Source organism: Sorangiineae bacterium MSr12523 (assembly GCA_037157775.1).
Classification (GTDB): domain Bacteria; phylum Myxococcota_A; class Polyangia; order Polyangiales; family Polyangiaceae; genus Pendulispora; species Pendulispora brunnea.
The window spans coordinates 3,170,541-3,285,883 of the sequence record CP089982.1; the positions used below are offsets into that span (position 1 = coordinate 3,170,541).

The 115,343-nt window shown below is 65.2% G+C and carries 95 protein-coding genes and 1 pseudogene (2 of these 96 cut by a window edge); 37 read left to right on the forward strand and 59 right to left on the reverse strand.

All coding sequences use genetic code 11. The annotated features are described in order from the left end of the window. The 5 genes from LZC95_12920 to LZC95_12940 all read right to left on the reverse strand — a co-directional run. On the reverse strand, positions 1-2,038 hold the 5' portion of the coding sequence (locus LZC95_12920) for a protein kinase (protein WXA97733.1). 479 nt of this gene lie to the left of the window's left edge; the window shows 2,038 of its 2,517 coding nt (coding positions 1-2,038); its start codon is at positions 2,036-2,038; the stop codon falls past the left edge of the window. A gap of 15 nt (positions 2,039-2,053) precedes the next feature. Then, entirely contained in the window at positions 2,054-3,046 is a 993-nt protein-coding gene (locus tag LZC95_12925; protein WXA97734.1) for a hypothetical protein, read from the reverse strand. Positions 3,047-3,149: 103 nt separating this feature from the next. Next, positions 3,150-3,986: a hypothetical protein gene (locus LZC95_12930; protein ID WXA97735.1), complete on the reverse strand. Its 837-nt coding sequence runs from the start codon at positions 3,984-3,986 to the stop codon at positions 3,150-3,152. A gap of 37 nt (positions 3,987-4,023) precedes the next feature. Next, positions 4,024-5,124 carry a tRNA 2-thiouridine(34) synthase MnmA gene (gene mnmA, locus LZC95_12935; protein ID WXA97736.1) on the reverse strand — a complete coding sequence of 367 codons (1,101 nt, stop codon included), beginning with the start codon at positions 5,122-5,124 and terminating at the stop codon, positions 4,024-4,026. A 19-nt stretch (positions 5,125-5,143) separates the two neighbouring features. Then, entirely contained in the window at positions 5,144-5,887 is a 744-nt protein-coding gene (locus LZC95_12940) for a sigma-70 family RNA polymerase sigma factor (GenBank protein WXA97737.1), read from the reverse strand. Between the two features lie 178 nt (positions 5,888-6,065). Here LZC95_12940 and LZC95_12945 point away from each other — a divergent pair, with 178 nt between their 5' ends. From LZC95_12945 to LZC95_12965, 5 genes are all read left to right on the forward strand, one after another. Beyond that, the gene (locus tag LZC95_12945) at positions 6,066-6,704 is read left to right on the forward strand and encodes a hypothetical protein (GenBank protein ID WXA97738.1); all 639 of its coding nucleotides are present in this window, start codon (positions 6,066-6,068) and stop codon (positions 6,702-6,704) included. After that, entirely contained in the window at positions 6,701-7,384 is a 684-nt protein-coding gene (locus LZC95_12950; GenBank protein ID WXA97739.1) for a hypothetical protein, read from the forward strand. The genes LZC95_12945 and LZC95_12950 overlap by 4 nt, the downstream gene beginning before the upstream one ends. Continuing rightward, the gene (locus LZC95_12955) at positions 7,384-7,914 is read left to right on the forward strand and encodes a TlpA family protein disulfide reductase (GenBank protein ID WXA97740.1); all 531 of its coding nucleotides are present in this window, start codon (positions 7,384-7,386) and stop codon (positions 7,912-7,914) included. The genes LZC95_12950 and LZC95_12955 overlap by 1 nt, the downstream gene beginning before the upstream one ends. A gap of 119 nt (positions 7,915-8,033) precedes the next feature. Then, positions 8,034-8,480, forward strand: coding sequence for an Lrp/AsnC family transcriptional regulator (locus LZC95_12960; protein ID WXA97741.1), 447 nt, complete (start codon positions 8,034-8,036; stop codon positions 8,478-8,480). A gap of 2 nt (positions 8,481-8,482) precedes the next feature. Further along, positions 8,483-9,097, forward strand: a complete 615-nt coding sequence (locus LZC95_12965; GenBank protein ID WXA97742.1) for a LysE family translocator — start codon at positions 8,483-8,485, stop codon at positions 9,095-9,097. Here LZC95_12965 and LZC95_12970 read toward each other — a convergent pair. Next, a complete protein-coding gene (locus LZC95_12970) occupies positions 9,056-10,588 on the reverse strand; it encodes an acyl-CoA synthetase (protein ID WXA97743.1) in 1,533 nt (510 codons plus the stop codon). The genes LZC95_12965 and LZC95_12970 overlap by 42 nt on opposite strands. Before the next feature lie 381 nt (positions 10,589-10,969). Here LZC95_12970 and LZC95_12975 point away from each other — a divergent pair, with 381 nt between their 5' ends. After that, on the forward strand, positions 10,970-12,079 hold the full coding sequence (locus tag LZC95_12975; GenBank protein ID WXA97744.1) for a saccharopine dehydrogenase NADP-binding domain-containing protein: 1,110 nt from the start codon (positions 10,970-10,972) through the stop codon (positions 12,077-12,079). Here LZC95_12975 and LZC95_12980 read toward each other — a convergent pair. Further along, a complete protein-coding gene (locus LZC95_12980; GenBank protein WXA97745.1) occupies positions 12,049-12,639 on the reverse strand; it encodes a helix-turn-helix domain-containing protein in 591 nt (196 codons plus the stop codon). The genes LZC95_12975 and LZC95_12980 overlap by 31 nt on opposite strands. A 51-nt stretch (positions 12,640-12,690) precedes the next feature. On the opposite strand from LZC95_12980, the gene LZC95_12985 reads away from it, so the two are divergent. Genes LZC95_12985 through LZC95_12995 form a run of 3 tightly spaced genes read left to right on the forward strand, consistent with a single transcriptional unit; the run spans position 12,691 to position 14,732 of the window. Next, positions 12,691-13,425 (forward strand): SDR family oxidoreductase, encoded by a 735-nt coding sequence (locus LZC95_12985; protein WXA97746.1) that lies wholly within the window; start codon positions 12,691-12,693, stop codon positions 13,423-13,425. After that, positions 13,422-14,489, forward strand: a complete 1,068-nt coding sequence (locus LZC95_12990) for an S-adenosylmethionine:tRNA ribosyltransferase-isomerase (protein WXA97747.1) — start codon at positions 13,422-13,424, stop codon at positions 14,487-14,489. Before LZC95_12985 ends, LZC95_12990 begins: the two co-directional genes overlap by 4 nt. A 54-nt stretch (positions 14,490-14,543) precedes the next feature. Continuing rightward, positions 14,544-14,732, forward strand: coding sequence for a hypothetical protein (locus LZC95_12995; protein ID WXA97748.1), 189 nt, complete (start codon positions 14,544-14,546; stop codon positions 14,730-14,732). On the opposite strand, the gene LZC95_13000 is transcribed toward LZC95_12995, so the two are convergent. The 3 genes from LZC95_13000 to LZC95_13010 are packed head-to-tail and all read right to left on the reverse strand — an operon-like array spanning position 14,729 to position 16,982. Beyond that, positions 14,729-15,730, reverse strand: coding sequence for a hypothetical protein (locus LZC95_13000; GenBank protein ID WXA97749.1), 1,002 nt, complete (start codon positions 15,728-15,730; stop codon positions 14,729-14,731). The genes LZC95_12995 and LZC95_13000 overlap by 4 nt on opposite strands. Before the next feature lie 11 nt (positions 15,731-15,741). Next, on the reverse strand, positions 15,742-16,707 hold the full coding sequence (locus tag LZC95_13005; GenBank protein WXA97750.1) for an alpha/beta hydrolase: 966 nt from the start codon (positions 16,705-16,707) through the stop codon (positions 15,742-15,744). Positions 16,708-16,736: 29 nt separating this feature from the next. Further along, a complete protein-coding gene (locus LZC95_13010) occupies positions 16,737-16,982 on the reverse strand; it encodes a TIGR04563 family protein (GenBank protein ID WXA97751.1) in 246 nt (81 codons plus the stop codon). A gap of 234 nt (positions 16,983-17,216) precedes the next feature. Here LZC95_13010 and LZC95_13015 point away from each other — a divergent pair, with 234 nt between their 5' ends. Then, the gene (locus LZC95_13015; GenBank protein WXA97752.1) at positions 17,217-18,617 is read left to right on the forward strand and encodes a S41 family peptidase; all 1,401 of its coding nucleotides are present in this window, start codon (positions 17,217-17,219) and stop codon (positions 18,615-18,617) included. On the opposite strand, the gene greB is transcribed toward LZC95_13015, so the two are convergent. Both greB and LZC95_13025 read right to left on the reverse strand, forming a co-directional pair. Continuing rightward, entirely contained in the window at positions 18,599-19,078 is a 480-nt protein-coding gene (gene greB / locus LZC95_13020) for a transcription elongation factor GreB (GenBank protein WXA97753.1), read from the reverse strand. The genes LZC95_13015 and greB overlap by 19 nt on opposite strands. Before the next feature lie 102 nt (positions 19,079-19,180). After that, entirely contained in the window at positions 19,181-21,391 is a 2,211-nt protein-coding gene (locus tag LZC95_13025; GenBank protein ID WXA97754.1) for a hypothetical protein, read from the reverse strand. 112 nt (positions 21,392-21,503) lie between these two features. Here LZC95_13025 and LZC95_13030 point away from each other — a divergent pair, with 112 nt between their 5' ends. Next, the gene (locus tag LZC95_13030) at positions 21,504-22,091 is read left to right on the forward strand and encodes a group 1 truncated hemoglobin (GenBank protein ID WXA97755.1); all 588 of its coding nucleotides are present in this window, start codon (positions 21,504-21,506) and stop codon (positions 22,089-22,091) included. A gap of 12 nt (positions 22,092-22,103) precedes the next feature. Next, a complete protein-coding gene (locus tag LZC95_13035; GenBank protein ID WXA97756.1) occupies positions 22,104-22,760 on the forward strand; it encodes an O-methyltransferase in 657 nt (218 codons plus the stop codon). Positions 22,761-22,764: 4 nt separating this feature from the next. Here the strand turns inward: LZC95_13035 and LZC95_13040 are convergent, their stop codons facing one another. Beyond that, positions 22,765-23,805, reverse strand: coding sequence for an AraC family transcriptional regulator (locus LZC95_13040; protein WXB00332.1), 1,041 nt, complete (start codon positions 23,803-23,805; stop codon positions 22,765-22,767). A 185-nt stretch (positions 23,806-23,990) separates the two neighbouring features. On the opposite strand from LZC95_13040, the gene LZC95_13045 reads away from it, so the two are divergent. The 4 genes from LZC95_13045 to LZC95_13060 all read left to right on the forward strand — a co-directional run bounded on the left by LZC95_13045 (position 23,991) and on the right by LZC95_13060 (position 29,579). Further along, on the forward strand, positions 23,991-25,643 hold the full coding sequence (locus LZC95_13045) for a carboxylesterase family protein (GenBank protein WXA97757.1): 1,653 nt from the start codon (positions 23,991-23,993) through the stop codon (positions 25,641-25,643). A 25-nt stretch (positions 25,644-25,668) separates the two neighbouring features. Beyond that, positions 25,669-27,615 (forward strand): long-chain fatty acid--CoA ligase, encoded by a 1,947-nt coding sequence (locus LZC95_13050; GenBank protein WXA97758.1) that lies wholly within the window; start codon positions 25,669-25,671, stop codon positions 27,613-27,615. Between the two features lie 15 nt (positions 27,616-27,630). Then, positions 27,631-27,966 carry a hypothetical protein gene (locus LZC95_13055; GenBank protein WXA97759.1) on the forward strand — a complete coding sequence of 112 codons (336 nt, stop codon included), beginning with the start codon at positions 27,631-27,633 and terminating at the stop codon, positions 27,964-27,966. Positions 27,967-28,430: 464 nt separating this feature from the next. After that, positions 28,431-29,579: an IS110 family transposase gene (locus tag LZC95_13060; GenBank protein WXA97760.1), complete on the forward strand. Its 1,149-nt coding sequence runs from the start codon at positions 28,431-28,433 to the stop codon at positions 29,577-29,579. Between the two features lie 678 nt (positions 29,580-30,257). Here LZC95_13060 and LZC95_13065 read toward each other — a convergent pair. The 13 genes and pseudogenes from LZC95_13065 to LZC95_13125 form a co-directional block, all read right to left on the reverse strand. Then, entirely contained in the window at positions 30,258-32,198 is a 1,941-nt protein-coding gene (locus LZC95_13065; protein ID WXA97761.1) for a zinc-ribbon domain-containing protein, read from the reverse strand. 91 nt (positions 32,199-32,289) lie between these two features. Beyond that, positions 32,290-33,912, reverse strand: coding sequence for a response regulator (locus LZC95_13070; protein WXA97762.1), 1,623 nt, complete (start codon positions 33,910-33,912; stop codon positions 32,290-32,292). 75 nt (positions 33,913-33,987) lie between these two features. Further along, positions 33,988-35,121: a tRNA guanosine(34) transglycosylase Tgt gene (gene tgt, locus LZC95_13075; GenBank protein ID WXA97763.1), complete on the reverse strand. Its 1,134-nt coding sequence runs from the start codon at positions 35,119-35,121 to the stop codon at positions 33,988-33,990. Then, the gene (queA, locus tag LZC95_13080; protein ID WXA97764.1) at positions 35,118-36,203 is read right to left on the reverse strand and encodes a tRNA preQ1(34) S-adenosylmethionine ribosyltransferase-isomerase QueA; all 1,086 of its coding nucleotides are present in this window, start codon (positions 36,201-36,203) and stop codon (positions 35,118-35,120) included. Before queA ends, tgt begins: the two co-directional genes overlap by 4 nt. Positions 36,204-36,251: 48 nt before the next feature. Further along, complete coding sequence (locus LZC95_13085) at positions 36,252-36,656, reverse strand: response regulator (GenBank protein ID WXA97765.1); 405 nt, start codon at positions 36,654-36,656, stop codon at positions 36,252-36,254. A gap of 271 nt (positions 36,657-36,927) precedes the next feature. Continuing rightward, complete coding sequence (locus LZC95_13090) at positions 36,928-38,289, reverse strand: sigma-54 dependent transcriptional regulator (GenBank protein ID WXA97766.1); 1,362 nt, start codon at positions 38,287-38,289, stop codon at positions 36,928-36,930. A 149-nt stretch (positions 38,290-38,438) separates the two neighbouring features. Further along, positions 38,439-39,017 carry a hypothetical protein gene (locus LZC95_13095; protein WXA97767.1) on the reverse strand — a complete coding sequence of 193 codons (579 nt, stop codon included), beginning with the start codon at positions 39,015-39,017 and terminating at the stop codon, positions 38,439-38,441. A 52-nt stretch (positions 39,018-39,069) separates the two neighbouring features. Continuing rightward, a complete protein-coding gene (locus tag LZC95_13100; protein WXA97768.1) occupies positions 39,070-41,079 on the reverse strand; it encodes a TIGR04551 family protein in 2,010 nt (669 codons plus the stop codon). Positions 41,080-41,173: 94 nt separating this feature from the next. Next, the gene (locus LZC95_13105) at positions 41,174-41,605 is read right to left on the reverse strand and encodes a MerR family transcriptional regulator (GenBank protein ID WXA97769.1); all 432 of its coding nucleotides are present in this window, start codon (positions 41,603-41,605) and stop codon (positions 41,174-41,176) included. Positions 41,606-41,957: 352 nt separating this feature from the next. Then, positions 41,958-42,227: pseudogene (locus LZC95_13110) on the reverse strand (integration host factor subunit alpha). A gap of 295 nt (positions 42,228-42,522) precedes the next feature. Next, positions 42,523-44,109, reverse strand: a complete 1,587-nt coding sequence (locus tag LZC95_13115) for a glycosyltransferase (protein WXA97770.1) — start codon at positions 44,107-44,109, stop codon at positions 42,523-42,525. Between the two features lie 89 nt (positions 44,110-44,198). Continuing rightward, positions 44,199-45,557, reverse strand: coding sequence for a hypothetical protein (locus LZC95_13120; GenBank protein WXA97771.1), 1,359 nt, complete (start codon positions 45,555-45,557; stop codon positions 44,199-44,201). Between the two features lie 3 nt (positions 45,558-45,560). Then, positions 45,561-47,228 (reverse strand): protein kinase, encoded by a 1,668-nt coding sequence (locus tag LZC95_13125; GenBank protein ID WXA97772.1) that lies wholly within the window; start codon positions 47,226-47,228, stop codon positions 45,561-45,563. 380 nt (positions 47,229-47,608) lie between these two features. Between LZC95_13125 and polA the strand changes: the two genes are divergently transcribed. The 4 genes from polA (at position 47,609) to metH (ending at position 57,355) form a co-directional block, all read left to right on the forward strand. After that, positions 47,609-50,326, forward strand: a complete 2,718-nt coding sequence (gene polA / locus LZC95_13130) for a DNA polymerase I (protein WXA97773.1) — start codon at positions 47,609-47,611, stop codon at positions 50,324-50,326. A 402-nt stretch (positions 50,327-50,728) separates the two neighbouring features. Then, a complete protein-coding gene (locus tag LZC95_13135) occupies positions 50,729-52,420 on the forward strand; it encodes a hypothetical protein (GenBank protein WXA97774.1) in 1,692 nt (563 codons plus the stop codon). Positions 52,421-52,631: 211 nt separating this feature from the next. Then, positions 52,632-53,555, forward strand: coding sequence for a metalloregulator ArsR/SmtB family transcription factor (locus LZC95_13140; protein ID WXA97775.1), 924 nt, complete (start codon positions 52,632-52,634; stop codon positions 53,553-53,555). Further along, positions 53,552-57,355, forward strand: a complete 3,804-nt coding sequence (gene metH / locus LZC95_13145) for a methionine synthase (protein WXA97776.1) — start codon at positions 53,552-53,554, stop codon at positions 57,353-57,355. Before LZC95_13140 ends, metH begins: the two co-directional genes overlap by 4 nt. 171 nt (positions 57,356-57,526) lie before the next feature. Here metH and LZC95_13150 read toward each other — a convergent pair whose 3' ends face one another. Beyond that, entirely contained in the window at positions 57,527-59,638 is a 2,112-nt protein-coding gene (locus LZC95_13150; protein WXA97777.1) for a M36 family metallopeptidase, read from the reverse strand. 176 nt (positions 59,639-59,814) lie between these two features. Further along, positions 59,815-62,094 carry a hypothetical protein gene (locus tag LZC95_13155; GenBank protein ID WXA97778.1) on the reverse strand — a complete coding sequence of 760 codons (2,280 nt, stop codon included), beginning with the start codon at positions 62,092-62,094 and terminating at the stop codon, positions 59,815-59,817. A 322-nt stretch (positions 62,095-62,416) separates the two neighbouring features. Here LZC95_13155 and LZC95_13160 point away from each other — a divergent pair, with 322 nt between their 5' ends. After that, a complete protein-coding gene (locus tag LZC95_13160) occupies positions 62,417-66,175 on the forward strand; it encodes a DNA topoisomerase 3 (protein ID WXA97779.1) in 3,759 nt (1,252 codons plus the stop codon). A 3-nt stretch (positions 66,176-66,178) separates the two neighbouring features. Here LZC95_13160 and LZC95_13165 read toward each other — a convergent pair whose 3' ends face one another. After that, on the reverse strand, positions 66,179-66,928 hold the full coding sequence (locus LZC95_13165; protein ID WXA97780.1) for a hypothetical protein: 750 nt from the start codon (positions 66,926-66,928) through the stop codon (positions 66,179-66,181). 18 nt (positions 66,929-66,946) lie between these two features. Between LZC95_13165 and malQ the strand changes: the two genes are divergently transcribed. From malQ to LZC95_13180, 3 genes are read left to right on the forward strand one after another with little or no spacing between them, the layout of a single operon-like run. Beyond that, a complete protein-coding gene (gene malQ / locus LZC95_13170) occupies positions 66,947-68,494 on the forward strand; it encodes a 4-alpha-glucanotransferase (protein WXA97781.1) in 1,548 nt (515 codons plus the stop codon). Beyond that, positions 68,491-70,635: a glycogen debranching protein GlgX gene (gene glgX / locus LZC95_13175; protein WXA97782.1), complete on the forward strand. Its 2,145-nt coding sequence runs from the start codon at positions 68,491-68,493 to the stop codon at positions 70,633-70,635. The genes malQ and glgX overlap by 4 nt, the downstream gene beginning before the upstream one ends. Before the next feature lie 13 nt (positions 70,636-70,648). After that, positions 70,649-72,973, forward strand: coding sequence for a protein kinase (locus LZC95_13180; GenBank protein WXA97783.1), 2,325 nt, complete (start codon positions 70,649-70,651; stop codon positions 72,971-72,973). Positions 72,974-73,180: 207 nt separating this feature from the next. Here the strand turns inward: LZC95_13180 and LZC95_13185 are convergent, their stop codons facing one another. Genes LZC95_13185 through LZC95_13195 form a run of 3 tightly spaced genes read right to left on the reverse strand, consistent with a single transcriptional unit; the run spans position 73,181 to position 76,058 of the window. Next, positions 73,181-73,504 carry a potassium channel family protein gene (locus LZC95_13185; GenBank protein WXA97784.1) on the reverse strand — a complete coding sequence of 108 codons (324 nt, stop codon included), beginning with the start codon at positions 73,502-73,504 and terminating at the stop codon, positions 73,181-73,183. Beyond that, on the reverse strand, positions 73,501-75,354 hold the full coding sequence (locus LZC95_13190) for a hypothetical protein (GenBank protein WXA97785.1): 1,854 nt from the start codon (positions 75,352-75,354) through the stop codon (positions 73,501-73,503). The genes LZC95_13185 and LZC95_13190 overlap by 4 nt, the downstream gene beginning before the upstream one ends. Next, positions 75,351-76,058: a YqiJ family protein gene (locus LZC95_13195; GenBank protein ID WXB00333.1), complete on the reverse strand. Its 708-nt coding sequence runs from the start codon at positions 76,056-76,058 to the stop codon at positions 75,351-75,353. Before LZC95_13195 ends, LZC95_13190 begins: the two co-directional genes overlap by 4 nt. Positions 76,059-76,272: 214 nt before the next feature. On the opposite strand from LZC95_13195, the gene LZC95_13200 reads away from it, so the two are divergent. Together LZC95_13200 and LZC95_13205 are read left to right on the forward strand one after the other, a co-directional pair. After that, on the forward strand, positions 76,273-77,292 hold the full coding sequence (locus tag LZC95_13200; protein ID WXA97786.1) for a zinc-binding alcohol dehydrogenase family protein: 1,020 nt from the start codon (positions 76,273-76,275) through the stop codon (positions 77,290-77,292). A 31-nt stretch (positions 77,293-77,323) separates the two neighbouring features. Further along, on the forward strand, positions 77,324-77,704 hold the full coding sequence (locus tag LZC95_13205; protein ID WXA97787.1) for a PGPGW domain-containing protein: 381 nt from the start codon (positions 77,324-77,326) through the stop codon (positions 77,702-77,704). Positions 77,705-77,733: 29 nt separating this feature from the next. Here LZC95_13205 and LZC95_13210 read toward each other — a convergent pair whose 3' ends face one another. After that, positions 77,734-78,288 carry a YbhB/YbcL family Raf kinase inhibitor-like protein gene (locus LZC95_13210; GenBank protein WXA97788.1) on the reverse strand — a complete coding sequence of 185 codons (555 nt, stop codon included), beginning with the start codon at positions 78,286-78,288 and terminating at the stop codon, positions 77,734-77,736. Between the two features lie 120 nt (positions 78,289-78,408). Between LZC95_13210 and LZC95_13215 the strand changes: the two genes are divergently transcribed. Together LZC95_13215 and LZC95_13220 are read left to right on the forward strand one after the other, a co-directional pair. Further along, positions 78,409-79,932, forward strand: coding sequence for a sodium:proton antiporter (locus LZC95_13215; protein WXA97789.1), 1,524 nt, complete (start codon positions 78,409-78,411; stop codon positions 79,930-79,932). An 18-nt stretch (positions 79,933-79,950) separates the two neighbouring features. Then, positions 79,951-80,643, forward strand: coding sequence for a TrkA family potassium uptake protein (locus LZC95_13220; protein WXA97790.1), 693 nt, complete (start codon positions 79,951-79,953; stop codon positions 80,641-80,643). Between the two features lie 138 nt (positions 80,644-80,781). Here LZC95_13220 and LZC95_13225 read toward each other — a convergent pair whose 3' ends face one another. Beyond that, positions 80,782-83,073, reverse strand: a complete 2,292-nt coding sequence (locus LZC95_13225; GenBank protein ID WXA97791.1) for a sigma 54-interacting transcriptional regulator — start codon at positions 83,071-83,073, stop codon at positions 80,782-80,784. Between the two features lie 155 nt (positions 83,074-83,228). Between LZC95_13225 and LZC95_13230 the strand changes: the two genes are divergently transcribed. Further along, positions 83,229-84,158, forward strand: coding sequence for an RNA ligase (locus tag LZC95_13230; GenBank protein ID WXA97792.1), 930 nt, complete (start codon positions 83,229-83,231; stop codon positions 84,156-84,158). On the opposite strand, the gene LZC95_13235 is transcribed toward LZC95_13230, so the two are convergent. After that, on the reverse strand, positions 84,155-85,090 hold the full coding sequence (locus tag LZC95_13235) for a helix-turn-helix domain-containing GNAT family N-acetyltransferase (GenBank protein ID WXA97793.1): 936 nt from the start codon (positions 85,088-85,090) through the stop codon (positions 84,155-84,157). The two genes, LZC95_13230 and LZC95_13235, sit on opposite strands and share 4 nt — an antisense overlap. A gap of 74 nt (positions 85,091-85,164) precedes the next feature. On the opposite strand from LZC95_13235, the gene LZC95_13240 reads away from it, so the two are divergent. Continuing rightward, a complete protein-coding gene (locus tag LZC95_13240) occupies positions 85,165-86,562 on the forward strand; it encodes a M20/M25/M40 family metallo-hydrolase (GenBank protein WXA97794.1) in 1,398 nt (465 codons plus the stop codon). 107 nt (positions 86,563-86,669) lie between these two features. Here LZC95_13240 and LZC95_13245 read toward each other — a convergent pair whose 3' ends face one another. The 11 genes from LZC95_13245 to LZC95_13295 all read right to left on the reverse strand — a co-directional run bounded on the left by LZC95_13245 (position 86,670) and on the right by LZC95_13295 (position 96,982). Further along, on the reverse strand, positions 86,670-87,020 hold the full coding sequence (locus LZC95_13245) for a GFA family protein (protein WXA97795.1): 351 nt from the start codon (positions 87,018-87,020) through the stop codon (positions 86,670-86,672). Positions 87,021-87,060: 40 nt separating this feature from the next. Continuing rightward, the gene (locus LZC95_13250) at positions 87,061-87,672 is read right to left on the reverse strand and encodes a peptide deformylase (protein ID WXA97796.1); all 612 of its coding nucleotides are present in this window, start codon (positions 87,670-87,672) and stop codon (positions 87,061-87,063) included. A gap of 73 nt (positions 87,673-87,745) precedes the next feature. Further along, positions 87,746-88,114 (reverse strand): copper-binding protein, encoded by a 369-nt coding sequence (locus tag LZC95_13255; GenBank protein WXA97797.1) that lies wholly within the window; start codon positions 88,112-88,114, stop codon positions 87,746-87,748. A gap of 5 nt (positions 88,115-88,119) precedes the next feature. Further along, on the reverse strand, positions 88,120-88,449 hold the full coding sequence (locus LZC95_13260) for a copper-binding protein (protein ID WXA97798.1): 330 nt from the start codon (positions 88,447-88,449) through the stop codon (positions 88,120-88,122). A gap of 68 nt (positions 88,450-88,517) precedes the next feature. Continuing rightward, positions 88,518-90,257 (reverse strand): FAD-binding protein, encoded by a 1,740-nt coding sequence (locus tag LZC95_13265; GenBank protein WXA97799.1) that lies wholly within the window; start codon positions 90,255-90,257, stop codon positions 88,518-88,520. A 124-nt stretch (positions 90,258-90,381) separates the two neighbouring features. Then, positions 90,382-90,750, reverse strand: a complete 369-nt coding sequence (locus LZC95_13270; protein WXA97800.1) for a nuclear transport factor 2 family protein — start codon at positions 90,748-90,750, stop codon at positions 90,382-90,384. Between the two features lie 227 nt (positions 90,751-90,977). Then, complete coding sequence (locus tag LZC95_13275; protein ID WXA97801.1) at positions 90,978-92,252, reverse strand: MHS family MFS transporter; 1,275 nt, start codon at positions 92,250-92,252, stop codon at positions 90,978-90,980. Further along, positions 92,249-95,890: a hydantoinase B/oxoprolinase family protein gene (locus tag LZC95_13280; protein WXA97802.1), complete on the reverse strand. Its 3,642-nt coding sequence runs from the start codon at positions 95,888-95,890 to the stop codon at positions 92,249-92,251. The genes LZC95_13275 and LZC95_13280 overlap by 4 nt, the downstream gene beginning before the upstream one ends. A gap of 4 nt (positions 95,891-95,894) precedes the next feature. Further along, positions 95,895-96,206, reverse strand: a complete 312-nt coding sequence (locus LZC95_13285) for a TerB family tellurite resistance protein (protein ID WXA97803.1) — start codon at positions 96,204-96,206, stop codon at positions 95,895-95,897. A gap of 18 nt (positions 96,207-96,224) precedes the next feature. Beyond that, the gene (locus tag LZC95_13290) at positions 96,225-96,632 is read right to left on the reverse strand and encodes a hypothetical protein (GenBank protein WXA97804.1); all 408 of its coding nucleotides are present in this window, start codon (positions 96,630-96,632) and stop codon (positions 96,225-96,227) included. After that, positions 96,629-96,982: a hypothetical protein gene (locus tag LZC95_13295; GenBank protein ID WXA97805.1), complete on the reverse strand. Its 354-nt coding sequence runs from the start codon at positions 96,980-96,982 to the stop codon at positions 96,629-96,631. The genes LZC95_13290 and LZC95_13295 overlap by 4 nt, the downstream gene beginning before the upstream one ends. A 163-nt stretch (positions 96,983-97,145) precedes the next feature. Between LZC95_13295 and LZC95_13300 the strand changes: the two genes are divergently transcribed. Beyond that, the gene (locus tag LZC95_13300) at positions 97,146-97,706 is read left to right on the forward strand and encodes a hypothetical protein (protein ID WXA97806.1); all 561 of its coding nucleotides are present in this window, start codon (positions 97,146-97,148) and stop codon (positions 97,704-97,706) included. 45 nt (positions 97,707-97,751) lie between these two features. Continuing rightward, entirely contained in the window at positions 97,752-99,938 is a 2,187-nt protein-coding gene (locus tag LZC95_13305) for a S9 family peptidase (GenBank protein ID WXA97807.1), read from the forward strand. Here LZC95_13305 and LZC95_13310 read toward each other — a convergent pair. Next, complete coding sequence (locus LZC95_13310) at positions 99,918-100,241, reverse strand: L-rhamnose mutarotase (GenBank protein WXA97808.1); 324 nt, start codon at positions 100,239-100,241, stop codon at positions 99,918-99,920. The two genes, LZC95_13305 and LZC95_13310, sit on opposite strands and share 21 nt — an antisense overlap. Before the next feature lie 27 nt (positions 100,242-100,268). Further along, on the reverse strand, positions 100,269-101,162 hold the full coding sequence (locus LZC95_13315) for an SDR family oxidoreductase (GenBank protein ID WXA97809.1): 894 nt from the start codon (positions 101,160-101,162) through the stop codon (positions 100,269-100,271). Here LZC95_13315 and LZC95_13320 point away from each other — a divergent pair. After that, a complete protein-coding gene (locus LZC95_13320) occupies positions 101,161-102,732 on the forward strand; it encodes an oligopeptide:H+ symporter (protein ID WXA97810.1) in 1,572 nt (523 codons plus the stop codon). The two genes, LZC95_13315 and LZC95_13320, sit on opposite strands and share 2 nt — an antisense overlap. On the opposite strand, the gene LZC95_13325 is transcribed toward LZC95_13320, so the two are convergent. Beyond that, positions 102,717-103,631, reverse strand: a complete 915-nt coding sequence (locus LZC95_13325) for a LysR family transcriptional regulator (protein ID WXA97811.1) — start codon at positions 103,629-103,631, stop codon at positions 102,717-102,719. The two genes, LZC95_13320 and LZC95_13325, sit on opposite strands and share 16 nt — an antisense overlap. Positions 103,632-103,699: 68 nt before the next feature. Between LZC95_13325 and LZC95_13330 the strand changes: the two genes are divergently transcribed. Next, complete coding sequence (locus LZC95_13330) at positions 103,700-104,890, forward strand: MFS transporter (GenBank protein ID WXA97812.1); 1,191 nt, start codon at positions 103,700-103,702, stop codon at positions 104,888-104,890. On the opposite strand, the gene rpmG is transcribed toward LZC95_13330, so the two are convergent. Further along, a complete protein-coding gene (gene rpmG, locus LZC95_13335) occupies positions 104,823-104,984 on the reverse strand; it encodes a 50S ribosomal protein L33 (protein WXA97813.1) in 162 nt (53 codons plus the stop codon). The genes LZC95_13330 and rpmG overlap by 68 nt on opposite strands. 68 nt (positions 104,985-105,052) lie before the next feature. Here rpmG and zigA point away from each other — a divergent pair, with 68 nt between their 5' ends. After that, positions 105,053-106,270, forward strand: a complete 1,218-nt coding sequence (zigA, locus tag LZC95_13340; GenBank protein WXB00334.1) for a zinc metallochaperone GTPase ZigA — start codon at positions 105,053-105,055, stop codon at positions 106,268-106,270. A gap of 165 nt (positions 106,271-106,435) precedes the next feature. Beyond that, positions 106,436-106,861: a cytochrome P460 family protein gene (locus LZC95_13345; protein ID WXA97814.1), complete on the forward strand. Its 426-nt coding sequence runs from the start codon at positions 106,436-106,438 to the stop codon at positions 106,859-106,861. Here LZC95_13345 and mdcH read toward each other — a convergent pair. Genes mdcH through LZC95_13385 form a run of 8 tightly spaced genes read right to left on the reverse strand, consistent with a single transcriptional unit; the run spans position 106,843 to position 113,309 of the window. Continuing rightward, a complete protein-coding gene (gene mdcH, locus LZC95_13350; GenBank protein WXA97815.1) occupies positions 106,843-107,772 on the reverse strand; it encodes a malonate decarboxylase subunit epsilon in 930 nt (309 codons plus the stop codon). The genes LZC95_13345 and mdcH overlap by 19 nt on opposite strands. After that, on the reverse strand, positions 107,769-108,386 hold the full coding sequence (locus LZC95_13355; protein ID WXA97816.1) for a malonate decarboxylase holo-ACP synthase: 618 nt from the start codon (positions 108,384-108,386) through the stop codon (positions 107,769-107,771). The genes mdcH and LZC95_13355 overlap by 4 nt, the downstream gene beginning before the upstream one ends. Continuing rightward, positions 108,383-109,174: a biotin-independent malonate decarboxylase subunit gamma gene (gene mdcE / locus LZC95_13360; GenBank protein WXA97817.1), complete on the reverse strand. Its 792-nt coding sequence runs from the start codon at positions 109,172-109,174 to the stop codon at positions 108,383-108,385. Before mdcE ends, LZC95_13355 begins: the two co-directional genes overlap by 4 nt. Continuing rightward, positions 109,171-109,875: a biotin-independent malonate decarboxylase subunit beta gene (locus tag LZC95_13365; protein WXA97818.1), complete on the reverse strand. Its 705-nt coding sequence runs from the start codon at positions 109,873-109,875 to the stop codon at positions 109,171-109,173. Before LZC95_13365 ends, mdcE begins: the two co-directional genes overlap by 4 nt. Continuing rightward, positions 109,872-110,168, reverse strand: a complete 297-nt coding sequence (locus LZC95_13370; protein WXA97819.1) for a malonate decarboxylase subunit delta — start codon at positions 110,166-110,168, stop codon at positions 109,872-109,874. The genes LZC95_13365 and LZC95_13370 overlap by 4 nt, the downstream gene beginning before the upstream one ends. Then, positions 110,156-110,971 carry a triphosphoribosyl-dephospho-CoA synthase gene (locus LZC95_13375; GenBank protein ID WXA97820.1) on the reverse strand — a complete coding sequence of 272 codons (816 nt, stop codon included), beginning with the start codon at positions 110,969-110,971 and terminating at the stop codon, positions 110,156-110,158. The genes LZC95_13370 and LZC95_13375 overlap by 13 nt, the downstream gene beginning before the upstream one ends. 2 nt (positions 110,972-110,973) lie before the next feature. After that, positions 110,974-112,596, reverse strand: a complete 1,623-nt coding sequence (gene mdcA / locus LZC95_13380) for a malonate decarboxylase subunit alpha (GenBank protein WXA97821.1) — start codon at positions 112,594-112,596, stop codon at positions 110,974-110,976. After that, positions 112,593-113,309 (reverse strand): GntR family transcriptional regulator, encoded by a 717-nt coding sequence (locus tag LZC95_13385; protein ID WXA97822.1) that lies wholly within the window; start codon positions 113,307-113,309, stop codon positions 112,593-112,595. The genes mdcA and LZC95_13385 overlap by 4 nt, the downstream gene beginning before the upstream one ends. A gap of 40 nt (positions 113,310-113,349) precedes the next feature. On the opposite strand from LZC95_13385, the gene LZC95_13390 reads away from it, so the two are divergent. Then, the gene (locus tag LZC95_13390; protein WXA97823.1) at positions 113,350-114,645 is read left to right on the forward strand and encodes an MFS transporter; all 1,296 of its coding nucleotides are present in this window, start codon (positions 113,350-113,352) and stop codon (positions 114,643-114,645) included. On the opposite strand, the gene LZC95_13395 is transcribed toward LZC95_13390, so the two are convergent. Further along, positions 114,599-115,343, reverse strand: the 3' portion of a protein-coding gene (locus LZC95_13395) for a LysR family transcriptional regulator (GenBank protein WXA97824.1). 212 nt of this gene lie beyond the right edge of the window; 745 of the gene's 957 nt are visible here — the last part of the coding sequence; the start codon falls outside the window, past its right edge; the stop codon is at positions 114,599-114,601. The two genes, LZC95_13390 and LZC95_13395, sit on opposite strands and share 47 nt — an antisense overlap.

The window sequence follows — 115,343 nt, forward strand, 5'->3', positions numbered from 1 at the left end:
CACCTCCGAAGGGCCCTGCGCTCGTCGAGGCGGCCGGCGACTTCTCCACCTTGGCCTCGGGCTTCTCGGTGAGCGTGCCCGAGAGAAGCAGGTAAATCGCACCGACGAAGAGAAGCGCGAGGAGGCCCGACCCGAGCGCGACGACCCACATCGGGATGCCCTGCTTCAGCGAGCGTGCCGTCATGGTGCGGTTGTCGAGATCCGGCGGCAGCAGCATGGGGCTCTGCCCCGTCGTTGCCGCCGGTATGCCCACCGACGCGTTCCAGCGCGGATCCGGTGCGGGCGCCAGCGGGCTGGCCATGAATGGATTGGGCTGCGCCGGCGCCGCCCCAGGCCCGGCTTGGGGGGCCGCTCCTGGCCGCAGATGGGCGAACTCGTTCGCGACGTTGTTCGGCACCGGCAGAGGAGCGAACGGCGAGGGAATGGGGACCGGCACCGCCTCCATTGCCAAGGTGTGCACCTCGGCGGGGGGCGGAGGAGGAAACGGCTCCACGGGCCGCCCTGCCGCCGGCAATGGCACAGCGGGCTTTTGACCCGTGTTGTTGAGCGGAGGTGCTCCCTGCGGTGTCGCCGCCCCCTTCTCTCGTGAAGCGTCCCGCGGGGCCTCGCGGCTCATGCTGGCGGCGCCCTCTTTGCCCTTGGCCACGAGCGTGTCGTCGTTGTCGTCGAAGTCCTCGCCGCCGTGGTAGCCGAAGTCGGGCAGCGAACCCTGGAGCGTCGGACCGTCGTCGTACGGCCGCACGCCCGTGGGCGGCGTCTCCAGCGACGGCGTCTCCTGGCTTCGCAGCATCGGCTGATCGCCGCGCCTCGGTGCGAGGGCAGGCATACCGGCGGCGGGCCTCGGCGTCGGCAGGCGCGCATTCGGGGGCGCGGCCGCCTTCGCGTCAGGGTGGAAAGGCATTTCGCGCCCCGCGCTCGGCCAGCCCGGATCCACCGGGTGCGTGATGGCCTCGGTGGCGCGGAGCCCCTCGACGTTGATGGTCTGCGTGACCTCCGCGGCCCAGCGCAGGTGCGCCTCGCGCTTTTGAATGCGCTCGGCGAAGATCGACTGCACGTAGCTCGCGACCTCGTCGCTCGCGATGAAGAGCCCGCGCCGCATCAGCAGCGATTGCAGCGCCCGCGAGAGCTCGCGCGCGGTTTTGTAGCGCTCGTTGCGGTTGCGCGCGAGCACCTTCATGACGATCTTCTCGAGGTCGATCGGGTAGCCGCGCACCAACGTGCTCGGGCGCGGCACGTTGCACTCCTGGACCTTCGCCAAGGTGTCCAGGTCATTGTCCATGCGGAAAAGACGCTGCCCGGTGGTCAGCTCCCAGAGCACAACGCCGAGCGCGAACAAGTCCGTGCGGCGGTCGATTGGCTCGCCGTGCACCTGCTCCGGCGACATGTACGCGAGCTTGCCCTTGAGCGTGCCCGCGCGCGTGTTGGAAATGCGCGAGGCGAACTTCGCGATGCCGAAGTCCACGACCTTGGTCGTCCCGTCGTAGGTGACGAACAGGTTGTGCGGCGTCACGTCGCGGTGCACGAGCTGCAGCTTCTCGCCGTTCTTTCCCACCAATTCGTGCGCGGCGTGCAATCCCTCGGCGGCATCGGCGATGACGCGGCAGGCGATTTCCGGCGGCATGGGCGTGCCGATTTCCTCGGTGCGGCGCATCAACTCGCGCAGCGGCTCGCCGTGCAGGTACTCCATCGCGATCCAGTAGCAGTCCTCGTGCTTGCCCAGCTCGAAGACGGTGGCCACGTTGGAGTGCGAGATGCGCGCGACGATGCGTGCTTCGTCGAGGAACATCTGGACGAAGGATTCGTCCTCGAGCAAGTGCGCGTGGATCTTCTTGATGGCGACCCACTTCTGGAAGCCACCCAGACCATCCATGCGCGCGAGGTGCACGGTGGCCATGCCGCCGATGCCGATTTCGTCGACGACGCGGTATCGGCCCAGAAAATACGTGCCCGCGCGTGGTTCCGTGGACGAGCCGCTGCCGCCACCGCCCGAGGAGGCGCTACCAGTGATGTCGGGGCGGTGGACGCGATCTTGGGGCAACGTCTGGGATCTCCTTCACCGGATGGCTTGAACTTGGACGGGAGCGACGGTGACGTCGTCCGAAGGTCGGAGGAGGAAGTACGCGCCTGCACCCGCGCCTGCGAGTACGGCGCCGCCGATGATGTACGGCCAGGGGCTGGACCAGAAGCCCCCGCTCTTCGAATCGTGGTCGTCTTTGGTGGCCGGCGCGGCGCTCACACGGAACGCGGACGACTTCGCCGATTCGTTCGTCAGCGGCGGTGGCACCGAGGCGATGGGCAGTGGCGTGGGGCCTTGGGTTTCCGTCTCCACGCGCACGTTCGATTCGCTCGAGACCCACTCGTTGCCCCGGGCATCGAGCCCGCTCACGCGCACCAAGAGTGCGGCGCCGTCGGTGGCGATGCGGCCCGGCACGTCGAAGGCGACGTGCGCGCTCGCCGCTTGCTCGGTCCTGTACGACGACGTTGCGCTGTCGCCGACGGCGAGCACCACCCGGGTGATGGGCGACTGCGAGCCTACCAGCGAGACCTCGACCCGAAACGGGCGGCCCACCCCCACGTCGGCAGGGGCCTCCGCCTGTAGAGTGACGGGCTGCGATCGCTGCCGGCGTGCGGTGTCCGCGATCAGCGTGGCCTTTTTGCCGGCCTCCGAGGGAACCTTGAACGATGGATCGAGCGTGGCGGCGATGCGGAAGGCTGCGAGGGCGCGATCGCGCTTGCCGAGGACTGCGCGTGCGGCGCCCAAGTAGACGTGTGCCTTGAGTACGTCCTTGCGGGGTAGGCCGCCTTGTTCGAGGGCCTCCGCGAACTGCTGCTCGGCGACGTCGAAGTCACCGCGTCCCCACGCGGCCTGTGCGTGCTCGAAGGCGGGCCCGCCGCGCGGCGGGTCGGCGTTCCGGATCCGTTCCGAGGCGGCGCCGCCACCGGGACCGCCGGCGGACTGAGCGTAGAGGGGTTCGCCGGTCCCGAGCAGACAGACCGCAAGGACCGCTCCCGCGCCGCGCGCAAAGAACGTCTGAAAATCTCGCACGATTGAAATCTCTAGGGCGAAGGTTATCGATCCCGCCCCAAGCGCGCAAGGCTAGGAAAAACGCCAAAATACCAGCGCGACCCGAGAGAGAGGCTCGCTTGTGCTACGGAAACGGCTGCCCGGGACGCCCGCGCTCGAAGTAGAAGCGGAAATTCCCGGTGAGATGACCGCGGCAGCGGGGCGGGGGACCCAGGCCTCCTGGGCAGATTTCCCGAGGATCGACGAGGTACACGTCGAACCGTCCCTCGCTCAGGCGCTGGGCGGCGTTCGTCTCCTCCGGCACGGCGTTGTACAGGTGGTCGAATGTGATTGTGCTGTAGCCAACCCTGGGAGGCGTCGAGGTACCGCCATCGCCGCCGTCGGCACCCGCGTCCCCACCAGCACCCGCATCGGCACCGGGAGGGGATGCGCTGCCTTGGCACGGGCCGATGAAGGGCTCCCCGCTGTCGATGGCGTCGCAGGTCCCGTTGGCGTTGAGGCTCGCCGCGGAGACCGCGTGCAGGGCCACGTTCTGCGTGCGGCAAGTGCGCTGCAAGTACAAGGTGAGGTGCACCAGGCCGGGATCCGGATCGGGCGTGATGGGAACGCCCGGCGGAAAGACGCCCACCGGGAGCGAGACCTTGAGCGGCTGGCCGAGGCGTGAGGGCAGGCCATTGTCGCCGCGGATGGCGTGCACGTCGTCGACGAGGATCATGATGCCGTCGCTGAACGTCTCGAAGTCGCCGCCGTGTTGGATGCGCAGCTGCACGCTGTCGCGGTACGGGACACCCGCGTAGAAGTCCGGCGCGAGCCGGAAGTCGCCCGACCAGCAATTGGGGACGTTGAGTGTGCCCCCGATGCTTCCTTCGCCGTCGCCCAGCGAGCCGCATGCGGGAACGAGCACGGCGCCCAACAACGCGGTGGCGACGATGGCGGGAGCGAGTCCGCGCGTGAGGCCCATGCCTCGCATCCTAGCGCCCATTCGAGGCGCCGCGCACTCACGAAGCGAGGTCGCGCGAGCGCAATCGTCCGCCGCCGAGGACGCGGTCGCCATCGTAGAAGACCGCGATCTGCCCCGGTGTGAGCGCAGCCACCGGCTCACGGAAGGTCACGTGCGCCGATCCCGGCTCCGCCGACGTGACAATCGTGGCCTCCGCACCTGGGTGGCGGTATCGGATGCGTACGCGCGCCGAAAGGGGCAGCGACACTCCGGGGGCGAGCACGACGTCGTCGAGCTTGGCGCCCATTCCCGCGAGGGCCTTCTCCCCGCCGAGGTGCACCGTGTTGGTGGCGGCGTCGATCTGCGTCACCCAAATCGGGCGCCCGAGCGCCACGCCCAGGCCTTTGCGCTGGCCGACGGTGAAGCGATGCACGCCCGCGTGCTCGCCGACGACGCGGCCGGTATCGTCCACGATGGGCCCCGGCCGAACGCGGTCCGCACTGCGCTCCTCGACGAAGCGTGTGTACGCGTGCTCGCCGCCGCCCACGAAGCAGAGCTCCTGGCTCTCGCCCTTGGTGGCCCCGGGGAGACCTCGCGCGACGGCTTCGGCCCGCACCTCGCCCTTGGTGCTCTCGCCGAGCGGGAAGACGAGGCGCTCGAGTTTTTCGCGGGGTGTCGCGTAAAGGAAGTAGCTCTGATCCTTCTTGTCATCGCGGCCGGCGAGCAAGAACGGCGTCCCGTCCGCATCGCGCCCGATGCGGGCGTAATGGCCGGTGGCGATCGCGCGTGCGCCAAGGCGGTCGGCGATGGCAAACAGCTCGGCGAGCTTCACCTCGCGGTTGCACGTGGTGCAAGGGCTGGGCGTTTCGCCGGCGACGTAGGCATCGACGAACGGCGCCACGACCTCCTTGGCGAACAGCTCGCGCCGGTCGAAGGTGTAATGCGGAAAGCCCAGCGCGTCCGCCGTGCGGCGTGCGTCGTATTGGTCTTCCGGGGCGCAGCACCGGCCGTGGCCGCCGGGGGCGTCCAGTTCGTCGGGGTAGTCCCAAAGGTGCAACGTGACGCCGACCACCTCGTGCCCGGCGTCATGCAGCCGCGCCGCGGCCACGGCGGAATCGACCCCGCCGCTCATGGCCACCACGATGCGCTCGCGCTTCATGCGCGTGCGTATAGCATGGTCAATCTTTAATGCCGGTCCGTTTCAGTTCCCGCGAGATGGCCTCGATGGCCCGGGCGTGCAGGCGGCTCGCCCACGACTTGGACAGCCCAATTTCCTGGGCGGCCTGCTCGAAGGTGATCCCGTCGAAGTAGTGCCGCTCGAGCAGGGTGCGCTCGTTCTCGGGACGCTTCGAAATCGCGTCGCGAACCCGGTTCATGAGCTCGGCGTGGGCGAACTCCTCCTCCGGCGACTCGGTGTCCGGGTGGATGATCTCGTCCAGACCGTGCGTTTGGGGCGACAGGAAGGCCGCCGCCATGGCCAGGGCCATGCCCGACAGGGCCTCGCCCAATTTTTCATCGGCCGCCTCGGGGTCGTTGGGCGGGGTAGCGGCCAATTCCTCGGCCACGACCTCCTGCACCCGGTCGGCCGCCTCCAACGCGCGGAGCTTGCGGTAGACGCGCCGCGGAAGCGAGCCGTGGGAACGGGCGCCGTCGATCATCGCACCGCGGATGCGCAGGCTCGCCCAGCGCAAGAACGGGATGCCCCGCTCGCGGTCGAAGGTGCGGGCCGAGTCGAGCAATCCCTCGCGGCCGATGGCCTCGAGGTCGTCGATGCTCAAGCTGGCGCCGAGGTGTTGGTGCATTTGGCGCGCCAGGGTCGTGACGAGCGAAATACCCTCGAGGACGCGCGCATGCACCTCGGGAGAATCGGCGGCCGCCTTGACCGGAGATGTGGGCGCTTTCGGAGCAGGGCTCTCGGGCATCGGATGGGAGACCATCTTAGTTCCGCGCAACAGCTGTCAAGAGTCTCGCGGAGGCTGAAGAGGAATGGGAGTTTAGCTAGGAACTTGACCTCTGACGTACTACGCTCTTCGCCCTTCTTCGATGTGCGCCGCACATGCACCCGAAGAGCACACCCTTTTCCTAGGGAAGAGTCGCGTTTTGCCTCCGATTGACCCACAAGAACCGTCGCTGGGCGCCTGGCGCGTGTGGCTCGAGGCGCTGGCCAGTGATGCGGAAGCCGCTTGGGCGGCGGCCCTCACGTATGGGGAGTTGCCTCGCGCCATTCGCCAAGATTGGCTCGACGCGCTCGATGCGGATCTTCCGACCCTGGGTGTGCCCAAGGTGGCCGTTTACGCGCCGCTGCTCGCTGTGGAGGCCGACGAGGAGCTGCGTCTGCGCATGGTGCACGCCATGGGGCCGCTCGAGGGAAAATCCGCCTGGCAAGCGTGGCGTGCGGACTCGGCGCAGGCCGGCGCGCCCGAGGGAACGATGACCCTGGTGCTGGTGCGTTCGCTGTACCTGCACTTCGTCGAGCTCCTGGTTTGCAACGTGGCCCCGGACGACGTGCTCGTATCGGCGGTGCACGAGCCGCTCTCCGACGGGCGGGCGTTCGAGGCGGGCCAAGCCGTCGATGGAGAGCCCTTTTCCGCGGGGCCGCTGCAGCCCGTTCCTCTGGAGGACGCGGTGGAAACCTTGGCCCACGCGGTGGTGGCGGAGCGACGAAAAGGCCACACGCTGCCGGACGTGATGGCTCGTTTCTCCGATCTGTTCACGCCCGTGTATCCTGGGCGCACGTGAGCGAAGAAAACGACGTCCCGCCCGAACTCGTGAAGCGATGCGGCAGCTGTGCGCGCTTCGTGCGCGTCGTCGAGGCCATCGATGCCAACGGCGAGGTGCACCGCACCGGCGAGTGCCTGCTCGGCGTATGGCCTTCGCCGATACGCGAGACCAACACGTGTTCGCAGTACGTGCTGCGCGGGACCTTCGCCAAGACGGTGCAAGCGAACCGCCGTCCGTCGCAGGCAAGCCGCCGTCCCCGCGTCCCGCGCGAGCGTTCGGAGTCGGTCGACGAGACCATCGAGCCTTTCGAACTGGAGATCCCAGAGGAGCTTTTGGACATGGACGCAGAGGAATTTCGACGGGTACTCCGATACGTCATCCGCGACGAACTCGGGGTGAGCGAGGTGAAGCTCGGCGGGCGCTGGAGCGGCGGCGAAATGATCCTGAAGCCGGGCAAGGAAGGCACCGCCGAAAAGCGCATCCCCATCGAGTCGCTGTTTCACAAGATCGTGATGATCCGCGACAAGCTGCGCGTGCTCGAACAAAAGCTGAATGCCCATCCGCAGCTTTCCGACGAGGAAAAGGTGCAGATGCAACAGTACGTCACGCAGTGCTACGGCTCGCTGACGACGTTCAACGTGTTGTTTGCCGAGCGCGACGACGGATTCAGCGGACAAAAAGGCGCGAAAGACGATTGATGCGGGTCGGGTACGTTCTTGCTTTTGCTTGCGGGCTCGTAGGTCTTCTCGGGTGTGGTTCGTCGAAGCCGCCGCCGCCGGTGGGCGTCTCCACGGTGCAGAGCACCGAGCGCAAGGCGCCGGTCAAATTCGAGTACGACTCGCTCGACGAGCGCCCGGTGAGTTCCGCTGCGATGAAGGGCAAGATTGGCGTCATCGCGTTCATCACCACGTGGGATCTCTCGAGCCAGGCCCAAGTCGACTACCTCGTGGCGATGTCCAAGCGCGATGGCGATCAGGTGTCCTACGCGCTGGTGGCCCTGCAACCGCGCCGGGATCGCGAGCTCATCGAGCTCTATCGCACCAAATTGGGCGTGACCTTTCCCGTTGCGTTGGGGGATGCCGAGACCATTTCGGGCAGCGGCTCCTTCGGTGACGTGCACTCGGTGCCCACGGTGGTGATCCTGGATCGCGAGGGGCGCATGGTTTGGCGCAATGTCGGCTTGGTGAAAGCGGACGAGATTCGGCGCGAGATTCGCGGCGCAAAGTAGAACACCATCTACCCGTGCCCGTGCCCGTGCCCGAATTTGCTTTCCTTCGAAAATGGCGTACGAATTGATGTATGCCTTTGAATCGTAAGCTGGACAAGCTTGATGCTGTTGATACGAAGGTGTTGAGCCTTCTGGCGGCGCAGGGGCGGATGAGTTGGGCCGAGCTAGGGAACGAGCTCGGGCTCTCGGCGCCGGCGGCGGCGGATCGGGTGAAGAAGCTCGAGCAGCTCGGGTTCATTCGCGGCTATACGGCGGTGCTCGATGCGGAGGGGCTCGGGTTGGGCGTGACGGCGTTCATCGCGGTGCGGCTCGATCGGCCGACGCATCGTGCGGCGTTCTTGAAACGCGTGCGCCGTGAGGCGGAGGTGGTCGAGTGCCATCACATGGCGGGCGATGACGATTACCTGCTCAAGGTGCATGTGACGGATCTCAAGACGCTCGAAACCTTAGTCAGCGAGACGCTGAAGGGCATCGAGGGCGTCATCGGGACGCGCACGTTGATTGCGCTCTCCACCTTGAAAGATGCGCCGCATCTGCCCCTCGAACACCTCGCGCCGGATGAATGACCATGGTGGTTCCCGTCTTTCTCAAAGCCGTGTTTCTCGGCCTCTCGGTGGCCGCTCCCGTGGGGCCCATCGGCATCTTGTGCATTCGGCGCACGCTCACCGACGGCCGCAAGCTCGGCTTCGCGTGCGGCATGGGCGCGGCCACGGCCGACGCGATTTACGGGCTGGTCGCAGGCATTGGCGTCAGCGCCATCGCACGCGCCTTTGCCGAGCATCAAGCCGTGTTTCGCATCGCGGGTGCGCTGTACCTGGCGTACCTTGCGTTTCGCATCTGGACCGCCGAGGTGCCGGAGGAGGGGGCCAAGGTGGCAGGCGGCAACGCGTTTTCTGCATGGCTGTCGACCTTGGCGCTCACCGTCACGAACCCCATGACCATTGCAGCCTTCCTGGCGATGTTCTCCTCGTTCGGCATCGAGCCGGGGGAGAGCCCGTGGATCGACACGGGCACCCTCGTGGGGGGCGTCTTCGTCGGGTCGGCGGCGTGGTGGTTCGCACTCAGCGGCGGCGTCAGCCTGATGCGCCAGCGATTGCGCCGGGCGCACTTGGTCTGGATCAACCGCGTGTCGGCGACGGGGCTATTCGCCTTTGCGCTCAGCGCCGCGTTGTTCGTTCGCTAGGAGAAGCTTCGTGAGCTCGGGCTTCTGCACCTTGCCCATGGCGTTGCGCGGTAGCTCGGGAAAGAGCACCACCTGCTTGGGAACCTTGTACGGTGCGAGACTTTGCTTGGCGAAGGTGCGCACGAGCTCCGTCGCGCACTCGTCGGTGCGGCCCTCGTGCGCAACGACGCAGGCGACGACCCGGTCGCCCCAATTTTCGTCGGGCACGCCGACGACGGCCACCTCGCGGATGGCCGGATGCTCGCGCAGCGCTTCTTCGATTTCGAGCGCGCTCAGTTTGTAGCCGCCGCTCTTCAAGATATCGACGCTCGTGCGGCCCAGTATTTTGAAGTAGCCGTCGGCGTCGCGCGTGACCGTATCGCCGGTGCGGAACCAGCGCTCGCCCGTCGCGTCGGTCACGAAGGCGTCGCGCGTGGCCTCGGCGCGCTTGTAGTACCCGGAAAAGACGCTGGGGCCCGCGATCCAGAGCTCGCCGACCTCGGCATCTCGGCCCTGGTCGTCCACGATGCGCGTGCGCACGGTGGGCAAGGGAAGCCCCACGTGCGCTGGCTTGCGCGGGCCCCGTACCGGGTTGGTCGTCCCGACGCCGATCTCGGTCATGCCGAAGCGCTCCACCGGGATGGCGCCCGCGATGACCTGCCAGCGCTCGGCGAGGGTCGCGGGCAAGGCCGCGCTGCCGCTGGTGGCGAGGCGCAGGCCGCGTGCGCCGCGCTGCCACTCGGCGCGAACCTCGGGGGCGGCCTCGTCGAAGGCGTTGAAAAGGCGCGTGTACATCGTGGGGACCGCCATGAGGACCGTGGCGTTCGGAAGCTCGTTCCAGATGCGCTTCGCATCGAAGCCCGGGAGCATCCGCACCGCGGCCCCCGCCCCGAGCGCGGTCAGCAGGGCGATGGCCAGCCCGTGCATATGATGCAGCGGCAGCGCGTGAAGCAGCGTGTCACGCTCGGTGAACTCCCATGCCTCGGCCAGGAGCCGCTGCTGCGTCTCCAGATTGCCATGGGTCAGCACGGCGCCCTTGGGCTTTCCCGTGGTCCCGCTCGTGTACAGCTGCAACGCCGGCGTATCGGGCCCGAGGATCGGAGGTCGCTCGAGCTGCGGCCCATCCGAGAACACGGGATCGTGGGTCGAAAGGACGCGGCGGCCTTCCGCGGCTTGCTCGAGCCGGGGCCGCAGATCCGGCGAGACCAGGATGGTACGCACCTCGGCGTCCTCGCAGAAGTAGGCCATCTCGCGCGCCGGATGCAGCGGCGACAGCACCGTCACGACGCCGCCGGCCATGAGCACGCCAAAAAAAGATGCCACGAAGTGTCCGCCGGGCGAAACGAAGATGGCGACCCGTTCGCCTGCCAGCGAATCTTTCCCTGCACCCGCACCACCTGCACCAGAAAGCAGCGCGGCCGCGATGCGCCCCGCCCGAGCATGAAGATCGGCATAAGTCCAGGTGCCTTCGTCATCCGCGATGGCGATGCGAGCGTCGCTTCGGAGGTTCATGCCAAGGTTCATGACAGGTACCGCCGTACCTAGCACGAGAGGTCCGGATCTTGCGCCGTTGACGCATCGATTCGGATTCCTATGATGGGTTGTTGTTCCCTCTGCCCGGTTCGAGAAGAGACGGTTTATTTTTGATCCCTACAGGCGTGATTTCGGAGGATTAGCGAACGCTCTGTGTGCACGCCGGGCCGCGCGGTCATGCGCGCGGATAACTCGGAAGCCTAATGCGCGATCATTGGTCCCCCACCTAGCCAACCGGCTAGGGGTCATGCAAACCGCCGACGGCCATGGTGGTAAGGAGCACGTTAGGCCTCCGCAGAAGTGCGGGGGCCTTTTTTTTCGGCTTTTTCGAGGGCGCGCTGGTCTAGAGTCGGGCCCGCAATGGCGAGTGCACGTGCCGACGTCCTGGTCTTCGGTGCCACCGGCTTCACCGGTAAGCTCGTCTGCGATGCGCTTCGCACACGCGGGGTGACGTTTGCCATTGCGGGGCGGAGCCGCGCCAAGCTCGATGCCCTCTCGGAGTCGCTCGGCGGTGTCGAAACGGCACTGGTCGACTTGAAGGACGCCGAGACCATCGTGCGCGCCCTCACCGGTCGAAAGGTCGTGAGTGCCTGCGCAGGACCATTCATCGAGGTGGGCGAACCCATTTTGGCGAGCTGCGCGCGCATGGGCATCCACTACGCGGACACGACGGGCGAGCAAAACTTCGTCGCACTCGCGGTGCTTCGCTACCGCGCCACGGCCGAGGCCAGCGGCGCCTGCGTCGCGCCTTCGCTGGCGTACGAAATCGCGCCGCCGGACTGGGCGGCACATTTGGCTGCGCAGCGTCTGGGAAAAGAGCCCGACGCGCTCGACCTCGTGTACATGCCGCGGGGCGCCGCAAGCCTCACCGACGCCACGACGCGCGGGACCAAGCTCAGTGTGCTCTCGATTTTTTCCGGTGAGAGCCGCCAGTTCATCGATGGAACCCTCCGCCGCGAGGCTCCGGCGGCCACCGTGCGCACCTTCCCGGCGCGGGAGGAAGGCGGCCGCCCCATCACGGCCATGTCGATCCCGAGCCCCGAGTCCATCGTCGTTCCCTCGCACACGGGGGCGCGGACGGTGCGGACCTTCATGGCCATCGACAAAACGACCGCGCACATTCTGCAAAAGGCGCGGGGCATTGCACCCGCCCTCGCGCGGGCCGCGCGCCCGCTGTTGGTGCGCGCGATTGGTCGCTCGGCCGAGGGGCCCGAAGGCGAGGCGCGCGGCATGGAATTCGACGTTCTCGCGGAGGCCCGATCCGGCGACACGGTGAAGCGCGTCTACCTCGCGGGCCGCGATCCGTACGGCCTCACGGCGCAAATTCAGGCGCTGTTCGTCGAGCGCGCGCTGGGGGGCAAGGTGCACGCGCGCGGCGTGGTGGCCCCGAGTGTGGCCATCCCCCCGGCCGAAGCGCTGGCCGCGTTACCGCTTTCCCTTCACGAGCGCGCGAGCGCCACGACCGAATAGGCCACCGCGGGCCGCTCGCCCGGGTTGAGGTACGAGTGCCGCTGGTCGCCCCGGAAGGCGATGACGTCGCCCGTCTCGAGTTGCCAGCGCTCGCCGGCGGCGACCAGGACGATGCATCCACTTTCACAGGTCAGGTATTCGCGCGTGCCCGGCGTGTGCGGTACGCCGGTCATCTGGCTCTTGGGCGGAAGCTCGAACCGGTCGATTTCCATGCCTGGGATGGCGTCCGGCAGGAGCTTGCGCACCTCGACGTCGCCGCGCTGGCGCGTGCGGAGGGTGTCACGCGGGTAAAATTCGCAGGCGGCGCGCGGCGTGGAGATGAGCTCTTCCAAGGTGACCTGAAAGGCTTCGGCCACGGCATGCATGACCGACAGCGTCGGGTTGGCCGTGCCCGATTCCACGTTAGCCCAGGTCGCGCGGGGCACGTTGGCAAGCTTGGCCATTTGTTGCTGCGTGAGCCCGCGCGCTTCCCGCAGCTGCCGAATATTCTTGCCCAGTCGCGTGGCCAGCTCGTCGCCCATGACGACAGGTTGGATCGCTGCCAATAGATTGGCAAGCATGTCAACGAAAGGGAGAAGGCGCCCCACTCTGTCGGTCAGATGGAGGACACCATGGAATGGTCAGGACGAGGGGTGCTGGTCACGGGGGCGAGCCGTGGGCTCGGAGAGCAGCTGGCCCGTTGGTTTGCAAAGCGGGGCGCGCGCGTCGGCCTCGTAGCGCGCGGCCGCGAGGAGCTCGAGCGCGTCAAAGAATCGATTATGGCCGAGGATGGAACGGCGGCGGCGATCATCGCCGACGTTGGGGACAAGGACGCAACGTACGCCATCGCCGGCACGGCGGCGGAGCTGATCGGCCCCGTCGATGTGGTGGTGCACTGCGCCAGTGCACTCGGGCCGCTGCCGATGCCGCTGTTGCTGGATACGGCGTGTGAAGATCTGGCGAGCGTGCTCGAGACGAACCTGATCGGGCCGTTTCGTTTGACGAAGGCGCTGGCCGGGCCAATGATTTTGCGAGGCAACGGCGTCGTCGTGTTCATCAGCTCGGACGCGGCGGTGAATGGTTACCCGGGTTGGGGTGCGTACGGTGTGTCGAAGGCGGCGCAGGACCATCTCGCGCGCGTCTGGGCGGCGGAGCTTACGGAGGCGGGCGTGCAGTTTTTGAGCATCGATCCCGGCGACATGAACACCAAGATGCACGCCGACGCGCTTCCGGACGCCGATCCGGCGACGTTGCTCGATCCCGCGGTGGTGGCGGCGCGCATCGGCACCATCCTCGAGCACCGGGCGCGGATCCCCAGCGGTACGCGGCTCGAGGCCTCCAGTGCGGCAAAGGAGGTGGGCGCGTGAATGCGGCGACGTTTCCGCGCGATCGCCCGCTCGAGGAGCGGCTCCTTCATGTCGACCCGCGCGCGGGCACGCTGCGCGATGCGCGGATAGGGGATCTCGCATCGCTGATTCGCGCGGGCGATCTCCTGGTGCTCAACGACGCCGCGACCTTGCCCGGTGCGATTGCCGCACGCACGGCATCGGGCGCGCCGCTCGAGGTGCGGGTGCTTGCGCGTACGGGAGGTGCGCCGCTTGCGGCGCCCGACTTTCAACGCAGCCCGACCTGGCAAGCGGTGCTCTTCGGCCCGGGCGATTGGCGAACGAAGACCGAGGATCGCCTTCCGCCGCCCGAGGTGCGCGTCGGGGATCGCCTTGCGCTTGGTGCGCTTGCCGCGTGCGAGGCGGTCGTCGAGGCGGTGGATGCGCGCTCGCCGCGGCTGGTGACCCTGCGAACCGAGGCGACCGTGCAGGAGCTCTATCGGATCGGCAAACCGGTGCAATATGCATACATCGAGCGCGATCTGGCGCTTTGGCAGGTGCAGACAGCCTACGCGTCGCGGCCTTGGGCGGCGGAGATGCCCTCGGGGGGACGGCCGCTCACGTGGGGACTCTTGCTCGCGCTGCGCCGGCGCGGTGTGGGCTTGGCGTCGCTCACGCACGCTGCCGGGCTCTCGTCGACGGGCGACGCCGAGCTCGATGCGCGTCTTCCCTTGGCCGAGCGGTACGAGATCCCCGTCGAGACGGCACGGGTCATTGCGAAGACCCGACGGGAAGGGGGCCGCATCGTGGCGGTGGGGACCACGGTGGTGCGCGCGTTGGAGGGATCGGCCCTCGATGGCGCGGAAGAAGCAGAAGAAGGAGAAGAAGCAGAAGAAGGAGAGACCAACCTGCGCATCGGCCCCGGTTTCCGGCCGTGTCTGACGGATGGCATCCTCACCGGGGTTCACGACCCTGCGGCCAGCCATTTTTCCTTGCTGCAGGCCTTCGCGCCGAAGGCGCTGCTCGAACGGGCCTACGCCCACGCCGAGCGGGAGGGGTACCTGGGGCACGAATTCGGTGATTCGTCGCTGATTCTGCCGGACTGAGCCTCGTACCCCCTTGCATCAGAAGCGAAAGTGAGGTTCTTTTCGCCCGCAACCATGGCGACGACCTCGAAAGAATCCGCACCTCCCGTTCGTACCCTGGCCGATCTCCGCAAGGACGACCTCGTGCCGGAAGAGGGCGACTGGTCTGGGCCGAAGCTCGCCGTGCTCGGCGTCATCTCGCTCGGCATCGCGCTGGCCTTCCTCTACGTCATCAGCCCGTACAGCGGCGTCATTCTTCCCTAAGGAAAGAACAACACCGCCGCCTCGCCGCGCTCGGCGATCTTCTTGTCGATGATCGACAGGACGGTCGCGCGCCGTGCGGCGACGCCTTTGAGGACGGCAGCCGAGAGCAGAGGCTCCCCCGACTCGTCGCCGAAGGCGCGGGAGAGTGCATCGCCATCGAGCTTGCGCAGCGCTTCGACGAAGCTTCGTGAAAAGCGCTCCGTGCGCTGCAAGAGGGCGGTCTGCTTGGCCAAAGGGCCCGGTGGGACCGGATCGAAGAATGCGCCATCGTTGTCGATGAAGAGCAGGTGCCCGCCGGGCCCGTTGGCCCCGAGGTTGGCGCCGCTCCACCGGTCCCAGTTGCCGGTGATGAGGTCGAACGCGATCAGCGTGGAAATGTCCGCCGCGATGATTCGGTCCTTCTCGGGAATTTCGGCGCCCTTGAAGAGCCAGGGCTCCCACTCGGCGCGGCTCTTTTCCGTCTCCACCGGGTAGAACTCGAGCTTCGGAATCCACGGAATGAGCGCGCCGCGCACACTGCCGTCGGCCTCCGCGATGACCTCTTCGTCGAGCAGGCTCGCGTCCTTGCCCTTCGTCGCCTTGTTCAAATCCTCTTTCGCGACATGGAACGGGAAGGCGAGCGGCACGTTGGGAAGCCCGAGCGCGCGCCCCAACCGATACGCCGCGATCTCACCCTTGTAGCGAACTTTCCCTCGCTTCGAGCGCGGCTTCCACGCGGCCCGCTGGCCGTTGGAAAAATCGATCTTGAACACCACCGACGTGTGCCCGATCGATTTGGCGCTCGCCGGCGTCGCGTCAGCAAACGCCGCTTCGTCGACGACCAACTTCGCCGCCGACGTTTCCACGTTGGCCGGGGCGGCATCCGAGGCCGCAGGTGCCGGCGCCGCCACGGGCGTTTCCACCTTGGGCGCCTCCGCCTTGGCCGGTTCCTCCTGCCGCGGTGCCTTGTTGCACGCGACCAGTGCCGCAAGCACCATCCACAACGCTGCGCGCTTCATGCGCGCCGACTCTAGATCAGCACGCGCGTCTGGACGAATTCGCGGATCTTCGCGTTGACCAGCTCGTGCTGCTCGAGTGCGGCGACGTGGGTGCCGTTCTTCACCACCATGAGCTCTGCGTCGGGGATGGTCTTGGCCATCGACTCGGCGAGAAAGGCCGGTGTGAAGGTGTCGCGCTCGCCCGTGATGATCAGCGTGGGCACATTGATCTGCGCCAGAAAATCGCCCGCGGTGTGTTCGCCCGCGGCGCGCAGCATGCGCAAAAACAACGGAAGCTCGACGTGCGGCACGTGCTGCAGGTACGGCATGATGTCCTCGCGCGACACCTGCCCGAGGTCGATCTCGCCGATTTTCGCAGCCACGTTGAAGGCTAGCTCCGGAGGGATGCGCGACCAAAGGGCACGCACCAACTCGGGGCGCTTGAGCGCCAGGTCGAGCAGCTTGGGCAGCACCATGTCGAGTACAGGTAGCCCCTTGAAGGTGCTCGTCAGCTTCCCAAAGGTCCCGCAGATGAGAACCAACCCGCGGACATTGTTGGGATGACGCCGATATCCTTCGAGAACCACCTGGCAACCCATGGAGTGGCCCACGAGCACCGCCGGAGGATCACCAACTTTACGCCGAACGGCCATCAGATCGTCCGCGTGCGCGGCCACGTCGATCCGATCCGGATCGTGCGGGGCCCCACTGCGACCGTGGCCTCGGTAATGCCAATGCGTAAGGGGCACGATCTCGCCGAGATCGTTCCATAAGTACTTCCAGATGAAGCCGTCGCAGAGGATTCCGTCGCAGAGGAAGACACGAAGATCGGGGATCCCGCCGCCCACACCAATACCAGGGGTGAGGGCTTCAGAAGAGGGGGATGCCACCGTCCGCGAACGGACAAAAAGCTTCGTGTCGTCGTCGGCTACGGCGATAGTCTGCTCCTCCATGCTGCTTTGACCGGATTGGCCTGTCTGCGCGGCTTCGATATGCACGGGAGCGAGTTACACTCGACCAGGACTACTTACTCGTCGGTGTCGTCATCTTCGCCCCCCTCCACGTCGTTGACGCTGGGGAGCTTCTTGATTTCAAGACGAGAGATTTTCCACGCCCGTTGCACGACCCAGGAGAGTGACCGGTCGAGGCGGGCGGCCTCTTCCTTGATCTCCTGGAGCATCGACTCAGGGAAGTAGAGGCTTTGCTTCCTCTTGTCGGTCTTGGATTCCACATTCCGAACGCTACCGCTCGGGTCTTTGTCACCAATGCCCAAGGTCGACCTCCATTTTCCGTCTACCTGCCACCCTAGAGTACCAGCTATTTTTTGGACCTGACTACGATAAACAGCGAGGAGCAAAAGGTTTGCTAGCATCGATAGGTCAAGATGAACGAAGCAAACCTGGGCGACCGTTCGCAAGGGAGCGTCGAATCGTCGGAGCTTGAAGTACAAAATCCCGGCGAGAATCGGCGGAAACGACATCGAAGCGCCATCCTGCGCGGCTTAGCCATGGGGGCGCTCGCGTTTGCCGGTGGGTTGGTAGGGACGGTGTTCGTCTCACCTCTACTGGCCCACGCAACGCCTCAAGCGGAAAATCCGTACGCGGCGACGTTGCAGCTCGGCCGTGTGCTCGTTCAGGTCGAGAACAATTACGTCGAGCCCGTGGAGCGCACGAAGCTCGTCAATGGCGCCATTGCGGGCATGGTCGAGCAGCTCGATCCGCACTCGTCGTACTTGCCGCCCCAAGAGTTCACGGCGTTTCAGGATGATACGGAAGGAAAATTCGGCGGCGTTGGCATCGAGGTCGACGTGCGCTCCGATGCCATCACGGTGCTGGCGCCGATCGAAGGAACACCCGCGGAGCGCGCAGGCATTCGCAGTGGCGATCGCATCGTCGGCATCGACGGTGAGCAGGTACTGTCGTCCTCGCTCGACACGATGATCAAGCGCATGCGTGGCAAGCCGGGCACGCACATCAAGTTCACCGTGCGTCGTGAGGGCGTCAAAGAGATGCTCTCGTTCGATCTGGTGCGCGAGATCATCCACGTCTCGAGCGTGACGTCGAAGTTGCTCGACGGAAATATCGGCTACCTGCGGATCAAGCAGTTCCAGGATCGGACGCACGAGGAGCTTTTGCGCGCCGCAGCGCAGTTGCGCACGCGTTTGGCGGAAAGCACCACGGCTCGCAGCGTCAACGCCAAGCAGGCCCCGGCGGCGTCGCTGGCCGGGTTGGTGCTCGATCTGCGGAGCAACCCGGGTGGGTTGGTCGACGAGGCGGCCGAGGTCGCGGACGAGTTCCTGTCGGGCGGCGGCATCTACACGACGCGTCACCGCGGGCAGACGATCGACGATGTGCGTGCGCGCGGTGGTGGTGCCTTCAGCGATGTGCCCATCGTCGTTCTGGTGAACGAGTGGAGTGCGAGCGCGTCGGAGCTGGTGGCCGGTGCGCTGCAGGACAACAAGCGCGCGACGGTCGTCGGGGCGAACACCTTCGGCAAGGGCAGCGTGCAGTCGATCATCGAGCTGCCCGGCGGGGCGGGGTTGCGTCTCACCACGGCGCGTTACTACACGCCGGCGGGGCGTTCGATTCAGGCCGAGGGCATCCATCCCGACGTGCTGCTCGGGGCCAGGTCGAGCGACCCGAACGCGCTGCGTGCGGTGCACGAGCGCGATCTCGAAGGGCACCTGGCCGGCGAGACGCGCAAGACGACGACGAATGGGAACACGCCGGCCGCCCGCATGGCGCCGGATGGCGGGACCCTGGAGCCCATCGAGACGCGCGACATCCCGAGCGATCCGACGAAGAGCAAAGACTTCGTTCTACGTACGGGTTACGAGCTGCTGCGCGACAAGCTTGGCACCAGCAAAGCGCCTCTCCCGTCTCCTCCGTCTCACCCGTCTAGTAAGTAGCGCACGGAAAGGATGGTGAGTTCGATCTCACCGTTGGGGCGTCGCAGCAGGACGACGTCGCCCTCCTCCTTTTTGAGGAGGGCGCGCCCGATGGGCGAACGCCAGCTCACATGGCCTCGTTTCAGGTCGATCTCGTCCTCGCCCACGATGCGGTACGAGGAGCGCACGCCCTCTTCGTCTTCCACTTCGACGGTGGCTCCGAAGAAGACGCGATCCGTCGACGCCGGCTCGGTGACGACGTGCGCCGCCTCGAGCCGCTTGGTGAGGAATCGAATGCGCCGGTCAATCTCGCGCAGCCTCTTCTTGCCGTAGATGTATTCGGCATTCTCGCTGCGGTCGCCTTGCGCGGCGGCGTCGGCGACTTCTTGCACGACCTTGGGGCGCTCTTGCGAGCGAAGGTGCCCGAGTTCGTCCTGCAGGCGCTTGGCGCCTTCCTTCGTGATGTAGTTCGGATCGGCCATCTGGTGAGGGTTTAGGGTGTAGGGTTTAGGGTGTAGGGAAGAGAGAACGCTCTTCTCTCCTCCCCTACACCCTAAACCCTAAACCCTAAACCCTACCCCCTCTCACTCGCGATCGCGGAGGGCGCGGTTTTTCAGCTCGAGGTAGTAGCTGACGAGGTCGCGTTCGCGATGGCCGCGGGACAGGAGGCGGAGCACGCGACCGAAGGGCCACACGCGCGTCTTGGCTGGGACGACCATGGCCCAGTAGCCGATTTCGGTGGGGGCGATGTCGACCCACTCGGCTTCCAGCGTGCGCGCGAGGATCTCGCTGAGGAAGGCGCCGTGGCGGCGCACGAAGAGGTGCTCCTCGCGGGTGCGGATGGTGCCGTCGGGGAAGCGGTCCTGAAGGACGGCTTGGATCTGCTCGATGCTTTCCACCGTGGTGCTGAGTCGGATCTGATGCTTCTCGCGGTACTCGCGCCCCAGGCGGCGCGCCATGTGCGTGAAGAGGATGCGCGCTTCGAGCGATGTCTTGGGTAGCTCGCCCTCGAGCGGTGCGATCTGCCCGTGGAGGCCCGGCGGGAGGCTCAGGGTCTCGGCCAGTTCGGGCGGCGGCGGCGTGAGGCGCGGGAGGCGCTGCGGGCGCGGAGCTTGGACGACCGGCGGCGGATCGCTCTGGTACGCCGGCATCGACGCGCCGCGCATGGTGCCGGCGGGCGAGGACGGCGAGCGCGTGGGACCGCTCGGCGTGGGGCGATTGTTGAGGCTCGGCACCGGGCCCGAAGGCGTTTGCCGCGCATCGGCCGCGGTGGGAACCCTGCGCTGCGTGACCAGCGCCAACGGCGTGGACACGGACGCTTCCATCTTCTCGGTCTGATCCGGGTTCGGCCGCGGCGGCGGCGGCGCAGGGACCTCGGGCGAAGCGTGGCCCTCCACCGTGATGACCGGTGCGCAGGGAACCATGGGCTCCGTTTCGGCGGCGATGACGTTGATCGAAGGGGGCCGCGGCGGTGCAGCCGCCGAGTTCCACACGCGCGTGCGGCGCGAGCGATCCGGCGGGGCCTCCGAGTACACCGAAGGAACCGAGATGGGCGGCGGCGGTGGCCGCGAGAGCGTGGGGCGCGGCACCGTCAGGCGCGAGGGCTTGCGCGGCAGCGCCAACGCGAAGCGCGACGACGGCCGCTCCTTGGCGGCGGCGATGCGCTGCGAGGCACGCGTCTTGTTCGCGATGTGCAGCGACGGAACGCTATGCGGATCCTCCCATCCGCGATCGAGCGGCGACATCACGGCCTCGGAACGATCGACGCGATCGTTTCCATGGTAACTCGATCGGCTCGACGACGGGGACGATGCCAAAATATCGTCCGCGCGCTCGCGCGTGGTGCGTGTGGACTGGGTGCTCAGCAGCACCGCGCGCGCAAACGGAACCGCGCGATCCGGCTCGCCTGCCGCAAGCCACGCCTGCGCCGCCAACAACGATAGCTCGGGGAAGGCTTGGGTCGCGCAGAGCGACTCGACCCTCTCGGCGATCATCCGCGGTGGCTCGGCCCCGAGCAGCAGCGCTGCGCGCGAGCGGAGGTACACCGTGACGGGTCTCTTGCCGCGCGATTTTTCGAGCTCCTCGATGCGAACGAGTGCACCCGTCAAAGCGGCATGATCCCCTTTGCCCAGGCCAAGTTCGATGGCCCAGGCTTCGGGTTCGGACAGAGGTCCGGCGGAAGGAGGCGGCGGCAGTGTCAACGAATGTTGGATGCGCGAAAAGCCTTCATGCGAAAGCCCTTTTTCAAGCAAAGCTTCCAAAAGATCGTCGACGCGTCGGATTGGCGCTTCCGCTCCCTCGTCGAATGGGTCGCCGGCGAGGCTGCGCAATGCATGAATCAGCGCGCGAATCTCTCGTGAAGACGTGCTGTTGCCCGTGCTGGCATTCGCGCTGACCAGCGTCACCTCCGCATCCGCGGGAACGCGGCGCAGGAGGCTTGCGAGCGCGATGGACTGCATCGTTACCGGCGCATGCGCCAGCCCGATGCTCTCCGCAATGGCGCATAAATCCAGTACGAGTCCTTCGTAACCTTCGCCGTGAAACACGTGTCCGTCGAAAAGCTCCGCAGGGCCAAGCTCGAGGAGCATCTGCCGCACCGCGACCCCGCGCGCGAAGCGATGCGCCGTCCAGCGCAGCGCGGCCGTGGCCGCGTCGATGGCGATTTCCGTCACGCCCGCCGCTTCCAGGCGCGCCAGGGCGGTTCCGGCGGTCGTGCGATATCCACCTTCATCGCCCTCGGATGGAATGAACAGCGCACACTCCGCAGGAGGCGACTCGGCTTCGGACCGAAGCACCGTGCGACCAGCTATCTCGAGTGCGCAGACGGACATCGTTTCCAGGCCAGTATAACCATCAGAATTGTGGATCTTTGTAGGAGAGCGCGCCTATAACCCTCGTAGGACCCTCATGAGAAATCGCTCTCTGGTAGCTCCACATGTCACGGCAAAACGAGTGTTTCTGGCTGCGGTGATCACGTCGGCCATGCTCGGGTCGTTCGCGCTCCTCGGCGCCGGCTGCGGCGGCAAAAAGCCCCCGAAGCCCGCGGAGCCGGCCCTCATCGACACCAGCGCCGACGCCGGCCCCCCTGCGGAACCGGAAGATGCGGGTCCCCCCGCCCCCAAATCGCTTTTCGAGCGCCTCGGCGGCAAAGACGGCATCGACAAGCTGGTCGACTCGCTCGTCCAGAACGTGACGGCGGACGGTAAGCTCAAGAAGTCTTTCTCCAAGGTCAAAGGGGAGAAGCTCGACAACTTCAAGAAGAGCCTCTCCGATCAGATTTGCGAGATCTCGGGCGGTCCGTGCAAGTACCAGGGCAAGGACATGAAGTCCGCGCACGAGGGGATCACCATCAACGATGCCCAGTGGGATGCGTTCGTTCAAGATTTCAGCGCCGCCATGGACGAAAACAAGATTGAGGAAAACGAGAAGAACGAGCTGATGGCGCTCTTCGCTCCGCTTCGGTCCGACATCGTCGGGCAGAAGAAGAAGAAGTAGCTTATCGCACGAATGAAAGCCGCCGCCGACGCCATTCTCCGTCCCGAGCAAGCTGCATATTTGGAGGCGCTCGAGCCTCCGCGCGATGCGTTGCTGGTCAAAATGGAGGCGCGCGCCGCCGAACGAGGTTACCCGGTGAGCGATCCCGAGGTGGCCTCGTTCCTGGCGGTGACGGCGCAGGCGCGGCGGCCGCGTTTCATCGTGGAGCTGGGGACCAACATTGGATACGGCGCCATCGTGCTCGCCCGCGCGGCGGGGCCGGCGGCGAGGGTGCTCTCGTTCGAGCTTTCGCACGAGATCTGCGAGACGGCGCGCGAGTTCATCGCCGAGGCGGGCCTCGAGGATCGCATCACTGTGCTCCAGGGCGCGGCGTTGCAGGAGCTCGAGAAGGTCGAGGGCCTCATCGACCTCGCGTACATCGATTGCGTGAAGGAGGAGTACCCGCGCTACCTCGAGCTGCTGGTCCCGCGCCTTGCGCCCGATGGGGTCATCGTGGCCGACAACGTGCTCTGGGGCGGTCATGTGGCGCGCTCCTCGGTGCCTGACACGCAGCGCGCTCCGACGGAGGCGTTGCGCGCGTTCAACCTCGCGCTGGTCCAGCATCCGTCGCTCCGCGCCGTCATTCTGCCCTTGGGCGACGGCGTCGCATACGCGGTAAAGCAGGGATGAGGGGTTAGGGGTTAGGGATTAGGGGAGGATCGACGAGGTTCTTCCGGTACTCGGCGGGGGTTTGTCCCGTCCATCGTTTGAAGACTTTGAAGAACGTGGTGGCGTCGCGGTAGCCGAGGCGAAACGCGATTTCCGTGACGGTGAGGCGCTGATCGCTCAAGTAGGCGCAGGCTGATTCGCGGCGCGCGGCCTCGAGGAGATCCTTGTACCTTACACCTTCGTCCGAGAGGCGGCGTCTCAGGGTGCTCGGCGTGGTGGCGAGGCGGCGTGCGATGCGATCCATGGCCGGCGCGCCGGTGCGCAGTTCCTCGGCCACGACGCGGCGGACCTCGTCGCAGATGCTCTCCCGGCGAAGCGCCGCGAGCATCGACTCGGCTTGCTGGCCGAGCAAATTCGCCAGCACGGGGTCGGCGCTGTTGGGGCGGCGCTCGAGGAGCTCGGGGAACATGAGCACCCCGTAATCGGGGGCGGAGAATCGAACCGGGGAGGCGAGCAGCTCTTCGTACGCGCTCATGTCGCGCGGTGCGGGGACGCGCAGCCATATCTCTTTCGAGGGCAGCTTGGTGCCGAAGAGCACGCGGCTCGCGCGCGAGATGATGCCCAGCACGTACTCGGTGACGATGCCGCGCACGGGCTCGGGCCAATTCATGTCGAGCCGCCAAAACGAATACGAGCCGGCGGGCTCGAGGCGAAAGGCAAACGAGTCGTCGATGAGTCTCGCGTAGCGGTTCGTCACCTCGATGGCATCCCGCACGGTGGCACTCGCGCGTGCGGCGTATTCGAGCATGGCGAAGGTCTCGCCCTTCACGAAGGACGAAAAGCGCAGTCCGAGCCCCGCCTCGTCGGTGACCGCGCGAATCGAAAGATAAATGGCAATCGCGCGGGCATGCGGAATGCGTGCATCGCAATGGCGCAGCTCCTCCACACTGGTTTTGCCAGCGGCAAGGATGCGATCCGCATCGTGGCCGCGGGCGCGCAGGTAATCGACGACGGGCCAAAAGGCTGCCGCGGCGATCGTCGGTTCGCGCTCCTTTGCGACGGACATCACTGGAAAGAGTAACGCCGCCCACCTCGTCCGACGAGGACCAACGTCGTTTCAACGCGTTGCGTCGTAGCATCCGCGCTCAAAAGATTGGCGCTTCCAACCACGTCCCGTGTCCGCCGTCGAAGGCCGGCGCGACTTCGTTACTTCTTTTTGCGGGAGCGGAGTCGAGGAAGGGAGACGGGGCGATGATGAGACTTTTCCTCAGCGTGGGGTTGGCCGCGGCATTCATCGGGTGTTCGGCCGACGCGCCGCAAAGCGGCATGAACCGGGAGATGGAGCTCGGGGCGCAGGCGGCCGATCCGCTGGTCGTATCGACCACGCGCGGGCAGGTTCGCGGCAAGATGGACAAGGGGGTTCCGGCCTTCCTGGGCATTCCATTCGCGAAGCCACCGGTGGGCGAGCGGCGCTTCCGTACGCCGGAGCCGCTCGACCAAAACTGGGAGGGTGTGCGCGATGCGACGCACTATGGGAGCGCGTGTCTGCAGCTGATGCCGCAGAAGTCCTCCTTGGGCAGCGAGGATTGCCTTTACCTCAACGTGTTCACGCCGCCGAATGCCGCGGTATCGGGCGCGAAGAAGAAGGTCATGTTCTGGCTCTTCGGCGGCGGGCTCACCGCAGGCGCCGGCGATCAGGACCTCATCTTCAACGGCACCGGCAACCTTTACCACGGTGCGACCTTCGCCCTCGAGCAGGACACCGTCGTCGTCACGATCAATTACCGGCTCGGCGAGTTGGGATTCACTGCCCACCCCGCACTGTCGGCGGAGGATCCGCACGGCTCGTCCGGCAACTACGGCATTTTGGACCAGATTGCCGCGCTGCAGTGGGTGCACGACAACATTGCGAACTTTGGCGGCGATCCCAATCAGGTGACCATTTTCGGCGAGTCGGCCGGCGCGGTCAGCGTCGGGTTGCTTCTCGTCTCCCCGCTGGCCAGCGGCTTGTTCTCGGCGGCCATCATGGAGAGCGGCGGCATTGGCGTGGCCCCGCGCGAGCACCGCTACAACCAGGGTAAGGACGTGGTCACGCGCGAGGGGTGCGCACTCGCGAAGGACATTCCCGCGTGTCTGCGCTCGCGCCCGGGGATCGACTTTTTGAATCCGGGGGGCAATGGGCTGTTCATCACCGACTTGTTCGTGAACTTGATCCACGAAGGGCACATGTGGTGGCTCTGGTATGGCCCCAACGTCGACAATTACGTCTTCACGGGTGATCCGTATACGACCATGCGTGAGGGCCGGCACAACAAGGTGCCGCTCATCGTGGGGCACAATGCGCAGGAGGCCGCCCTCGTTCCGTATTTGGGGACGGATCTCGCGTCGTATGAATTGGCCATCAGCGCCGTGGGCGGGCCATTCGCGGCGGATATCAAAAAGATGTATCCGTATTTCAATCCATTTCCGAATGGCCGCCAGGCGGTCATCGATGCGGGGACGGACGTCATCTTCGCCTGCGACGAGCGGCGTGTGGCACGCAATGCGCTAAAGGGTGGGACGCCCGCCGTGTACCGCTACGTGTGGACCCACGGCTACCGTCCGCCGCACGTTCTCTCCGCGCTCGAGGGCGCGTTCCACGCAGCCGAATTTCCATTCATCTGGAATACGACGGACGCGTTCCTCTATCCGCAAACGTCGGCCGAGCAGCTTCTCGGCACGCGGGCCCGCACGTATTGGACGCACCTGGTGGACGGCAATCCCAATCTTGCCGGTTTGCCGGAGTGGCCGAAATACGATCTGAAGGACGAAAAGACGCTGGTGCTCGATACCAGCGTTTCCACCGTGAACAATCCGCGCGGTGCGTACTGCGATTATTTCGACAAGGCGCTCAATCAATATTGAGCACAGGAGCAGGGAGAAGCGTGCCATGTTCGATGGGAATGCGATCGCCAAGAACCCGGCGACACCGCTCGCCGCGAGCTGCAAGACGTTGCCGGAGCTGTTTCTCCAGCGCGTCTTGCGCACGCCGAAGCGATTGGCCTGGAAGCGGAAGTCGGGCCAGCAGTGGGTCGAGTCCAACTGGAGTGAGTTTTACGAATCCGCAGCCGCGGTGGCCACGTGGCTCATCGACGCCGGCCTCTCGGTGGGCGACAAGATCACCATCATCGGTAGCACGCGCCCCGAATGGTGCATCGCGGACATGGCCGGGCTCTTGGCCGGTGCGGTGACGGTCGGCGCCTACCCGACGCTGTCCGTCCCGCAACTTGGGCACATCCTGGAGCACTCGGATTCGAGGTTCGTGTTCGTCGAGGACGCGGAGCAGCTCGAGAAAGTGCTCGCTTTGCTGCCCGGCCTGCCCAAGGTGGAGGCGGTGCTGGTTTGGGAAACGCGCGGGCTGGAATCGGTGTTCGCCGTGGAGCCCAAGGTGCGGCCTTTCACCGAGGCGCTGATCACCTCGGTGGACGTGGTGGGCGTGCAGATGCGCGCATCGCAGGTCGACGAAAAGAACACCGCGATCATCGTCTACACGAGCGGCACGACGGGGCCGCCCAAGGGGGCGATGCTTTCGCACCGCAACATCATGACGCTGCTTCGGGGCGTCGGTTTCGTTCCCCTCGAGGAGGGGGACGTTTGCCTGAGTTTTCTGCCCATGGCCCATGCGGCCGAGCGGATCGTCGCGCACTATTTGCGAATCAATTACGGGACGGGGACGGCGTACGCGACGAGTACGTCCGCGGTCATTCACGAATTGCGCGAGGTGCAGCCGACGCACTTCGGCAGCGTGCCGCGCATCTTCGAGAAGGCGTACGCGCGCATTCAGAACGAGCTGACCAAGGCGCCGCCGCTCAAGCAGGGGATCTTCCGTTGGGCCGAGGGCGTGGCGCAGCATGCGGTGCACCATTGGCAAGAAGGCAAACCCATTCCGCGGGCGCTGCGCCTTCAATACAAGGTGGCCGATCGGCTGGTGTACTCCAAGTTGCGCGCGCACTTCGGTGGCAAGGTGCGGTTCCTTCTCACGGGGGCGGCGCCCACGCCCAAGAAGATCATCGAGTTCTTCTGGGGAATCGGCTTCCCGGTGTTCGAGGTGTACGGCATGACGGAGGCCACGGCGATCACGCACATGAACCGGCCCGGCGCCGTTCGCCTCGGATCGGTGGGAAAGGTGGTCGACTTCTGCGAGGAAAAGCTCGCCGAAGACGGCGAAATTCTGGTGCGCGGCGACGTCGTCTTCCAGGGCTACTACAAGGACCCGCAGGCCACGGCGGAGATGATCGATGCCGATGGATGGCTGCACACCGGCGACATCGGCAAGCACGATGGCGATGGGTACCTCTACATCGTCGACCGGAAGAAGCATTTGATCATTACCGCCGGTGGAAAGAACCTGACGCCGAGCAACATCGAAAACGAGATCAAGGCCGAGGATGCGATCATCAGTCAGGTGCATGCCCACGGCGATCGACGGGCTTACGTGACCGCGTTGGTTTCGATCAGCCCGATGGAGGGTATCGACTGGGCGCTGAAGAAGGGGCTCGTCGAACGACCCGACGTGTCGGATCGCATGAAACGGGCGCTGATGGAGAATCCATTGGCCCAGCCCGAGGGGCTGGACGCGCTCATGAAGCGTCTGGCGCTGGAGGCCGACGTTCGCGAGCGCATCGCCGAGGCCGTGCGACGCGGGAACCAAAAGCTCTCGCGCGTCGAGCAAGTCAAACGCGTGTACATCTTGGACCGCGAGTTCTCGCTCGAACATGACGAGATCACGCCCACGTTGAAGATCAAGCGCAAGATCGTCGAGAAGTCGTTCGGGCGGGTGTTCGACCAGCTCTACACGGATCCGTCGTTCGGGATCACGGTGGAAGCGGAGAGGTGATAGCCTCGTTTCGCTTTGCGCGAACAAGGACGATTCATTCACGTCGAGGTCGAAGAGCACGAGGCGCTGCCCGATGGGTGCAGCATGCGCTTCCACGGTACGGGGCAACCGTTCACCGTGGAGCGTGTGCGCTACGAGTCGGAGGATGGCCGCGAGGGCATTTGGCTGGTGCATGCCGCGCACGCGGACGGGACACGGGGGGCCGCCATGGGCAGCACCGTGGAAGACTCCAGCGCGGGGTCGTCGACGTTGGTCTATGGCGGCGCGCACGGGCTGCGACTCGTGCACGAGGACGGCGGCGACGAGGTCGCCGAGCCGTATCTCCTTCTCGCGCCGAGCGCGATCATCTAGCTGTCGACCATGGCGTGGCGGCATGGATTTTCCATGCGAGGAGGCCGCGGCTCCCGGCGGCGTGCGGAGTACACACGGCGGCGTGATCACGCATTCCGCGCAACCTCAGACGTCCTTCCGCTGGCCTTCTCTCTGCCAGACAAAATGAGGGGCAAAAGAAATCCGGTAGATGCGAGCAGTTTTTTGCGCTGCTTCCCCAACGAGGTCCTCGGCTACCGGTCCGCGCCCGCAGCGCCTCCCGTAGATTGGATGAACCGGCGGCAGTAAAACCTGACGCGTCGCCGCCGCCGGACGTCACGCCCACTGCAACGCCGAGATCGATGGAAGGTCTCAGCCGCAGCGGGCGCGCCGTCCGGCTTTCCTCGCGAAGAAAAACGATCGACCTCCCGCCGATCGCCGAAGCTATCGGCACCCCCGCGTGGTCAGAGCCACAAAGAGAAGTGGGGGCCCAAGGGAGGTCGATCATGCGTAGCGTAGGCCTGGATTTAGGAGCGCGCCACATCGCTTATTGCGAGGTGTGCGATGGGAAAGTCGTGGAGCGGACGAGCGTGCAACAGATCGAACAGCTCAAGGGTCGATTGGGGCCCGGGACGCTTCCGGCCATTGTCGCCTTCGAGGCAGCGCGAGAGGCTTGGTTCGTCCATGATCTCCTCCGAACCTGGGGACACGAGCCGAAGATCGTCGACACCACGCGACTCAAGACGATCGGGATAGGACACCACAAACGCAAGAACGATGCGCTCGATGCCGAGCACCTCGCCATCGCGGTCGAACAGGGGCGCATTCCCGAAGCCCACGTCCTATCGGTGGAAGGTCGAGAGCTTCGCGAGCAGTTGAGTGTCCGACAAGCGCTGGTTGAGACCCGCGCGGGTTACGTGACCACGATCCGCGGCCTCGCGCGTGCACATGGGAAACGTGTTGCTACGTGCGATATCAGCAACTTCGTGACGCACTTGGAAGCAACCGAGATGAATCCTGGCTTGCAGAAGCTTGTTGCGCCGTTAGCCGCCATGCTGAAAGTACTCGACGAGCAGCTCGTGAGAGTGGAAGAGAAGTTGCAGAACTTGGCAGGGCGAGATCCTCGGATACGTCTTTGCGCCACAGCCCCCGGTGTAGGGCTCATCGTCGGGGCCACGTTCATGTCCGTCATGGACGATGCCCACCGTTTCAAGAATGCCCATGCGGTGAGCGCCTATCTCGGACTCGTTCCGTCCGAATCGACCACGGGAGGACCGAGCAAGCGTCGTCTCGGAGGCATCACCAAACAGGGAAACCCTCACGCGCGAGCCATGCTCGTGCAAGCAGCCCACAGCCTACTGCGCACGCGCAAGCATGCCGGGGACCCCATTCGTCTTTGGGGAATGAACATCGCCAAGAAAAAAGGAAGATCGATCGCGGCTGTCGCCGTGGCCCGACGTCTTGCTGGTGTGCTCTGGGCGATGTGTCGTGATGGGGCTTTCTACGACCCGAATACGGCCACAAAGGGGACTTTCCAGAAAAAGAGCATGCGTGGAAGCGATGAAACTCAGCGCACCGTTGCGCTCCGGCGCGCGACCAAGAAACTTCAGCGGCGATACACTCGCCGTAAGACTTCGGAGGTCACCATGACGTGACCCACCCGATGCGCCGCAGAGCGCGCGACGTTTTGAGAACCCATTGGAGGACGATGAACGCGGGGAGAGCGGTGTGAGCACGACCGAGGTAACGCCAAGGTCGAGAGCTCGCCCCGTAAATTGCGTCTCGCTCCGCCCTACGAATCCCATACTGCGTCCCGGGGCTACCCGCGACCATCGCTGCCCGGTGAACGCGAAGAGTCAATTGACGGCAAACTCGAAACACACGTCTGGCGGCCCATCTTTTTCAAAACGCAGCGGGCTCGTCTCGAGTCACAGGAGAGCTCCATGCTTCGCCAAAACACCTCCTCCCGGACGACGAAGAAAAATCCGAAGAAGAAGAAAATCGCCTTGCATAAACCGCCGGTACAGAGTCACCACTCCGCGTGTTGTTCCCGCTGGCGAGGCTCCCGTAGGAGTGGCTCCTCGCTATCAACGGGCACGTGGAGGGCTGTTACCTCCCGCTCATACCAATGGCAACCCATCATCTTAATCTGCGGCCTTGCGGGCGCGGCGTCCGGAGCACCGCGCACGAAAGGTCTGACCCGACGCATTGCCAATTCGGGGCCAACTCTCATCCTTGGCAAAAATGCGGCACTCGGCGCATGGCGGCCCTGTCCGGGACGAATGGAGGCCTGTCCCGGACACCCCCCACGCGGGCAGGGCGGCTTTGATGCCCTACTGGCGCACGAACTTGAACGGGATGTTCACCGTGGAGGTGCCGCCCGTGGCGGGGAAGCTCCAGTTGCGCACGGAGGTCTCGATGCACTTGGCGATGGCCGGATCGTTTCCGTCGGCGTTGGCGCTGGTCACTTGACCCTGGCCGTTGATGACCATGCGCACGTTCACGTTGACCGACGATTGCTGGCTGGTGCTCCCGCGCTCCCAGCAATTGCGGCGCACGCCGAGCTGGTGCTGGTTCAGCACGGAGCGGATCTGATCCTCCGACAGCGAGCCTCCACCGGCGGAGGCGCCTCCGCCGCCACCTGAGCCGCTGCTTGGACCGCTGCCGGTGCCTTTGAGCAGATCGCTCAAGTCGGCCGTCTTGCTGCCGTTGGACGCCGAAGTGGCCGGCTTTGGCGTGCCCGCGGCCACCTTCGGCCCCGTGGACGGGCCCTTCTCGGCCGATGCGCTGGCGGCAGGCTCGGCGGGCAGCTCGATCTCCGCCGAGGCAGGCGGCGGCGGGGTGCTCGCCACGGGCGGCGTCGACGAAGCGGCGGCCGGGGCCGGCGGTGCGGCGGGGGCTTGTGCCGGCTGACGGAAGATCACGATGGCGGCCGTGATACCGAAGGCACCCGCGAGCGCCACCATGGCCAGCGGGATCCACGGGACGCCCTTCTTCTGGGGCGGCGGCTCCGTCGCCAGAATGGGCGGGCCCAACGACACCGAGGAGCGATCGCCCACGTTGCTCGCGAAGTTGGGCGCCGGGCCCGGCGAACTCGTGCCGGCAAACGGCGAGATCACGTTCCCCGACGCGGGCGAAATCTGCACGCTCAGCGGCGGCCGCGAGGTGCCCGCCGGCGGACCAGCGCGGAAGGGATCCTCTTGCGCCTTCGGGCCACCGGCCGTCGGTACGGCAAACGGATCCACGGCCTCGGGCGGCACGGGCGTCTGAATCGTGTGCGATGGCTGCTGCAGCGCCTGCGTGGCGACCTCCGTCGCCTCCGGATCTTCCAGCTTTTCCGCGGCCGCATTGCGCGGGGCGAACGGCAGCACGTTGCTGCGCGCCGGGCGGAAGTTGTCTCCGCCCACCCCCACACCAGGAGCGGCAGGCCCGCGGTTCAGCGCGACGGCGCCGCGCGGAACGTAGGCGCCTTTGCCGGGCGGCGGCGGGGTGCTCTGGCGAACGTCGCCGGTGACGGCGAGGGGAGGGCGCCCGCTCTGCGCAGCCTCGCGCACCAGCGCGAGCAACTCGGAGTACGCCTTGACCGGGCGCCACTCCTCCATGCCTTCTTGCCACACGAGCGAATCTTCGGTGACAGCACCGAGGGAGGCCTTGCGGCGCAATTCTGCGATGCGCACGGGCCCCACGGGCACGCCGTTGATGGCGACGTACCACTCTTTCAGGCCCGTGATGTCGCGCAGCGCGGGGTCGTCTTTGACGATGCTCTTCTGAAACGCACCCGCGAGCGCCCCCGGCGCACCAGCACCAGAATGAGGCGGCGGCGCGACCATGGTGGCCTCGCCGGCGTTCTGGGCGGGCGTGGGCGGCGGTGTGATCAGCGAGCGCGGCGCCATGGGCTTGCGCGCCGAAAGGCTCGTCGCCAGGGGACTCGCTCCCTTGGAGTTCGTCGCATGGCCCTCACCGGTCGCCGGCGGGCGAGGCGAGTTTGCAGGCCGGCTCGGGCTGGGCGGTGGCGTCCTCACGGGCGCCCCGGAAGTACCTGCAGCGGTCGCGGTGGAAGCAGCATGCGCACCCGAGCCCGTCGCCGAGCCTTCTGCAGCGGCACGGGCTTGGAGTTCTTTGGGCATGCCGCGCGATACACTCGTCTCGGTGACTTCTGCGCGCACTTCAATCATATGGCCGCACTTGCGGCATTTCATTCGCACAGTTTTGCCGGCGACCTTGTCGTCGGAAATCTGGTACTTGGCCTTGCACTGCTCGCAGAGAAACTTCACGAAAGGTCCGTGGAGGATACTGATCCTGGGTTGAGAGAGCGAGCGGTTCCGTCAGCACGGAGCCATCTCTCGCGCCCGTTAAGCGACCTCATTAAAGAAGCGTCATCAAGCGTTCCTTCACCTGCGCCCGCGTTTCTGCATCGGGAGCTACTTGGATGCAACGTTCCCATACCTCGACGGCCTTGTGACGAAATCCTGCCTTTTCGTAGAGCACTGCGAGGTTCTTGAGTGCTGCAAAGTTCCTGGGATGCAGTTCGATGGCGCGCTCGAGCTCGTGGATGCCCTCGTAGATGGCACCCTTTTTCCCGTACAGCAGCGCCAGGTGGAAGTGTAACCGATACGCGAGCGGATCGATCTCGATACCGCGCCTGAGAAAGCCGATGGCCTCGTCGACGTGCCCCGCGCGGTAGGCCGTGACGCCTTGTTCGAGCAGTTTTTCCGCATCGGCGCTCATGACGTCCACATCGCGCTCCGGGTGCTCGGAACGTCGTGTATCGCGCTCGGTGAGTGCGTGTGCCACTGCATCGACCACTTCTTGGATGCGGAAGGGTTTCTCGATGTAGGCGGCGATGCCGTAGTTGTCCTTGAGGTCCTGTGCGATGCGCCAGCCCCGGTAGACCGCGCTCACCATGACGATGGGGATGGTGCCGTATTTTTCGCTGCCACGAATGCGGCGGGCGATGTCGAAGCCGTGCAGCTCGGGGAGCATGGCGTCGAGCACGATGAGGTCCGGCACTTGTTCTTTGACCATGCGAAGGGCGAGAAGGCCCCTGTCGGCTTCGATGACGCGATAGCCACGTTCCTGCAGTACGCGGCGAAGCATGCGGCGGATCTCTTCTTCGTCGTCGACGACGAGAATGGTCTTTCCCGGCCGAGCCACGGTGGGCGGTCCCGCTGCATCCTCGGGCGACATCGGGAGAATGCCCGCTGGCGGCGGCGCTTCGTCCACGCGTGAGACCTCGGGGCTCATCAGGCCGAACTCCATCGTCGACAGTTGCGCATTCGAGGAAACGCGCTGCATGGCATCGTCGACCACCACCGGAGGCGCCTCGTCGGCGGCCACGACATCGGGCTGTGTGGAAGGCACCACCTCGCTTGGGGCCCCCTCCCTCGTGCGCGGAACTGCGATGCCGCGCGGGGCCGTTGTCCGCGCCCGTGGCGGAAGCGGCGGCGGAGCGGGGGGCGCCGGAATCGCCGGGGCAATGCCCAGCCGAACCAAGGTCTCACGCGGCACGCGCGGGCCGAGGTAATGGGTCTCCCCTGCCTCTTTGGCCGCATAGGCGGCGGCTATCGTGCGGCGCAGTGGCTCCGCGAGTGCGACATAAGCGTAGACCTTCTTCCCCGTGACGAACTCCAGCTCGTCAATGGTGCGCTTGTCGGATGGATTCGCGGTGGCCACGAAGAGGCGCTCGCCACGAAGGAGCACGGGTAAGATGAGCTGCGCTTCGGCGTGCTCCCGCGGAATGACTGCAATGTGCTCGAGCAGGATCGCGAGCTGGCGCAGCTCGATGCCCGGCACGCCGAATTGCTCCGAAAGGGCGCGCAGCGCGTCTTCCTCCCGCACGATCCCGCGTTCGACGAGGAACGAGGCCAGTGGAATGCGATGTGTGCCTGCCTGCCTCTGCTCGCGGAGTGACTGTGAAAGGACATCCGACGAGATGAGTTTGCGTGCGACAAGGATGCTCCCCAGCGGCTTCTTCTCCTCGTTCGCCATTGAGAAGAATCGTACACCAATATTGCGGGCGTTGCGGGCGTTGCAGGCGGGCAGGCAGGCAAAGAAAGCGAGGCGTTAGGCTCCCGCTTCCATCGCCTCGATCGAGCGCTTCTTGAAGGCCGCGTACGTTCCGGTCTCGATGGCCTGGCGCGCGCCAGCGACGAGTTGACCGTAGTAGTGCAAGTTGTGCAGCGTCAGCACACGCAGCGCGAGGATTTCGCCGCACATGTACAGGTGGCGCAGGTACGCGCGGCTGAAACCGGCGCGGCAACCCGAGCACCCACACTCCGGATCGATGGGGGACGGATCTTTCGCGTAGCGCGCGTTCTTGATGATGAGGCGCCCGAAGCGGGTGAGGGCCTGGCCGTTGCGCGCGTTGCGCGTGGGAAGCACGCAGTCGAACATGTCGACGCCGTGCTCGATGCCTACGAGCAAATCGAGCGGCGTGCCGACGCCCATGAGGTAGCGCGGCCTTTCCGGATCGAGGTACCACGCGACCTCGGCCAACGTTTCGTGCATGCGCGGGATCGGCTCGCCGACGGAGAAGCCGCCGAGCGCGAGGCCGTCGAAGCCCGGATCGAGCGCCGCAAGCTGGTCGGCGTGGGCCTTTCGCAGATCGGCAAAGCATGAACCCTGCACGATTCCGAAGAGGGCCTGTCCCTCGGGCCGCGGGGCGGCGAGCGCACGTTTGGCCCATCGCGTGGTGCGCGCGACGGCTTCTTCCACGACGGATCGCGGCGAGTCGCCGGGCGGACACACGTCGAGCTGCATCTGGATATCGGCGCCGATGAGGCCCTGGATGCGCACCGCTTCTTCCGGCGTGAGGTGGCCCTTCTTGCCGTCGAGGTGCGAGCGGAAGGTGAAGCCGTCCTCGGTGAGCTTGGTCAGGCTCGAAAGGGAGAAGGCCTGGAAGCCGCCCGAATCGGTGAGCATCGCGTGCGGCCAGCGCGAGAAGCCGTGCAGCCCGCCCAACTCGGCCACGGTCTCGGGTCCCGGGCGCATCCACAGGTGGTACGTGTTGCCGAGGACGATGCGCGCGCCCGTCTGCGACACCTCGTCGGGGGTGAGCGTCTTCACGCTGCCTTGCGTGCCCACCGGCATGAACGTGGGCAGATCGACCTCGCCGTGCGGCGTGGTGAGCACACTGCGTCGCGCGTTTCCATCCTGCGCGAGCACGCGAAAGGCGAACCCCGAAGCGCGCGGCTTCATGTGGCGCGGGTCAGGAGCATGGCATCTCCGTAGGAAAAGAATCGGTAGTCTTCACGCACGGCGTGACGGTAGGCGGCGAGCACGCGTTCATATCCACCGAAGGCGCAGACCAGCGCAAGCAGGGTCGAGCGGGGCAGGTGAAAATTCGTGACAAGCATGTCCACCACGCGAAACTGGTAGCCTGGCTGAATCAAGAGCCGCGTTTCGCCGTGTGTGGGAATCACGTGCCCATCGCGATCCGGGCTCGCGGCACTTTCCAGTGCGCGCACCACCGTGGTGCCGATGGCCACCACGGGCTTGCCGCGCTCGCGTGCACGGGCGATGGCGCTGGCCGTGGTGCGGGAGATCTCGAACGTCTCCGAGTGCATGGGATGCTGATCGAGATCTTCCACCTGCACGGGCTGGAACGTGCCCAGGCCCACGTGCAAGGTCACGCTCGCGAGCTCACAGCCCCGCACGGCGAGACGCCCGAGCAATGCGCGCGAAAGGTGCAGTCCCGCCGTCGGCGCGGCGAGGGCACCCGGCACGCGCGCGAACACCGTTTGATACCGCTCTTGATCGAGCGGCTCGTCGCCGCGCTTGATATAAGGCGGCAAAGGCACGTGTCCTTCGGCCTCGATTGCACTGCGGATGGGCGCCGGCGCCATCGTGCTCACGCCCACCTCGAGCAGGCCATCTTCGCCGCGCCCGAGGAGGCGGATGATCACGTTGCCCGCGATCACGTCCGATCCGAAGCGCAGGGGCTTCGATGCTTTGCCCAGCGCGAGCCACACTTCCGCCTCGCGCGGATCGCCGCCGGGGATTTCCAAAGTGCGCGCTTCGACGAAACGCACGAGAAAGATTTCCACCTTGCCGCCCGTGTCGGCCTTCACTCCGAGCAGGCGCGCAGGGATCACGCGCGTGTCGTTCACCACCACGAGGGCGCCCTCGGGGATCAGCTCGGCGAGTTCGGCGACGCCGCGATTCTCGAGTGCATCGCTGTCGGGGGGCACCACGAGCAAGCGCGCTTGCTCGCGTTCCGGCGTGGGATACTGAGCAATGCGATCCGGCGGAAGGTCGTAATCAAAAGCTTCGATACGCAAGGCCGGCGGACACTATCTCATTCGCGTTAGTCGCGTTAGTCCGCGCAATCAGTGGCTTGCGACTTTGCGAAACTGACGAGCGCTCTCCGGACCGGACGCGAGCTTGGCGCGCAGGAAATCGGCGAGCTCGTCGAGTCGGTACGGCTTGGGAACGAAGCCGACGACCCCGCAGTCGGCACGCACCAGCTGCCGTTCGCTCAGATGGTATGCGCTGGTCAGCACCAGGAGCATTTTCGGATAGAGGCGTGAGAGGCGCCGCGCGAGCTCGATGCCGTTGATGCCCGGGAGCATCAAATCCAGGATGGCAACGTCGGCGGCGGAAAGCGCGAGCGAGGCGAGCGCCGATTCGGCGTCCAGCACGGTCGTGACTTCGAAGCCTTCGAGCCGGAGACCCAGCGCAAGTGCGCGTCCTTGATTGACCTCGTCATCGACGACAAGAACTTTTGCACTCAAGGACACCTCTCATCCTTCCTCTATCGATCGCTGTCGAATCCGTGCACGTGATCCGGAGGTCCCCCGCTTGCGGCGGCGGACGTTCGACGCGGAGGTCTGCCGCTTGCGGCAAACCGACTTTCAACGCAGCGGAGGCCGCTGATTTACCCGCGCTAAAGCAAATTCAGTGCCGACGGCAAACCGCACAAAATTGGCGCTGAACACCATGCTTCAGCGTGCATGCGTGAAATGCGGTCGCAAAAATGAAACCCGTTGCGAAGGTCGAGTGCGCTTACTTCGTATCGAAGACGATGCCCAGACGGGTCATCTTGCGCCAGAGTGTCGTGGGCGAGATCGCCAGGAGTTCTGCGGCTTTTTCGCGGTTTCCATCGCTCTCGCGGAGTGCTCCTTCGATGGCCGTGCGCTCCGCCGTGTCGACGACATCCGCCAAGGCTCGGCCGCCGTGGTTCGAGCCTGAGCGCGCTTCCTCGCCGATGGGCGGGGGCAGAAGGTCATCTGCCGTGATGGTGCCGCTCTGCACCAGCGCAACGGCTTGCTCAATCATGTGCTCGAGCTCGCGGATGTTGCCCGGGAAGTCGTAATGCGCCAGCGCGTCGAGCACGCCGTCGTGCAGGCGGGCGCGTACGCCCATCTTCTTGTTGTACTTTTCGAGGAAGTGCATCATCAGCTCGGGCACGTCCTCGCGGCGTTCGCGCAGGGCAGGGAGCTGGAAGCGCGCCACGTTCAAGCGGTAGTAGAGATCTTGCCGGAAGCGCTTCTCCTGCACGGCGCGCAAGAGATCCTGATTCGTCGCGGCGATGATGCGAACGTCCACGCGGATCGGTTTGTTCTCACCGACGCGGCGCACTTCGTTCTCTTGGATGACGCGCAGGAGCTTCGCTTGGAACGACAGCGGCGTCTCCGCGATCTCGTCGAAGAAGAAGGTGCCGCCGTGGGCCTCTTCGAAGAGGCCCTTGCGCGCGCTCACTGCGCCGGTGAACGAACCGCGCGCGTGGCCGAACAATTCGCTCTCGAGCAAGGTCTCGGTGATGGCTGCGCAGTTGACCGGCACGAACATGCGATCGCACCGCCGCGAGTTCGCATGGATGGCTTTGGCGACGAGCTCCTTGCCGGTGCCGCTCTCGCCCGTGATGAGGACGATGGCGTCCGTCGGGGCGATGCGCACGATGCGGCCGAGCAGATCGCGGATGGCGCCCGAGCGCCCGACGATGTTCTCGAAGCGGTAACGATCTTTGAATTCGCTGGCCAGGAACGCGACTTCGCCTGCGAGGCGGCGGTTCTCCAGGGCCTTGTCGACCTTCACCAGCAGCTCCTGCTCGGTGAACGGCTTTTGAATGTAATCGAATGCGCCGAGCCGCATGGCCTCCACGGCGCTTTCGATGGTGCCGTAGGCGGTCATCACGATGACTTCGGTCATCGGCTGCGCCTCTTTGATGGCGCCGAGCACCTCCATGCCGTCTTTCGTGCCCATACGCAGGTCGGTGAGCACCAGATCGAACGCGCCCGTGGCGCCACGCTCGGCACCTTCATCGCCGTCGGCGGCCTCGTCTACTTCGTATCCAACCCCCTTGAGCATCATTGCCAGGGTGGTGCGCATGTTGCGCTGATCATCGACGATCAGAATCTTCGGCATGGTCAGAGGCAGTCTAGTACGTGGCTGGATGGATCTCGTCTAACTTTACCGCCGAGGTGGTGGCGCTTCGAATCGAAACCTACCTGCAGCGACGCCGGACGTGGTTGCGATTCTTTTTCGTAAGGTCGAGAGATTCAGGTCAGGGGGGTTTAATTGTCAGGAGCGCCCGCCCGGATCCAGTTGGCGATGCGCTTCATGTCGACCTCGTCGAAAGCGCACACGGGAGCCTTTGGCATGGTGCCGCCGCCTGTGCTCTTTCGAAGCACGAGGTAGAGAGGTGAGTGTTCGGGTGCCGTCTGATCGGCCTCCGCAACGAGCCCCGCATCTCGAAGGTGCTGATAACACGTATCTTTTCCATCCGGTTCGTTTTCAGCAGGGCAGATGAAGCCGTTGCTGCCGAGCGCGCCCGGTTGATCGCTCGAACCGTGGCATCGTCCGTTGCCGGCGCAACCACCGGGACCGACATGTCCAAAGTAGTCTTTGTAGAGCTCCGTAAACGTGAAGCCAGTGCCGCGCGCGCCTGTCTCTACGCACAATGGCGCGACAGTCACGTCGCGATCGGCTGCCCCCGCGTCGGCCATGGGCCGCAATTTTTGCGGCGGGCTCTCTTCGGAGGTCCCGCCGCAGGCGAGGAGGGCGTGGCAGGCGTAAACGGCGAAGCCCGCGACGAAACCGAAGGTCCACGAAGGCCGAAGGCCGCCGGGCCACGCCGTGATGAACGGGCGCATCCGCCGCTCATATTAGCCCAAGCGGTGCCCGCGCCCGTTTCCTGAAGCGGTTTTAATAGACGATTCCGAGGAAGAGGCGGATGGTGTGGGCGCTGGAGGTGCTCCAGTCGGTGATGCCGGACGGGTTGTTCGTGTTGTTGGTGATGTTCGGCAGGTAATTCAAACCACCCATGGGGAAGAACACGCCGTACTGCAGCATGGCGAAGAAGCCCCCGAGCTTGTCCGGATCGTCGTTCAGCGCGCCGTCCTTGGCTTGGTAGTAGAGGCTCAAGTTGAGCTCGAGGCCGAGATCGCGGTTGTGACCCGGCGTCTGCACGAATTCGCTCGCACGGCTCCAGATGACCGCCGCGTTGCCGCCGAATTTCTGCCCGCCGGGATTTCGAATGAAGTCGTACTCCACCGACGGCCGGAAGTAGTACGCGCCCTCGACGCGCGAGAGGATGCGGCGGAAGAAGATCAGGTCGACGTTGTATGCGGGATTGAATCGAAACGTGGAGACGGGGCCGTTGCCGCTGTTGAACGCGTTCGTTCCGTTCGTAGGCTGCAATGAATCCTGCCAGGGATCGCCGCTCGCCCAGCCGAAGCCGAGGTTCAGTCGGAGCTTGTCCTCGATGGCCTTGAACTCCGTCTGCGTGGTCAAACCGTACTGACGGACCTTGGTGTCGCTCGCATTGGTGCCGGTGCTCGGGGCGCGCTCGATGTTGCCCCAGACGGTCGCGAACTCGGCTTCGAAGCGGAACTTCTTGAAGAGGATCTGCACCCATGCATCGGGGATGAAGATCTGCGCGTTGCGGCGCTCCAACCCGTTGTTGTTGGGGTTACCGTTGGTGAACGTCCACGGCGTCTCCGTGATGCCGTTGCTGCTGGCCAAGTCCAAGTATTGGCTGCGGTAAACGGCATAGAGGCCGCCGTTGATGACGACTTGGTTGCGCGAAAGCTGCAGGCGCTGCAGCTCGGGGTTCGTCCGGCGCGCGACGAAGAGCGACCACTGATTGACGTTGGTGAGGTTGCCCGTGTTGTACGGCTGCCCGCCGTAGACGCTGTACGCGTTGGCGTTGGTGGGGCCGCTCGAGACGAAATCCCAGGAGCCGCCGAAGTACAGATCGAGCGCCTTGATGCCCGAGGTGAACATGATTCGGTCGACCGTGCTGTGGTAGTCGGCGTCGATGTTGTCGCCGGAGTTCCACATCATGCCGAGGCCCCAGTGGTGCGGCATGCGGCCGAATCGAATCTGACCGACGGGGGTCATGTACTCGCCCCACGCCCGCTTGACGTCGATGGAGTTGCGCCAGCCATTCACTCCGGCCGTGGGTGGGCCTTGCGTGTTGGAGAAGAGGCTGATCGGCGCGTACGGATTGCCGCCGGCGCGCACGTACCCGTTCGAACCGGCGCCCGGCTGCATGGCGTACGAGTCGGGCGTGGAGCCCAACACGAGGTTATCGAGCATGTCGATCTGCGCCATGATCCGCAGGTTGTCCGAGATGTGCAGCTCGGGGTTGATGCGGAAGCGCATGTTGGCCGTAGCCTGCGTCTTGTCTTGGCAGCTATCCGGCCGGTTCGGGTCGTTGCCGCACATGCCCAGATTGAGAGCACCACCCGAGACGGGACTGTACGAATTGTCGATCGGCTGCGGCCAGAGCGCGCTACCGGCGGGGTCGTGGCGGCCGAGGGAGAAGTTGTGAAACAACTCGCCGCGGGTGCGGAAGTAGCCATGCAATTCGAGCACGGGGCGGATGCGGCTAAACCAGTCTTCGCTGTAGACGTCTTGCGGGCGCGATCCCACGAGGCCATCGGCCGTGGGGCGCTGCTTGCCCTGACCTTCGAGCTCGCGCTGATCGGCGGCCGGGTCGACGGCGGCTCCTGCGGCGGCCGACGATGGGGCCGGGGCGGCGTCGTCCTGCGGGGTGGGCAGGAGGCTTCCGCGCGGAGGCGGCGACGTCGGTCCAGAAGAGGGAGGCGGTGCCGGCGACGCTTTGCTGTCCGTGGCTTTGTCGTCGCTCTGTGCGTGTGCGGTGCTCGCCGTGGAGGCGAAGACGCCCATGAGCGCGAAAGGAAGGGCCAAGGAGAAGAGTCTAGATCGCGGGGTGCGCGCGTAACCAAGCATCGTAGGAGGGCCTTGTAACACGCCTACTTCCACGAAGTGCGCAGGAAAACGGCTACCAGTCGTCGGCGAGGAACGCCTCGATCTCGGAGCGCAGGTCCACGAGTGTTTGTCGCATCTTGCTTTCGCTCGAGTCTCCGTCGCGTTCGCCGTGTTGCCCCGGTTCCTCGGGTTCGACGCCTTCTTCGGAGTGGTGATCTTCCGGCTCGGCCCCGGCGTTGCGCAGCTTCTTCTTCGCGCCGGCGATGGTGAAGCCCTCTTTGTAAAGGAGGTCACGCACCCGAAGGAGGTTTTCGAGATCGCGACGGGAATAAACGCGCTGCCCCTTGGTGCTCTTGGTGGGGCGAATCATTCGAAACTCGCGCTCCCAGTAGCGGAGGACATGCGGCTCCACGCCGACGATGGAGGCCACTTCGCCGATTCGGAAATAGAGCTTCGAAGGATCGCCAGGAGGGCCGACCTTGCCCGAGTCTTGCCGCGTCGGCACGCGGCTACTCGTTGGTAGCGCTCGGGCTCGGGGGCACGCTGGCAGGAGCAGGACCCGAGCCTGGTGTCGGAGAAGCTGCAGAGGCTGCAGACACCGTCAGCTCTCCCGAGGCGAGACCGTTGGACAAGCGAGCCCCCGAGCTACTGCTCGTCGCGGCCTCGCCCAACCCAGGTCCCGATGGCGCACCGCTTCCCGCCCCTGCTCCAGCCCCAGGTCCGGGCTGCGGGGCCGCTCCTGCCCCAGGTCCGGGCTGCGGGACCGCTCCTGAAGGCGGAATGCCTGTGGGGGGCGATGGCCGCACGGAATGATTTGCCTGCGTGTTTGCGGCTCCGGCTGGACCGGATGGGTTGGCGTTCAGCACCTGCTTCAGGATCTGGCTCGCCTTGAAGGTGAGGACCCGTCGCTCGCTGATCTTGATCGGATCACCCGTTTGCGGATTGCGGCCGGGCCGTTGCCTCTTGTCCCGGAGGACGAAGTTGCCAAAGCCGCTGATCTTGATCTTCTCGCCGCGCCCGAGGGTCTCCTTCATCATCTCGAAGACGAGGTCGACGACATCCGCCGACTCTTTCTTGGAGAATCCGCCTATCGCATACACTGCCTGGACGATCTCAGCCTTCGTCATGATCGTCTCCACCCCCTGTCAGCACCTACCTCACTTACGATGGCACAGGCACCTACCCGGACCAATCCAGAGGATAGTAAACGGGAATCTTCGATAAGCGCTACCGGAAAACTCCCCGCCTGACAAAAACGGTTTAGCTTGGTTCGCTGTGTCTTGACAACACCGCGCCGTCGTCCTCTTCACCCCCAGGGGTGAGGTTGTGCTTGACAAATGTGACCGAATTCACATTCAGGTTCGCGTTTGCCAAGCACCCTCCGTGGGTTGCTGGGATGCAACGAAGGTCAATGACCGTTGCTCACTCCGCGTCAGCGATGTCGGCCGTGGAAACTGCCGGGGTCGGAATGAAGTCGCGAACGCTATCCGGCGACTGGGTGAGGGCGGGCATCTCGGCGGCTGCCTTGCGGCGCGCGGCCTGCTCGCTTGCGACCAGCGATGCCACATAGCCGTAGCCGAACGTGAAGAGCATCGCGAACGGCGTGGCGAACCAGTGGCCCGTCTCGATCGAAGCAACCGTGCTCGCCAGCGAGAAGAGGCAGAGGCCGACTTCGACCATCGGCAGATCGGCGCGGGCGCGGTAGCGCGGGGTGCTCGCGGCCGGGGTGCTCAGCTCGATGCCCTTCTTGGGCGTGCGCACGAACTCGCCGGCCATCGAGTGCAGTCCTTCGAAGACGGCCTTGGAGAGGTGCGGCGCGAGCCCGGCACCGAGCGCGAGAAGTGCGGGGAGCTGCTTGAGCGCGTCGATGCGGCGGCGTCCTTGTGCGGCCTCGGCCATCGCGTAGAAGGCGGCGAGCGAGCCGGTGGTGCCGATGCAGAGCGGCAGGTCGATGAGGAGCATGGCCTGCGGGTTCGTCGCCGGCATGAGGACCAGCGCGGGCAGGAGCAGGAGGCTCAAAAAGACCATGAGCGGGTAGGCGAAGTGCGGCGTGAGGTGGAAGAAGGCCTCGATGCGCTGCGAGAGCGACAGGTTCGAGGTCATCACGCGCTTCATCAGCTTGCGCGAGGTCTGAACCGTGCCCTTGGCCCAGCGGAATTGCTGCGCGCGGAAAGCGCTCACGTCCTCCGGGAGCTCGGCGGGGCTCACGACGTTGTCGCGGTAGACGAACTTCCAGCCGGCGAGTTGCGCGCGGTAGGAGAGATCCAAGTCTTCGGTGAGCGTGTCGTGCTGCCAGCCGCCGGAGGCGCCGATGGCTTCTTTGCGCCACATGCCGCCGGTGCCGGAGAAGTTGAACAACCAGCCCGCGGCCGCGCGCGCACGGTTCTCGACGAGATGGTGGCCGTCGAGCATGAGGGCCTGCACGCGGGTGAGCAGCGAGTGATTGCGATTCAAGTGGCCCCAGCGCGCTTGCACCATGCCGATCTTGTCATCGATGAATTCGGGAACGACTTGCTCGAGGAAGTCCGGCTGCGGGAGGAAGTCGGCATCGAAGATGGCCACGAGCTCGCCCTTGGCGACCTTGAGGCCCGCATCGAGTGCGCCCGCCTTGTAGCCGGTGCGGTCGACGCGATGGATGTACACGATGTCCAAGGTCGGGTCGTTCGCAGCGAGCTCGGCAACATGGTTGCGCACGAGTGCCCGCGTTTCGTCCGTGGAGTCGTCGAGGACCTGGATTTCCAAGAGCTCACGCGGGTAGCGGATCGCCGAAGTGTGCTCGAGCAAGCGCGCCGCCACAGTGGCCTCGTTGTAGAGGGGGAGCTGGATGGTGACGTGCGGGAGTTCTTTGCCGTTTTTGGCGTAATCCTCGAGCTTGGGCGCGTTCTCGCGCATCGCCGCGAGCTTCTTCCTGTGGCGCAGGACGGTCAGCACCAAGTGCGATCGGTGCAAGCCGTACATGGCGAGAAAAAGCAGGACGACGAAGTACGCTACGCAAAGAGCCAGGTACATGCCGTGGAGCTAAGCACCCAGCGACCTACACATTGTCACCAACTTGTAAATCGTTGCACGTCGTTGTCTCGACGCGTCATTCAACGAAATCAGGGAGGTGGGATGGGGGCCGTCGGCGGGGCGGCGGCCGCGCGTTTATCGAGGTTGATATCGAAGTACCCTGCGAGGCCGATCGTCCACAGGGCGTGGCTCGTCGAGTCGCTGCTGTTGGTCGCGTTGATCTTGCTGTCGCCGAAGGTGCCGAGGCCCACCTCGATCTTCGGAATGAGGCGCAGGATCTTGCCGGCCTTGAAGTGCATGCCCACGCCGAGGAGGAAGTCCGCGGAGCTCGCAGAGTCGCTCTGTTTCGTGCTGGCCGAGCTGGCATCGACCGAGAAGCTTCGATAGCCGATGCCAAGATCGGCGAGGAAGGCGAAGCCGTCGGGGTTGGTGATGATGCCGAATTTGCCCGCGGCGAGGAACGAGCTGCCCTCGTACTTGATGCCGTTCTTTTTCACCTCGCCGTACTTGGCGCCCTCGAGCAGCAGGCTGAAGTAGAAGAGGCGCGCGAAGCGAATGCCCGCCTCCGCACCGAGTGCGGCGCCCGGGTTGGCCACGTCGCCCATCGATAGGACCCCGCCGGTCTCACTGACGTACTTCCCCGCGGGGAGGGCCGCGCTGATGCGCGGGCCGATGAAGAAGCTGGTGCGCGAGCGAAGATCCGCGGGGCGCGGGCGCTCGGGCTCTTGGTAGACGGGCGGCTTGTCGATGGGCGCTTGCGAGGTGCCCGGGGCAGGGGAGATCTGGACGTACTGGCTGTTCGTCGTCGCGCCGCCTGCGGGCCCGTAGATGACGCCACCGGTGCTCGTCAGGTTCAACGTGATGGCCTGGCGGGCGCGCTCCTTGACGTCGACCGTCTGCTCGGCGCGGGTGTAGCCCGGGGCGGTGGCCACGACCTTGTGAACGCCGGGATTGATCGGGCGCGACACGCCGACCAGGGCGCTGTGCAGAGGCTGCTCGTCGATGGTGACCGACAGCGTGGGCACCTGCGGCGGGGTGACGTCGATCTTCAGCTCGGGGACGCGCGGCTCGATGGTCTTCATCTCCTCGCGGCCCTGCTCGACGGCTTGCACGAAGGCGGGCGGCGGGCTCGGAGGCATCGGGTAGCGCTGCAGGGCGCGGTACATCTCCAGCGCCTCCACCAAGTGCCCGAGTGCGGCGTGGCACTCGGCGATGCGCAGCATGTTCGTCGGTGCGTTCACCACCGAGTTGGCGCGCGTGAAGCGATCGAGCGCTTCGGCGAACCGGCTCGCGCGTTGCAGCTCCACGCCCTCGCGAAAGAGATCGCGCGCGGCGGCGCGATCCATGTCGCTCACGGGCTGGGCCTGAGCTTCGGTGGAGAAGGTGACGGTCGTCGCGACGCCGATGCCAAGGGCCGCGAGGGCGAGGAAACGAGAAGTTTTAAGCATGTTTCAGTAGCCCGGATTGTCGTCTGGTTGCTTTCCGGGCGTGGAAGGATGGGGGGTGGGTTTTGCAGTCGGTGTCGCGCTCGCGGAGCTCGCGGCGCTGCTCGAAGAAGAAGGCTTGTCGGCCTTGTCGCTCTTGTCGGATTTGTCGGCTCTGTCCGTCTTGTCGGCCTTGCCTCCGCGGCGTCCCGTCTTGGTCGTCGACGGTTGCGCGGTCGCCGTCTTGGATGGCTCCTCCTCCGTGGTCGGCTGCGGAGCCTCGTTCGAGGGATTCGTCAGCGGTGGAAGGCTTGCCACCCCTGCTGCCGCCGTGGAGGCCGTCGAAGCTTCCGTCGCGGCGGACGCCGTCGTGGCAGGACCGGGACGGTGCCCACCCATCGCGGCGGCCTTCGCCCTGTCTTGCGTGGACGGACTCACGCGGAAGGCCACGATGGCGAGCACGATGGTCGCCACCACGCCGACGACGATGCCGACGATCAGGCTCACCGACGAGCTTTTCACCCCGCGCGGTGTGGAAGCGGCGAACCCCGGCGTCGTGGGCGTGGGCCCGGGCCCTCCTGGACTCGGGTAACTCGGCGAGCTCGGAGAGCGATACTGCTGCGGGGGCGTCGCATGCGGATGCGGCGTGCTCGCCTGCTGCGCATAGGCCGGCGGTGTGAAGGCGTGCGCGGCGGGCGGTGCGCTCGGCAGCGTGCGCGGAGGACCCTCGCCGCCGGGGTTGCTCGGCGAACTCGGGGAACTCGCCCGATACATCGACGCCGGATCGAGCTCGCGCGACGCGCCCGACGTGGGGCCTCGCCGTACCGTCACGCCGCACAAGTACGCCAGCGCTTCGGCCGCTTCGGTGACATTGGCAAAACGGCGCGCTGGCTCGCGGTCCAGCACGCGCATGAACCACGTGTCGAACGACGGCGGTAGCCCCGGCAGCACGTGCGACGGCACCGGCAGTGGCGCCGTGCAGATCTTCACCAGCAGATCGCCCAGCGACTCACCCTCGAAGGGGAGCACGCCCGTGACGCACTTGAAGACGATGACGCCGAGCGACCAAATGTCCGTTCGGTGGTCGATGTCGCGCAGCCCGCGTGCCTGCTCGGGCGACATGTAGTACGGCGTGCCGAGAACCGCGCCCGTCTTGGTGCTGTTCGACAGCGTTTGATCGGTGCTGCGGATCTTCGCGATGCCGAAGTCGAGCACCTTCGCCACCTCCTCGTCGTCGTCGGCCGACTGCGTGAGGAAGATGTTTTCCGGTTTCAGATCGCGATGGATGATGTGCGCCGCGTGCGCGCGGGACAGGCCACGGGCGACCTGTTGGAGGATTCGCGCCACGTCTTGCAGTGGAAGGCGGCCGAGGCGTTCCAAGCGCTTGTCGAGGGGCTCGCCCTCGAGCAGCTCCATGACGATGTACGGTTTGCCGTCGGGCGTCACGCCATGGTCGAAGATCTTGATCAGGTGCTTCGACTGAATCTTCGCTGCGGCTTTTGCCTCGTTGTCGAAGCGGCTGCGGGCCTCTTTGCTGTCCGCGTATTCCTTTTCGATGAACTTGATGGCGACGCGCAGACCCAACGTCTCATGGCGCGCTTCCCACACGGAGCCCATACCGCCGCGGCCGATTAAGCGGGCAAGCCTGTACTTTTCGGCAACGAGATCGGCGGGAGGAGGAGGGGAGGTCGACATCTTTGCAAACGGAAGCAAAACGAGAGAAGTAGCGCGGGAAAAGCGTTTGCAGCGTATCGCGGGTGCGTCCCGGCGTCCACCGGTGCCGCACGCTTCCCGAGCAATGTCCGCGCCAGTTTGGCGCCGATGTCCAATTATCTGAAATTCTCGAGAGCGCGTGCATCGTGCCTACATGGGCACCGCGACGCCGTGTGCGAAAGAGGCCCTGCCAACCGTGACGCCCGCTACGCTGTGGCGGTTTTAGCGCCATACGGCAGCGTAATCGAAAGTGCACACGCCACGGTCCCGGCTGCGTTGAAAGTCGGCGGCCGCAAGCGGCCGACCTTCGGGTCGAAAGTCGGCTGCCGCAAGCGGCGGGCCTTCGGGTTAGGGTGCGCGTCATGGCTACCGCCGGAGCGATCCTTCCGTCCCCCGCGACCCCGGGGATTCTGTACCTCATCGACTTGTCGGGTTACGTGTTCCGCGCGTACCACGCCATCGCACCGCTGTCGTCGTCGAAGGGCGAGCCGACCCACGCGACCCTTGGCACGGTCAACATGCTGCAGAAGGTGGTGAACGAACGCCAGCCCGCCATGCTCGCCGTGGCCATGGACTCGCGCGGACCGACCTTTCGCACGGAAATCGATGCGCGCTACAAATCGCACCGGCCGGCGCCCCCGCCGGATTTTCGGCTGCAGATGGCCCGCTGCGAGGCCATCGTGAAGGCGTACAACATCCCGATCTACCAGGCCGACGGCGTCGAGGCGGACGACTTGATCGCGTGCGTCGTGCGCCGGGCGCGCGAGAGCGGCATGCGCGTGGTCATCGTGAGTGCCGACAAGGACCTGATGCAGCTCGTCGACGACGAGAAAGACGACGTTTTGCTCTGGGACTCGATGCGCGACAAGACGTACGGGCCCGAGGAGGTGCGCGCCAAGTTCGGCGTGGCGCCGAGCAAGGTGCGCGATCTGCTCGCACTCACGGGCGACACGTCGGACAACATCCCGGGCGTGCCCAGCGTGGGGCCGAAGACCGCGGCCGATCTGCTCAACGAGTTCGGCACCTTGGAGGGCATCTACGAAGGCATCGCGCGGGTGAAGAAGCCCAAGCTGCGCGAGACGCTGACCAAGCACGAGGACGATGCGCGCGTCAGTCAGAAGCTGGTCACCTTGCGGAGCGACTGCGAGATCGCCTGGGATCCCGAGCACCTCAAGTACGGCGGCGCGGACACGATGGCGCTGCGCGAGCTCTTTTTGGACCTGGAGTTTCACCGGCTGCTGGACCAATTGCAGGTGGCCGCGCCGGTGGAGCGCAACTACCAGAGCGTGCTCGATGCCAAGGTGCTCGCGGAAGTGGTGGACCACGCGCGCAAGAACAAGCGGCTCGCCTTCGAGTTGATCCTGAGCGAGAGCGATCCGATGCGCGCGGCCATCGTGGGTGTCGCCCTTTCGACGACGCCGGGCGAGGGGTACTACGTGCCCATATCGCACCGGTACCTGGGCGCCCCCGCGATGCTGTCCTGGGACACGGTGAAAGAGGCGCTGTTGCCGCTGTTTCGGGATCCGGCGATCGAGAAGACCTCGCACCATTTGAAGCGTGCGCACCTGGTGCTCTTGCGGCACGGCGTGCGCATCGAGGGGGCCATCTTCGATACGATGCTCGGCGCGTATCTCTTGGATCCGGACGCTCCCGACTCGCTGCGCGAGCTGGCGCGCAAGGCGCTGGGCATCGAGCTTCCGGTGTACGGCGAGAAGAAGGCGACGGCGGGGAAGAAAGCCCCGGCGCCGGTGCCCTTCGACAATTTGCCGGTGGAGGAGGCCACGCCGTTCGCCGCGGCGGAGGCCGACGTGTGCGTGACACTCGCCACGCGGTACGCGCCGAGTCTCGAGCGCGAGGGGCTGGGCAAGCTTTTCAACGACGTGGAGCTGCCGCTGGCGCGGGTGCTTGCCGACATGGAGCTCACGGGCGTGCTCGTCGATGCCCGCGTGCTCGATGCGCTGGGCAAGCGCGTGGAGGTGGAGCTGCGCGAGCTGGAGGCCAAAGCGAAGGAGATCGCCAAGTCGGATTTTTCCGTGCGTTCGCGCGATCAGCTGGAGAAGATCCTCTTCGACGAGCTGAAATTGCCCGTGCTCAAGCGCACACCGAAGGGCGGGCGATCCACCGATGCCGAGGTCCTCGAGGAGCTCGCGGAGAAGCACCCGCTGCCCAAGGTGGTGTGCGAGTTCCGCGAGATCGACAAGCTCAAAGGCACCTACATCGATACGTTGCCGCGGGCGATCAACAAGGAAACGGGTCGCATTCACACGCAGTTCCACCAGACCGTGGCGGCCACGGGGCGCTTGGCCTCGAGCGATCCCAATCTACAGAACATTCCCATTCGGACGGAGCTCGGGCGCGAGATCCGGGCGGCGTTCGTGGCCCCGGAAGGGAAGGTCCTGGTGAGCGCCGACTACTCGCAGATCGAGCTGCGTGTGCTGGCGCACCTCTCGGAAGATCCCGAGCTGATTGCAGCGTTTTCCAGTACGAAGGAAGACGTGCACACGCACACCGCGTCGCTGGTCTTCGATGTGCCGAAGGACCAAGTGACCCGGGAGATGCGCGGCCGCGCGAAGACGATCAACTTCGGTGTGATCTACGGCATGGGTGACGCGGCCCTGGCGCGGCAACTCGACATCACGCGGGCCGAGGCCGCGAGCTTCATCGGCGCGTACTTCCGCAGGTACGCGCGCGTCGCGAGCTTCATGGAGGAAACGATCCAGGCCGCGGGAAAGGGCGAAGCCGTGCGCACATTGCTCGGGCGCCGGCGTTTTCTGCCGAACCTGCACTCGGCCAACCGCGGGCTGCGCATGGAGGCGGAGCGCGTGGCGAAGAACTCGCCGATCCAGGGAACGGCGGCGGACATCTTGAAGCTGGCCATGGTGAAACTCGGCCAAGCGCCGGTGGTGCCTGGGGCGAAGATGATCCTGACCGTGCACGACGAGCTCGTGTTCGAGGTGCCCGAGGACCGCGTTGAGGAGGCGATGCAGCGCATTCGCACCGAGATGGAGAACGCGATTTCGCTTCGGGTGCCGCTGGTGGTCGATATCGGCAGCGGAAAAAATTGGAACGAGGCTCACTGATTTTTCGATCCCGCGGGGCACTTGCGGACATTAAGCGGACGCAAAACGGGCAATTCTGCCCTGCATGCTGCCATGTGCCACCGACGTCCCCCGAAGTGGGGGGCCTGGAATACAAACCATGATCGAGTTGTCAGGGCCCCATCGCCAACGCGGCGTGGCACTGTCCCACCGGTGGACAGCCCCCCACCCCCGTACTAGTGTCGCCCGGCCGCATTTTTGAGCTGTTTTTCTAGCTCGAAGGCCCATGAAAGAGACAAGCGGACGCATCTCTTGCTAGATCGGCCGCGATCTTGCGTAGCAGCACGGCTTTCTCCACTCACCCCCAGATTCCCAGCCCCCGCCGTTCACATTTTTTAGGAGTCACGGGCACTTCCCCCATAGTGGGGTCCCCACTCGTTTCCCATGCAGAAGATGGACCTCGTTGCCCCCGAATTTCCCTCGTCGATAGGCGAGGCGGGGCCCCAATTAGGAGCTCTTCTTGGTCCAGCTCGAGCGTTCGTACGCCGGCTGAGTGACCGAACGCTGGCGCTTGCCATCGGAGCCATTCTCTTTCTTTTGGCTGCCTGGCCGCTCAGCTTGGTGGAGGTCCCGCCGCTTCAGGACCTTCCGAATCACCTCGCGACGGTGACGGTCATCACCCACCCGGAGCATTATCCGGAGTTCGTCGCCAACGGTTTTTTCAAGACCAACGCCGCTTTGTTCGGCTGGTTGTGCCTCGTCGGGAAGCTCACCGGGGTCAAGGCGGCGGCGCGCCTGTTCGTGCTGCTCGTCCTCGGGCTGAATTCGCTCGTCTTCCCGCAGTTCATTTTGCGCTTCACGAATCGCCGGCGCCTCATCGTCGCGAGCTTCTTCATCTGGCCGACCATCCACAATTGGTTCGTCTCGATGGGCATGCTCGACTTCGCGTTGGGGGTGCCGCTTTCGCTGCTCTTGCTCATGGCGGCGGATCGGCAGCGTCTCGCTCCAACGTGGTGGAACGGCGTCGCGATGGCGGTGATCGCCCTCGCCGATTGGTATGCGCACGTCTTCACGTTGATGGTCGCGTGCATGCTGCTCCTGGTCCACGTGGTGGAGCGGCGCTCGTGGCGTGAGCGCTTCACCGAGGCGCTGCGCATGTTCGCACCGCTGGTGCCGGCCACGGTGCTGACGCTCATCTCGCTCTACAACCACATGACCGAGCCCGTCGGGGCGATGACCGGTTATGCGGTGACGCGGATGATGATTCCGCCGTGGGAGCTTCTGTACAACCTATGGGCGGAGTGGTTCTGGGGCTTCACCTGGCTGCAATACTCGACGTTCGTGCCCGCGGCGGTGGTGGTGCTCTACGCGTACCTGCGCCGGGGTGAATCGCCGACGTTTTTCTCGCCGCTCGCCTTTGCGCTGCTGGGCGGTCTGTTCCTGTTTTTGCCCTACGTCGCGACGAATTGGTTCCACGTCAATTCGCGCGTGATTCCGTATCTCTGGATTGCGGCGTTCCTCCGCCTGCCCGATCGGATCGATGCGCGCCTCGGCAAGCTGATGGTGGTTTGCGCGGGGCTGTACACGGTCGGTATGGGCATCGACTACGTGCGGCTGGACAACGACCGCATGAAGTTCACGGCGGGCATGTCGGCCGTGCCGGAGAACGCGAAGCTGCTGCCGCTGGTCTTCAAGCGAAAGCTCACCAGCGAAAATACGCGCAGCCTGCAGCATGCCTGGGGCTTCTACGTGGCGGAGAAGCAGACCAGCGCCCCGCTGCTCTTCGCGCACTCGCGGTCGTTCCCCGTCATGTACCGCGATCCGCCCAATCCGCAGTTCAATCATCTGGTGCTCGAGAGCTTCGCGCCCACGATGGAGAACCCCAACTGGATCTGCGGCATCATGCGCACGGGCGGGATCCACGAGCGGGATTGCGAAGGCGTGTGGCGCCGGCAGTGGGCCGAGTTTTGGCAAATGGCCACGCCGGAGTTCGACTCCGTGCTGATGTGGGACGCCACGCCGGAAGTGCAGGCGCTGGTGCCGCCCGAGTACCGGATCGTGTTGAAGCAGGAACACCTGACGATCTACCGACGCACCGACGCCCAGGCGAGCCGCCTCGCCCCCGTCGAAAAGTAGCGGGCTCGGCAATCGTGAGTTGTTGAACCGCCAAGACGCCAAGAGCGCCAAGGATTCGGGGGCGTGAACGAGGGCGTTCTTTGCGATCACCACATCCATTCTTTTGGCGTCCTTGGCGTCTTGGCGGTTCGATCCAATGTCCGGGGACGGCTGCGCCTTGACAGGGATCGGTGTGCGTACCAGAGTTGAATCTGCTCATCCCGATAAGCAGATGAATCTCTCCCAGTACGTCGGAACCTTGAACCTGTTGGGCGACGAGAGCCGCATTCGGCTCTGTGCGCTTTTGCGCGAGCGTGAGCTCAGCGTGACGGACTTGGTGCGCGTGACGGGGATCTCGCAGTCGCGCGTCTCGACGCACCTGGCGCGGCTGCGTGAGGGAGGGTTCGTGCGCGATCGGCGCGATGGGCAGCACTCGTTCTACGCGCTCGCGGTGGATACCTTGCCGCCGACGGCGAAGGCGATCCTCGATGAGACGACGAGCGCCGCCGATCCGACCTTGGAAGGCGATCGGCGAAGGCTCTCGGAGCTCGATGCCGAGCAGCGGGGCGCGCTTCCGGAGTCGTTCATCGGGAAGATGGACCTGCACTATTCACCGGGGCGCACGTGGCCGTCGCTCGTCGTGGGCATCGCCGCGCTGCTCCGACTCGGGGACGTGCTGGACGCGGGCTCGGGCGATGGTGCCGTCGCCGGCTACCTCGCGCCACACTGCCGCTCGCTCACCTGCATCGATGCAAACGCGCGCATGATCGAGGCCGCGAAGGAGCGGCTCGCGCGCCACGAGCACGTGCGTGCCCAGGTGGCCGACGTGCACGAGCTGCCCTTCGCCAAAGGATCGTTCGACGCGGTGCTGGTGTTTCACACGCTGACGTACGCCGAAGACCCCGAGCGCGCCCTCGCCGAGTGCGCGCGTGTGCTGCGCACGGGCGGGCGCATCGTGGTGCTCTCGCTCGATCAGCACGAACAACGCGAAATCACCGCTCCGTATGGCGAGCGCCACGCGGGCTTTTCGCCTCGCAGCCTGCGCACCATGCTCACGCGTGCCGGGCTCGCCGTTTCATCGTCCCAGGTCGCTTGCCGCGAAAGCAAGAAGCCGCATTTTCAGGTCGTGCTGGCCATCGCCGAGAAAACCAAATGACAACTTCCCTTCACCCCCTCGAGAAGCTTCTTCAGAACCGTATCGCCATCATCGACGGTGCCATGGGTACGACCATCCGCACCTACGGGATGAAGGAGGCGGATATCCGCGGCACGCGCTTCGCGAACGCCACGAAGGATCTGCTCAACAACGGCGATCTCTTCTCGCTCACACAGCCCGAGATGATCTGCGACATCCACCGGCGCTTTCTCGAGGCCGGGGCGGACATCATCGAGACGAACACCTTCGGCGCGACCAGCATCGGCCAGAGCGAATTCTTCGTCGACGATCCGCGCGAGCACGGCGGGCGAAAAGACCCGGCGTTCTACGACAAAATCGTGGGCGATCCCTTCCTCGAAGGCCTCGCTTGGGAGATCAACGAGGAGTCCGCCCGCCAGTGCCGCACGTGGGCGGATCGCGTGGCCAACAAGGATGGGCGCCAGCGCTTCGTGGCCGGATCGATCGGGCCGCTCACCGTGTCGCTCTCCAACTCGCCCGATGCCGATGATGCGGGCTTCCGCGTGGTGACGTTCGATCAAGTGAAGCGGGCGTACGTGCAGCAGGTACGCGCGCTCATCGCGGGGGGCGTCGACACGCTGCTGGTGGAGACCATCTTCGACTCGCTCAACGCGAAGGCGGCCCTGGTTGCGATTCAGGAGGTCTTCGCGCAAGACGGCAAGTGTCTGCCCATCCAGGTGTCGGCCGCGGTGGGGCGTGGCGGCGAAACGATGATTTCCGCGCAGACGGCGGAGGCTCTCTGGAATGCCGTGGAGCACGCGAAGCTGCTCTCCATCGGCCTGAATTGCTCGCTCGGGCCCGATTTGATGTACCCGTTCCTCTCGGAGCTGGCGGAAAAGGCCGACGTGGCGATTTCGTGTTACCCCAATGCGGGATTGCCCAATCCGCTGTCGCCCACGGGCTTCGATTTGGAGCCCGCCGACATGGCGCGCTACCTCGGTGAGTTCGCCCAGGGCGGCTTGATCAACATTGCCGGTGGTTGCTGCGGCAACACACCCGAGCACATTGCGGCCGTGGCCAAGGCGTTGGAAGGCCGGCATCCGCGCGATGTCGTGTCGAAGAAGAGCGCCACGATTTCGATTCCGAACAAGCCCCTGCGCTTGTCCGGCTCGCAGCCCTTCACGCAGCAGCAGGGCGTCTTCATGATGATCGGCGAGCGCACCAACGTGGCCGGTTCGCCCAAGTTTGCAAAGCTCATCAAAGAGGGGAAGTACGAGGAGGCGGTGAGTGTGGCCCGCCAGCAGGTCGAGAACGGCGCGAACGTGATCGATATCTGCATGGACGAGGGCATGATCGACGGCGTATCCGCGATGACCCGGTTTCTCTCGCTCTTGGCGAGCGAGCCGGAGGTCGCCAAGGTGCCGTTCATGATCGACTCCTCCAAGTGGGCGGTCATCGAGGCGGGGCTTCCGTGCCTTCAGGGCAAGGGCATCGTCAACTCGATTTCGCTCAAGGAAGGCGAGGATACGTTCCGCAAGCACGCGCGGCACATTCTGAATTATGGCGCGGCGGTGGTGGTCATGGCCTTCGACGAACAAGGCCAGGCGGCGACCCTGCAGGACAAGATTCGCATCTGCGAGCGCGCGTACCGCATTCTGGTCGACGAAGTGGGCTTCCCGGCCGAGGACATCATCTTCGACCCGAACATCCTCACGGTGGCCACGGGCATCGAGGAGCACAACAACTACGCGGTCGACTTCATCGAGGCCACGCGCTGGATCAAGAAGAATCTGCCGCACGCCAAGGTGAGCGGCGGCGTGTCGAACATTTCCTTCAGCTTCCGCGGCAACAACCACGTGCGCGAGGCGATGCACTCGGCGTTTCTGTACCACGCCATTCAGGCGGGCCTGGACATGGGCATCGTCAACGCGGGCATGCTCGAGGTCTACGAGGAGATCGAGCCTGGGCTACGCGAGTTGGTGGAGGACGTGCTGCTCAATCGCCGGCCGGATGCCACCGAGCGGCTCGTCGACTTCGGCGAAAAGCTGAAGGCGGCGGGCGCGGGCGCGGCGGCCAGCGAGAAGAAGGAAGAAGAGTGGCGCAAGGGCACCGTGGAGGAGCGGCTGTCGCACGCCCTCGTGAAGGGCATCGACGCGTACATCGATGCGGACACCGAGGAGGCTCGCGCCAAGTTGGGGCGGCCGCTCGCGGTCATCGAAGGGCCCCTCATGGATGGCATGAGCGTGGTCGGCGATTTGTTCGGCGCGGGAAAGATGTTCCTTCCGCAGGTGGTGAAGTCCGCGCGCGTGATGAAGAAGGCCGTGGCGTACCTGACGCCGTTCATGGAGGCGGAGAAGGCTGCGCAGGCGGCGGCCGGTGCGGTGGTGAAAACGCAGGGCAAGATCGTGTTAGCCACCGTGAAGGGCGACGTGCACGACATCGGCAAGAACATCGTGGGCGTGGTGCTCGCGTGCAACAACTACGAGGTCATCGACATGGGCGTCATGGTCCCGTGCGAGAAGATCCTCGAGCGCGCCAAAGAGGAGAAGGCCGACGTGATCGGCCTGAGCGGGCTGATTACCCCGTCGCTCGACGAGATGACCCACGTGGCGCGTGAGATGGAGCGGCAAGGCTTCAAGCTGCCGTTGCTCATCGGCGGGGCGACGACCAGCCGCGCGCACACGGCGGTGAAGATTGCGCCGCACTACAGCGAGCCGGTGGTGCACGTGCTCGATGCGAGCCGCGCGGTGCCCGTGACCACGAGCCTCTTGAGCGCGGAAGGACGCGACGCCTTCGTGCAGCAGCACCGCGCCGAGTACGAGCAGCTGCGGCGCATTCACGGCACGCCGAAGCACAAGGTGATTTCGCTGGAGGCGGCGCGGGAGAATCGGCCGCGCATCGAGTGGCGGGCGGAGGACGTTCCGCAGCCGGAGTTCACGGGGGTGCGCGTGCTGGAGGACTTCCCGCTGGCCACCTTGCGCGAGTTCATCGACTGGACTCCGTTCTTCCACACCTGGGAATTGCGCGGCGTGTTCCCGCGCATCCTGGAGCACGAGAAGTATGGCGAGCAGGCGCGCAAGATCTTTGCCGAGGGCAATGCGTTGCTCGACCAGATCATCGCGAAGAAGCTGATTCAGGCGCGCGGTGTGTACGGGCTGTTTCCGGCGTACCGGGTGGGGGACGACGTCGAGGTCTACGAGGATGGCACGCGTTCCAAAGTTTTGGAGCGGTTCCATTTCTTGCGGCAGCAGACGGTGCAGGAGAAGGGCAAAGCGAATCGTTCGCTCGCGGACTTCATTGCATCACGCGAAAGTGGATTGCACGACCATATCGGGGCCTTCGCCGTGAGCACGGGCTTCGGTTTGAAGGAACTCGTCGAGAAGTACAAAGCCGAGCACGACGACTACAACGCGATCATGGCCGAGGCCATCGCGGATCGGTTGGCCGAGGCCTTCGCGGAGTGCCTGCACAAGCGGGTGCGCGAGGAATGGGGCTACGGCCGCTCGGAGGGCCTGAACAACCAAGAGCTCATCGAGGAGAAGTACCGCGGTATCCGCCCGGCCGCCGGCTACCCCGCCTGCCCGGACCACACCGAAAAGGGCACTTTGTGGCGCCTGCTCGACGTGGAAAAGAGCACGGGCATCCGCATCACCGAGTCCTTTGCCATGTGGCCGGGCTCCAGCGTGAGCGGCCTCTATTTCGCACACCCCGAGGCGCGCTACTTCACCTTGGGCAAGATCGACCGCGACCAAGTCGCCGACTACGGCACCCGCAAGGGCATGACGACCCAGCAGGTGGAACGCTGGCTTGGCCCGAACCTGAATTACGACCCTGCGAACTAAGGGTTCGACGAAGAGAGATTGAACAGGGAGGGGGGGAGGCGGGGAGGGATACGGCACAAATCCCACCGCGCACCGAGGCTGGTTTGGGTTTTCAGTTGGCTCATGAAGCCAACTGAAAATCCAAAAAACCTTCCCGCCTTCCCGCCTTCATGTGAATTCTCTCTGGCTTTTTCATTGGCGCGGCGCGAGTTCGAAGATGGCGTCGGGTGGGGCGTTGGGGCCTTCGATGACGAGGGTAGCTACGCCGTATGGGGACATGGCGGGAATGGTTTGGGTGACGTCGGAGCCGCGGGAGCGGAGGGTCATGGTGGTTGCGGGGAGGTCGGTCCAGCCGATGTTGCGGAAGCGTAAGAGCGTGGTGCGGCCAGCGGGGTGGGCGTCGAGGAAGGTGGGGGTGCCGGCGCGTTCGAAGTTGGCGACGGCTTCGTCGAGGGCCTCGGAGGAGGCGTCGGGCGCGATGGCGTGGAGGCCGAAACCGCGTTTGGCGAAGCCTCGCGCAAGGGCGTCGAAGTCCGCCCTGCGGCCCGAGGCGCGGACGACGGCGAGCAAAGCGTCGCGTTGCTCGGTGAAGGTCGGCTCGGGCGGCGTCGCCTTCAAACCGGCCACGATGTAGTCGGCCATCGCGTGCTTCGTCGCCTCGAAGCTGCGGCCCGAGGCCTTGCCGGCCTTGGCGAGGCCGACGAAGCCCTCGAACAGCGCCTCCGTCCAGATCTCGCCGACGTTGTGCGCCTCGGACATGTCGTCCGGTCCCGGCGCGAGCAGCGTGTCCGTCGGCAAGGTCGACGAACGCCGCACGTCCGCGAACGTGAACGGGTACATCGCGGGGTTCGTGGAGTAGGGCGCGCGCCGGACGCCGAAGTACTGCGCATCGCGGACGACGCTGGTCATCGTGTATTGCCCGATGGCGAAGCTGCCCTCCTCGAGCGCGCCGCTTTCGAGATCGCGCTCGTCGAGGACCATCATGAGCGCCGTGAAGTCGCCCCAGCCCTCGCTCATGCCGAGGCACGATGGCGTGCTGCACGGCACGAGCCGATGGTGCAGGTAGTGCCCCCACTCGTGGGCGATGACCGTGGAGTCGATGGAGGTGTCGCGTGTGGGGCCGTGGCCGAAATAGCCGCTCCTCCAGAGGTGCATCTCGAGCCGCGGTGACGTGCCGTCGGCGAAGGTCGTCATGCGGGCGTTGTCGGTCTTGCCGAAGTCGGCGCCGTCTTGCGCCTCGGCCAGAATGGGATCGCCCTCCTTGCCGCCGCGTCCATAGTTGGAAACCTGCGCCACGCCGGAGGCCTCGTCGAAGCCCGAGTCGTACCAATAGTCGTGCAGCCAATTGGTCACGTAAAAGAGCTGCGTGATGGCGGCCTTGATCTGGTCTTCGCTTTCATCGGGGCTCTGGGTCACGTCGAAGACCCGGTCGAACGTGCGCGGCGAGGTGACGTCGGCCACGAGATCGAGGCCCGGCTCATAGCCGCTGCCGGGGCCTTTCGAGCCATCCTTGTTGGCGTGTCGATCGTTGCGGTCGGCGTAGGCGTGCACGTTGTTGCCGAACGTGGTGGTCGCGCCGACGGCGAGCCAGGGATCGGGCTTGCGTTGCGGGTTCGTGTTGAAGCCCTCCATCGTGACGAGCGCCGGCGGCGTCCACGGACTGCTCAGTGGCACGTGCTGACCGTCGCGGCTGGCCCATACGCGGTAGCGGTAGCTGTCGCTCGCCGTGAGGGAGACTTTGCGCAGTACGGAGCCGTCGCGTGCATCGAGGGTGTACGCGAAGCCCTCCTCTTCGCCGGTGAAAGCCGAGCGCTCCAACGTTTCCACGTAGTACGCGGGGACGAGCTTGGCGCCCGCCGCGGCGAGAACGCGCTTGGGCGTCGCCCGCGCGGCGGCCGTCATGGGCAACATCGACGCGGGGGACAACGGAAATTCCAGCGCGCGGGTGCCTGCCACCGTTTCCGCGTCGCCGCTCAGGTTCGACGCGATGGAGACGAGGTTCCTCGATGCATCGAGAACGACGCTGGCGCGCGCGCCGAGCACTTCGACGCCTTTGGCGCGCTGTACGAACTGCACCACGTTCGCGCCGCCGGCGATGTCGTGCACACGGGCTACCTCCAGCGCGCGCACCATCGCTTCGGACCATCCGAAAAGTGCGGCGTGGCGCGCCAGATGAAGACGCGCCGCGATTTCCGCACGAACCGGAAGCGCGGGGGCCGCCTCGTCGGTTCCGCTCAGAACGAGGCGCACCGCCCCGCGCCCGTCGCGGGAGGCGACGTGGCCGAGCGGCATGGCTTCCAGCATGGCACGCGCTGCACTTTCGTTCTCATCCGAAGGCGCCTCCTGCGAGGCATCTCCAAAGCATCCAGCGAGTCCAATCGAAGAAATAAGAAGGGCGAGTCTCGCGACTCGCCCCAACAACGAGGGTCGCATCGTATCGGCATACGAAGGACCCCGATGTGTTCTTCCTTGGCGCTACTTCAATTCACCTTCCGCGCGCAGCGGTTGTTGATGCAGATGTAACCCGCACCGGCGCCGCAGCAGTCGGAATCCTGATCGCAGTGCTCGAATTCCTGGGCGCAGCCTTGCGGCTTGTCGGTGCAGACCAGCGCGCCCTTGTCGTTCTGGCGGCAGAAGCCGTTGCAGCATTCGTCGCCGCCCTCGCAGGTCTTGCCGTTGGACTTGCACGGATCGACGACCCAGTAGCCGCGCATGTTGCCCGCGTCGAGTTCTTGCGCGGGCAGGTAGAACGCCGGATGGCTCGGATCCTGTCCAGGGCGCGCGTTCAGATCGATGGCCGCGACCCAGAGCTTCTTGGGCGTCGGCTTGTCGCCCGTGCCCGGCGCGGGGTACGCAAAGCCGTCGGCAACGTTGCCGTACATGCGTCGCGAGGTGAAGACGACCCAGTAGTAACCGCCCGAGGCAATGGGATTCACCGTGGGCTCGTAGTTCATCACCGTGTCGTCCGGGTGCTCGGCATTGGTCGGCAGGTAGCCCGTGCCGTTGAGCGCTTTGAGTGCCACCGCCTGTCCCGCCGTGTTGGTGTACCAAAGCTCCGCCTGCGCCTTCTTCCACGTGGCCAGCGGCGAGCCGCCCTCGGGAAGCTTGACCACGTTGTGGAAGATGACGCCGGTGTTGTCCGGCAACCAGGCGGGCCATCCGACGGTGCGCTGCGGGTTGTTGTAAATCACCTTCAGCCCCGAGAAGGCGAAGCTCCCGCACGACGGGCCGGCGCCGCCGCCACCCGCACCGCAGGCGAAGTCCATGATGGCGATGGAATGGCCGTCGCCCGCGTTGGAGCCGTGCGGCCCCGCCGTCCAATAGTTGAACGCGACCTTCTTGCCGTCGGGCGAGAACGCGGGGGTGACCGCCTGCCCGATGACCCCGTCGAAGCCCGACGCCGAGACCGCATTGCCATTGTCGCGCCGGAACACGCGCGAGTCGCCACTGAAGGCTTCCTGCGTATGCCCCGAGCTTTGCAGCGCGTACGTTCCGTCGTTGGAGACGCCGGACCAGAGGAACTTGCGATTGTTCGTCGTTCCATCGGGGGCGTTGTTGACGTAATCGGCAATCTTCGCGTTCGTCTTCAGATTGTACGAGAGGCCATTTTTGTATTCCGAGGGATGGTCCTTGTCCTTGTTCCAGATCTGCGCGAACAAGGTGGAGCCGTCGCCCGAAACCGTGTGGCAAACGATGCACTCGTTCTTGCTGCCCTCTCCGAGTGCCAGCACCGGTTGGGTTTGGCCAGGCCGAATGGCGAGCACGCCCGCGCTGCTCGGTTGGTTCTCCAGGCGGGTCGCCAACTTCGTATCGTAAGAATTGTAATAGACAGTGCCTTTGAGGGCGCCGGGCGCAATCGTCCAAGTTCGTTTGACGGTGCCGTACGTCTTGGTGCCGTCGTCGATCTTGATCTCGACGGTCAGCGGATCGCCGGTATTTCCATAGGTGGCCTTGTCCCATGCCGCCTGCCAGATCGGTTGATTGATCAAGCCGTTGCCGGAGGAGAATCCTTCGAACTCGAAACCGTTCTCCTTGAGGTGAATGTAAACGGCTTTGACGTTCTTGGACGACTGCCACTGAAGAAGTGGCGCGAACAGGCCGCGCGGCCAAACCGTCTTGTCGTAGGGGTAGAGGCCGATGAAGTCGGGCGCGTTGGTGGGGGTTCCCTGCAGACGGCCCTTGGTGGGCGCATCGACCGGGCCGCCGATGCCGCTGCCGCCGACGGGGTTCCCCGTGGGAAGTCCGTTCTCCGGTTTGCCGTTTTGCGTGATGCGCAGGCGGACCGTCACCGCGGTGGACGCTTGGTAGAGACGGTCGCCTTGGGGTTGGTATCGCCCCGTGACGTGGACCACGCCGCTCATGGCTCGCGCCAAGGTGTTGCTCGGCGTGAAGATGCCATTGTTGTCGACCGTACCGAGTTCGCCACGGTCGAGCGACCAGGACGCAATGACGTCCTGCTGTCGCCATTTACCCTGGAACTTCAATGTGGCTGGGGTGACGGTGACCTTTTCTTGGTCGATGGCAATGTCGATCGTCTGATCGCGCGGTGTGATGGCGAAGTCACCGTCGGTGCCGGTACCGCCGCCGTTGCCGCCACCGTCGCCGAATCCGCCGCCGGGATGTCCGTCGGGAAGCGAGCCGTCGGGGGGGCCTGGATCACCAAATTCCGAGTCATTGTTGCTGCCGCAACCCGGCACCCAGGCGACGGCCATGACCGCCAAAATTGCCAATAGGAGCGCCAAACTTAAGCGTCGAGCCATGCCATTATCCTTCTCCCCGGGCCTCGCCCAGACGTCCAAAGACGCGCGTGACCGCGCATACTCAAATCAATTTTTCACTCATTACGTTAGCGACATTCGCCCTGCAAGCGCCCGCAGATGCGTGGCGCGAAATAACGATGGCCGATGTCGCGTGCATCCGTGTGTTGGATCGCGCTCGGCGCTCCGCATTGCGCAAAGTTGGTCCTCGCGTGCGTCCACCCCGGACCCGAAATGGTTCTCCCGCGCTGCTCGGGACGGGATCTGCTAATACCGCCTGCGTGAAGAAGAGCAGGCTGCCCATAAAAATTCGAAGAATGGCGTCATGATCGCCGTGCTGGCGGAAAAGCCTGCCGTCGCGCGGGATCTGGCGCGTGTGCTCGGGGCAACGTCGCGCGGCGAGGGCTTCCTGCGGGGCGGCAACTACGTGGTGACGTGGGCGGTGGGCCATTTGGTCGCGCTCGCCGAGCCGCATCAAATCGATGACCGATGGCGCTCGTGGCGATTGGCCGATCTGCCCATGCTGCCGAAGGACTGGCCGCTGACGGTGCTGGAGGGCACGCGCGATCAGTTCGAGGTGGTGCGGGGCATTCTCAACTCGCGCGAGGTCGACGGCGTGGTGTGCGCCACCGACGCGGGGCGCGAGGGGGAGCTCATTTTCCGATACGTGTACGAGGCGGCGAAATGCCGCAAGCCGGTGAAGCGGCTATGGCTTTCGTCGCTCACGCCGGATGCCATCTCGCGGGCGTTTCGCGAGTTGAGGCCGGGGGCGGCGTTCGATTCGCTGGCGCGGGCTGCGCGGGCGCGGAGCCGGGCCGACTGGCTCGTGGGCATGAATCTGTCGCGGGCGTACACGGTGACGCACGATGTTCTGTATTCCGTGGGGCGGGTGCAGACGCCGACGTTGGCCATGGTGGTGGCGCGCGAGCTGGAGATTCGCGCGTTCGTGCCCGAGGATTACCTGGAAATCGTGGCCACGTTCGGGAAGGCGGACGCGGACATCGACTACCGCGGGCTGCTGTTCAAGGTGGTGCAGGCCACGGAAGGGGATCGGGCGAAGCCGAAACGCGAGGCGGTGCGGTTGCCGCCCGACGGGGCGGAGGCCGAGCGGATCCTCGAGCGCGTGCGCGGTGGCGAGGCGCGGGTCGAGTCGGTGGAGCGCGAGAACCACGCGATGCCCCCGCCGCGGTTGTACGATCTGACGGAGCTGCAGCGCCACGCGAACCGGCTTTTCGGCATGAGCGCGCAACGTACGCTCGATGTGGCGCAGGCGCTTTACGAGCGGTGGAAGTTGATTAGCTATCCGCGAACGGACAGTCGGGCCCTTTCGAGCTCGGTCGCCGCGACGCTGCGCGGGATCGTGGACGCGATTGCCCCCGCGTACGAAGGCCTGCTGGCACCGGGCACGGGGCAGCGTCCGCTGGGCCGGCGTTTCGTGGACGATGCGGCGGTGACCGATCACCACGCGATCATTCCGACGACGGTGGTGGCGGATCGCGATGCGTTGTCGCGGGAGGAGGCGAACATTTACGATTTGGTTTGCCGGCGGCTGCTCGCGGCATGGCACGAGGATCATCGGTACGCGACGACGACGGTGGTGACGGCGGTGAAGTCCGCCGAGAACGTGGATCGCTTCATGACGACGGGAACGTCGGTGGAGCAGGTCGGATGGAAGGTGCTCGATCGCAAGGGGACGAGGCCTGCAAAAGAGGAGCAGGCGCCGACGGTGCCGCCGGGGCTGGCGCAGGGCATGGCGGTGTCCGTGGAGAAGGTGGAGGCAAAGCCCGGAAGGACGCGGCCGCCGGACCGCTACACCGACGCGACGTTGTTGACGGCGATGGAGAGCGCAGGCCGCACGATCGAGGACAAGGAGCTGTCCGAGGCGATGCGCGAGTCCGGGCTGGGCACCCCCGCGACGCGGGCGGCAACGATCGAGACGCTGCTTGCGCGCGAGTACCTCGAACGGGACAAGAAGGTACTCCACGCAACGGATCGCGGGATTGCGCTGGTGGAGGCGGTGCATCCGCGGGTGAAGAGTCCCGTGCTCACGGGGGAGTGGGAGCGGGAGCTGCGGCGGATGGAGAGAGGGGAAGGCGATTTCGAGAGGTTCATGCAGGGCATCGAAGCTTTCGTGACCGAGGTGACGGGCAAGGTCCGGGCCGCGGGCCCGAGTCCGGATCGGAATCCGAGTCCGACTCCGAATCTGAATCTGAATCCGAATCTGAATCTGAATCCGAATCTGAATCCGAATCCGACTCCGACTCCGACTCGGAATCCGACCCCGAACCGGAGTCCCCGGTCGAGGGAGCTTCCGGCGCTGCTGCGCGACGTGTTCGGCTTCGGAGCATTTCGCCCGTACCAGGAGGAGGTCTGCCGAACGGCGACGTCGGGCAAAGACGTCCTCCTCGTCATGCCCACCGGATCGGGAAAGTCGCTTTGTTACCAATTGCCCGGGTTGGCGCGGGGCGGGACGACGTTGGTCATCAGCCCGCTGATTGCCCTGATGGAAGACCAAGTCGCGAAGTTGAAAGCGCTCGGCCTCGCGGCGGAGCGGATCCACTCGGGGCGCGATCGGGAGGCATCGCGGAGTGCGTGCCGGGCGTATTTGGATGGCGCGCTCGACTTTCTCTTCATTGCGCCCGAAAGGCTGCGCGTGCCCGGTTTTCCGGAGATGCTCGCGCGGCGAAAGCCCGCACTCATCGCCGTGGACGAGGCGCATTGTATTTCGCATTGGGGCCACGATTTTCGGCCGGATTATCGGCTGTTGGGGGAGCGATTGCCCCTTTTGCGTCCTGCCCCCGTGATGGCCCTCACCGCGACGGCGACACCGCTGGTGCAAGAGGATATCGCGACCCAATTGGGGCTGACGTCGCACGCGGCGTTCATTCACGGCTTTCGGCGAACGAACCTGGCCATCGAGGTCATCGAAAAGAACCCCAAGGACCGCACAGCCGCCGTGGCAAAGCTCCTCGCCAAGCCTGCCCGGCGACCCGCGATTCTGTACGCGCCCACCCGCAAGGACACCGAGGCGCTCGCGAAAACCCTTGCGCGATCGGCAGGATTTCCCGTGGCTGCGTACCACGCGGGCCTGCCCCCCGCCGATCGCGCGAAGGTGCAGACCGCGTTTCTCGGGGGCAAACTCGAGGCCGTGGTCGCGACCATTGCCTTTGGCATGGGCATCGACAAGCCGGACGTGCGAACCGTCATCCACACGGCCCTTCCGGCGTCCCTCGAAGGCTATTACCAGGAGATAGGCCGCGCGGGGCGCGATGGAAAGCCATCGCGCGCGGTCTTGTTCGGGTCGTTCGTCGACCGCAAGATGCACGAGTTCTTCCTCGATCGCGATTACCCCCCGCTCGACATCGTGCAACGCCTCTTCGATGCGCTGGCCGAGGGGCCGCGGCCGAAGGCGTGGCTCGCGACGCAGGTGCCCGAGACGCAGTTCGAGAAGGCGCTGGACAAATTGTGCGCGCAGGGCGCGGCGATCCTCGAGGCCGACGACACCGTGCGGCGGGGCAAGGGCGGCTGGGAGCGCGCGTACGAAGCGCAGCGAAAGCACCGCGCGGCGCAGATCGAGGCGATGCATCGGTACACGGAGAAGCACGTTTGCCGCATGCTGCAGCTGGTCCGCCACTTCGGCGACGAGCAGGACGACGGCGAGGTGTGCGGGCTCTGCGACGTCTGCGCCCCGAAGGACGCGATTGCGGCCCGCTTTCGCGAGCCCACGGCCGCCGAGCAGCGCGCGGCGGAGCGCGTGCTGGACGCCTTGCGCCAGCGCGATGGTCTCACCGTCGGGCAGATCCATCGCGAGGTCTTTGCCTCGAGCAAGTCGATGGACCGCTCCTCGTTGGAGCACGTCGTGGGCGGGCTTGCGCGCGCGGGCTTGGTTTCCCTGGCCGACGACTCGTTCGAGAAAGATGGAGAGACCATTGCCTTCCAGCGCGTGCACCTCGTGGGCCGCGCGCCGGGGCCGCCGGCGTGGGAGGTGCGCGCCGCGCCAACGCGTACGGCCCCAACACGCGTGGCCGCACGCAAGAAGCGCAGCAAGAAGAAGGGACGGCGGCCTCCGCGACGGCCGCCCTAACCCCTACTTGCGCGTGATGGTCAGATCGATCCGCCGGCCCATGGCCAGCGCGAAAAACGCGCTGCCCTCGCGGCCGGCGAAGGAGCCCCCGATGGCGAACACGTCCCCGTGGAGCCCGTCGTGCGTGGCGTCGGGCGAGACGGTGGACACGATGTGAAGCCGCGTGACGGCGGCCGTCGCCACGAAAGAGCGCGCGCGGATGAGCACCAAGGTGCGCTGGATGCCATCGCGGAGGGCGGACGACGGGCTGCCCGTCACGTGCGTGTCGACCAGATGACCCGTGTCGTCGATCTCGAGTGCCACGTCCGCGGTGCCGGCCGATCCGAATGGAACCCGGGTCCAGCTCGCATCGCCGCTGGCGGCCTGCGGAAAGGCCCGGGTGAACGCCGTGGCGAGGTCGACGACACCCCGCTCGCCGACGGCCCCGAACAGCGGCGGTGCGCTTGCCTCGCCGCCGGCCGCGGGCGCGTCCGACGCCTGCGCCTTCGATGTCGTCGACACCGGTTCCGCTCGCGCAGGCCGCGGGGCGCGCGCCGGCGAAGGCTTCGCGGCGGCGGGCGAGGCGCTCGTGGATTCTTCTGCCCTCTCGGGATCCAGCTCCGGGATCTCGAACGTCTCACCCGCGAAATTCGGCGGCGGATCCGCCTCCGCCGCGGGATCGTGCGCCGTGCCCAGCCCCAACACGACAGCCCCGGCCGCGACGTGGATCGCGAGCGAGAGGACCATGAATGCCGGGGGATGCGAACGAGACACGCTATAAGCTTAGACCTTATGACCCGCCTTGCAGGTTGCACGATTCCGCTGTTTTCGCTTCGAACCCATCGAAGCTGGGGCATTGGGCAAATTTCGGATCTGGTACCCACCGCCAAGTGGCTCCTCACCGGCGGCATGCGGCTGCTTCAAATTTTGCCGCCGTACGAGCTCTGCGAAGGGGAAACGAGCCCGTATGGCGCGCGCACCGCATTCGGCATCGATCCCGTTTACATCGACCTCGCGGATGTCGAGGACCTCGGCGATCCCGAGGCCCTGCTCGACGAGGCCGGCCGCCGCGAGCTGGCGCGCGTGCGTGACGCATCGCGCGTCGACTACGCCGCCGTGCGCGCCCTCAAGGCCGGCGTGCTGCGGCAAAAATTCGCCCATTTCTACGAGCACGAGTGGCTGCGCGGGACCGCGCGCGGTCAGGAGCTGCGCACCTTCATCGAGCGCGAGCGCGATTGGGAAGACGATCTCGCGCTCTACGTGGCACTGCGCGAGTCGCACCAGCAGCACGCGTGGGATCTCTGGCCCGAGGGGGAACGCAACCGCGATCCCGAGGCACTCGCGGCCAAGAGCCAGCAGCTCGCGCCGCGCATCCTCGAGCATCAGTACGGGCAGTGGATGGCCCACCGGCAATGGCAGCGCGCCCGCGTGGGCCTGACGGAGCTCGGCGTCGAATTGATGGGCGATCTGCCCTTCGTCGTGGGGCACGAAAGCGCGGACGTGTGGTCGCACGCGCATCAATTCCGCAAGGACGTGACGTTGGGCGCGCCGCCCGATGCTTTCTCGCCCGAGGGCCAGGATTGGGGCCTTCCCGCGTACGACTGGGCGGCCATGGACGCGGACGATCTCGGCTGGCTGGTCGCGCGCACGCGCCACGCGGCCAAGCTGTACGATCGGTTCCGGCTCGATCACGTCGTCGGCTACTTCCGCATGTTCGTCACCCCCAAGCAGGGGCACATTTCCAAGGGCACCTTCGATCCGGCCACCGAAGCGGGGCAGATCGAGCGCGGGCGAGGCCTGCTCCGGCGCATGGCCGACGAGGCGCACCCGGCCAAGCTCATCGCCGAAGATCTCGGCAAAATTCCCGATTTCGTGCGCGAGGCGCTGCGCGATCTGGAGATGCCCGGCTACCGCGTCATCCCCTGGGAGCGCGATTACGTGCGCCACGTGTACCGCACGCCCGACGAGTTCCAAGAGGTGAGCGTGGCCTCGTGGAGCACGCACGATACGGCGCCGATCACGAGCTGGTGGAACGAGTTGCAAGCGTGGGAGCGCGAAGGGCTTTCGGAGGTCGCCGGCATCAAGCCCACGGCACGGGAGGACGAGCGCTGGCTCGGGCTGATGCGCAGCCTGCTGCATGCACGCTCGGATCTCACCTTGGTCCTCGGCGCGGAGATCCTGAACGAGGACGTGCGCATCAACACGCCGGGCACGGTCGGTCCGGAAAATTGGACCTACCGACTGCCCAAGCCGGTGGAAGATCTGGAGCGCGACCCCATCGTTGGATCCCGCATGGGAGCCCTTCTCGCCTTGGCCAAGTCGTCCGGACGCATCGAATGAGCGCAGGAAGCCCGTTTCCCGAGGGGGCGACGCCGCTTCCGGGCGGCACCAATTTCGCGCTCTACTCCGAATCGGCGACGGCGGTTTCCGTGTGCCTCTTCGACGAGGGCGGCACTCAGGAAAGGCGCGTCGCGCTCGAGCACCGCACCGGCCACGTGTGGCACGGCTTCATCGAGGGCGTGGGGCACGGCCAGCGCTACGGCTTCCGCGTCGATGGCCCGTGGGAGCCGAGCCGCGGCCAGCGCTTCAACGCGAACAAGTTGCTCGTCGACCCGTACGCGCGGGCCCTCGAGGGCAAGGTCAGCTACCGCGGCGGGGCCATCTACGATCACGCACCTGGTCAGGTGGGAGCCGTGCCCCGCGACGACACGGACAGCGCGCCGTTCGTGCCCAAGGGCATCGTCATGAACGAGCCCTTCGACTGGGCGGGCGACGCTCCGCTGCGCACGCCCTGGCGGGACACGGTGATTTACGAGGCGCACGTGAAAAGCCTCACCTTTCGCCACCCGGACATCGAGCCCGCCCACCGCGGCACCTACCTGGGCGTGGCCAGCGAACCGATGATCGCGCACCTGCGCGGGCTGGGTGTCACCGCCATCGAGCTGATGCCCGTCCACGAGGTGGCCGACGAGCCAAGCGTCGCCCGGCGCGGTCAGAAGAATTACTGGGGCTACTCGACGCTGGGCTACTTCGCGCCCGATCAGCGCTTTGCCACGCGCCCCGGCGAACAAGTGCGCGAGTTCAAGGCCATGGTCAAGGCGCTGCACGCCGCCGGCATCGAGGTGATTCTCGACGTCGTGTACAACCATTCCTGTGAGGGCGACGAAACCGGGCCGACTCTGTTTTTGCGCGGCATCGACAATCGCGTTTATTACAAATTGCGCGAGCATGGTGCGCGCACGGTCGATTATACCGGTTGCGGAAATACCCTGCAGGTGGAGCACCCGCAGGTGCTCAAATTGATTTGCGACAGCCTCCGTTATTGGGTGCAGGAAATGCACGTCGACGGCTTCCGCTTCGATTTGACGACCACGTTGGGTCGAGAAGGGGCGGACTTTCGGCGCCACGCGGCGTTCTTCCGCACCATCTTCCAAGACCCGGTTCTCTCGCGGGTTAAGCTCATTGCCGAGCCTTGGGATCTCGGTCCCGACAGCATGCAGCTCGGGCATTTTCCAGGGCGATGGCGCGAGTGGAATGCGCGTTTTCGCGATGGAATGCGGCGTTTTTGGAATGGCCACGAAAAATCGCTCTCCGATTTGGGCTACCGCCTCACCGGTTCGAGCGATCTCTTTCACACCCCGGCGCGCACGCCTTCGACGAGCATCAACTTCATCACCGCGCACGATGGTTTCACCTTGCGCGATTTGGTGAGTTACACGCGCAAACACAACGACGCCAATGGCGAGAACAGCCGCGATGGCTCGAACGACAATTTGAGCATGAACTTCGGTGTCGAGGGCGAGACCGACGATGCCATGTTGATTGCGGCGCGCGGGCGGCAAATACGCAATTTCCTGGCCATGCTTTATCTGACGCCGGGCGTGCCCATGATTACGTCGGGCGACGAAATACGGAAAACGCAAAAGGGTAATAACAATCCTTACGTGCTCGACGACGATACGTCGTATTTGAATTGGGCACTCGACGACGAGGCGCGTGCGTTGCGCGATTACTGCGGGGCGCTGGCTCGGCTTCGCAAACGTTTTCCCGCGCTCCGGCGCGACACGTTCTTCGACGGTGGCGACATCGTCTGGCTCGATGCCGATGGGCACCCCATGCAGCTCGAAGATTGGGGCTCTCCCGAGTTCATGGCCCTCTCGGCGGTGATGAAACCCGTGCGCGAGGACCCCGAGGCGGTCCTTTGCTTCGTTTTGAACGGCGACAAAGCCGAGGTCGCATTTCGCTTGCCAAGCTTTCCGCGGGAAGCGCAAGACCCGGGCGGGCCGTCTGACAAAAAGAAAAGTGAGAGCTCCGGCAAACTCGAGGGTGGCTGGCGTGTGCTGGTCGACACCCGGCGGCGCGACGCTTGCGCGGAAAATGACGCGTTTTTGCAAGCGGGCGCAACCTACACGATGCCACCGCGATCTTTTGCGTTGCTCATCGGGTCGAAGCCGCTTGGGCCAAGGTCAGGGATGCGCTAAAAATCCAAACTGAATGACTGCCGTCGCGCCGTTGAACGAAGAGCACGCCGTGGCCGAGGTCCTCGCAGGCCGCTACGAGCTTTTGGGCCTGGTGGGGACCGGTGGGATGGGAAGCGTTTACCGAGCGCGCGACCTGGAGCTCGATGAGGTCGTCGCCCTCAAGGTGCTCCGGCGCGAGCTGGTGAACACACCGGAAATGCTCGCCCGATTTCGCCAAGAGGTGAAGCTTGCCCGCCGCGTCACGCACGTGAACGTGGCCCGCACGTTCGACATCGGGGAACACCACGGTGAGAAGTTTTTGACCATGGAGTTCATCGATGGGACGTCCCTCGCCGAGCTCCTGTACGAGCGCGAGGAGCTTTTTCCGCTGTCGCGCGTGGTCGATATCGGCCTGGCGATTTGCGCAGGCCTCGAGGCCGCGCACCGTGCGGGCGTGGTCCATCGCGATTTGAAGCCGGACAACGTGCTCGTCACCAAGGACGATCGCGTGGCCATCACGGACTTCGGCATCGCGCGTGCGGTGCTGAGCGCGCACGTGACCATGGGCGCGCCCGTGGGAACGCCGGCGTACATGGCACCCGAGCAGGTCGAGGGGCTCACCGTCGATCACCGAGCAGATTTGTATGCGCTGGGCGAGATTCTCTACGAGCTTCTCACCGGCGTGACGGCATGGTCGGGCGAGTCGATCTTCCAGGTGGCCGCGCAGCGTCTCCTGAAGCCGCCGCCCGATCCGCGGGCGCACCGGCAGACGGTGCCCATCGGGGCCGCGCAGATCGTCATGCGCTGCATGGCGCGCAAGCCCGAGGATCGCTACGCCTCGGCGACCGAGGTGGCGACGGCGCTGTCGACGTTGACCATTCCGGTCGCGCCCGCGGCACCTCCGCGCGCGCCCAAACCGCAGCCGGCGGCGCGTCCGTCGATGCCGGGGTTGCTCGAGACGCCGCCCGGCGACAAAAAGGTCGCCGTTCTGCCGTTCCAGAACGGCGGGCGTCCCGAAGACGAGTACCTCGCGAGCGGCCTCACGGAGGACTTGATCGACACCTTGTCGGTCATGGACGGCATCCGCGTGCGTCCGCTGGGTGCAGTCATCAGTGCGCGCGGGCGTTCGTCGGATTCGCGTGAGGTGGGGCGCGAGCTCGGTGTGCAGGTCGTCGTCGAGGGATCGCTTCGCCGCATCGGCGACATGCTGCGGGTGAGCGCGCGCATCGTGAGCGTGGGCGACGGGTTTCAGCTCTGGGCTTCGCGCTTCGAGCGGCCCGAAGCGGATTTTCTCAAGGTTGGCGACGAGATCGCCTGTGCCATCTCGCGGGCGCTGAGCATCGAGCGGCCCGAGGGCAATCGGCAGACGATCGAGGACCCCGTTGCGTACGATCTGTACCTGCGGGCGCGGCACGAGCTTCACCGCTACTCGCCGGAAACCACGCAGCGGGCCATCGAGTTGTTCCAGCAAGCGCTGGAGCGGCGGCCGGACGATGCGACCATTCTTTCGGGCTACGCGCTCGCGCGCCTGAAGGAGTACCTGTACTCGGACGGCGAGGTGAGCGGCGATGCCACGCGGCTCGCGGCGGAACGGGCCATTGCGCTGGCGCCCGATTTGGCGGAGGCGCGCTTGGCCGCGGGGTGTGTCGCGTTCGCGTTCGGGGACTCCGAGCGCGGCGCCCATGACATCCGCGATGCCGTGCGCTCGGGAAAGCGTCTGGCGGATGCGCACGATATGTACGGGCGCATCGCGGTGGAGTGCGACCGCATCGACACGGCGCTGGAGCATCTGTCGGCGGCGCTATCCATCGAGCCGCGCACGTTCGTGAGCCGTGGCGAGATGGCGCGGGCGTACGAGCTTTCGGGCAAGCCGCAGATCGCCGACGAGCTTCTGGCGGCGCTTCCGCCCGATCCGCAGACCCACGTGGTCTATTGGCTGGTGCGTGCGCGCATCATCTTCTGGCGGCGTGACTACGCGACGGCCCGTGCGCTCCTTGCGGACGAGGGGCCGACGGGGCCGATTTTCCCGGGTCGCGGCATCCTCATGTCGATGGAGGACGACAAGGCCTTCGACGAGCAGCTCGAGTTCCTCGACGCGCGCGCCAGGGCCGGGAGTGGTGCGCTTCGCCGCACGGCGATGTTCCGTCAGATCAAGGCGGAGGTTCTCTGCTTCCGCGGCGACGAAGACGGCGCCCTCGCCGCCCTCGCCGACGCCGATCGCGCAGGCCTGTTCGACATTGCCTGGTGCAACCGATGTCCTCTGCTCGACCCGCTCCGCAAGCGCCCCGAGTTCCAGGAACTCGTCTTCCGAGTCGGCGAACGCGCCGCCAAAGTCCGCGCCGCGATGGGTCTGACCTAGAAGATTAAGAATTACAGGGAGGGGGGGAGGCGGGGAGGGAAACAACGCGAATCCCACCGCGCACCGAAGCTGGTTTGGTTTTTCACTTGGCTTACGGAGCCAACTGAAAACCCAAAAAAAAAGCCTCGGTGCCCGGTGGGATTTGTGCCGTATCCCTCCCCGCCTCCCCCCCTCCCTGTTCAATCCCTCTGGGAGAGAAGATTGGGGTTAGTGGGGCTTTTTCCGGAGTTCGACGAGGATTTCGTCGAGTTTGGCGATGAGGGCATCGTTGTTCTCTGCCTTGGGGCCGTCGAGGGCGCGGGCGGAGAGGGAGGGGCCGACCATCATCACGGCGGCGGCGACGGCTTTCCCGACTTGGGTGACGGGGAAGACGTTGGCGTAGCCGACGCTCAGTGATGTGGCAACGTAGTGGTACGCATCGAAGTAGGTGCGAATCTGCGGATTGTGGTCGGACTCTGCCAAGTAGAAGATGGCCGTGGCCCACGCCGTGAAGGTCGCCAGTTCTTCCGCGGGTGCCATGGGCGTGGTCACTTGATCGAGCCTTCCTGGAGGACGAAGTCATCCTCGGTCAGCGTTTGCACGCTGGGACGCGGCGGCATCACCGGGGCTGGCGTGGTGACGGGCGTGGTGACCGGGCCCACGACGTCCTTGAGCGCATCCACGTTGGCGAACTTCATCACCTCCTTGAGGAGCGGCATGACGGCGGACGTCTCCAGCATGGTCTTTGCGATGGGGCCGAGGGCGTTGCCCAGAAGCGGAAAGCCGTTCGTCCCATTTCCGGCACCGTTCGCGGAGGAGCCGGCGCTGTTGCCGCCGCCAAGGCCGCCGGCGAGGTTCAGTACCTTGATTTCGCCGATGCGCTCGGCGGGTTTCATCAGCTCGTGCACGATGGCCGGCCCATTGTGAATGAGCGTCGTGATCGTCTCCTGAAGCAGGATGTCCCGCGACTTCGAGTTTTGCGCCACGATTTTCTCGCGCAACACCTCCGCCTCCTTCAGGCCTGCCTCGCGCTGCGCCTCGGCGAGCTTCGTGATCGACACCGCTTGCAACTCCGCGGCGTCGGCATCGGCCTGCGCCTTGATCTTCACGGCGTCCGCCTCACCCTGCGAGCGGAAGCGCGCGGCCTCCGCGGTACCCGTGGCCGATGCACGCTGCGCGGCGGCGATGGCTTCGGCCTCCACCTTCTTCTTGAAGGCTTCGACCTCGGCGGCAATCTTTTCCTGCTGCGCGAGCTTTTCCGCATCGACGATGGCGATGCGCCGGAGACGCTCGGCCTCCGCCACACGCGCCACGGTGACGACTTCCTGGTCCGCCTTCTCGCGAAGCGCCAGGGCCTCGGCCTTTTCGGCGTCCGCCTGGGCGCTCTCCTTGGCCTTCATGGTGAGCGTGATCTGCTTGTCCACCAGCGCGGCCTCGATGGCCCGCTCCTTGTCGACTTGCGCGGCCTCGATGACCTTTTGCTTGCCGATTTCCGCGGCCTGCTCCGTTTGCTCCTTGCGCGCGCGTTCGACGGCGATATTCGACTGACGCTGCAGATCGCGCGCCTCGACGGCTTCGTTCTTGGCCAACTCCGCCTTGATGGCCGCCTCTTCCTCCTTGGCCTTGCCCTCTCGGGTGAGGCGGTTCTGCGTCGCGACGTTGATCTCCTGCTCGCGCGCGATTTCCGCGGTGCGCTCGGCCTCTTCCTGGATCTTCTTTTTCACGGCGATGTTCTTCTCGACCACCGTGTTCGTCACCGTTTGCCGGCCGGAGGCGCCGAAAATATCGTCCGCGCGCATCTCGGAGAGGGGTGTCTGCGTGAGCTCCGTGATGGTGACCGACTCCAGGGTAAAGCCATTGCGGCCTAGATCTTCGCGCAGCGCATTGGAGACCTCCAAGGCGAAGTGTTCGCGATTGAGGTGCAGCGCGAGAAAGTCGTTTTGGGCGGCGACGGCGCGCAGGGCGCCGACGAGCTTCGGCTCCAAGAGCTGTTGGCTCTTCACGCGGATGGCGTCAGACGATGCGTGACCCTCGTCGATGCCGATGGTGCGCGCGGCCTTCTTGACGTCGTCCTCGTTCGGCTCGACGCGAATGTAGAACTCCGCGGAAAGATTCGTAGAGATGTAGTCTTTCGTCACGAGTGCGTCGTGGCTCGCGCGCCGGATGGTCAACCCGATGGTGGACAGTGACATGGTCGATGCCCGGTGAAACACGGGGACGATCCAGCACGCCTGGCCGATGAACACGTCGGTCATGTTTCGGCCGATGCGGATGATCGCCTCCGAGGGCGATGGTCTTTTGAGAAACCGCGCCATCGACGCGAAAAAGACGAAAAGCACGAGAACGATGGCGCCGACGATCGCGAGGACGACCTGCCAGACCTCGAACCCATTGAACATCATTTGTTTCCTTTCCTTTCACCATCGGGCCTCTTTCGCGGGCCCATTTCGAACTTAGCGGACGTCGCCAAGAACATTTCCGATTCCGTGTCGTAATCGACCAGGACGACTTCCTGCCCGAGCTTGAGAGGATCTTCGCCCGTTTCGATTCGCGCATGCACCAAAAGCTCATTTCCGCGTTCGTCGCGAACCCGGATTTCGCCAAACTTCGGCCCCAGCTCGGGGCTTGCTACGATGCCGATGCGTCCAGACAATTCATGTTTCGCCGTGGCACCTCGGGTGCCAAGATCGAAAATCCTCCCGAGGACTCGAGAGAAAAAGCGCATTGCGGCGAGGCCCACCGCGAGGGACGTGCCATACGTGACGGGGATGACCCATCCCGCATAGTTGCCCGAGCCTCCGAAGCGGACGTACGCCAAGCTATTGAAAAAGATGCCGGAAAAGCCGGTGAAGAGCAGCCATGTGACCAACAACACCATGAGCGGGACACGTCCCACTCCAAAATACGAAAGTGCGCCGTGCCATCCATCGCCGTCGGCGTCGGAATCCGCATCGGCATCCCCATCGCCATCTGCATCCGCATCGTGATTCAGATCGACGTCGTGATCGGCGTCGACATTCACATCGTGATCCCCACCTCCTTCTGCCACCAGGCCCACCAATCCGGCGGCCTGCAAAAACACGATGACGGCAACGAGGCCGAGCATCACCAAAAACGGTGCATTCGACCAGTGGTTTAGAAAGGCAAACATGGTTGTGGCCTCGCGAACGACTGCGGAAGCCCTCTGTCCTCGTCCTCTTCGTCGAACCCCAACGTAGATACGCTCATGAGCTCCGTAAACGGATCTTCGCACACGGTTGGACCGATTTTCGAGGGGTGTGCAATGGCACGCTTTCCGCCAAAGGCATTAGAATGAGGCGATGAACTGCATGGTCCTGGAAAATCCGACCAAGCACGCCACCGATGAAGTGCCGTGGCTCGTTCTTCGCGAGCGCGCGCACGAGGATGCTCCGGGGCCAGGGGAAATCGTCCTGGACGTCACGGCGTGCGGTGTTTGTCGAACGGATTTGCAGCTTTGCCAAGGCGATGTGCCGCTGAGACGGCGGCCCGTCGTTCCGGGTCACCAAATCGTGGGAAGGGTGGCTGCCGTCGGCGAAGGTGTTGCCGATTGGAGGGTCGGCGATCGCGCCGGCGGCGCATGGCTCGGCGGCAGCTGTGGCGTGTGCGCGCGTTGCGCGGAGGGGCGTGAAAACCTATGCGAGCGCGCCGAGTTCACCGGCTGGGACCGCGATGGGGGCTATGCCACGCGTGCGCGGTTGCGCGCGGATTTCGCGTTTCGCTTGCCCGATGGATTCGACGACATGGCGGCGGCACCGCTGCTCTGCGGCGGCATCATTGGATATCGCGCACTCAAGGTATCGGGAATTCGCCCGGGCGGGCGGCTTGGCCTTTTCGGCTTTGGCGCCTCCGCGCTTTTGGCGATTCAGGTCGCCGTTCATTGGGGCTGCGAGGTCTACGTGTGCACGCGCAACCGCGACGAGCAGGCGCGTGCCCGTGCGCTCGGCGCCGTTTGGGCCAAAGGCTACGACGAGGCGCCGCCCGTACGGCTCGATGCCGCGGTGACCTTTGCGCCCTCGGGCGACGTCGTCGTGGCTGCCTTGCGCGCGCTCGAGCGTGGCGGTGCAGTGGCCATCAATGCCATTCACCTGGATCGCATTCCAGCGTTCTCGTACGACGATTTGTGGTGGGAGCGCTCGCTCCACAGCGTGGCCAATTTCACCCGCCAGGATGCGCGCGAGTTTCTTCAGCTTGCCGCGGACATTCCGGTTCGGACCGCCACCGCGGTGTATCCTCTGGCCGAGGCGAACCGCGCGCTCGCCGATCTCGCGCGGGGTGATGTGCGCGGGGCAGCGGTGTTGCAGATGAGTGGTTGCGGATGAGTACTCGAAGAGAGGTCGAGGAGAAGATCCGATGAACCTGAGGTCGACGCCAGTGCTCGCTGTCGTGGTGATGGTGCTGTCGCTCCTGATGGTCGTCGCGGCGATGTGGGGGGCCAAGCTGTTCATCGTGCGCGTACCGCCCGATTATTTCCTGCGCCCAGCCCCCCCGCGCAGCCCCGGCGCGCGCATCGTGCGCACCGTGGCGGGCGTGCTGATCGTGCTGGCCGGCATCGCCATGCTGCTTCTGCCCGGCCAGGGCGTGCTCACCATCATCGTGGGCCTCTTGGTCATGGACCTGCCGATTCAGCACAGGGTGGCCAAATGGCTCGTGGCGCGCCCAGCCCTGCATCGCCTCATCGATGGATGGCGCCAGCGGGCCGGGCAACCGCCTTTGCAAGTCGAAGCCAATTAGAAGCAGGCTCGAAACGAGATTGGAACCGACTAGGTGCGTTCGTACGTGCCGATGAGTCGTCCCGAGGCGAGCACGTGAGATTCCATCGCGCGCACCACGTCCTCGCGATCGGCGTGCGAGGAGAGCTCCGGGGCGTAGTCCAGCGCGTAGAGCTGGAAGTGGTAATGGTGAAGCCCATGCCCCGGGGGCGGCGAGGGCGGCGTGTAGCCCATCTTGCGCCGCGTATTCAGGCCCACCATGCCGACGGTCATGGAGCCCTCGGGGATCTCGCGGATATCGGGCGCGATGCTATGCACGAGCCAGTGCACGAACGGCTTGGGCAGCGGCGCGTCCGGATCTTCGCAAATGAGCACCAGTGAGCGTGTACGCTCGGGGACGTTCCCCCACCGAATGGGCGGCGAAAGGCCGAGCCCATCGGCCGTGTATTTCGTCGGAATGGGCCCGTGCGATAGAAACGAGGAGGTCGTAACATCGATGGCCTCCACGGATCTCTGCAAGCGAGAGATGACCAACTTGTCGTCGCCCGCGTGAACGCTCCGGAGCGCGCGGCCCACGACGGATGCGACCTGATGAAGCATTCCCATACAGCACCTCCGGCCGCCGCACCAGCAATGCGCAGGCCAGTGTGAGCTCCAGAGAAGCTGCGAAGAGCGACGCGAGCGAAAAGCTTCTCATCCGGGAAGCATCAGGGTACGTACGAAATCATGAGGCACGCGCTCGAGACGCTGTTCATCGTTCTTGCCACCGGCTCGAGCGTCGCGATCGCCGCAAAGCGCATCGGTGTTCCCTACAACGTCGCCCTCGTCATCGTGGGGCTGCTCGGCGTCTTCGTGAATGTGCTTCCGCACACGCCGATGAATCCCGAAATCGTGCTTTTGGCGTTTCTGCCCATCCTCGTTTTCGAGGCTGCGTTGTTCGCCGACGGCCATGCCCTCAGTCAGGCGGCGCGCCCCATTCTCGCGCTGGCCGTGCCCGGCGTGGCCATTTCGCTTTTGGGCACGGCGGCGGTGGCGAAGTACGCGCTCGACCTGCCGTTTCCGGTGGCCGTTCTTCTCGGGGCGCTGCTCGCCATCACCGACACGGTGAGCGTGCTCTTGGCCTTCAAGAGCGTGCGCGTGCCGCACCGGCTTGCGTCCATCATGGAGGGCGAGAGCCTTTTCAACGACGGGACGGCGCTCGTTCTCGTCTTGATCGCCACCGAGATGGTCGAAAGCGGTACCTTCGACGGGATCGGCACGTTGCGCGCGCTGGTGGTGACCATGCTCGGTGGCGGCATTCTGGGCGCGGGCTTCGGGGTGCTCGGGAGCGTGGTGCTCCGCCGCACGCCGGATGGTCTTACCGCGATTCTGGCCTCCATCGTGCTGGTGTTCGCGGCGTCGCTCACCGCGGAACGCCTGCACGCATCGCCCGTGATTGCGGTCGTCGTGGCGGGCGTGCTCGTGGGGCGTGCGGCGCGCACCATGCTGGAGCCCTCGCGCGTCCTGGCGTTGCAGGGCTTTTGGGAAACGGCGGGCTTCATTCTAAACGTGCTCATTTTTCTCCTGGTCGGGATGCAGATTCAGCCGTCGATGCTGCTCGACGAGGCCTCCTCCATCGTGCTTGCCGTGCTGGCGTTGCACGCGGGCCGCGCGGTGGCGGTGTACGGCTGCTTCTGGCTGCTGCGCATTTTGCAGGGCGAGCGCGTTCCGATGCGCTGGCAGCACGTCATGGTGCTGGGCAACATCAAGGGCGCGCTCTCCATGGCTGCCGTGCTCGCGCTTCCCACGGAGCTACCGTATCGGCATCGCCTCGTGGCCATCGTCTTCGGCTGCACCTTCGTGACCTTGATCGCGCAGGCGCTTCCTTTCCGCAGAATGCTCGGCTGGCTGGGCATCTCGCTCCGCTCCGATCTGGCGACGGACGAGGCGCGGGCTACGCTCATCGTGGCCCGGCGCGGGCAGTCGGAGCTCGACGAGTTGCTCGGCGCGGGCCTCGTCTCACGGCGTGAGCACGCCGAGCGTCGCGCGGCATTTCAACGGCAGATCATCGCCTCGGAGGAGGCACTGCGCGAGGCGCGGGCCATCGATGCAAAGGATCAATTCCTCGAAATGACCTTGCTGCAGGGACAGAGGGCGGCGGTCATGGAGGCGGGGCAGCGAGGAATCATCTCCCTCGAGGTCGCGGAGGAGCGCCTGGGGGAGCTCGACAAGCAGCGCATGGCCCTCATGAACGAAGAGCATCACGAATAAGGAGCAACGGATACAACGATGCGAGTTCTCATTGCAGGAGCCGGGCGGGCGGGTCTCAGTGTCGGCGGTCATCTTCGGACGACGGGCCACGAGGTCATCATCATCGATCGCGATCCGCTGGTCGCCAAGCAAGCCTTCGAACGTCACGGTCTCGTGGCCATCACGGGGGATGCCACCGATGCGGGGCTGCTGCAAGAGGCCGACGTGTCGCGCTCCGACGTGGTGGTGGCCATGCTCGCGCGCGATGCCGACAATCTCGCGGTGGCGCTGCTCGCGCGTTCGGCGGGTGCCCAGCGCGTGATGGTGCGCATGCGCGACTCGCAGTACCGCAACGTGTACCTCGATGCGGGCGTGCACCGCATCGTGTCGGAAATCGAGATTTTCGTCGGAGGCATCGCCACGGCCATCGAGCACGATGCGGTGAAGCACTCGATGATCCTCGGCGGCGGCAGCTCGGTGGCCTTCGAGCTGACCATTCCCGAGGGCGCCGACGTCGTGGGCCGTCCGGTCGCCGAGATTGCCGCTTCGAAGGGCTTTCCGCCGTCGTGTGTCTTCGCCGGTCTCTACGATGCCAACGGCGCCGTCGATGCGCCCCGCGGCTCGTCGGTTCTGCGCGGCGGGATGACCGTGCTCATCGTCGCCCGCCGCGACGAGGTGGGCGCGGTCATCCGCCACCTCATGTCCCCGCGCATCCTCAACGCGAAGCGCTGACCCTCGAAGAAGAGAGAGCTCACATGAAGGCGGGAAGGCGGGAAGGTTTATGAATGGGCCTCTCGGCACCATTCTCCTCAATCTCGAACCCTTCCCGTCTTCCCGCCTTCATGTGAATTTCTCTCTCTCTCTTTCGTCTCAGCGGCTTCGCGGGCTTTTGCCGATGCCGTATTGGGCGGCGAGGCGGGCGATTTCGGCGCGCTCCAAGTCGGCGTAGCGTGCCGCGGCGCTGTGGTTGCCCGCGGTGAGCTCGAGGAGTTCCTCGAGCCAGATGGCCGTGAAGCGATCGACCAGGGCCGCCTTTTGCTCCTCGTAGGCGCGGCGCGGATCGATGAGCTTGCGCAACGCGAGATCGAGGATTGCGCCCTTGGGGCGCGTCGGCTCGGGAAGGGCGCCGAGGGCGTCGTACGCCAGCACCGTGTCGCGCAGCTCGAGCACGTTGCCCGGCCACGCGCGCGTCTTGAGGTCCTCGACGATGGGCGCAGGTAGTGCGGCGACGCCGGCGTCGGCGGCGAACTTCTCGACCAGGGCAGGGATGTCCTCGACCCGTTCGCGGAGCGGCGGCACCCGCAGGCGCACCACGGCGATACGGAAATAGAGCTCCTCGCGCAAGCGGCCCTGGCGCACCTCCTCGGCGAGATCGCGGCTGGTCGAGGCGATGATGCGCACGCGGACCTGATGGGCGGTGTCGCCTCCGACGCGGCGCACCTCGCCGGTCTCGAGGGCCTTCAACACCATGGGTTGCACGTCGAGGGGCAGATCGCAGATCTCGTCCAGAAAGAGCGTGCCTTCGTCGGCGTACTCGAAGGCGCCCATGCGATCCTCGGCGGCGCCGGGCAGCGCGTTTCTCTTGTGGCCGAAAAGCTCACTTGCGGCGAGCTCGCGCGGCAAGGCGGCGCAATTGATGGTGATGAGCGGGCCGCTGGAGACGCTCGATCCATCGTGCAGGGCGCGCGCGATGGCTTCTTTGCCGGTGCCGGGTTCGCCCTCGATGATGACGGGGGTGAGCGAGGCCTCGAGGCGCGCGAGCATGCCGAAAAGCCGCCGCATCGGGGCGGATGCGCCGAGCAGCCCGCGGTACGACGTGTCGGAATGCTGGAGCACGTGCTCCAGTTGTTCGCGATCGGCGTCGAGCACCAAGGTGACCAACCCGATCTGAATGCGTGCCCCGAGCGAGAGGACCATGCGCTGCACGCGCTGTCCGAGGTAGAAGGTGCCGTTGGTGCTCCCGAGATCGTGCACTTCGACGCCCTCGGTGCGCAAGGTCAGCTCGACGTGGGCCCGCGAGACGGTGGGCTCGTTGATGACGATGTCGCAGCCGGCGCCGCTGCCCGCGCGACAGCTTCCCGATGAAAGCTTGAACACGGTCGGCGAGCCGGGCCCTCCGAGCACGTGGATTTCGGCACCGAGCGGCGGTCCGGCGGCATGCGCGGGGGCGCTCATCCCGCGGGTGATTTCCACGACGGTGGCGGGCGCGGTGACGAGGTTCTCGCGCGAATTGGGCTTTCTCTCGGTCGAATTGGGGGCGAGGCCGAGGATGCGCTCGATCTTCGCCGCGGTGCCCAGCATGGAAGCCGGCCCGAAGGGCTCGAGCGCGCGGGCGAGCTCGCCGACATTGGCATACCGCTCATCGGGCGACTTTTGCAGGCAACGCAGCACGACGGCCTCGAGGCCCGTGGGCACGTCTTCGCGCTTTTCGCGGAGCGATGGCGTCGCCCGGTGGATGATGGCTTGGAACACGCCGTTGAGGTTGTCCTCTTCGAAGGGGCCTTGTCCGGCCAGCAGCGCGAAAAGGATGACCCCCAGGGCCCAGATGTCCGTGCGCAGATCCACGTCCTTCGCGGAGCGGATTTGCTCGGGCGACATGTACGCCGGCGAGCCGAGGCCGGTGGCTTTGACGGTGAGCGAGTGCGACGTCGTGCCGAGCCACTTGGAAATACCGAAGTCGAGTACCTTGATGCTCATGCTGCCGTCCTCGCGCACGGCGAGGAAGACATTGGCGGGCTTCAAATCGCGATGGATGATGCCGGCGGCGTGGGCATGGGCGATGGCCTCGGCGGCTTGCATGACGTAGCCCACCGCGGTCGCCACCTCGAGCCGCGCCCCGCCCGCGAGAAGGGCCGCAAGGTCGCGCCCCTCGAGGAACTCCATGACGATGTAAAGCTGACCCGAATCGAGCGTGCTCACGTCGGAGACGCGCGCGACGTGTTCGCTTCGGATGCGGGCCGTGGCCTGCGCCTCGCGAAGGAAGCGGGCCGTGATGGTCGGGTCATCCGCGAAGGTCGGGTTGAGGAACTTGAGCGCGACGCGCTGGTTGAGTTGGAGGTGCTGCGCGGCGAAGACGATGCCGGTGGCGCCCGTACCCAGCACGCGTTCGATGCGGTATTTGCCGGCAACGATGTCCCCGGGCGAGAGTGGTCCACTGGTCATGCTGCCGAGAGTCTACAGGTTGGGGCAGCGACTCGGCACATGCTGTTGCACACTTGCACCGTCCGCCATCCGCCCCTGGAAGCAAAATTTCATACGAAGCGACGTCAAGGTTGCGCGACCGACATCACCTGCCATGCTCTGCCCGGCCGCGACCGATGGAACATCGCCCTTTCCCGAAGATCCCGCTGCACCTTCGCGATGCTGTGCCGTCGAAGGTGTCCCGCTGGGTCGCGACGGAAAAGATCCACGGTGCTCACTTCGTCATGGGCACGGATGGCGCTGTCGTCCGCTTTGGTAAGCGAAAGTCGTGGCTCGACGCGGGCGACGTGTTCTTCGGGTGGCAACTGCTTCGGTCTCCGTTGGATGCCGCCGTTCGCGAAGTGCACCGGCGCCTTGGGGGGCACGGCCGCACGTATTTCTACGGAGAGCTCTACGGCGGAGGGTATCCCCATTCCGACGTGGCGCCGGTCCATGGCGTCACCCCCGTGCAGACGGGCATTTGGTATGCGCCGGATATCCAATTTGCGCTTTTCGACATTCTCGTCGATGGTGGCGTTTTCCTAGCGCATTCCAAATTGAAAGAATGTACGCAAGGCACCGGGTTGGGCCTCGTCCCAACGATGCTCGAAGGAACACGTTCCGAGGTGGGCGCGCTCGAGTCTCGGTTTCTGACGCGCGTTCCGCGGGATCTGCCGGCGCTGCCGAACAATTTCGCCGAGGGGCTCGTGTTGAAGCCCGATGCGGATCTCGCCCCCGAGAACCGGCCGGTGTTCAAAATCAAGATACCCGAGTTCAGCGAAGTTCAATTCGACGAAAGCGAACCGTGGAACTCGGATATTCGTCTATCGGGGCATGAACTCCAGGCTTTGGCGACTCGTTTGGTGAATTTGCCGCGTTTGGCCAGCGCTCGTTCCAAGGTGGGACATGGTTCGCGCGAGCAGTTGCTGGACGAGGTCGTCCTGGACGTCCTCGTCGACCTCGAGGCGGCGTTTCCCGTGGCCATGGCGTCGCTCGATGCCGCCGCGGAAGACCAGCTCCGCGCGCACATTTTGGAGCTCGCCCTGGAGCTTGCGCGCACGGCCTAGAGGGTCAGTGACCAAGTTTGGTCGACGACGGGTTGGCCGAAGCTGTGGTTCTTCTCCTGTTTTTGCAGGGTGAAGCCGGCGCGTTCGTAGATGTGGCGGGCGGCGACGAGGGAGTCGTGGGTCCAGAGGACCATTTTCTTGTAACCGGCGCGGCGGGCGAAGCGGATGCACTCGTCGACGAGGCGGCTGCCTACGCCCATGCCCCGGGCCTTGGGATCCACGATGAGGCAGCGGAGTTGGGCGATGGTGGCCGTTTTTTTCACGCAGAAGATGCTGCCCACAGGCTCGCCGTCCATCTCGGCGATGAAGGCATTTTCCAGCTCGGGGTCGTAGTTTTCGATGTAGTCGGCCATGATGCGCGCGACCAACGCCTCGAACGATGCGTCGTAACCGTATTCGTCGCCGTAGACGATGCCGTGGCGGCGAATGACCCAGCCCAGATCGCCCGGGCGGAGCGGGCGCAAAAGGTACGATGGCGGTTGCGGCGCGCCCTCGAGGAGGGTGCGCGCCGTATGGAGTGCGACCACGAGGCGCCGTTTGTCCTCCGCGGACAGGGAGGAGAGCATGCTCGAGACCCACTCGGCGGATTTGGCGTCGAGCGCCAAAAAGATGTCGCGCCCTTTGTTGGTGAGGTACGCCACCTGCTTGCGCGCATCCGTCTCCGACGACTCGAGCGACACCAGCCGGTCCGCCTTGAAGCGCGAGAGAATGCGGCTCAAATAGCCCGCATCGAGCTCGAGCTCGCGCCGGAGATCGGCCACCTCCATGCCCTGATTGGACCCACGTTGCGCCAGCTCGAACAGAACGCGCGCCTCGGTGAGCGAATACGTGCTCTGCAGATGGCTTCCACCAAGCGCTCCGATGCGGGTCGTCCAAAAGCGATTGAACGCTCGCACGCTGGTGACCGGATTCGTATCGTTGGCTTCAGTCAATGTATTCGTTGACACAGTCAAAGATATGGAGCCGCCCTCGGTTTTCGTCAAGTTAACTGCTAGAGGATCGGACCATGGCGATAGAGCGAGCGATCAAGCAGTTCGAAGAGCTGAAGGGCGAGTACCTGGAGGATTTGAAGACGCTGGTACGCATCCCCAGCGTGTCGTTCGACGGGTTCGATCCACGCCACGTGCGGGCGAGCGCGGAGGCGACGGCGCTGCTCCTGAAGAAGCGCGGGTTCGACAATGTGCAGCTTCTCGAGGTCGAGGGGGCGCATCCTTATGTCTATGGAGAGATCCTGAAGGCGCCGGGCAAGCCCACGGTCCTTCTGTATGCACACCACGACGTGCAGCCCACCGGCGATCCGGAGGTGTGGGCGAGCCCGCCTTTCGAGCCCACCGAGCGCGATGGCCGCCTTTATGCGCGCGGCGCGGCGGACGACAAGGCGGGCATCGTCGTGCACACGTCGGCCGTCGATGCCTGGTTGAAGGGCGCCGGCGAACTTCCGCTCAACGTGAAAGTCGTCATCGAGGGCGAAGAAGAGATTGGCTCGGGACACCTGTCGGAGTTTCTGCGGAAAAATTCCAAGCTGGTGCAGGCTGATGCCATCGTGCTCACCGATACGGGGAACTTCGAAACGGGGCTGCCGTCGATCACGACGTCGCTGCGCGGCATCATTGCGGTGGATGTCGAGGTGCGCGCGCTGAAGCAATCGCTGCACTCGGGCATGTGGGGTGGGCCGGTGCCCGATCCGGTGATGGGACTATGCCGAATTCTGGCCAGCCTGACCCATCCGGACGGGTCGATTGCCATTCCCGGTATCGTCGACAAAGTGAAGCCGCTGACCGAGGCGGAGCGTGCGAGCATTCAGGCGCTGCCGGGGGACGAATCGCATTTCCGCGAGCAAGCGGGATTGTTGCCCGGGGTGGAGCTCCTCGGAGGCCGCCATTGGTGGGAGACCAATTGGCGTCATCCATCGATTTCGGTCAATGCCATTCAGGCGAGCAGCCGCAAGGACGCGCGAAACATCATTTGCGAATCGGCGTGGGCGCGCGTGGGCATTCGCGTGGTGCCCGATCTGGATCCCGAGGACGTGAAAAACCGGCTCGTCGAGGCGCTGAAGAAGGCGACGCCGTGGGGCCTCGAGATCGACATCAAGGCCGAGCACACGGGGCGCTGGTGGTACACCGATTCGTCCCACATCGCATTCCAGGCCGCGTTCCGCGCGCTGCGAAAGGGCTATGGGCGTGAGCCGCTGACCATCGGCTGCGGCGGGTCGATTCCCTTCGTGGAGCCTTTTGCCAACGAACTCGGTGGCGTGCCGGCGCTGCTCATTGGCGTGGAGGACCCGTACACCAACGCCCACTCGGAGAACGAGAGCTTGCACTTGGGCGATTGGGAAAAAGCCATCAAGAGCGCCATCTTCTTGTACGAAGAACTGGCCAAAGATTTGGCGCCCGGCCGCAAATAAGAAGAGAGAATTGAACATGAAGGCGGGAAGACGGGAAGGGATTCGAAATTGATTGTTAATCTCAAAAACCTTCCCGCCTTCCCGCCTTCATGTGATCTCTCTCTTTCTTAGAAATTCTTTCCGTCGACGTGTTGGATGGGGTAGGCCGCGACGTCGACGCCCTCGAGACAGCGGGCGTTGATGGCGACCATTTCGGAGCCGTCGGGCTTTTGGCCACGGGCAAACGATGAGACGCCGCAGGTCGAGCAGAACAGGTGATGGATCATCTTTCTGTTGAACTGATAATCCTGGAGCGCGTCGCTGCCCGCGAGAAGGCGGAACTGGTCGGCACCGACGAAGGTCAAAAGGTGACCCCGCTTCGAGCACATCGAGCAGTTACACTGCATGAGCTTGTCGATTTCAGCCGTAACTTCGTATCGAACTTTTCCGCAATGGCAGCTGCCTGAGTACGTTTTCATCAGGTTCACGAACCATCATATGAGCACGTCGTCAAGTGACCTACGTGGGGCGGTTCGCGTCCAGGGCGTGGATGATTTCGGCGATGGATTTGCTCGCATAGTGCTCCTTCGCCGCCTCGACGGTGGCGAACGAGCGTGACTTCATGCGGTCGATGTACAAGGTGCCGCCGATGTGATCGACCTCGTGCTGCAGGATGCGCGCGGGCCAGCCGCGCACCCGCCACGTCTGCGGTACCGCATTTTCGTCGAGGCCGGTGACTTCCACCTCGAGGTAGCGCTCCACCAGGGCGACATAGCCGCTGACGCTCAGGCACCCCTCGAAGAAGGTGGCCGTCTCGTTGCCGATGGGCGTGAGCACCGGATTGACGAATACGCGCGTGGGGAAGGCGACGCGTCCGCGCAGGGCCCTCTCCTCCGGGCTCAATTGCGCGAGGAATTCCTCGCGGTCTTCCAGCACGATGAGCCGGAGTGGAATGCCAATTTGCGGTGCCGCCAGGCCCACACCCGGGGCCTGGCGCATGACGTCAATCATCGTTTGGACCAGGTCGCGGAACTCTTTGGTGGGGATTCGCGCGGGGTCGACGTCGTGCGCAAGCCCACGCAACACGGGCGCGCCGACTTGGACGATCGGGACCAACGAGGGAGCGGTCATACCATCTATATAGCCTGCGCCGCGCACCGAAGCTCGACGGCGACGCAAGGGCCCAACCCATGGCCCCGCTTTGTCACGGGGCTTTGGCGATGCTGTCGATGACGAGTCGCCCTTGTCGATCCGCGGAGAACGAGAATTTGACGCGATCTCCAACGTCGAGGCCCGACGCCTGCTCGGCGCTCTGAAATTCGAAGGCCATCGTCATGGCCGCCATGAAGCCGTCGATGGGATCGTGCGCGATGTTGACGTAGCTTCGGCCATCACCGAAGGAGCGAATCACGCCCGTGGCTTCGTGCCGCGAGGCCTCGTTCTCGGCGGCGGGTGGGGGCTGGCGTCGCGCATCGAGCCACACGACCACGCCGACCACGGCGGCTGTGAGGAGGACCCATGCCGACAGCGCCCAGGGAAGGTGCCGGCGGAGAAAGGAACGTGTTTCCGCCACGGCCTTTACTTCTTCGTAATCGAGTCGATGAGACGGCGCCCGTCTTCCGTTGCAGTGAAGGTGAACGCGATGTTGTCACCGACCGCGAGCCCTTCGAGCTGGCCCGAGCTGCGCGGCTCGAAGGACATGGTCATGGCCATCATGTAGCCTTCGATTTTCTCGTGGGCGATGTTCACGAATTTTCGTTCGGGCCCGAACGAGCGCACCACACCCCGCGCCGTGTGCGTTTCCGAGCCACACGCCTCGGCGACGGACGGACGGACGCCTTGCCCGACCGCGCAGGCGGACGCGACGAGGAACGCAACGAAAAGGGTGCGGGGTGCGAACAACGGCATGCCGCCCTTCTGTCACGTTCCCGTCGCGTTGTGGAGCGACAAAATGTCGCGGCGACGCCGACCGACGCTTACGTGAGAAGCGTGTCGAGGAACGGATTGGCGAAAATGCGATGAGGATCATAGCCATCCAGGATCGCGATGGCCGTATCCCAATCGTCGCCCCTCGCTTGGCCGGCGCGGAACGTGTCCGGGATGGCGCCGGATAGCACCGCTTGGTTGGACCATGCCCCCGTGTCGGTATGGGCCCAGCCTTTGGACCATTCGGGCCGCACGGTGGCGTACGACCCGGAGAAGTTGGTCCAGATCCAGCGCTCCATCTCCGCATAAAACTCGTTCGCGTGCGGCATCTTCGGGATGGTGAGCATGTTGATCCACACGCACGTATCCCACTCGGGATGGTCGGGCCGTGGCCTTGCGACCGAGAGCAATGGCGATTGCGCCCCAGGGATTTGCACGTCGCGTGCATGATCGAGTCCCGTGATGCGGATTTCGAGTGGGGCGCTCATGGGGAATTGGCCTTTGAGCTGATAGGCCGTGATGGCCCGCGAATATTCGGCGTACACCTCGGAGACGACGCGCTGGAGGTTTTCGCGCGCGGTCACGATGGCGAGCCCCAAGGCGGCTACGCGCAACGTGGTGGCCTTGGCGTACAGCAAGACGTCCTTGGACCAACCCCAGAGATCCCACGTGCCGGAGGCGATGAGTCCCGCACCGGCGGCGCCCGTGAAGATGTTCGCGAGCAGCGGCGTGAGGAAGGTCGCGCCGGCGTTGATCTGCTCGATGCACTCGGATTGCTCCTGCGTGATCGAATTGGCGAATCCGTAGTTGTACGGCTTGCGCACGTGGCGGGAAATCCAAGGTTTTTCCGGTGCGAGGGACCAAACCTTGATCCAGGGTACGCTGGTGAAGGGAAACCAAATGGCCTCGACCCGGCCCGCTTTTTCGGTGAGGGCGGCCATGGAGTGCGGTCCCGCGGAGGCCGGTGGTGCGAAGACGACGCGCGCCGGAATATCGTACCAACTCTGGCACCGCAGGCGCGCGTTCGCGCCGACCTGCAGGGTCACCTCGGTGATGAAGGCGCGTCCGAGGTGCACGAGGAACGCGCGAATGTCCGGGTCGTTCCTCTGAAAGGTGCGCAGCACGTATTCGTTGCGCGATCCGTCCCAGACCACCGCGGTGATCGAGAGGATCAAGTTCGACAACGAGCCGTACGTCTGCCCCGGCGTCCGCGTCTCGCCCCGCGCAGGGACGGCCGTGCCATGCGCGCCGATGGCCAGAAGACCACCGACGGTGATGTCGCCGGGGGCGGGGATGGCCGCGAAGCCGAGACCGCGCGCCTCGAGCTCCTCGAGCACCCTCGCCATCAGCGTTCCCGCGCCGGCGGTGACCGACTTGACTTGCCCGCGTGCATCGACGCGCACGGAGGTGAGTCGGGTGGTGTCTACGAGAATGATTTTCGAAACATCCGAACCATTCGGCAAAAGAACGGGGGACCAATTATGACTCATCCCCTTCGGACGAAGGCGATATCCATTTTGGTATGCCCAATTGACCAGGGCGACGACCTCTCGGGCATTCGCCGGGGCACATGTCCACACCCGTTCGACGGTAATTTGTTCGGACCAGTTCTGATAGGCTTGTTGGTAGAGTCGAAGGAAAGTTGGAAAACGGGACGGCGCGGGCAGCGTGGAGGCCGCGCTGGCGACGGGAATCCGAAACAGCGGAATGCCTTCCGCCCAGTTCATCATTCCCATCGCCGTTGCGCCGGCTGCCGTTGCGAGGAAGCTCCGCCGAGATTTCGATGTCATGTGTCTCCCCCCGTATTTCGAATGTCCGGTGCTCGCTCGATTCGTCCATCTTCATGCAAGGCGAAGCGGAAAAATCTTCTGCAAGGCTAATTTGGACACCCGTCTCCGATGCACCGAGGGGGCGTTAGGCGGGCTGGGCCTTGTCGAGAAATCCAAATACGTGACGAATTTTGCCATTCTCGAATACCGCAACATCGAAGCCGATGGCAGCCGGTTCTTTGGACCCAGGCGGTCCAGCGTGCCATGTGAAGCGCACTTGATCATGGTGCGTATCAATCGCACTACCGAGCGTAAAGACGATTCCTGGATACTTCGATTGCACGGCGGCAATGAAGCCATCGAGTCCCTCGCGGCCGGCGACGGCGGCCAACGGATCCGTGTACGTGCAATCATTCGTGAAGTTCTTCTCGATGGCAGCTTGGCGCGCGCCCGGATCGGTCTCGTTCCAGCTATCGAGGTATCCCTGCACCAGGTCACTGACGGATCGGCTCATGAGAAAGGCTCCTTGTTTCGTGTCGAATCAATCTCCGACACCGCTCACCATGGGGCGAGCAAGGAAACGTCTCAATTACCTGCGAGGTAAGGCGCGCTCCGCAAAAGAAGAAGAGAATTCACATGAAGGCGGGAAGGCGGGAAGGATTTTTTCTGTTTCAAATTTGCTCAGTGAGCCGATTGAAACCCTAAAAACTCCCCGTCTCCCCGCCTCCCTGTGAAATTTCTCTAGCTTTTCAGCAGGTCGGTGTCGCGGGTTTCGGGGGCGGCGAGCATGGCGGCGATGTTGATGCCGAGGGCTCCGAGGAGGTAGAGGCTCACGGCGACGGACGTGCCGAAGTAGGTGAGGAGGGCGAGGGCGATGATGGGCGCGAGTGCGCCACCGAGGATGCCCGCGGCCTGGTAGCTCAGGGACGCGCCGCTGTAGCGCAGGCGCGTGGAAAAGAGCTCGCTGACGAAGGCGGCCTGCGGACCGTACATGGCGGCGTGAAAGAAGAGGCCTACGATGGCGGTGACGAAGAGAAGCGGCGCGCTCTTGGCGTCGAGCATGCGAAAGAACACGAAGCCCCAGGCCGCAGCGCCGATGGCGCCCGCGAGCGAGATGGGACGGCGGCCGTAACGGTCGGAGAGCGCGCCGAAGAGGGGCATGAACACGAGCTGAAATGCGGACCCGATGAGCACACCGTGCAGCGCAACCTCCCGCGGCATGCCGACGTGTTGCGTGGCATAGGTCACGATGAACAGCGCGAAGATGTAGTAGCAAACGTCGGAGCCGATGCGCGCGCCCAGCACGACCAAGAGCTCGCGCGGATGTTGCCGCAGCACCTCCAGCAGCGGCATCTTGGGAACGGCGTGCTTCTGGCTGGCCTCGAGAAACAGAGGCGACTCGCTGATCGAGCGGCGGATCCAGAGGCCCACGACGATGAGCGCCGCGCTGAGCAAGAAGGGAAGGCGCCACCCCCAGCGATGGAAGGCCTCGTCGGGCATGGCGGCCGAGAGCACGCCGAGCACACCGGCCGCGAGGAGGTTGCCCGCGGGGGCGCCCACTTGTGGCCAGCTCGCGGCCAAGCCGCGGCGCGCTTGGTGACTGTGCTCGATGGACATGAGCACGGCGCCGCCCCACTCGCCACCGAGCCCAAGGCCCTGGAGAAAGCGCAGCGCGACCAGCAGAATGGGCGCAGCCACCCCGATGGAGTCGTATGTCGGCAGCAGGCCGATGGCAAAGGTGGAGGCTCCCATCAGCACCAAGGTGAAGATGAGGATGTTCTTGCGGCCGATCTTGTCGCCAAAATGCCCGAACACGGCCCCGCCGATGGGCCGCGCGACGAAGCCGACGGCGTAGGTCGCGAGTGAGGCGAGTGTCCCGGCGAGCGGGTCGAACGTCGGGAAGAACAGCTTTTTGAAGATGAGTGCGGCGGCGAGGCCGTACAGAAAAAAGTCGTACCATTCGAGCGAGGTACCCACGAGGCTCGCGATGACCACGCGGCGTGCCTTGCTGCTCATGTCACAGCTCCTGCTGTCTCGTTGGAGGCGGCGCCGTAACCGCCACCGCCGGGGGTTTGCAGCACGAAGACGTCACCCACTTCGACATCGACGGAGTCACAGCCTTTCATCTCCGTGATGCCTCCACCATTGGTCCCGGCGCGCTCGACCCAGTTCTTCCCAAGGCCGCCGGGCGCGCCTCCGGCCATGCCGTACGGTGGGACGCGCCGGTGCCCCGAGAGCACCGACACGGTCATCGGCTCGAGGAAGCGAATGCGCCGCGTTCCGCCGTCGCCGCCGCGCCATCGCCCATGGCCACCACTGCCCCGGCGGATCGCGTAGCTCTCCAGCACGACGGGGTAGCGCCACTCGAGGATCTCGGGATCGGTCAGGCGCGAGTTGGTCATGTGCGTCTGCACCAGCGCGGTGCCGTCGAAGCCGTCCCCCGCGCCCGAGCCGCTGGCCACGGTTTCGTAATATTGATGCCGCGTGTTGCCGAAGGTGACGTTGTTCATCGTGCCGGAGCCCTCGGCCTGAAGCCCCAGCGCCGCATACAAGGCACCGGTGATGGCCTGCGAGGTCTCCACATTGCCAGCGACCGTCGCTGCAGGATACGAGGGCGCAAGCATCGAACCCTCGGGGATGATGACCCGCAGCGGGCGAAAACAGCCCGCGTTGAGCGGGATATCGCCCTGCGCCAAGGTGCGGAATACGTAAAGTACGGCCGCCAAGGTCACCGACTTGGGCGCATTGAAATTGCTCGCGAGCTCCGCCGAGGTTCCCCTGAAATCGATGACCGCCGAGCGCGCCGCCGCGTCTACGCGAATGGCCACTTCGATGCGCGCGCCGCTGTCCATTTCGTAGGAGAACTGGCCATCGTGCAGCGCGGAAATGGCCGTGCGCACGGCCTCTTCGGCATTGTCCTGAACGTGTCCCATGTACGCGCGCACCGTGTCCAGTCCGAAGTGCGCAATCATCTTACGGAGTTGATGAATGCCTTCTTCGTTGGCCGCCACCTGCGCGCGCAAATCGGCCAAGTTGCTTTTCGCATTTCGAGATGGATAGCGCGCCTGCTCGAGCCGTTCGCGCGTTTCGTCCTCGCGAAAGCGGCCGCCTTGGACGAGGAGCCAATTGTCGAAGCGAACCCCTTCCTCCTCGATGTTCTTGCTGAACGGAGGCATGGATCCGGGTGTGATGCCGCCAATTTCCGCGTGGTGGCCGCGCGAGGCGACGTAAAAGAGAATGTCCTTTTCGTCGTCGCTCCACACCGGTGTGACTACGGTGATGTCGGGAATGTGCGTGCCGCCGTGGTACGGGTCGTTCACGGCGTAGGCATCGCCCGGTTTCATTTGGGCCGCATTGCGGCGGAGGATCTCCTGCACGCTCTCGCCCATCGAGCCGAGGTGCACGGGCATGTGCGGGGCATTCGCCACGAGGTTTCCCTCGCTATCGAAGATGGCGCAGGAGAAATCGAGGCGCTCTTTGATGTTCACCGAGTGCGCCGTATTCTCCAGCATGACGCCCATTTGCTCGGCGATGGACATGAACAAATTGTTGAAGATCTCCAGCATGACCGGGTCGACGCGGTCCTCGGCAGCGCCGATGGCATGCGTCATTGTCCGCGGCCGAACGCGCGTCATCGTCAGGTAGTCGCCCTCGCGGAACGTCGCGCGCCACCCCGGCTCGACCACGATGGTGGCATTGGCTTCCGCGATGATGGCAGGGCCCTCCACGTCATCGCCCGGCCGCAGATCCTCATGGCGGTAGATGCGCGACGCCTCCCACGCGCCCTCGTGGAACATGCGCGCCACCCCGCACGAGGCCAATTCGCCTTTGCGCACGGGGCGCGCGCTGACGTGGGCATCGGGCGCCTCGGCCGAGCCCACCACCGACACCGAGATGGCTTCGACGACGAGCGGCCGATCCATCACGAAGGAGTAGCGCTGCTGGTGCACGCGCTCGAAGCCCGCGATCATCTCCGCGCGCGGGCCCCAGGGCACGGGCAAGCTCGAGTCCGTCCCCGCGTAGCGCAGGTGCACCCGGCGCGATTCCGAAATGGATGCGGCAGGCAGCCCGTCTCCTTCGAGCTCGCGGCGCGCTTCCGCGCAGAGCGCGTCGCCCGCCTCGGCAATCACAGGCACCAGCGTCTCGGTGAGCTCGGCCTCGATGGCGCGCTCGCGCATGGCCACGGCGTCGGCCAGCCCCATGCCGTAGGCCGACAGCACGCCGGCGAAGGGCGGAAAGAGCACCTTGGTCATCCCGAGCTCGTCGGCGACGCGGCACGCGTGCTGGCCGCCCGCGCCTCCGAAGGTGGTGAGCGCGTACCGCTTGATGTCATGCCCCCGCTGAACCGATATTTTCTTGATGGCATTGGCCATGTTGGCCACGGCAATGCGCAAAAAGCCTTCGGCGATATCCTCTGCCGGGCGGCCTATTTCAGCGGCCATTTCCTCGAATTTCGCGCGCACGACGCCGGCATCGAGCGGCTGATCGCCCGAGGGACCGAACACCCGCGGGAAGTAATCCGTTTGAATGCGCCCGAGCATCACGTTCGCATCCGTGACCGTGAGCGGACCACCGCGGCGGTAGCACGCCGGGCCGGGCACGGCGCCCGCCGACTCGGGGCCGACCCGCAGCCGGCTTCCATCGAAGGTGAGAATCGACCCGCCGCCGGCGGCCACGGTGTGGATGTTCAACATGGGCGCGCGCATGCGCACGCCGGCGATCTGCGCGAAGAAGGTGCGCTCGAATTCGCCTTGATAATGCGAGACGTCGGTCGAGGTGCCGCCCATGTCGAAGCCGATCACGTGCGTCTCGCCCGCGCGTTCGGACGTCTTGGACATGCCCACGATGCCGCCGGCCGGCCCCGACAAGACGGCGTCCTTGCCGCGGAAGCGATGGGCCTCCGCCAAGCCGCCGTTGGATTGCATGAACATGAGTCGCACGCCGGAAAGCTCTTTTTCGACCTCGTCGACGTAGCGTCGCAGAATCGGCGAAAGGTACGCGTCCACCACGGTGGTATCGCCGCGCGGGACGATCTTCATGAGCGGGCTGCACTCGTACGAGGCGCTCACCTGCGTGAAGCCCATGCCTCGGGCCAACTCGGCGAGCCGCCGCTCGTGGTCCGGATAGCGGTAGCCGTGCATGCAGACGATGGCCACCGAGCGAAATCCCTCCTTGTACACTGCACGCAATTGCTCGGCGGCGGGCTCGGCATCGAGCGCTGTGAGCACGGTGCCATCGGCGGCGATGCGCTCGTCGACCTCGATGACCCGCGTGTAAAGCAGCTCGGGCAGCGCAATGTGGCGGTCGAAGATCCGCGGGCGATTCTGGTACGCGATGCGCAGCGCATCGCCGAAGCCGCGCGTGATGACCAGCGCCGTGGGCTCACCCTTGCGCTCGAGCAGCGCGTTGGTGGCCACCGTCGTGCCCATTTTCACGACGTCGATGCGCTCGGCCGGGATCGGTTCGCCTTCGGCCACCCCGAGGAAATGCCGAATGCCCGCCAAGGCAGCGTCGCGGTAACGTTCGGGGGCGTGGGATAAGAGCTTGTGCGTGAAGATCGTACCGCTCGGGTCACGTGCCACCAAGTCGGTGAACGTGCCGCCGCGATCGATCCAGAATTGCCATTGCCGCTGCCGCTGCCAGGAAGGATTCACAAATTCAGGAATCTAGTCCGAGAGCGGCCGTAATGCTCTTCAACGTGGCGGCCTCCAGTGGAGACAGGCGCCCATCGACCGAGGCCGCGTCGATGAGTTGATCGACGAGCTGGCGCTTCTCCTCGTCGGGGAGCTGGGCCACCACCGCCTCGGCAGCATCCCATCCTTCCAAGTCGAAGACGCTGCGCTTTTCTTCGGGCGAAAGGCCCTGGCGCTCCATCGTGCCCTCGAGGAGCTCGCGCTCATTTTCGGTCATGATGCCGTCCGCGACGAGAACCTTCGTGAGGAGCAGGCACTTGGCGATTCGTACGTCCATCGCCCGAGTCTAATGTCGTTAGAAGAAAGAGTCCGCCGGAAAATCGATGGGGATGTCCAAGTTGGAGCCTTCGATGATCTCGAAAGGAACGACGCGGATGTCGGTGGTTCGGGGTTGGCCCGCGGCATCTTCGAGGTGAACGTCGCCCGAATACGTGCCGGGCGGTAGCTCGATGGACGTGGCAAACGCAGCACAGTCTTGCCGATAATCGACCGGGGAAGGGCCGGCCAAGATGGTGATGAAGATGCGCGGCGATGCGGACAATTGGCATCGCGATGGATCGGCGGCGCCGTTGATTGTCCAGCGCAGAGTGACACTTCCGGTTTTCCGTCCGTAATACTCGGAGTCGTCGGCCGGATCGACGAAGCACGAAGTGCACACCCATGCGAATGCCGCCAGCGCCAATGCCGAGCGTGCGCGCATCATGGCACCCGCACCGCCCTCGGTGGACGCCCTGCAGGGTACGCGGGCTGACGGTATGCAGGAGGCGCCACGGGTTGACGGTACGCGGGCGGCGCTTGCTGCACGTAAGGTCGTTGGCGCTCCAGGGCGGGTGGTGGATTGCGGTACGTCATCCAGCCGCGCGGCGTGGAGTAAACCCAATGATCGTGAACGTAATAGTGAGGGCGCCCTTCATAAACGACATAGGGCTGCGAATAAACTTCGGCCCCGTAGACGGTGGTATACGCGGGCTCGGGCGTCGTATGCACCGTGCACTGCGTAAGTGCAAACGGCGCCAAGAGCGCAAACAATGCGAGCGCGCGGGAGGGGCTCATGACCATGCCCTGAATTGCAGGGCGCGTGCCCCGTTGCGAGCGCAGGTCAAATCCCGCGACGATCGAGCCCTGCGCGATCGGGCCAGATTGCCACGATGTGGCTCATCGTCTCGTGCTCGTCCCCAAGCGAGGCGACCACGGCAGAGAGCAATGCATCGGAGGGATGATGACGTGCCGAATCACCCTGCGCATCCTCGGCGGCATCGCCTGCGCCTTTGCTTTGATCGCGGGTTGCTCAAGCACCGACTCCGATCCGGACCCGGGCCAACGAGGGCTCGATGGTCAAGACGTGGACGGCGGAGCTTCTGACGGAGGTGGCTCGATGAACGATGGCGCGGCCGACACGAGCACCGCGCCGGACGCGGGAAAGCTCGACGGGGGAGGCGGCAAGCCCGACGCCGGTGGGGGACGGGATGCGGGCACCATCGACAGCGGAACCGATCCGGTGCCCGTCGATGCGGGCAATCCCGGCCCAACCTGCACCGCGAGCTCGGGCGATCCCGCGTGCGATCCATGCCTTGCCGAATATTGCTGCGCCCCGGCGGAGAAGTGCCGCGCCAATCCCGAGTGCAACGCCATCGTCGAGTGCGTTCAAAGCAAGTGCGCCAAGGGCGACAATAGCTGCATCTACCGCTGCTACACCGCCCATCCGCGCGGCCAGGATGACGTCACCAAGATGGTGCAATGCCTTCAGGCCAATTGTTCAGCGACCTGCTCCTTATAATTCTGGAAAGCTAAACCAGAAGCGGCTATCCGTGGGGAAATCCCCATGAAGCGTCTTCTGTTCGTCTTTCCGTATCTTCTCGTCGGGCTCGCGTGTGGTTCGGAAACCGCTTCGAGCCCTCCCGCCGATCGCGCGCATGCGACCCCATCCGCTTCGAGCCCCGTGCAGGCCCCGGTGGTGAAAACGGAGCCGGTGCCGCCCGTGGCCGCGAAAATCAAGCACACCGAGACCCTGCATGGGCAGGAGCGCTCGGATGACTATTTCTGGCTCCGCAAAAAGGATTCGCCCGAGGTGCTCGGCTACCTCGCTGCCGAAAATGCCTATACGCGCGCGATGATGGGCTCCACGGAGGGCCTGCAGGAGCAGCTCTACAAAGAGATGCTCGCCCGCGTCAAAGAGACGGACCTGTCGGTGCCCGTGAAGCGCGGCGATTATCTCTATTACTCGCGCACCGAGGCGGGGAAACAATACGCCATTTACTGCCGCAAGAAGGCCACGGGCGACGCCGCCGAAACGGTGCTTCTCGATTTGAACGAGATCGGCAAAACCGAAAAATACGTCGGAGTGGGATTCTTCGAGGTATCCGACGATGGAAACCAGATCGCCTATGGTCTGGATACGACGGGATTTCGCCAATTCGTTTTGCACGTCAAAGATCTGAAGACCGGTAAAGAATGGTCCGAGCACATGCCGCGCGTCGACAGCGTGGCGTGGGCCAAGGACAACAAGACGATCTTGTACGTCACCGAGGATGCGACCACGAAGCGCGGCAATCAGCTCCATCGCCACGTGCTCGGGCAAGATGCCGCCAAAGACGACCTGGTGTTCGAGGAAAAGGACGAGCGGTTCGCGCTCGAGGTGAGGCGTTCGCGGAGCAAGGAGTGGATCTTCATCAGCTCGGAGAGCAAGACCACCACCGAGGCGCGCATCGTTCCTGCGGCCAAGCCGAAGTCGGCACCCGTGGTCCTCGCACCCAGAGAGCAGGGGCACGAGTATTACGTCGATCACGGGGGCGGGCTCTTTTACATTCGCACCAACTCCGGCGGGCGAAACTTCCGCCTCGTCACCGCGAAGGTGAACGATCCGGCGCGCGCCAAATGGAAAGAGGTGATTCCGCACCGCGAGGACGTGATGCTCGAAGACGTCCATGTCTTCGCCGATCATTACGTGCTTCACGAGCGGCAGGATGCCTCGCCGGTGATTCGCATCGTGCACACCGATGCCGCGCACGCGGGCCAAGCGGAGCGCGTCGACATGCCCGAGCGCGTGTACTCCATCCGCGAGGAGCCGAATCCGGAGTTCGCGAGCAAGCTTTATCGTTATGGCTACGAGTCGTTCACCACACCGCAATCGGTGTTCGACTACGACGTGGCGACCCGGGAGAAAAAGCTGCTCAAACGCACCGAGGTGCTCGGTGGTTACGACGCATCCCAGTACGAGAGCGAACGTCTCTACGCCACCGCGCGCGACGGCACGAAGGTGCCCATCTCGCTGCTCCACAAGAAGGAATGGAAGCCCGATGGGACGCATCCCATGCTGCTCGATGCGTACGGTTCGTATGGCTATCCCTATCCTTTGAGGTTCAACTCGAATCGCTTCTCCCTCGTGGACCGCGGCGTCGTCATGGCCGTCGCGCACATTCGCGGCGGCGGCGATTTGGGGAAGAAGTGGCACGACCAAGGCCGCATGATGGCCAAGATGAACACCTTCACCGATTTCATCGACTCCGCGGAGTTCCTGATGAAGGAAGGGTGGGTGAACAAGAGCCGCCTGGCCATCCAGGGCGGAAGCGCCGGCGGGCTGCTCATGGGGGCGGTGACCAACATGCGGCCCGATCTCTTCAAGGCCGTGATTGCCCACGTGCCGTTCGTGGACGTGATCAATACGATGCTCGACGAATCGCTTCCTTTGACGGTGGGCGAATTCGAAGAATGGGGGAATCCGAAGATCAAAGAGCAATACGACTACATGATGACGTATAGCCCTTACGACAACGTGGCGCCGAAGGACTACCCGACGATACTCGTGCGCACCTCGTACAATGACAGCCAAGTCATGTATTGGGAGCCCGCCAAATACGTTGCCAAACTGCGCGCGACCAGCACGGGGAAGAATCCATTGCTCTTCAAGATCAACATGGACCCGGCTGGTCACGGCGGGCAATCGGGGCGCTACGACAAGCTGCGCGACGCCGCCTTCGATTACGCGTTTCTACTTGGTCAGCTCCGGTAGCTCCCAAACCAGTTTTACCTCCGGCTCTTTGCCGGAGTAGTCGTCGGACACTTCGAGCAACTCGGCCATGCGCGCCTGCCAGGGCACGTTGGCCGGGTGCTCGCGCAGGTACGCGCGCATGCGGGTGTAGTCGTCGCACTCCACGAGGTGAAAGAGATCCCTGCCGCTGCGCCAGATGCGCCATCCGTGAACGCCCGCGGCGCGTAGCGCGATGTCGAGATCATCGGGGATCTCGGCGTGAATACGATCGTAATCCTCTTCTTTGCCGGCGCGAAGTCTCGTGTGAAGCGCGATGATTTGCATGCTTCGAGGCTACACCAGTCATGGTTTTCAATGGGTTTTCAAACGGTCTCGCCGGCCCCGGCGCAAAGGGAGGCACTGACGTGCCACAGTTTCTCGGCCAGCGAATCGTCTCGACCCAGCGGAGCCGGTTCGACCAGGCGGTTTTTCTCGTAGTAACCGGCCCGTCTTGCCCTCGACCTCCGGGCTCGTGGCGAGGTACACGATGGTGTCGCCGCCCTGCTCGGGGGTGATCATGAAGCGCTTGGCCACGGCCAGCACGGGCTTTGCGAACCATGGGGCGTGGTCCCAAATGTGGGTGGCCACTTCGCCGGGGTGCAGACTGTTGACGGTGATGCCCGTCCCGGCGAGCTTCTTGGCCAGCTCGCGCGTGAAGAGCACGTTGCCCAGCTTCGAGCGCCGGTAGGCGCGCATGATTTGGTATCCCTTTTCCATCTGCAGATCATCGAAGTCGAGATCGCCCCGCCGGTGGCCGACGCTGGAGACGTTCACGATGCGCGCGGGCGCGGCCGCCTCGAGCAAATCGAGCAATAGGTTGGTCAGCAGGAAGTAGCCCAAGTGGTTGACCGCGAAGGTCTGCTCCAGTCCGTCGATCGTGACCTGCCGCCGATCGCTCACCGATCCCGCGTTGTTCACCAGCACATCGAGCCGCGTGTGCGCCCGGCGAAACTCGTCCGCCAGGCCCCGGATCGCAGCCTGCGACGAAAAATCGCATAGCAGCGATGTCACCTGCTGGGAGCCTGCGCGCTGCGTCACCTCGGCGACGGCTGCGTCGAGCTTCGTGCGGTTGCGCCCGACCATCACCAGCCGGGCCCCCATGCGCGCAAGCTTGACCGAGGCTTCCAGCCCAATGCCCGAGTTGGCCCCGGTGACCAGTACCACTTTGTCCGTGAGTTGGCCCATGGCATAGAGTCTATCTTGCATGACTGCAATCAGTGAAGCCGCCGTGTCGACCGCCGCCGCACCCGCCCGGATGCCGCGGCAGATCCCGTTCATCATCGCCAACGAGGGATGCGAGCGATTCAGCTTTTACGGGATGCGCAACATCCTCACGCCCTTCCTGGTGAGCAGTCTTCTGCTGTACCTGCCGGAGGCGGAGCGGCCTTCGATGGCCAAGGAGGTGTTTCACTCCTTCGTCATTGGCGTGTACTTCTTTCCGCTGCTCGGCGGCTGGCTGTCCGATCGATTCTTTGGCAAGTACAATACGACCCTCTGGTTCAGTCTGATCTATTGCGCGGGCCACGCGTGTCTGGCGGCGTTCGATCACAATCGGCACGGGTTCTACGCCGGGTTGTTCCTCATTGCGTTGGGGTCGGGCGGGATCAAGCCGCTGGTTACGGCCTTCGTGGGCGACCAGTTCGACAAGAGCAACAAGCACCTGGCCAAGCTGGTTTACGACGCCTTTTACTGGATCATCAATCTGGGCTCGTTCTTCGCGTCGTTGTTCATGCCTATCTTCCTGCGCGATTTCGGCCCGTCCGTGGCGTTCGGGATTCCGGGCATCCTCATGTTGGTCGCCACCATCGTTTTTTGGAGCGGGCGCAAACGGTACGTGATCGTGCCCCCATCGCCGCCCGATCCCAATTCGTTCCTCAATGTGGTGCGCACGTCACTTCTGGCGCACGAACCGGGGCAGTCGCGCCCGGGCCTGGTGCTCGCCATCGTCGGGGCGGTGCTGGCCGTGGGGGCGCTCGGCTTGATGCCGCAGCTGCACTTCGTCGGGTCGTTCTGCCTGGCGTTGACCATCGTGCTCGTCTTCTTTGGCGTCGGCGCGTGGATGCAGGTCGACCGCGCCAAGGCGAAGCATGGTGACGAGGCATGCGAAGGCGTGCGCGCGGTGTTGCGCGTCCTGGTCGTCTTCGCGCTGGTGACGCCGTTTTTCTCGCTGTTCGATCAGAAGGCCTCCACGTGGGTGCTGCAGGCGGGGAAGATGACCAAGCCATCGTGGTTCGAGCCCGCGCAGATGCAGGCGCTGAACCCGGCCCTCGTGATGACGTTGATTCCGCTGAACAACACGTTGCTCTTTCCGTTCTTGCGCCGCCTCGGCTACGAGCCGACGGCACTGCGCCGGATGACGACGGGCATCGCTTTCTCGGGCCTGGCGTGGATCGTGGTGGGCATGATGCAGCTGGTCATCGATCGGGGCGACCCGCTGTCGATCACGTGGCAGGTTTTGCCCTACGCGCTGCTCACCTTCGGAGAGATCCTCGTGACGGCCACGGGCTACGAGTTTGCCTACAGCCAGGCGCCCGCGTCCATGAAGGGCGGGCTCATGTCGTTCTTCCTCTTGTCGACCACCGTGGGCAATCTTTGGGTGCTCTTGGTCAATGCCAGCGTGAAGAGCGAGGCGGTCACCGCGAAGATTGCCACCACGGGCCTCAGCGTCACGGCGTTCCAGATGTTCTTCTTTGCAGGATTCGCGCTGGTCACTGCGGTGATCTTCGGCTGGTACGCACGCGGCTACCGCGTGGTGGACCACTACCGCAAAGCGTGAGCTTCGAAGGCGCGGCGCATGGCGTGGCGCAGCCACGTGTGCGCCGCATCGCCATCGAAGCGCGGGTGCCAGCTTTGGGCGAGGGCGATGGGCTCGAGCTCGAGGGGAATGGCCAGCAAGCGGAGGCCGAACACGGGGGCGATGCGCTGGGCGAGGCGGGAAGGCGCGATGGCGATGCGGTCGCTGTTCGCCACCGCCCAGGCGCACGCGAGGTACGTCGGGAAGACGCGCTCGACGCGGCGTTGAAGACCGAGTTCGGCGAGCTTTGCATCGATGAGGCCCGTGCCCTTGCCCCGCCGTGACATGGAGACGTGGCCGGCCGCCGTGGCGAAGCGCTCCGGCGTGAGGCGCTTTCGCGCAAGGCGATGGTCGGCGCGTACGATGGCCACCATGTGATCGCGGTACAAGGTCTGAATGCGCATCTCGGGGCCAAAACCGCTTTGCACGCCGATGTCCAAATCGAGCTCGCCGGCGCGCAGTGGCTCGTCGTCCTCGGCACCGGGGCCCTCGGGGATGATGGCGATGCGCACGTTCGGCGCCTCTTTGCGCGCGATGGTGTCGAAGGTATCGCCCACGATGACGGCGAGGTAATCGTTCGCACGGACGGTGAAGGCGCGGTCGAGGGTCGCGAGATCGAGCGGCTCGTCGGGGTGCAGAATGCTGCGCACTTCTTCGGCTGCCGCGCGCACGCGTTCGCGCAAGGCGAGCGCGCGCGGGGTGGGCACCATGCGATGGCCGGCGCGGACGAAGAGCGCATCCCCCGTGGCCTCGCGAAGGCGGGCGAGGGTGCGGCTCATCGCCGGTGGACTGAGGTTCATCCTCCGCGCGGCGCCGAAGACGCTTCCCTCGCGCAGAAGGGCGTCGAGCGCGAGGAGCAGGTTCGCATCGATGGATTGCATGGAACGCACTTATACCGTTCTTTCGATGCACTGGATGCATCTGATTCGCTCTTTACATTGCAGAGGAAATGACGACCCTCCTGCTTCCTCTCTGCACCGTTCTCTTCCTTTGCTATGCCACCATCGGGCTGCCATTGCCCGTGTTGCCCGGGCATGTCCATCACACGCTCGGCTTCGATGCCTTCCTCGTGGCGCTCACCATCGGCGTGCAATCCGTCTCCACCTTGGCGACGCGCCACCTCGCCGGAACGATGGTCGACGTGCGCGGGCCGCGCCGGGCCGTGTGGGCCGGTGCCCTCGTGTGCACGCTCGCATGCGGCGTGTACCTCGCATCCATTCCGTTCGCCGCGCATTCGCATGCGGCCAGCCTCGACGTGCTTCTCTTCGGCCGTGCCATCCTCGGCTTCGGCGAGAGCCTCGTCACCACGGGCGTGCTCACGTGGAGCGTGGCCTTGGTTGGACGCGAGCGCGCAGGCCGCGCCATGGCCTGGGTGGGGATCTCCATGTATGGCGCCCTTGCCGTGGGGGCCCCGGTCGGGGCAGCCATCGCAAAGGCCTATGGCTTTGCCGGTGTTTCCGCGGCCGCGATGGCCGCGCCGCTCCTCGGTATCCTGGTGATGCGCGCCAGTCCCGACGTGAAGCCCGCAGGTGCAGCGCGTACGCCCTTCCACCGCGTTCTCGGCGTCGTCTGGCGTCAGGGCGCGGGCCTCACCTTGGCGACGCTCGGCTTCGGGACCCTCGCGGCATTCGGGCCACTGTATTACCAGGCGCACGGCTGGTCGGGCTCCGCGGTCGCACTCACGGCCTTCGGCGCGGCGTACATCTTCGCGCGCCTTCTGTTCGGCACCTTTCCCGATCGCTTCGGCGGCACGCGCGTGGCGGTGGTTTCGCTGACCGTCGAGATCCTCGGGCAGCTGTTGCTCGCGCAGGCGGGCAGCCCGGCCGGGGCCATCGCCGGTGCCACGCTCACCGGCTTTGGCTTTTCGCTGGTCTTTCCGTCGCTCGGCGTGGAGGCCGTGCGGCACGCACCGCCCGCGAACCGCGGCGTCGTGCTCGGGGCTTACGTGGCCTTTTTCGACGTGGCCATCGGCCTGTTGGTCCCCCTCTCGGGCGGCCTGGTGCGCGCCATGGGCTACGGCGCGGCCTTTCTCGCGGGCGCCGCGGCCTCGGGCGTGGCCCTGGTGCTGACCCTCAACCCTTCGAGATTTTCTTTTCCACGAACAACACGTGCTTCCGGGCAACCGGGTCGTACTTCTTGATCTCGAGCTTGCCCTGCGAGGTTCGCTTGTTCTTGGTGGTCACGTAACTGTAGCCGGTGCCGGCCGTGGAAACGAGCTGGATGGTATCGCGCATGATATGGGATACAATAGCATCAAAATAGTATTTGCAACTAAGTTACAGTTATGACTGAATGGCGACCCATGGAACGACTGCCCGTCACGGTGCTCTCCGGATTCCTGGGCGCCGGAAAGACCACACTGTTGAACCACGTACTCACCCAGCGGGAGGGGCGGCGCGTGGCCGTCATCGTCAACGACATGAGCGAGGTGAACATCGACGCCCAGCTCGTGAAAATGGGCGGCTCCTCGCTGGACCGCACCCAGGAAAAGCTGGTGGAGATGTCCAACGGCTGCATCTGCTGCACCTTGCGCGAAGACTTGTTGATCGAGGTGGGGCGTCTGGCCAAGGAAGGCCGGTTCGACAGCCTGCTCATCGAGTCCACGGGCATTTCCGAGCCCATGCCCGTGGCGGCGACGTTTTCCTTTCGCGACGAGGGCGGCTTCTCCCTCTCCGACGTGGCGAAGCTCGACACCATGGTGACGGTGGTCGATGCCGTGAACTTCCTCTCCGAGTACGTCTCGGAGGACGATCTCCAAACGCGCGGCATGGCGCTTTCGGAGGACGATGAACGGAGCATCGGCGATCTGCTGGTCGATCAGGTGGAGTTCGCGAGTGTGCTGGTCATCACCAAGACGGATCTCGTGCCGGCCGAGGACGTGGCGCGGCTCGAGGCTATTTTGCATCACCTGAACCCCGACGCGCGCATCGTGCGTGCTGCGCATGGCAAGGTGGCGTTGCGCGAAGTGCTCGACACGGGCCTTTTCGACGAGGCCAAGGCCGCATCGTCGGCGGGGTGGGCCAAGGAGATGGCGGGCATCCACACGCCGGAGACCGAGGAATACGGCATCGCGAGCTTCGTCTTTCGGGCGCGCCGTCCGTTTCACCCGCAGCGCCTTCACGACTTTCTCTGCACCGAATGGGACGGCGTGCTTCGTTCGAAAGGCTTCTTCTGGCTGGCCACGCGCATGAACGAGGTGGGCTCGTGGTCGCAGGCCGGTGCCGCATGCCAGACCGGCCGCGCCGGTTTCTGGCGGGCGGCTGCCCCCGAGTCCGATTGGCCCACGTCGCCCGAAGCGCTGGCCGAGATCCGCGCCGATTGGGAGCACCCTTATGGCGATCGCCGGCAGGAGCTGGTGCTCATTGGCATGGATATGAATGAGGCAGCGCTGCGTGCGGGGTTGCAGGCGTGCCTGCTGACCGATACGGAGATGGCCGGCGGCACCGACGCATGGGGTCGATTTTTCGACCCATTTCCCGCTTGGGGTGAAGAAGAAGAAAATTCGTCGTCGGCTTCGTGAAACCGACCGGGGGCTGCGGCGTAGTGCGTTCTTATGAAAATGTTGTCATGTCTCATGGTCCTTGCGGCGGCCGCTCCCATCATGGCGTGCGGCTCGGATGACGACAAAGGTTCTCCCTATTCCGCACCAGGAACGGCGCAGCGACCCGCTGCGGGGGGATCGAACGTGGAATCATGGCTGCAGTCCGGTGCCTACAAAACGTGGCATTGCGAGGGGGCGATTCACGCGTCGCGCGCCCCGTCACCCCATGGGTTCAACCGCATTTGCTCGAACGATGCCATCTCCGCGAATGCCACCGGAACGGGCGATTGGTCCGAAGGTGCGGCCGCCGTGAAAGAGCTTTACGACAGCGCCACCAGCACGAGCCCAAGTGGCTATGCCGTTTACTTGAAAACGAGCTCGGACAGTGCGGGCGGTGCCAATTGGTATTGGTACGAGCGGCTTCCGGGAGGCAGTATTTCGGCCGATGGTTTGGGCAGTAGCGGCAATGCAAAAAGCACGTGCGTGGGTTGCCATGCTGCAGCCGGAGCGGACGCCGCCCACACGCCCTCGCCGGGTGGTCGCGATCAGGTTTACACGCCCGTTCCCTGACGTTGGGTGAGCACGCCGGCGATCGCCTCGGGGGATTGATTCTCCATGGCCAGGGTGCGTGCGTCGGGGAACGCTTCGCGTGCCAGATCGCTGAGCGCGTGCCCGGGAGGTAGTTCGACGAAGACGCGCGCGCCCAATTCGTAGAGCACGCGGGTCGCATCGTGCCAGCGCACGGGGCGGGCGAGGTTCGTAGCGAGATCGTTCCGAATGGCGTCGGCGGTGTGGAGTGCGCGGCCGCCGACGTTTCCGACACAAGGGATGCGCGGTGGCTCGAGCTTGACGCCGTCGAAGGCTTTCAGGAGCTGCTCGGCCGCGTTTTGCTGCAAAATGCAATGGGAAGGAACGGCGATGTCGAGCCGCCGGACGGTGCGAGCGCCGGCCTTTCGCGCGGAGGCCATCGCGGCCTCGAGGCCGGCATCGGCGCCTGCGAGGACGAGCTGCGTGGGGGCGTTGATGTTGGCGAGGTAGACGCCGTCGATCGGCTGAATGAGGCGCGTCACATGGCGCTCGGTAAGCCCGGTGATGGCGGCCATGCCATAGCCACGCGGATAGGCGCGTTCCATGTAGAGTGCACGTAGTTGCGCGAGGTGCAGGGCATCGCGAAAGGCGAGAGTCCCGCATGCGACGGCGGCGGCGTAGCTTCCAATCGAGAGCCCGGCCACGGCGAAGGGGAGGGCTCCTTCCGCCGCCAAGGCGCGGGCGGCTGCAACGCCGGCGACGAGCGTTGCGAGCTGCACGCCCACGGTCGAGTGCAATGCGTCGGACGCATCGAGCTTGTCGAGCGATGTGTTCAGCGCATGGCAGGCTTCGTCGAGGGTGGCGGTGATCGCGGGGTGTGGCGGAAGCGCGTGCAAGAAGCCGGGGCTCTGGGCGCCTTGGCCCGGAAAGAGGAAGGCGACGCACGCGGTCATGCGATGGACCACGGATCGGACACGAGGCGGACGCCCTCGTGGGTGCGGAGCAAGATCGTTGGCGCGGAGGACGCGAGCTCGGCGAGCGCGATGGCGCCTGCCGGGGTTTCGATGCGCACGTCCACGGCCACCGGCTGCCGCGAAAGAACCGCGACGAGGGCGCGCGCCTGCGGCCGCGGAAGCGGGGTTTGGGCGCGGATCACGAGATCCAGATCGCTGCCCTCGCGTGCGGTGTCGACGCCACTGGCCAGTTCGAAGCCGACGCTTCCCGCAGGCCCCCAGCCGAGGCCCGTGCCATCGAGCACCGGGGCGATGGCCTCCAGCGCGGACAGCGCGGCAATACGTCGAAGGCGATGGCTCGCTCGCCACACACGATGCGTGGCCAGGTGCTCGGGGGTGATGCACTGCAGAACGCGCTCGGCGCGGACGAATGTCGCAAAGCGTTGATCGCGCGTGCTCCCGCGAATGCCCACCGCGATGCACGACGGAGGTGATGGCCCGCGGCGCACCACGACCCAAGGAGCCCGACGAAGAGCTCCTTCGACCCATGCGGGAGCATCGCCATGCTCCTCCAGCGCGCCCCCGATGCGGAGCAAATCGTGGACCGTGTTCACGCGTTCCATTGCCGTGCCATGAGCCGGCGCACCTCGAGGGATGCCGCCCGCGTTCGATGGGCCTGAGGGGAGGCGAGCCGGCTGCTCAAATCGCGTGGCCCCTGTCGAGCGTCGTGCACGGCCCGCACGAGTTCGTCTTTGACGCGCAACACGTCGTCTTTCGACGGAGCATCGGCGTTCACGCCACCGATCAGCGCATGCAAGAGGCCCAGCTGTTCGTAAGCGCGAATCGAATACGACATGGGGAGCACTTCCTCGCCCAAGGCCTCGAGCTCCGCCACCGTGCGGCGGGTTACCCGGGCCGCCGCCTCTTTGCTCATCGCGTGCACGAGCACCTCGGGATCGTCCAACGCGAGGATGCGGTTTGCCTGGTAACCGTGCGCGAGAAAGGCACCCGACATGGCCCGTCCCACGATGAGCGCGATGAGCGGATGGCCAGCACGACGCGCCTCCGCGTAGGCCGCCACCGCATCGGCGCATGCGCGATGCAGCCCGAGGACCTCCTCCTGGCGGCCGTAAGCCTGGCTCCTCACATCCACGATCGCCACGATGGGCCGCATCGCTTGCCCGATGACCGCGCGCACCTCGAGGGCCAGTGCGCGCGCTTGCTCGATGCCCACCTCGCCGTGGCGGGCGCGTGGAAAGCGATTCGCGGGATCGGGTACGACCGCGATGAACCGCGCATGCTCGCCTTCCAATGCCGCGTCGGCCGCCCAGACCGCCGCCGAATGCCGAAGTTCGGGCGCCTGTCCGCCCGCCAGCGCCGTGAACCAGGTCGCGCCCCTCATGACCACGCCCCGCGAATGGCCTCGCGCATCGCGCGAACGTCGTCGGCCACCAAGGCGTCCACCAAGTGGTCGCGATGGCGGGCCTCGCCGCCGAAGATGCTCCACACGAGCCGAGGGTTTCCCGCATCGAGCTCGCCGATGCCCGCCTCCTGCTCGATGACCTCGGGCCCATTCATCCCAAGGCGCGCCTGACGCGTCATGATCACGTGGCTGCACAGACCCGCCGTGAGCGACATGCCGCCAAAGCAGCCGACCATGCCCGCAATCACGCCCACCACGGGCACGTGCGGCAGCAGCGCAACAATCGCCGCGTGGATCTCGGCAATCACGGCCAGCCCCAAGTTCGCCTCCTGCAGCCTTACGCCACCCGTCTCCAAGAGAAGAACGGGGTACGTCGTATTTCCTTTTTCGCATTCATCCAAGGTGAGCTCGAGGGCGGCGGCAAGCTTGCTGCCCGACACTTCGCCGATGCTCCCGCCCTGAAAGGCGCCTTCGAACGCGCCGATCATCACGGACTTTCCACCCATCGTACCGCGCGCAATCACCACGCCGTCGTCGGCTTGGGGGACGATTCGTTGCATGGGCAACCATGGAGACATCACCCGGTCGAAGGGCCCCAACAGCTCGCGGAAGGTGCCCGGGTCGAGCAAACTTCGAACGCGTTCGCGGGCCCGTTTTTCGATGAAGCTTTCGGCCATCATGTGCGGCTTGCCTCCGCCGCCTGTTCCAGGCGGAGCAAAACCACCCCGGGCGTGGCGCCGAAATCGTGGATCTCCACGCGCACGGCCGCCGTGTAGCGGCTGAAGAATCGGTCGAGAACGTGTTTCCATATCTCGCCATATCCGTCGACGCTGGTGAGCACGGTGACCTGGGAGCGATCGCCTTCGCAAGGCTCGAACAAAATCTCCAGATCGCCCGAGCCGACGACGCCGACGTGTGCGCGGGCACCATCTCGGGAATGTTCAGCGGGGTATTCGAAGGTCAATGTTTCCATGCGGTGCACCGATCCAGAAAAAGCGTGGCCGCCAGCATGTCCGCCGCGCCACCTGGCGAAGCGCGCAAGGCCACGAGCTCGGCATCGAGAGCATCGAGCGCGCGTCGGCCTTCGGGCCGCGAGGTGCCTCCGCCGGCGAGAACGCGCCGCGCGCCCATTTTCGCGGTGTCCAGCGCGCGCTGACCACCGCGGTGCAAGAGGCACGTATCATCGATGTGGGCCATGATCGCCATCAAGGCATCGAGCCGCGCATTCGCCTCGGCCACGCCGCGCGCCCGCGCTGCATGCAACGCGGGCAGGCCGATTCGAACCGCGTGTGGAAATCCCGCGTGGGCCTCCCCGCGCGCCCCTGCGACACCGAACCGCGCGCATGCCCGTGCGCCGTTGGAAGCACGATGCGGTGCGAGCCGATCGGGAAATTGGGCCACGGCGGCCGCCGTTTTCGCAATGCCGTCCGCACCCCCAGCGGCGCCGCGCATGGCCGCACCGGCGACGAGAAGGCCCACGATCCAAATGGCACCTCGGTGCGAATTGCTTCCGCCCGTCGCCGCGAGCATGGCCTCTTCACCGCACCGCCCGATGTGCGCGAGCCGTTCGCGCAGCCGTTGACTCGGCGAGCGCCCCGTTGCCTCGCGCGCGAGCGCATCGAACGTCGGACGGAGCGACGCGGCCGAGCGAAGCATGCGCGGCAGATCCAGATCGCGGTGCACGCCGCTGCTTCGGGCATCGACCAGTGCGGGCTTCGGCGTGAGCGTCGCCTCGTCCACCAGCGCGTCTACGGCGAATCGCCCCAACGACTCCATGGCTACCAACTCCGAAAGCGCGCGGGCGGTGCATAGAGCCCGCCGGACCACGTGACCAGATCGTCGATGCTGCGCGCGGCGAGCATCGATCTTCGTGCATCGCTGCGCCGCACGCCGAGGTCCTCGGGAAAGGCCACCACACCGCGCGCACGCAGCTCCGCGGTGCGCTTGGCATCCGCCCGCAGCCCGATGGAGGTGACCCCCGCAATGGCCGAGAGCGCAGCCCGCCGCTCTTCCTGGCTGTCCGATTTGTACAAGTAGGCAATGCCTTCCTCGGTGACCACGTGGCTCACGTCGTCGCCGTAAATCATGACGGGCGCGATGGGCATACCGCTCTTTTGTCCGAGTTCCACGGCATCGAGCGACTCGACGAAGGCCGGCACGCCGCCCTTGTGAAACGTCTCCGCGAGTTGCACCACCAGCTTGCGCCCGCGCACGATGGGGCCGTTCCCCGTGATCAACTGAAGCCACGCGGGGCTCGCATGCCGCCGCCCGCGCGGATCATGCCCCATGTTCGGCGCGCCGCCGAAGCCCGCGAGCCGGCCGCTCGTCACAGTGGACGAGTTGGCATCGCCATCCATCTGCAAGGTGGAGCCGATGAAGAGATCCACACCGTATTGCCCCGCGAGCTGGCACAGCACGCGATTCGAACGCAGGCTCCCGTCGGGGCCCGTGAAGAACACGTCGGGCCGTGCGCGGACGTATTCCTCCATACCGACCTCGCTGCCGAAGCAGTGCACGCTCTGGACCCAGCCGCTCTCGATGGCCGGAATGAGCGTGGGGTGCGGATTGAGCGCCCAGTGCGTGCAGATGCTGCCGCGCAATCCCAGCGACTCGCCGTACGTGGGGAGCAAGAGCTCGATGGCCGCCGTATCGAAGCCGATGCCATGGTTGAGCGACGTAACCTTGTAGCGCTCGTAGATGCCGCGGATGACCATCATGGCCATGAGGATCTGCAGCTCGGTGATGTGCCGCGGATCGCGGGTGAACAGCGGCTCGACGGCAAAGGGCTTGTCGGCGACGACGACGAAATCGACCCAGGAGCCAGGAATGTCCACACGGGGCAGCTTTTCCACGCGCTCGTTCACCTGCGCGATGACGATGCCGTGCCGGAAGGCCGTGGCCTCCACGATGGTGGGCGTGTCCTCGGTGTTGGGGCCCGTGTAGAGGTTGCCCTCGGCATCGGCCATTTCCGCGCACACCAGCGCTACCTGCGGCGTCAAGTCGACGAACATGCGCGCGTAAAGTTCCACGTACGTGTGGATGGCCCCGATCTCGAGCTGCCCATCCTCCACCATTTGCGCGAGGCGAAGGCTCTGCGGCCCGGCGTACGAAAAGTCCACGCGGCGGGCGATGCCGCGCTCGAACAGCGCCAGATGTTCCGGCCGGGCGATGCTCGAAATGAGAAGATGCACGTCGTGCACGTGCGAGGGATCGACCTCGGCCAAGGATCGCGAAAGAAAGTCGGCCTGCTTCTGATTGTCCCCCTCGAGGGCCACGCGATCGCCCGGCGCAATCAGCGTTTGCAAGGTTTCCACGATGCGCTCGCGCGGGATTTCTCCTGGGCCACCGACGGCCGCCATCCGGCGTTCCTTGTCCGCGCGGCGCGTGGCCCACGCTTTCATGGCGTGCTCCTCTCTCGCAAAAAGGCCTCGAGCAGCTCCCCCGTGCTCAACAAGTGCCGCGTGAGCAGCTCCTGGGCCCGGGATACATTGCCCTTGCGGCACGCCTTGAAAATGGCGGCGTGCTCGTCGTCCGATTGCTCTTTGTAGCTGGGCAATCCGAACTTGAGACGCAGGTAGCGCTCGCCGCGGCGATGCAGGTTCTCGATCATCTCCATCAAATGGGGCCGCCCCGCCGGCGCGTAGAGGCTCATATGGAAGTGCTCGTTGTGCGCGACGTAGCGTGCCTCGGCCCGCTCGTCGGTGGCCTTTTCGAGCAAGGCGGCGGACACGGCGAGCGTCTCCGGCGTGTGCCGCGGAATGGCCAGACCGATGGCGAGGCTCTCCAGTGCGGCCCGGATCTCGTAAATCTCCTTGGCCTCGTCCGCGCTCATGGGGCTCACCTGAACGCCTTTGTTGGGCGAGAAGGTGATCCACCCCTCGGTCTCCAGTCGCCGTAAGGCTTCCCGCACCGGAATGGCGCTGACCTCGAAGTGCTTTGCCAGCGCGTCTTGGCGCAAAGGCTCACCCGGTGCGAGCCGCCCCTCCACGATGGCCCGGCGCAACTCGTGTGCGATGGCCTGCGGGATGCTTGTGCGTACATCTTTCGCCGCAACGCGTTGAAGTCCGCTGCGCGATTTTTTGTCGTTCGGAGGAGAAAGAGGGGGCCGGCTCACGGTATAGATTATATATAATATTCACTTTGGAGGTGTCGAGATGGACATGCATGTCCAGGCCTTACGCGGCGGTCAGAAACGCACGCCGCTCAATCGGTCGCAGATCGTGGGGTTCTGGGGGGCCTGGGGCGGGTGGACGCTCGACGGAATGGATTCCTTCATTTACGCGCTCGTGCTCGCCCCGGCGCTCACCGAGCTCTTGCCCAAATCCGGCTATGCGGCCACGCCGGCCAACGTGGGGCTCGCCGGCTCGATCCTCTTTGCGCTGTTTCTGGTGGGGTGGGGCCTCTCCTTCATCTGGGGCCCGCTCGCGGATCGGTTCGGTCGCACCAAGGTGCTCGCGGGCACCATCTTCACCTTCGCCATCTTCACGGGGCTTTCGGCCACGGCACAATCCGTTTGGGAGCTGGGCTTTTACCGATTCGTGGCAGGGATCGGCATCGGCGGCGAATGGGCGCTGGCTGGCACCTACGTCGCCGAAGCCTGGCCGGAAGACCGCCGCAAGATGGGCGCGGGCTATCTGCAGACGGGCTACTACGCGGGATTCTTTCTCGCGGCGGCGCTCAACTACACCATTGGCGCTCACTTCGGCTGGCGATCCATGTTTCTCACCGGCGCCGTGCCGGTGGTCATGGCCATCATCGTGCTCCTTCGCGTGAAGGAACCGGAGCGCTGGAAGGATCGCGAGAAGATGGCGCGCAAAAGCCCGCTTGCCGAGATCTTTCGCGGCCCCTACCGGCGCCGCACCGTCGTCAATGCGGCGCTCCTCACGGTGGCCATCATCGGGCTCTGGGCGGGCGCGGTGTACGAGCCGGCCGCCGTCACGCAACTGGCCATCAAGGCGGGCATGAGCAAACCCGACGCAGCACGCACCGCATCGCTCGCCACGGGCATTTTGGCCATCGGCACCATCCTGGGCTGCCTCTCCCTGCCGCCTCTCGCCGAGAAGATCGGTCGAAAGAAGACACTCGCCTTCTACTTCCTCGGCATGGCCGCGGCCATCGCACTGAGCTTCGGGTGGGCCTTCCACCTCGAGCACGGGCTTTGGCCTTTCGTGGCGGTGCTCTTCATGCTCGGCTTCTTCGGCGGCAACTTCGCGCTCTTCAGCCTATGGCTCCCGGAACAATACGGCACCGAGGTGCGCGCGACGGCGTTTGCATTCTGCACCTCCGTGGGCCGCTTCATCGGCGCCGGCGTCAATTTCGCACTCGGGGCCATGGTTCTTCACATGGGATCGCTCGGCGTGCCGGTGGCGCTCACGTCGTTGGTCTTCGTGGCGGGTTTGCTCATCATTCCTTTCGCCCTCGAGACGCACGGGAAGACGCTTCCGAGTTGACGATGCCGCAGATCCGGTCGCGCACCCAGCGCAAGGCAGGGTCGCGGTCGTCCTTGCCGTGCCAGACCATGGTGACCGGATATGTTGCCATGGCAACGGGCGGCGGGGCCGTCGCGAGGCCGTAGGTGCGGGCCAGAATGGATGCGGCCACGTGCGGGATGGTCGCGATGAGGGGCCGGCCCTTCACCAGCGCCGCCGTCGACCCGAAGCCGGAGACGGTGGCAACGACCCGCCGCTGTTTTCCCTGCGCGCGCAGCGCCTCGTCGACCAGGCCCACGAGATCGCCCGTGATGCTGACCATCACGTGCGGCGTTTCCAGGAAACGCTTCATGGTCAGCGGCCGCTCGACGTGGCGCGGATCGAAGATGGAGACGAACCGCTGCGTGTAGAGCTCCTCGGAAACGAGCGCCCGGGAGGGCTTGGGCAAGACGCCGATGGCGATGTTCGCCTCGCCGCGTTCCACCATGCTCGTGCCGGTGTACCAGCTGCTGGCCTGCACCCCGATGACCAGGCCGGGGGCGTGGCGGCGCACGTCGTCCAGAAGCCGCGGCAGCAGCCAGACGTCGAGATCGTCGGCCAAGCCCAAACGGATGATGCGCGAGGCCGTTTTCGGGTCGAACTCGTTCGTGTCGAACACGGCTCCGTGCACCAATTCGAGGGCTTGCCGCACCATCGGCTCGATGGCCACCGCCCGTGCC

What these genes read in the sequence shown, in the direction of transcription:
- mdcH (WXA97815.1), bottom strand. Translation starts at nt 107,772, where the DNA reads ATGACCGCGTGCGTCGCCTTCCTCTTTCCGGGCCAAGGCGCCCAGAGC.
- LZC95_13060 (WXA97760.1), top strand. Translation starts at nt 28,431, where the DNA reads ATGCGTAGCGTAGGCCTGGATTTAGGAGCGCGCCACATCGCTTATTGC.
- glgX (WXA97782.1), top strand. Translation starts at nt 68,491, where the DNA reads ATGAGCGCAGGAAGCCCGTTTCCCGAGGGGGCGACGCCGCTTCCGGGC.
- LZC95_13310 (WXA97808.1), bottom strand. Translation starts at nt 100,241, where the DNA reads ATGCAAATCATCGCGCTTCACACGAGACTTCGCGCCGGCAAAGAAGAG.
- LZC95_13375 (WXA97820.1), bottom strand. Translation starts at nt 110,971, where the DNA reads ATGGAGTCGTTGGGGCGATTCGCCGTAGACGCGCTGGTGGACGAGGCG.
- LZC95_13205 (WXA97787.1), top strand. Translation starts at nt 77,324, where the DNA reads ATGAACCTGAGGTCGACGCCAGTGCTCGCTGTCGTGGTGATGGTGCTG.
- LZC95_13200 (WXA97786.1), top strand. Translation starts at nt 76,273, where the DNA reads ATGAACTGCATGGTCCTGGAAAATCCGACCAAGCACGCCACCGATGAA.
- LZC95_13390 (WXA97823.1), top strand. Translation starts at nt 113,350, where the DNA reads ATGGACATGCATGTCCAGGCCTTACGCGGCGGTCAGAAACGCACGCCG.
- rpmG (WXA97813.1), bottom strand. Translation starts at nt 104,984, where the DNA reads ATGCGCGATACCATCCAGCTCGTTTCCACGGCCGGCACCGGCTACAGT.
- LZC95_13305 (WXA97807.1), top strand. Translation starts at nt 97,752, where the DNA reads ATGAAGCGTCTTCTGTTCGTCTTTCCGTATCTTCTCGTCGGGCTCGCG.
- LZC95_12930 (WXA97735.1), bottom strand. Translation starts at nt 3,986, where the DNA reads ATGGGCCTCACGCGCGGACTCGCTCCCGCCATCGTCGCCACCGCGTTG.
- LZC95_13090 (WXA97766.1), bottom strand. Translation starts at nt 38,289, where the DNA reads ATGCCGAAGATTCTGATCGTCGATGATCAGCGCAACATGCGCACCACC.
- LZC95_13210 (WXA97788.1), bottom strand. Translation starts at nt 78,288, where the DNA reads ATGGGAATGCTTCATCAGGTCGCATCCGTCGTGGGCCGCGCGCTCCGG.
- LZC95_12955 (WXA97740.1), top strand. Translation starts at nt 7,384, where the DNA reads ATGCGGGTCGGGTACGTTCTTGCTTTTGCTTGCGGGCTCGTAGGTCTT.
- LZC95_13160 (WXA97779.1), top strand. Translation starts at nt 62,417, where the DNA reads ATGATCGCCGTGCTGGCGGAAAAGCCTGCCGTCGCGCGGGATCTGGCG.
- LZC95_13195 (WXB00333.1), bottom strand. Translation starts at nt 76,058, where the DNA reads ATGCTCGGCCTCGTTGCCGTCATCGTGTTTTTGCAGGCCGCCGGATTG.
- LZC95_13215 (WXA97789.1), top strand. Translation starts at nt 78,409, where the DNA reads ATGAGGCACGCGCTCGAGACGCTGTTCATCGTTCTTGCCACCGGCTCG.
- LZC95_12965 (WXA97742.1), top strand. Translation starts at nt 8,483, where the DNA reads ATGGTGGTTCCCGTCTTTCTCAAAGCCGTGTTTCTCGGCCTCTCGGTG.
- LZC95_13370 (WXA97819.1), bottom strand. Translation starts at nt 110,168, where the DNA reads ATGGAAACATTGACCTTCGAATACCCCGCTGAACATTCCCGAGATGGT.
- LZC95_12985 (WXA97746.1), top strand. Translation starts at nt 12,691, where the DNA reads ATGGAATGGTCAGGACGAGGGGTGCTGGTCACGGGGGCGAGCCGTGGG.
- LZC95_12995 (WXA97748.1), top strand. Translation starts at nt 14,544, where the DNA reads ATGGCGACGACCTCGAAAGAATCCGCACCTCCCGTTCGTACCCTGGCC.
- LZC95_13180 (WXA97783.1), top strand. Translation starts at nt 70,649, where the DNA reads ATGACTGCCGTCGCGCCGTTGAACGAAGAGCACGCCGTGGCCGAGGTC.
- greB (WXA97753.1), bottom strand. Translation starts at nt 19,078, where the DNA reads ATGGCCGATCCGAACTACATCACGAAGGAAGGCGCCAAGCGCCTGCAG.
- tgt (WXA97763.1), bottom strand. Translation starts at nt 35,121, where the DNA reads ATGAAGCCGCGCGCTTCGGGGTTCGCCTTTCGCGTGCTCGCGCAGGAT.
- LZC95_13230 (WXA97792.1), top strand. Translation starts at nt 83,229, where the DNA reads ATGGAACATCGCCCTTTCCCGAAGATCCCGCTGCACCTTCGCGATGCT.
- LZC95_13250 (WXA97796.1), bottom strand. Translation starts at nt 87,672, where the DNA reads ATGACCGCTCCCTCGTTGGTCCCGATCGTCCAAGTCGGCGCGCCCGTG.
- LZC95_13000 (WXA97749.1), bottom strand. Translation starts at nt 15,730, where the DNA reads ATGAAGCGCGCAGCGTTGTGGATGGTGCTTGCGGCACTGGTCGCGTGC.
- LZC95_13245 (WXA97795.1), bottom strand. Translation starts at nt 87,020, where the DNA reads ATGAAAACGTACTCAGGCAGCTGCCATTGCGGAAAAGTTCGATACGAA.
- LZC95_13035 (WXA97756.1), top strand. Translation starts at nt 22,104, where the DNA reads ATGAAAGCCGCCGCCGACGCCATTCTCCGTCCCGAGCAAGCTGCATAT.
- LZC95_12970 (WXA97743.1), bottom strand. Translation starts at nt 10,588, where the DNA reads ATGAACCTCCGAAGCGACGCTCGCATCGCCATCGCGGATGACGAAGGC.
- LZC95_13225 (WXA97791.1), bottom strand. Translation starts at nt 83,073, where the DNA reads ATGACCAGTGGACCACTCTCGCCCGGGGACATCGTTGCCGGCAAATAC.
- LZC95_12940 (WXA97737.1), bottom strand. Translation starts at nt 5,887, where the DNA reads ATGCCCGAGAGCCCTGCTCCGAAAGCGCCCACATCTCCGGTCAAGGCG.
- polA (WXA97773.1), top strand. Translation starts at nt 47,609, where the DNA reads ATGGCTACCGCCGGAGCGATCCTTCCGTCCCCCGCGACCCCGGGGATT.
- LZC95_13120 (WXA97771.1), bottom strand. Translation starts at nt 45,557, where the DNA reads ATGCTTAAAACTTCTCGTTTCCTCGCCCTCGCGGCCCTTGGCATCGGC.
- LZC95_13320 (WXA97810.1), top strand. Translation starts at nt 101,161, where the DNA reads ATGACTGCAATCAGTGAAGCCGCCGTGTCGACCGCCGCCGCACCCGCC.
- LZC95_13260 (WXA97798.1), bottom strand. Translation starts at nt 88,449, where the DNA reads ATGCCGTTGTTCGCACCCCGCACCCTTTTCGTTGCGTTCCTCGTCGCG.
- LZC95_13240 (WXA97794.1), top strand. Translation starts at nt 85,165, where the DNA reads ATGGCGATAGAGCGAGCGATCAAGCAGTTCGAAGAGCTGAAGGGCGAG.
- LZC95_13325 (WXA97811.1), bottom strand. Translation starts at nt 103,631, where the DNA reads ATGCAATCCATCGATGCGAACCTGCTCCTCGCGCTCGACGCCCTTCTG.
- mnmA (WXA97736.1), bottom strand. Translation starts at nt 5,124, where the DNA reads ATGAAGCGCGAGCGCATCGTGGTGGCCATGAGCGGCGGGGTCGATTCC.
- LZC95_13150 (WXA97777.1), bottom strand. Translation starts at nt 59,638, where the DNA reads ATGCTGGAAGCCATGCCGCTCGGCCACGTCGCCTCCCGCGACGGGCGC.
- LZC95_13015 (WXA97752.1), top strand. Translation starts at nt 17,217, where the DNA reads ATGGGGGCGCTCGCGTTTGCCGGTGGGTTGGTAGGGACGGTGTTCGTC.
- LZC95_13265 (WXA97799.1), bottom strand. Translation starts at nt 90,257, where the DNA reads ATGACATCGAAATCTCGGCGGAGCTTCCTCGCAACGGCAGCCGGCGCA.
- LZC95_13135 (WXA97774.1), top strand. Translation starts at nt 50,729, where the DNA reads ATGCAGAAGATGGACCTCGTTGCCCCCGAATTTCCCTCGTCGATAGGC.
- zigA (WXB00334.1), top strand. Translation starts at nt 105,053, where the DNA reads ATGGAACGACTGCCCGTCACGGTGCTCTCCGGATTCCTGGGCGCCGGA.
- LZC95_13295 (WXA97805.1), bottom strand. Translation starts at nt 96,982, where the DNA reads ATGAGCCCCTCCCGCGCGCTCGCATTGTTTGCGCTCTTGGCGCCGTTT.
- LZC95_13275 (WXA97801.1), bottom strand. Translation starts at nt 92,252, where the DNA reads ATGAGCAGCAAGGCACGCCGCGTGGTCATCGCGAGCCTCGTGGGTACC.
- LZC95_13365 (WXA97818.1), bottom strand. Translation starts at nt 109,875, where the DNA reads ATGATGGCCGAAAGCTTCATCGAAAAACGGGCCCGCGAACGCGTTCGA.
- mdcA (WXA97821.1), bottom strand. Translation starts at nt 112,596, where the DNA reads ATGAAAGCGTGGGCCACGCGCCGCGCGGACAAGGAACGCCGGATGGCG.
- LZC95_12975 (WXA97744.1), top strand. Translation starts at nt 10,970, where the DNA reads ATGGCGAGTGCACGTGCCGACGTCCTGGTCTTCGGTGCCACCGGCTTC.
- LZC95_13270 (WXA97800.1), bottom strand. Translation starts at nt 90,750, where the DNA reads ATGAGCCGATCCGTCAGTGACCTGGTGCAGGGATACCTCGATAGCTGG.
- LZC95_13300 (WXA97806.1), top strand. Translation starts at nt 97,146, where the DNA reads ATGATGACGTGCCGAATCACCCTGCGCATCCTCGGCGGCATCGCCTGC.
- LZC95_13095 (WXA97767.1), bottom strand. Translation starts at nt 39,017, where the DNA reads ATGCGCCCGTTCATCACGGCGTGGCCCGGCGGCCTTCGGCCTTCGTGG.
- metH (WXA97776.1), top strand. Translation starts at nt 53,552, where the DNA reads ATGACAACTTCCCTTCACCCCCTCGAGAAGCTTCTTCAGAACCGTATC.
- LZC95_13040 (WXB00332.1), bottom strand. Translation starts at nt 23,805, where the DNA reads ATGTCCGTCGCAAAGGAGCGCGAACCGACGATCGCCGCGGCAGCCTTT.
- LZC95_13330 (WXA97812.1), top strand. Translation starts at nt 103,700, where the DNA reads ATGACGACCCTCCTGCTTCCTCTCTGCACCGTTCTCTTCCTTTGCTAT.
- LZC95_13115 (WXA97770.1), bottom strand. Translation starts at nt 44,109, where the DNA reads ATGTACCTGGCTCTTTGCGTAGCGTACTTCGTCGTCCTGCTTTTTCTC.
- LZC95_13045 (WXA97757.1), top strand. Translation starts at nt 23,991, where the DNA reads ATGATGAGACTTTTCCTCAGCGTGGGGTTGGCCGCGGCATTCATCGGG.
- LZC95_13070 (WXA97762.1), bottom strand. Translation starts at nt 33,912, where the DNA reads ATGGCGAACGAGGAGAAGAAGCCGCTGGGGAGCATCCTTGTCGCACGC.
- LZC95_13285 (WXA97803.1), bottom strand. Translation starts at nt 96,206, where the DNA reads ATGGACGTACGAATCGCCAAGTGCCTGCTCCTCACGAAGGTTCTCGTC.
- LZC95_13155 (WXA97778.1), bottom strand. Translation starts at nt 62,094, where the DNA reads ATGGCTCGACGCTTAAGTTTGGCGCTCCTATTGGCAATTTTGGCGGTC.
- LZC95_13030 (WXA97755.1), top strand. Translation starts at nt 21,504, where the DNA reads ATGAGAAATCGCTCTCTGGTAGCTCCACATGTCACGGCAAAACGAGTG.
- LZC95_13050 (WXA97758.1), top strand. Translation starts at nt 25,669, where the DNA reads ATGTTCGATGGGAATGCGATCGCCAAGAACCCGGCGACACCGCTCGCC.
- mdcE (WXA97817.1), bottom strand. Translation starts at nt 109,174, where the DNA reads ATGAGGGGCGCGACCTGGTTCACGGCGCTGGCGGGCGGACAGGCGCCC.
- malQ (WXA97781.1), top strand. Translation starts at nt 66,947, where the DNA reads ATGACCCGCCTTGCAGGTTGCACGATTCCGCTGTTTTCGCTTCGAACC.
- LZC95_13315 (WXA97809.1), bottom strand. Translation starts at nt 101,162, where the DNA reads ATGCAAGATAGACTCTATGCCATGGGCCAACTCACGGACAAAGTGGTA.
- LZC95_13140 (WXA97775.1), top strand. Translation starts at nt 52,632, where the DNA reads ATGAATCTCTCCCAGTACGTCGGAACCTTGAACCTGTTGGGCGACGAG.
- LZC95_13190 (WXA97785.1), bottom strand. Translation starts at nt 75,354, where the DNA reads ATGATGTTCAATGGGTTCGAGGTCTGGCAGGTCGTCCTCGCGATCGTC.
- LZC95_13290 (WXA97804.1), bottom strand. Translation starts at nt 96,632, where the DNA reads ATGATGCGCGCACGCTCGGCATTGGCGCTGGCGGCATTCGCATGGGTG.
- LZC95_13125 (WXA97772.1), bottom strand. Translation starts at nt 47,228, where the DNA reads ATGTCGACCTCCCCTCCTCCTCCCGCCGATCTCGTTGCCGAAAAGTAC.
- LZC95_13220 (WXA97790.1), top strand. Translation starts at nt 79,951, where the DNA reads ATGCGAGTTCTCATTGCAGGAGCCGGGCGGGCGGGTCTCAGTGTCGGC.
- LZC95_12980 (WXA97745.1), bottom strand. Translation starts at nt 12,639, where the DNA reads ATGCTTGCCAATCTATTGGCAGCGATCCAACCTGTCGTCATGGGCGAC.